Annotated in this window: 97 protein-coding genes and 3 pseudogenes (2 of these 100 only partly in view); 61 read left to right on the top strand and 39 right to left on the bottom strand. The window is 61.3% G+C overall.

Annotated features, from left to right (window positions below; all coding sequences use genetic code 11):
* The 8 genes from PYR71_RS06510 to PYR71_RS06475 all read left to right on the top strand — a co-directional run.
* Positions 1–964 carry the 3' portion of an ABC transporter substrate-binding protein gene (locus tag PYR71_RS06510; RefSeq protein WP_275618688.1) on the top strand. Its footprint begins 944 nt before the window's first position, so the window shows 964 of its 1,908 coding nt (coding positions 945–1,908); its start codon lies off the left edge, out of view; it ends in the stop codon at positions 962–964.
* A 3-nt stretch (positions 965–967) separates the two neighbouring features.
* The gene (locus PYR71_RS06505; RefSeq protein WP_183919004.1) at positions 968–1,966 is read left to right on the top strand and encodes an ABC transporter permease; all 999 of its coding nucleotides are present in this window, start codon (positions 968–970) and stop codon (positions 1,964–1,966) included.
* Entirely contained in the window at positions 1,966–3,138 is a 1,173-nt protein-coding gene (locus PYR71_RS06500; protein WP_275618687.1) for an ABC transporter permease, read from the top strand. The genes PYR71_RS06505 and PYR71_RS06500 overlap by 1 nt, the downstream gene beginning before the upstream one ends.
* Before the next feature lie 97 nt (positions 3,139–3,235).
* Entirely contained in the window at positions 3,236–4,444 is a 1,209-nt protein-coding gene (locus tag PYR71_RS06495; protein ID WP_275618686.1) for a glycosyltransferase family protein, read from the top strand.
* A gap of 8 nt (positions 4,445–4,452) precedes the next feature.
* Positions 4,453–5,700, top strand: a complete 1,248-nt coding sequence (locus tag PYR71_RS06490) for a glycosyltransferase family 4 protein (protein ID WP_275618685.1) — start codon at positions 4,453–4,455, stop codon at positions 5,698–5,700.
* A complete protein-coding gene (locus PYR71_RS06485; RefSeq protein WP_275618684.1) occupies positions 5,682–6,842 on the top strand; it encodes a glycosyltransferase family protein in 1,161 nt (386 codons plus the stop codon). The genes PYR71_RS06490 and PYR71_RS06485 overlap by 19 nt, the downstream gene beginning before the upstream one ends.
* 181 nt (positions 6,843–7,023) lie before the next feature.
* Positions 7,024–9,738 (top strand): ABC transporter ATP-binding protein, encoded by a 2,715-nt coding sequence (locus PYR71_RS06480; RefSeq protein ID WP_275618683.1) that lies wholly within the window; start codon positions 7,024–7,026, stop codon positions 9,736–9,738.
* Positions 9,739–9,839: 101 nt separating this feature from the next.
* Positions 9,840–10,307, top strand: a complete 468-nt coding sequence (locus tag PYR71_RS06475) for a cyclic nucleotide-binding domain-containing protein (protein ID WP_004679746.1) — start codon at positions 9,840–9,842, stop codon at positions 10,305–10,307.
* A 155-nt stretch (positions 10,308–10,462) separates the two neighbouring features.
* On the opposite strand, the gene PYR71_RS06470 is transcribed toward PYR71_RS06475, so the two are convergent.
* Entirely contained in the window at positions 10,463–11,794 is a 1,332-nt protein-coding gene (locus tag PYR71_RS06470; protein ID WP_275618682.1) for an MFS transporter, read from the bottom strand.
* A 377-nt stretch (positions 11,795–12,171) separates the two neighbouring features.
* Between PYR71_RS06470 and cyoA the strand changes: the two genes are divergently transcribed.
* The 6 genes from cyoA (at position 12,172) to PYR71_RS06440 (ending at position 18,539) form a co-directional block, all read left to right on the top strand.
* A complete protein-coding gene (gene cyoA / locus PYR71_RS06465) occupies positions 12,172–13,338 on the top strand; it encodes a ubiquinol oxidase subunit II (protein ID WP_275618681.1) in 1,167 nt (388 codons plus the stop codon).
* Positions 13,339–13,380: 42 nt separating this feature from the next.
* Complete coding sequence (gene cyoB / locus PYR71_RS06460; RefSeq protein ID WP_275618680.1) at positions 13,381–15,384, top strand: cytochrome o ubiquinol oxidase subunit I; 2,004 nt, start codon at positions 13,381–13,383, stop codon at positions 15,382–15,384.
* Between the two features lie 5 nt (positions 15,385–15,389).
* The gene (gene cyoC, locus PYR71_RS06455; RefSeq protein ID WP_183919011.1) at positions 15,390–16,010 is read left to right on the top strand and encodes a cytochrome o ubiquinol oxidase subunit III; all 621 of its coding nucleotides are present in this window, start codon (positions 15,390–15,392) and stop codon (positions 16,008–16,010) included.
* Positions 16,007–16,408 carry a cytochrome o ubiquinol oxidase subunit IV gene (cyoD, locus tag PYR71_RS06450; protein WP_275618679.1) on the top strand — a complete coding sequence of 134 codons (402 nt, stop codon included), beginning with the start codon at positions 16,007–16,009 and terminating at the stop codon, positions 16,406–16,408. The genes cyoC and cyoD overlap by 4 nt, the downstream gene beginning before the upstream one ends.
* A gap of 33 nt (positions 16,409–16,441) precedes the next feature.
* Entirely contained in the window at positions 16,442–17,197 is a 756-nt protein-coding gene (locus tag PYR71_RS06445; protein ID WP_275618678.1) for an SURF1 family protein, read from the top strand.
* Positions 17,198–17,339: 142 nt separating this feature from the next.
* Complete coding sequence (locus PYR71_RS06440) at positions 17,340–18,539, top strand: acyltransferase family protein (protein WP_275618677.1); 1,200 nt, start codon at positions 17,340–17,342, stop codon at positions 18,537–18,539.
* A 120-nt stretch (positions 18,540–18,659) separates the two neighbouring features.
* On the opposite strand, the gene PYR71_RS06435 is transcribed toward PYR71_RS06440, so the two are convergent.
* From PYR71_RS06435 to PYR71_RS06425, 3 genes are all read right to left on the bottom strand, one after another.
* On the bottom strand, positions 18,660–20,585 hold the full coding sequence (locus PYR71_RS06435; RefSeq protein ID WP_275618676.1) for a hybrid sensor histidine kinase/response regulator: 1,926 nt from the start codon (positions 20,583–20,585) through the stop codon (positions 18,660–18,662).
* Between the two features lie 69 nt (positions 20,586–20,654).
* The gene (locus PYR71_RS06430; RefSeq protein ID WP_275618675.1) at positions 20,655–22,061 is read right to left on the bottom strand and encodes an FAD/NAD(P)-binding protein; all 1,407 of its coding nucleotides are present in this window, start codon (positions 22,059–22,061) and stop codon (positions 20,655–20,657) included.
* Between the two features lie 472 nt (positions 22,062–22,533).
* Positions 22,534–23,430, bottom strand: coding sequence for a LysR family transcriptional regulator (locus PYR71_RS06425; protein ID WP_183919017.1), 897 nt, complete (start codon positions 23,428–23,430; stop codon positions 22,534–22,536).
* A gap of 115 nt (positions 23,431–23,545) precedes the next feature.
* Between PYR71_RS06425 and PYR71_RS06420 the strand changes: the two genes are divergently transcribed.
* The 4 genes from PYR71_RS06420 to PYR71_RS06405 are packed head-to-tail and all read left to right on the top strand — an operon-like array spanning position 23,546 to position 27,275.
* The gene (locus tag PYR71_RS06420) at positions 23,546–24,628 is read left to right on the top strand and encodes a 4-oxalomesaconate tautomerase (RefSeq protein WP_275618674.1); all 1,083 of its coding nucleotides are present in this window, start codon (positions 23,546–23,548) and stop codon (positions 24,626–24,628) included.
* 45 nt (positions 24,629–24,673) lie between these two features.
* Positions 24,674–25,675: an ABC transporter substrate-binding protein gene (locus PYR71_RS06415; protein WP_275618673.1), complete on the top strand. Its 1,002-nt coding sequence runs from the start codon at positions 24,674–24,676 to the stop codon at positions 25,673–25,675.
* A gap of 12 nt (positions 25,676–25,687) precedes the next feature.
* Positions 25,688–26,518: an ABC transporter ATP-binding protein gene (locus tag PYR71_RS06410; protein WP_183919020.1), complete on the top strand. Its 831-nt coding sequence runs from the start codon at positions 25,688–25,690 to the stop codon at positions 26,516–26,518.
* On the top strand, positions 26,502–27,275 hold the full coding sequence (locus PYR71_RS06405) for an ABC transporter permease (RefSeq protein ID WP_275619054.1): 774 nt from the start codon (positions 26,502–26,504) through the stop codon (positions 27,273–27,275). The genes PYR71_RS06410 and PYR71_RS06405 overlap by 17 nt, the downstream gene beginning before the upstream one ends.
* A gap of 418 nt (positions 27,276–27,693) precedes the next feature.
* On the opposite strand, the gene PYR71_RS06400 is transcribed toward PYR71_RS06405, so the two are convergent.
* Positions 27,694–28,311 (bottom strand): flavodoxin family protein, encoded by a 618-nt coding sequence (locus tag PYR71_RS06400; RefSeq protein WP_275618672.1) that lies wholly within the window; start codon positions 28,309–28,311, stop codon positions 27,694–27,696.
* 275 nt (positions 28,312–28,586) lie between these two features.
* Between PYR71_RS06400 and PYR71_RS06395 the strand changes: the two genes are divergently transcribed.
* The 4 genes from PYR71_RS06395 to PYR71_RS06380 all read left to right on the top strand — a co-directional run bounded on the left by PYR71_RS06395 (position 28,587) and on the right by PYR71_RS06380 (position 34,276).
* Entirely contained in the window at positions 28,587–30,395 is a 1,809-nt protein-coding gene (locus tag PYR71_RS06395) for an ABC transporter ATP-binding protein (RefSeq protein ID WP_275619053.1), read from the top strand.
* 223 nt (positions 30,396–30,618) lie between these two features.
* Positions 30,619–32,517, top strand: a complete 1,899-nt coding sequence (locus PYR71_RS06390; protein ID WP_275618671.1) for an ABC transporter ATP-binding protein — start codon at positions 30,619–30,621, stop codon at positions 32,515–32,517.
* Between the two features lie 95 nt (positions 32,518–32,612).
* A complete protein-coding gene (locus PYR71_RS06385; RefSeq protein WP_183919024.1) occupies positions 32,613–32,927 on the top strand; it encodes a hypothetical protein in 315 nt (104 codons plus the stop codon).
* A 311-nt stretch (positions 32,928–33,238) separates the two neighbouring features.
* Entirely contained in the window at positions 33,239–34,276 is a 1,038-nt protein-coding gene (locus PYR71_RS06380; RefSeq protein ID WP_183919025.1) for a LacI family DNA-binding transcriptional regulator, read from the top strand.
* Positions 34,277–34,286: 10 nt separating this feature from the next.
* Here PYR71_RS06380 and PYR71_RS06375 read toward each other — a convergent pair whose 3' ends face one another.
* Together PYR71_RS06375 and PYR71_RS06370 are read right to left on the bottom strand one after the other, a co-directional pair.
* Positions 34,287–35,579, bottom strand: a complete 1,293-nt coding sequence (locus tag PYR71_RS06375) for an MFS transporter (RefSeq protein ID WP_275618670.1) — start codon at positions 35,577–35,579, stop codon at positions 34,287–34,289.
* A gap of 137 nt (positions 35,580–35,716) precedes the next feature.
* On the bottom strand, positions 35,717–36,916 hold the full coding sequence (locus PYR71_RS06370) for a multidrug effflux MFS transporter (protein WP_275618669.1): 1,200 nt from the start codon (positions 36,914–36,916) through the stop codon (positions 35,717–35,719).
* Positions 36,917–37,089: 173 nt separating this feature from the next.
* Between PYR71_RS06370 and PYR71_RS06365 the strand changes: the two genes are divergently transcribed.
* Complete coding sequence (locus tag PYR71_RS06365; protein WP_275618668.1) at positions 37,090–37,830, top strand: TetR/AcrR family transcriptional regulator; 741 nt, start codon at positions 37,090–37,092, stop codon at positions 37,828–37,830.
* On the opposite strand, the gene PYR71_RS06360 is transcribed toward PYR71_RS06365, so the two are convergent.
* Entirely contained in the window at positions 37,831–38,271 is a 441-nt protein-coding gene (locus PYR71_RS06360) for a response regulator (RefSeq protein WP_275618667.1), read from the bottom strand.
* Between the two features lie 270 nt (positions 38,272–38,541).
* On the opposite strand from PYR71_RS06360, the gene PYR71_RS06355 reads away from it, so the two are divergent.
* Entirely contained in the window at positions 38,542–39,081 is a 540-nt protein-coding gene (locus PYR71_RS06355; protein WP_275618666.1) for a L,D-transpeptidase family protein, read from the top strand.
* 8 nt (positions 39,082–39,089) lie between these two features.
* Here PYR71_RS06355 and msrA read toward each other — a convergent pair whose 3' ends face one another.
* Positions 39,090–39,794 carry a peptide-methionine (S)-S-oxide reductase MsrA gene (msrA, locus tag PYR71_RS06350; protein ID WP_275618665.1) on the bottom strand — a complete coding sequence of 235 codons (705 nt, stop codon included), beginning with the start codon at positions 39,792–39,794 and terminating at the stop codon, positions 39,090–39,092.
* 209 nt (positions 39,795–40,003) lie between these two features.
* Here msrA and PYR71_RS06345 point away from each other — a divergent pair, with 209 nt between their 5' ends.
* The 5 genes from PYR71_RS06345 to cueR all read left to right on the top strand — a co-directional run bounded on the left by PYR71_RS06345 (position 40,004) and on the right by cueR (position 53,302).
* Entirely contained in the window at positions 40,004–45,472 is a 5,469-nt protein-coding gene (locus tag PYR71_RS06345) for an alpha-2-macroglobulin family protein (protein ID WP_275618664.1), read from the top strand.
* Positions 45,472–47,553, top strand: a complete 2,082-nt coding sequence (pbpC, locus tag PYR71_RS06340; protein WP_275618663.1) for a penicillin-binding protein 1C — start codon at positions 45,472–45,474, stop codon at positions 47,551–47,553. The genes PYR71_RS06345 and pbpC overlap by 1 nt, the downstream gene beginning before the upstream one ends.
* Positions 47,554–47,613: 60 nt before the next feature.
* On the top strand, positions 47,614–50,217 hold the full coding sequence (gene treY / locus PYR71_RS06335) for a malto-oligosyltrehalose synthase (RefSeq protein ID WP_275618662.1): 2,604 nt from the start codon (positions 47,614–47,616) through the stop codon (positions 50,215–50,217).
* A gap of 151 nt (positions 50,218–50,368) precedes the next feature.
* On the top strand, positions 50,369–52,903 hold the full coding sequence (locus tag PYR71_RS06330) for a heavy metal translocating P-type ATPase (RefSeq protein ID WP_275618661.1): 2,535 nt from the start codon (positions 50,369–50,371) through the stop codon (positions 52,901–52,903).
* Between the two features lie 9 nt (positions 52,904–52,912).
* The gene (gene cueR, locus PYR71_RS06325) at positions 52,913–53,302 is read left to right on the top strand and encodes a Cu(I)-responsive transcriptional regulator (RefSeq protein WP_275618660.1); all 390 of its coding nucleotides are present in this window, start codon (positions 52,913–52,915) and stop codon (positions 53,300–53,302) included.
* Between the two features lie 28 nt (positions 53,303–53,330).
* Here cueR and PYR71_RS06320 read toward each other — a convergent pair whose 3' ends face one another.
* Entirely contained in the window at positions 53,331–53,630 is a 300-nt protein-coding gene (locus PYR71_RS06320; RefSeq protein WP_275618659.1) for a hypothetical protein, read from the bottom strand.
* 175 nt (positions 53,631–53,805) lie between these two features.
* Between PYR71_RS06320 and PYR71_RS06315 the strand changes: the two genes are divergently transcribed.
* From PYR71_RS06315 to PYR71_RS06305, 3 genes are read left to right on the top strand one after another with little or no spacing between them, the layout of a single operon-like run.
* Positions 53,806–54,345, top strand: coding sequence for a sigma-70 family RNA polymerase sigma factor (locus PYR71_RS06315; protein WP_183919036.1), 540 nt, complete (start codon positions 53,806–53,808; stop codon positions 54,343–54,345).
* Entirely contained in the window at positions 54,332–55,099 is a 768-nt protein-coding gene (locus PYR71_RS06310; protein WP_183919037.1) for an anti-sigma factor family protein, read from the top strand. Before PYR71_RS06315 ends, PYR71_RS06310 begins: the two co-directional genes overlap by 14 nt.
* Positions 55,100–55,119: 20 nt before the next feature.
* A complete protein-coding gene (locus PYR71_RS06305; protein ID WP_183919038.1) occupies positions 55,120–55,830 on the top strand; it encodes a Bax inhibitor-1/YccA family protein in 711 nt (236 codons plus the stop codon).
* Positions 55,831–55,952: 122 nt separating this feature from the next.
* Here the strand turns inward: PYR71_RS06305 and PYR71_RS06300 are convergent, their stop codons facing one another.
* The 7 genes from PYR71_RS06300 to PYR71_RS06270 form a co-directional block, all read right to left on the bottom strand.
* Positions 55,953–57,089, bottom strand: coding sequence for an RHE_PE00001 family protein (locus tag PYR71_RS06300; protein ID WP_275618658.1), 1,137 nt, complete (start codon positions 57,087–57,089; stop codon positions 55,953–55,955).
* A 426-nt stretch (positions 57,090–57,515) separates the two neighbouring features.
* Positions 57,516–57,830: a YciI family protein gene (locus PYR71_RS06295; RefSeq protein WP_275618657.1), complete on the bottom strand. Its 315-nt coding sequence runs from the start codon at positions 57,828–57,830 to the stop codon at positions 57,516–57,518.
* Positions 57,827–58,675 carry a dioxygenase family protein gene (locus PYR71_RS06290; protein ID WP_275618656.1) on the bottom strand — a complete coding sequence of 283 codons (849 nt, stop codon included), beginning with the start codon at positions 58,673–58,675 and terminating at the stop codon, positions 57,827–57,829. Before PYR71_RS06290 ends, PYR71_RS06295 begins: the two co-directional genes overlap by 4 nt.
* Positions 58,676–58,695: 20 nt before the next feature.
* A complete protein-coding gene (locus PYR71_RS06285) occupies positions 58,696–59,754 on the bottom strand; it encodes a maleylacetate reductase (protein ID WP_275618655.1) in 1,059 nt (352 codons plus the stop codon).
* A gap of 1 nt (position 59,755) precedes the next feature.
* Positions 59,756–60,736, bottom strand: coding sequence for a gamma-resorcylate decarboxylase (gene tsdA, locus PYR71_RS06280; protein WP_183919044.1), 981 nt, complete (start codon positions 60,734–60,736; stop codon positions 59,756–59,758).
* Between the two features lie 46 nt (positions 60,737–60,782).
* Positions 60,783–62,015, bottom strand: a complete 1,233-nt coding sequence (locus PYR71_RS06275; RefSeq protein ID WP_275618654.1) for a flavin-dependent monooxygenase — start codon at positions 62,013–62,015, stop codon at positions 60,783–60,785.
* 10 nt (positions 62,016–62,025) lie between these two features.
* Positions 62,026–62,565 (bottom strand): flavin reductase family protein, encoded by a 540-nt coding sequence (locus PYR71_RS06270; RefSeq protein WP_275618653.1) that lies wholly within the window; start codon positions 62,563–62,565, stop codon positions 62,026–62,028.
* Between the two features lie 198 nt (positions 62,566–62,763).
* Here PYR71_RS06270 and PYR71_RS06265 point away from each other — a divergent pair, with 198 nt between their 5' ends.
* Entirely contained in the window at positions 62,764–63,216 is a 453-nt protein-coding gene (locus PYR71_RS06265; RefSeq protein WP_275618652.1) for a MarR family winged helix-turn-helix transcriptional regulator, read from the top strand.
* Between the two features lie 182 nt (positions 63,217–63,398).
* Complete coding sequence (locus PYR71_RS06260; protein WP_275618651.1) at positions 63,399–64,694, top strand: MFS transporter; 1,296 nt, start codon at positions 63,399–63,401, stop codon at positions 64,692–64,694.
* Positions 64,695–65,423: 729 nt separating this feature from the next.
* On the opposite strand, the gene PYR71_RS06255 is transcribed toward PYR71_RS06260, so the two are convergent.
* A complete protein-coding gene (locus PYR71_RS06255) occupies positions 65,424–66,353 on the bottom strand; it encodes a LysR family transcriptional regulator (RefSeq protein ID WP_275618650.1) in 930 nt (309 codons plus the stop codon).
* Positions 66,354–66,465: 112 nt separating this feature from the next.
* Between PYR71_RS06255 and PYR71_RS06250 the strand changes: the two genes are divergently transcribed.
* Genes PYR71_RS06250 through PYR71_RS06240 form a run of 3 tightly spaced genes read left to right on the top strand, consistent with a single transcriptional unit; the run spans position 66,466 to position 69,897 of the window.
* Positions 66,466–67,812, top strand: coding sequence for an amidohydrolase family protein (locus PYR71_RS06250; RefSeq protein ID WP_275618649.1), 1,347 nt, complete (start codon positions 66,466–66,468; stop codon positions 67,810–67,812).
* A 46-nt stretch (positions 67,813–67,858) separates the two neighbouring features.
* Positions 67,859–69,070 carry an arabinose transporter gene (locus PYR71_RS06245; RefSeq protein ID WP_275618648.1) on the top strand — a complete coding sequence of 404 codons (1,212 nt, stop codon included), beginning with the start codon at positions 67,859–67,861 and terminating at the stop codon, positions 69,068–69,070.
* A 56-nt stretch (positions 69,071–69,126) separates the two neighbouring features.
* Positions 69,127–69,897, top strand: coding sequence for an SDR family NAD(P)-dependent oxidoreductase (locus tag PYR71_RS06240; RefSeq protein ID WP_275618647.1), 771 nt, complete (start codon positions 69,127–69,129; stop codon positions 69,895–69,897).
* A 288-nt stretch (positions 69,898–70,185) separates the two neighbouring features.
* Here the strand turns inward: PYR71_RS06240 and PYR71_RS06235 are convergent, their stop codons facing one another.
* Complete coding sequence (locus PYR71_RS06235; protein ID WP_275618646.1) at positions 70,186–71,022, bottom strand: SDR family oxidoreductase; 837 nt, start codon at positions 71,020–71,022, stop codon at positions 70,186–70,188.
* Positions 71,023–71,121: 99 nt separating this feature from the next.
* Between PYR71_RS06235 and PYR71_RS06230 the strand changes: the two genes are divergently transcribed.
* Positions 71,122–72,018, top strand: coding sequence for a LysR substrate-binding domain-containing protein (locus tag PYR71_RS06230; protein WP_275618645.1), 897 nt, complete (start codon positions 71,122–71,124; stop codon positions 72,016–72,018).
* An 89-nt stretch (positions 72,019–72,107) separates the two neighbouring features.
* Here the strand turns inward: PYR71_RS06230 and PYR71_RS06225 are convergent, their stop codons facing one another.
* Together PYR71_RS06225 and PYR71_RS06220 are read right to left on the bottom strand one after the other, a co-directional pair.
* Complete coding sequence (locus tag PYR71_RS06225; protein WP_275618644.1) at positions 72,108–73,010, bottom strand: SDR family oxidoreductase; 903 nt, start codon at positions 73,008–73,010, stop codon at positions 72,108–72,110.
* 56 nt (positions 73,011–73,066) lie between these two features.
* Positions 73,067–73,807 carry an SDR family oxidoreductase gene (locus PYR71_RS06220; protein WP_275618643.1) on the bottom strand — a complete coding sequence of 247 codons (741 nt, stop codon included), beginning with the start codon at positions 73,805–73,807 and terminating at the stop codon, positions 73,067–73,069.
* Between the two features lie 115 nt (positions 73,808–73,922).
* Between PYR71_RS06220 and PYR71_RS06215 the strand changes: the two genes are divergently transcribed.
* Positions 73,923–74,828: a LysR family transcriptional regulator gene (locus PYR71_RS06215; protein ID WP_275618642.1), complete on the top strand. Its 906-nt coding sequence runs from the start codon at positions 73,923–73,925 to the stop codon at positions 74,826–74,828.
* Here PYR71_RS06215 and PYR71_RS30965 read toward each other — a convergent pair.
* A pseudogene (locus PYR71_RS30965) lies at positions 74,825–75,025 on the bottom strand (exonuclease); the annotation flags it as partial. The gene PYR71_RS06215 and the pseudogene PYR71_RS30965 sit on opposite strands and share 4 nt — an antisense overlap.
* Positions 75,026–75,160: 135 nt before the next feature.
* Positions 75,161–75,333: pseudogene (locus tag PYR71_RS06210) on the bottom strand (IS6 family transposase); the annotation flags it as partial.
* Between the two features lie 251 nt (positions 75,334–75,584).
* Here PYR71_RS06210 and aqpZ point away from each other — a divergent pair.
* Complete coding sequence (gene aqpZ / locus PYR71_RS06205) at positions 75,585–76,310, top strand: aquaporin Z (RefSeq protein ID WP_275618641.1); 726 nt, start codon at positions 75,585–75,587, stop codon at positions 76,308–76,310.
* Positions 76,311–76,434: 124 nt separating this feature from the next.
* On the opposite strand, the pseudogene PYR71_RS30810 reads toward aqpZ, so the two are convergent.
* Positions 76,435–76,573: pseudogene (locus PYR71_RS30810) on the bottom strand (sulfite exporter TauE/SafE family protein); the annotation flags it as partial.
* 204 nt (positions 76,574–76,777) lie between these two features.
* Between PYR71_RS30810 and PYR71_RS06200 the strand changes: the two are divergent.
* Positions 76,778–76,978 (top strand): type II toxin-antitoxin system VapB family antitoxin, encoded by a 201-nt coding sequence (locus PYR71_RS06200; protein WP_275618640.1) that lies wholly within the window; start codon positions 76,778–76,780, stop codon positions 76,976–76,978.
* Complete coding sequence (locus PYR71_RS06195; RefSeq protein WP_275618639.1) at positions 76,975–77,358, top strand: type II toxin-antitoxin system VapC family toxin; 384 nt, start codon at positions 76,975–76,977, stop codon at positions 77,356–77,358. The genes PYR71_RS06200 and PYR71_RS06195 overlap by 4 nt, the downstream gene beginning before the upstream one ends.
* A gap of 230 nt (positions 77,359–77,588) precedes the next feature.
* Here PYR71_RS06195 and PYR71_RS06190 read toward each other — a convergent pair whose 3' ends face one another.
* A complete protein-coding gene (locus PYR71_RS06190; protein ID WP_275618638.1) occupies positions 77,589–78,374 on the bottom strand; it encodes a helix-turn-helix domain-containing protein in 786 nt (261 codons plus the stop codon).
* A gap of 122 nt (positions 78,375–78,496) precedes the next feature.
* Between PYR71_RS06190 and PYR71_RS06185 the strand changes: the two genes are divergently transcribed.
* The 3 genes from PYR71_RS06185 to PYR71_RS30805 all read left to right on the top strand — a co-directional run bounded on the left by PYR71_RS06185 (position 78,497) and on the right by PYR71_RS30805 (position 82,631).
* Positions 78,497–80,077, top strand: a complete 1,581-nt coding sequence (locus PYR71_RS06185; RefSeq protein WP_275618637.1) for an ABC transporter substrate-binding protein — start codon at positions 78,497–78,499, stop codon at positions 80,075–80,077.
* Positions 80,078–80,088: 11 nt separating this feature from the next.
* The gene (locus PYR71_RS06180; RefSeq protein ID WP_416340280.1) at positions 80,089–82,098 is read left to right on the top strand and encodes a CocE/NonD family hydrolase; all 2,010 of its coding nucleotides are present in this window, start codon (positions 80,089–80,091) and stop codon (positions 82,096–82,098) included.
* 125 nt (positions 82,099–82,223) lie between these two features.
* Positions 82,224–82,631, top strand: coding sequence for a transposase family protein (locus PYR71_RS30805; protein WP_345774754.1), 408 nt, complete (start codon positions 82,224–82,226; stop codon positions 82,629–82,631).
* A gap of 310 nt (positions 82,632–82,941) precedes the next feature.
* Here the strand turns inward: PYR71_RS30805 and PYR71_RS06175 are convergent, their stop codons facing one another.
* Positions 82,942–83,634 (bottom strand): GntR family transcriptional regulator, encoded by a 693-nt coding sequence (locus PYR71_RS06175; RefSeq protein ID WP_275618635.1) that lies wholly within the window; start codon positions 83,632–83,634, stop codon positions 82,942–82,944.
* Positions 83,635–83,776: 142 nt separating this feature from the next.
* Here PYR71_RS06175 and PYR71_RS06170 point away from each other — a divergent pair, with 142 nt between their 5' ends.
* The 5 genes from PYR71_RS06170 to PYR71_RS06150 are packed head-to-tail and all read left to right on the top strand — an operon-like array spanning position 83,777 to position 89,044.
* The gene (locus PYR71_RS06170; RefSeq protein ID WP_275618634.1) at positions 83,777–84,781 is read left to right on the top strand and encodes an ABC transporter substrate-binding protein; all 1,005 of its coding nucleotides are present in this window, start codon (positions 83,777–83,779) and stop codon (positions 84,779–84,781) included.
* A gap of 56 nt (positions 84,782–84,837) precedes the next feature.
* On the top strand, positions 84,838–85,656 hold the full coding sequence (locus PYR71_RS06165; RefSeq protein ID WP_275618633.1) for an ABC transporter ATP-binding protein: 819 nt from the start codon (positions 84,838–84,840) through the stop codon (positions 85,654–85,656).
* 4 nt (positions 85,657–85,660) lie between these two features.
* On the top strand, positions 85,661–86,530 hold the full coding sequence (locus PYR71_RS06160; protein WP_183918344.1) for an ABC transporter permease: 870 nt from the start codon (positions 85,661–85,663) through the stop codon (positions 86,528–86,530).
* Between the two features lie 38 nt (positions 86,531–86,568).
* Positions 86,569–88,305 carry an L-arabinonate dehydratase gene (gene araD / locus PYR71_RS06155; RefSeq protein WP_275618632.1) on the top strand — a complete coding sequence of 579 codons (1,737 nt, stop codon included), beginning with the start codon at positions 86,569–86,571 and terminating at the stop codon, positions 88,303–88,305.
* Between the two features lie 13 nt (positions 88,306–88,318).
* Positions 88,319–89,044 (top strand): ribonuclease activity regulator RraA, encoded by a 726-nt coding sequence (locus PYR71_RS06150; protein WP_275618631.1) that lies wholly within the window; start codon positions 88,319–88,321, stop codon positions 89,042–89,044.
* Between the two features lie 44 nt (positions 89,045–89,088).
* Here the strand turns inward: PYR71_RS06150 and PYR71_RS06145 are convergent, their stop codons facing one another.
* On the bottom strand, positions 89,089–89,811 hold the full coding sequence (locus PYR71_RS06145) for a response regulator transcription factor (protein WP_275618630.1): 723 nt from the start codon (positions 89,809–89,811) through the stop codon (positions 89,089–89,091).
* A 19-nt stretch (positions 89,812–89,830) separates the two neighbouring features.
* Positions 89,831–91,075 (bottom strand): GAF domain-containing sensor histidine kinase, encoded by a 1,245-nt coding sequence (locus PYR71_RS06140; protein ID WP_275618629.1) that lies wholly within the window; start codon positions 91,073–91,075, stop codon positions 89,831–89,833.
* A 278-nt stretch (positions 91,076–91,353) separates the two neighbouring features.
* Here PYR71_RS06140 and PYR71_RS06135 point away from each other — a divergent pair, with 278 nt between their 5' ends.
* From PYR71_RS06135 to PYR71_RS06115, 5 genes are all read left to right on the top strand, one after another.
* Positions 91,354–92,370, top strand: a complete 1,017-nt coding sequence (locus PYR71_RS06135) for an ABC transporter substrate-binding protein (protein WP_183918352.1) — start codon at positions 91,354–91,356, stop codon at positions 92,368–92,370.
* A 70-nt stretch (positions 92,371–92,440) separates the two neighbouring features.
* Positions 92,441–93,892, top strand: coding sequence for a sugar ABC transporter ATP-binding protein (locus tag PYR71_RS06130; protein WP_275618628.1), 1,452 nt, complete (start codon positions 92,441–92,443; stop codon positions 93,890–93,892).
* On the top strand, positions 93,889–94,836 hold the full coding sequence (locus PYR71_RS06125) for an ABC transporter permease (RefSeq protein ID WP_183918355.1): 948 nt from the start codon (positions 93,889–93,891) through the stop codon (positions 94,834–94,836). Before PYR71_RS06130 ends, PYR71_RS06125 begins: the two co-directional genes overlap by 4 nt.
* Positions 94,833–95,783: an ABC transporter permease gene (locus tag PYR71_RS06120; protein WP_275618627.1), complete on the top strand. Its 951-nt coding sequence runs from the start codon at positions 94,833–94,835 to the stop codon at positions 95,781–95,783. Before PYR71_RS06125 ends, PYR71_RS06120 begins: the two co-directional genes overlap by 4 nt.
* Positions 95,784–95,797: 14 nt before the next feature.
* A complete protein-coding gene (locus tag PYR71_RS06115) occupies positions 95,798–96,712 on the top strand; it encodes an SMP-30/gluconolactonase/LRE family protein (protein WP_275618626.1) in 915 nt (304 codons plus the stop codon).
* Between the two features lie 140 nt (positions 96,713–96,852).
* On the opposite strand, the gene rbsK is transcribed toward PYR71_RS06115, so the two are convergent.
* The 6 genes from rbsK to PYR71_RS06085 all read right to left on the bottom strand — a co-directional run bounded on the left by rbsK (position 96,853) and on the right by PYR71_RS06085 (position 103,070).
* On the bottom strand, positions 96,853–97,782 hold the full coding sequence (gene rbsK, locus PYR71_RS06110; RefSeq protein WP_275618625.1) for a ribokinase: 930 nt from the start codon (positions 97,780–97,782) through the stop codon (positions 96,853–96,855).
* Positions 97,779–98,240, bottom strand: coding sequence for an RbsD/FucU family protein (locus tag PYR71_RS06105; RefSeq protein WP_275618624.1), 462 nt, complete (start codon positions 98,238–98,240; stop codon positions 97,779–97,781). The genes rbsK and PYR71_RS06105 overlap by 4 nt, the downstream gene beginning before the upstream one ends.
* Before the next feature lie 42 nt (positions 98,241–98,282).
* The gene (locus PYR71_RS06100; protein WP_275618623.1) at positions 98,283–99,311 is read right to left on the bottom strand and encodes a LacI family DNA-binding transcriptional regulator; all 1,029 of its coding nucleotides are present in this window, start codon (positions 99,309–99,311) and stop codon (positions 98,283–98,285) included.
* 16 nt (positions 99,312–99,327) lie between these two features.
* Positions 99,328–100,239, bottom strand: coding sequence for a carbohydrate ABC transporter permease (locus PYR71_RS06095; RefSeq protein WP_064686393.1), 912 nt, complete (start codon positions 100,237–100,239; stop codon positions 99,328–99,330).
* Positions 100,239–101,357, bottom strand: a complete 1,119-nt coding sequence (locus PYR71_RS06090) for a carbohydrate ABC transporter permease (RefSeq protein ID WP_275618622.1) — start codon at positions 101,355–101,357, stop codon at positions 100,239–100,241. The genes PYR71_RS06095 and PYR71_RS06090 overlap by 1 nt, the downstream gene beginning before the upstream one ends.
* A 72-nt stretch (positions 101,358–101,429) precedes the next feature.
* Positions 101,430–103,070 carry an extracellular solute-binding protein gene (locus tag PYR71_RS06085; protein WP_275618621.1) on the bottom strand — a complete coding sequence of 547 codons (1,641 nt, stop codon included), beginning with the start codon at positions 103,068–103,070 and terminating at the stop codon, positions 101,430–101,432.
* A gap of 332 nt (positions 103,071–103,402) precedes the next feature.
* Here PYR71_RS06085 and PYR71_RS06080 point away from each other — a divergent pair, with 332 nt between their 5' ends.
* Positions 103,403–104,470 (top strand): ABC transporter ATP-binding protein, encoded by a 1,068-nt coding sequence (locus PYR71_RS06080; protein WP_183918371.1) that lies wholly within the window; start codon positions 103,403–103,405, stop codon positions 104,468–104,470.
* A 351-nt stretch (positions 104,471–104,821) separates the two neighbouring features.
* Entirely contained in the window at positions 104,822–105,148 is a 327-nt protein-coding gene (locus tag PYR71_RS06075; RefSeq protein WP_275618620.1) for a hypothetical protein, read from the top strand.
* A 544-nt stretch (positions 105,149–105,692) separates the two neighbouring features.
* On the opposite strand, the gene PYR71_RS06070 is transcribed toward PYR71_RS06075, so the two are convergent.
* Together PYR71_RS06070 and PYR71_RS06065 are read right to left on the bottom strand one after the other, a co-directional pair.
* Positions 105,693–106,277, bottom strand: a complete 585-nt coding sequence (locus PYR71_RS06070) for a cysteine hydrolase family protein (RefSeq protein WP_275618619.1) — start codon at positions 106,275–106,277, stop codon at positions 105,693–105,695.
* Between the two features lie 139 nt (positions 106,278–106,416).
* Positions 106,417–108,789: a putative bifunctional diguanylate cyclase/phosphodiesterase gene (locus PYR71_RS06065; protein ID WP_275618618.1), complete on the bottom strand. Its 2,373-nt coding sequence runs from the start codon at positions 108,787–108,789 to the stop codon at positions 106,417–106,419.
* A gap of 124 nt (positions 108,790–108,913) precedes the next feature.
* Here PYR71_RS06065 and PYR71_RS06060 point away from each other — a divergent pair, with 124 nt between their 5' ends.
* On the top strand, positions 108,914–109,717 hold the full coding sequence (locus PYR71_RS06060) for an ABC transporter substrate-binding protein (protein ID WP_275618617.1): 804 nt from the start codon (positions 108,914–108,916) through the stop codon (positions 109,715–109,717).
* A 109-nt stretch (positions 109,718–109,826) separates the two neighbouring features.
* Here PYR71_RS06060 and fdhA read toward each other — a convergent pair whose 3' ends face one another.
* The gene (gene fdhA, locus PYR71_RS06055; RefSeq protein WP_004674667.1) at positions 109,827–111,017 is read right to left on the bottom strand and encodes a formaldehyde dehydrogenase, glutathione-independent; all 1,191 of its coding nucleotides are present in this window, start codon (positions 111,015–111,017) and stop codon (positions 109,827–109,829) included.
* Positions 111,018–111,631: 614 nt separating this feature from the next.
* Between fdhA and PYR71_RS06050 the strand changes: the two genes are divergently transcribed.
* Positions 111,632–112,066: a hypothetical protein gene (locus tag PYR71_RS06050; RefSeq protein WP_183918379.1), complete on the top strand. Its 435-nt coding sequence runs from the start codon at positions 111,632–111,634 to the stop codon at positions 112,064–112,066.
* 165 nt (positions 112,067–112,231) lie between these two features.
* Here the strand turns inward: PYR71_RS06050 and PYR71_RS06045 are convergent, their stop codons facing one another.
* The gene (locus tag PYR71_RS06045; protein WP_183918381.1) at positions 112,232–113,137 is read right to left on the bottom strand and encodes a DMT family transporter; all 906 of its coding nucleotides are present in this window, start codon (positions 113,135–113,137) and stop codon (positions 112,232–112,234) included.
* Positions 113,138–113,248: 111 nt separating this feature from the next.
* Between PYR71_RS06045 and PYR71_RS06040 the strand changes: the two genes are divergently transcribed.
* On the top strand, positions 113,249–114,121 hold the full coding sequence (locus PYR71_RS06040; protein WP_275618616.1) for a LysR substrate-binding domain-containing protein: 873 nt from the start codon (positions 113,249–113,251) through the stop codon (positions 114,119–114,121).
* Here PYR71_RS06040 and PYR71_RS06035 read toward each other — a convergent pair.
* A complete protein-coding gene (locus PYR71_RS06035; protein WP_275618615.1) occupies positions 114,099–115,088 on the bottom strand; it encodes a GlxA family transcriptional regulator in 990 nt (329 codons plus the stop codon). The genes PYR71_RS06040 and PYR71_RS06035 overlap by 23 nt on opposite strands.
* A 104-nt stretch (positions 115,089–115,192) precedes the next feature.
* On the opposite strand from PYR71_RS06035, the gene bcoG reads away from it, so the two are divergent.
* Positions 115,193–115,343, top strand: partial view of a 3-dehydrocarnitine:acetyl-CoA trimethylamine transferase BcoG gene (bcoG, locus tag PYR71_RS06030; RefSeq protein ID WP_275618614.1) — the start only. The gene runs 752 nt beyond the window's last position; the window shows 151 of its 903 coding nt (coding positions 1–151); the start codon lies at positions 115,193–115,195; its stop codon lies beyond the right edge, outside the window.

The following is a 115,343-nucleotide window of genomic DNA, read 5'->3' as shown; positions in this document are numbered from 1 at the left end:
AACCGGCATCGATTTCAACGACTACACCTTCCTGAAGGAGGCCGAAAAGCGCTTTCCGGTGAAGGTCAATCTCTGGAAGGTGGCGCGCGGCTCGCGCATCACGCTCTTGCCGAACCTCAACTGCGCCGACGAGGTGTGGCGCGGCCTGTTCCGCGACGTTCGCCTGCGCCGGGCGCTGTCCTTAGCGATCGACCGGCACGAGATCAACATGGTCGCCTTCTACGGCCTGGGCACGCCGAGCGCCGATACAGTGCTGCCCGACAGCCCGCTGTTCAAGCAGGAATATGCCGACGCCTTCGTCAATTTCGATCCCGACGAGGCCAACCGCCTGCTCGACGAACTCGGCCTGACTAGGCACGGCGACGACGGCATCAGGCTGCTGCCGGACGGCCGGCGCGCCGAGATCACCGTCGAGACCGCCGGCGAAAGCAACCTCGATACCGACGTACTGGAGCTGGTGCACGATCATTGGGCCAATATCGGCCTCGCGCTCTATACCCGCACCTCGCAGCGCGACGTCTTTCGCAACCGCGCCATGAGCGGCACGATCATGATGTCGATCTGGTACGGCCTCGACAATGGCGTGCCGACAGCCGACATGTCGCCCTCGGGCCTGGCGCCGACGCTCGACGATCAGCTGCAATGGCCGCTCTGGGGCATGCACTATCTCTCCGCTGGTCAGGAGGGTGTGGCGCCTGACCTGCCGGAGGCGGCCGAACTGATCGATCTGCTCAAACAATGGGGCTCGACGGCGAAGTTCGAGGAGCGCCAGGCGATCTGGCACAGGATGCTGTCGCTCTATACGCAGCAGGTGTTTTCGATCGGCCTGATCAACAGCACGCTGCAGCCGATCCTTCGCGCCGCCAAGCTGCAGAACCTGCCGGAAAAAGCCCTATACGGCTTCGATCCCACCTCCTATCTCGGCATCTACATGCCGGATGCATTCTGGTACAAGGAGGCCTGAGGCGTGCTCAGATACATTCTCTGGCGCATTGCCGCCATGGTACCGACGCTCTTCGTCATTTCGGCGCTGGTTTTCACCATCATCGAACTGCCGCCCGGCGACTTCTTCGAGAGCCAGATCGCCGAGCTGCGCGCCTCCGGCGAGACCGCCAATCTCCAGGAAATCGAGGAGATGCGCCAGCAATACGGCTTCGACAAGCCGGAGATCGTGCGTTATTTCTACTGGGTCGGCGGCATGCTGCACGGCGATTTCGGCTATTCCTTCGAATATCAGCTGCCGGTGTCCGACGTCGTCGGCGACCGCCTGTGGCTGACCATCCTCGTCTCCTTCACGACGATCCTGCTCACTTGGCTGATCGCCTTCCCGATCGGCATCTATTCGGCCACGCACCAGTACAGCTGGAGTGATTACGGCCTGACCTTCCTCGGCCTGCTCGGCATCGCCATCCCGAACTTCATGCTGGCGCTGATCCTGATGTATTTCGCCAATATCTGGTTCGGCATCTCGATCGGCCATCTGATGGACCAGCAATATATCTCGGCGCCGATGAGCTGGGAGAAGGCGCGCTCGATCCTCTCCCACCTGTGGATTCCCGTGATCATCGTCGGCACGGCGGGTACCGCCGGCATGATCCGTCGCTTACGCGCCAACCTGCTCGACGAGATGCAGAAGCAATATGTGACGACGGCACGCGCCAAGGGCCTGCATCCGATGCGGGCGCTGGTCAAATATCCGCTACGCATGGCGCTCAACTTCTTCGTCGCCGATATCGGCTCGATCCTGCCGTCGATCATCTCGGGTGCGGAGATCGTCGCCATCGTGCTGTCGCTGGAAACGACCGGGCCGATGCTGATCAAGGCGCTGCAGAGCCAGGATATGTATCTCGCCGGCTCCTTCCTGATGTTCCTCGCCTTCCTCAACGTCATCGGCGTGCTGATTTCCGATATCGCCCTCGGCTTCCTCGATCCCCGCATCCGTCTGCAAGGCAGGAGCACCAAATAATGTCGCCCCTTCCCGCACCCGGCGCGCCGCTTCCGCACTACGTCTCGACGGCACCTTTCGATCCGCTCGCGACCGAAACCATGATGGCGGCGCAATCGCGCATCCATCTCGCTTCGCAGAAGCATCTCATGTGGTGGAAGTTCAAGCAGCACAGGCTGGCCTTGGTCTCCGGCATCTTTCTCGCCGCCGTCTACCTGATGATCCTGATCGTCGAGTTCCTGGCGCCCTACGGCCTGCACACCCGCAATGTCGATTTCATTCATGCGCCGCCGCAGCGCGTCCATTTCTTCGACAAGGGAGAGTTCGTCGGCCCCTTCGTCTACGGCCGCACCATGACGCTCGATCTCGACACGCTGCACCGTGTGTATACCGACCGGCCGAACGACGTGCAGCCGATCCGTTTCTTCTGCCGCGGCGATTCCTATAAATTCTGGGGCCTCGTCGCCTCGAACTATCATCTCGTCTGCCCGGCAATCGGCGGCCAGATGTTCCTGCTCGGCACCGACCGGCTCGGCCGCGACGTGCTCTCGCGCATCCTCTACGGCGCGCGGATATCGCTGACGATCGGCCTGATCGGTATCGCGATCAGTTTCGTGCTCGGCATCGTCATCGGCGGGCTTGCCGGCTATTGGGGCGGCGTTTTCGATCTCATCGTCCAGCGCCTGATCGAGGTGCTGCAATCGCTGCCGAGCCTGCCGCTGTGGATGGCGCTTGCCGCCATCATGCCGGTGACCTGGAGCCCGATCGTCATCTATTTCGGCATCACCGTCATCCTCGGCATCATCGACTGGACGGGGCTAGCGCGTGCCGTGCGCTCGAAGCTGCTGGCGCTGCGCGAGGAGGATTACGTCCAGGCGGCACAGCTGATGGGCGCCAGCACGCCGCGCATCATCGGCCGGCATCTGGTGCCGGGCTTCATGTCGCATCTCATCGCCTCGGCGACGATTTCGATCCCCGGCATGATCCTCGGCGAGACCGCGCTTTCCTTCCTCGGCCTCGGCCTTCGCCCGCCGATCACCAGCTGGGGCATTCTGCTGACCGAAGCAAAAAGCGTCAGCGTCATCGCCTTCTACCCTTGGCTGCTCTTTCCGATCATTCCTGTTGTTCTTGTCATTTTGGCGTTCAACTTTCTGGGAGACGGCTTGCGTGATGCGGCAGATCCCTACAAATAGCAGGAAAGCCGGCGGCGCCTCACGGCACCGCCCCCGCCTCATGGCCTCCGGACGGTGGGGGTACTAATTCATGTTGTTCACCCCGGAGGGAACACCCATGGCCAGACGTCTCGAAGATGCACGCATCCTCATGTACAGTCACGATACCTTCGGCCTCGGCCATCTGCGCCGCTGTCGCGCCATCGCCCATGCGCTGGTCGAGGATTATCGCGGCCTCAACATCCTGATCATTTCGGGTGCGACGATCGCCGGCGCGTTCGACTACCGCGCCCGCGTCGACTTCGTGAAAATCCCGAGCGTCATCAAGCTGCGCAATGGCGAATACACGTCGCTCGCCAGCCACATCGACCTGCACGAGACGCTGAAGATGCGCGAATCGAGCATTCGCCACACAGCCGAGACCTTCCAGCCCGATATTTTCATCGTCGACAAGGAGCCGATGGGGCTGAAGGGTGAGGTCGAGGATACCCTCGCCTATCTCAAGGCCCGCGGCACCGTGCTGGTGCTTGGGCTGCGCGAGATTATGGACGCGCCGCATCTGCTCGATGCCGAATGGAAAAGAAACGGCATCATGCACAAGATCGACCAATATTACGATAGCGTTTGGGTCTACGGCCCGCCTGATTTTTACGACCCGCTGATCGGTCTCGACGTGCCGGCCAGCCTGCGCCGGAAGATGGATTTCGTCGGCTTCCTGCAGCGCAGCGTTTCCAAGGGCAAGACCTCGATCAACGCCCGCAAGGACAATTACCTGCTGGTCACCACAGGCGGCGGCGGCGACGGCTCCGATCTCGTCCACGACGTGATGAACGCCTACGAGGCCGATCCGACGCTGACACAGAAGGCGCTCGTCGTGCTCGGGCCCTATATGCCGGCGGCCGAGCGCGCCAAGCTGGTGCAGAAGGGCGAAGCCATTCCCTATATCGAGGTGATCGAGTTCGACAACCATATGGAAGAGCTGATCGACGGCGCCACCGGTGTCGTCGCCATGGGCGGCTACAACACCTATTGCGAGATCCTCTCCTTCGACAAGCCGGCCCTCATCGTGCCGCGCGTCAAACCGCGCCAGGAACAGCTGCTGCGCGCCAAGCGGGCCAGCGAGCTCGGCCTCGTCGACATGCTGCTCCCGGAACAATCGGTCGATCCCACCATCATGGCCGAGGCGCTGAAGCGCCTGCCCTCCCGCCTGCCGCCGTCGAAGAGTGGCAGCAATATGCATCTCGAAGGGCTCGACCACATCTCGCAGACCGTCGGCCGGTGGATCGACGGCCGCGCCAGCCACCTCGCCCTCGTCGGCGCGGAATAGGACCAGCCTTGCCGCCACGCCGCAAGATTCTCGTCGTGCTGAAAGGCTATCCCCGCCTTTCGGAAACCTTCATCGCCCAGGAGCTGCTCGGCCTGGAAAAGGCCGGCTTCGACCTGACGCTGATTTCGATGCGCCGGCCGACCGACAAGAAGCGCCATCCCGTCCATGACGAGATCAAGGCGCGCGTCGTCTATCTGCCGGAATATCTGCATGAGGAACCGATCCGGGTGCTGAAAGGCCTGGTCGCCGGCTTCTCCAGACCCGGCTTCAAGACGCTGATCAAACGCTTCCTGGCCGATCTGCCACGCGACCTCTCGCGCAACCGCTTCCGCCGCCTCGGCCAGGCGCTGGTGCTGGGGCGGGAGTGGCCTGATGGAGGCGAGTGGCTGCATGCCCATTTCATCCACACGCCGGCCTCGGTGACGGAATATGCAAGCATCCTGACGGACACGCCCTGGAGCTGTTCGGCGCACGCCAAGGACATATGGACGTCGCCCGACTGGGAGCTCACCGAAAAACTGAACAGCGCCCGCTGGACTGTCACCTGCACCCGGACGGGCTACGAGCACATGCGCATGCTGACATCCCGCAAGGATGCGGTGCACTTGAGTTACCACGGTCTGGACCTAGCCCGTTTCGACCATTTTGCCGGCGAGCGTTCGCAGCGGACCGGCGATGATCCGAACGATCCCGCCTTCATCTTGAGCGTCGGCCGCGCCGTCGAGAAGAAGGGTTACGACGTGCTGCTGCGCGCGCTGGCCCTGCTGCCCGCCAATCTGCACTGGCGCATGGAGCATATCGGCGGCGGCGAGGCGCTGGCGAAGCTGAAGGCGCTCGCCGCCGAGTTGGGCCTTTCCGAGCGCATCGTCTGGAAAGGGGCCATGGCGCAGGAAGACGTGCTCGATCACTATCGCCGCGCTGACCTCTTCGCACTCGCCTGCCGGATCGCCGCCAATGGCGACCGCGACGGCCTGCCGAACGTGCTTGTGGAAGCCTCGAGCCAGCGGCTCGTTTGCATTTCGACCGAAGTCTCCGGCGTGCCGGAACTTCTGAGGGACGGCGAAAACGGCCTCGTCGTGCCGCCGGAAGATCCAGCGCTGCTGGCTAAGGCACTCACGGCGGCGATCCGCGACCCGGCCTTGCGCAGGCGCCTCGGCGACGCCGCCGAAAGGCGGGTGCGCGACGATTTCGACTATCACTCCAGCATCACACAGCTCAGCGGCCTGTTCGAGGCCGAATGGCAGAAAGCGTCATGACGGCAGCGCGCATCTTCTTCTACGTCCAGCACCTGCTCGGCATCGGCCACATCGCCCGCGCCAGCCGCATCGCCAATGCCCTCGTCAAGGACGGCTTCGAAGTCACTGTCGTGACTGGCGGCCTGCCGGTACCGGGCTTTCCCGGCGAGGGCGTCAAGACCGTGGCGCTGCCGGCGGTCGTCGCCAGCAATGCCGGCTTTTCCGGCCTCGCCGATGCCGACGGTCGGCCGGTAGGCGAGGACTTCCTCCATGCCCGCCGCGACCTGCTGCTCGAGGCTTTTCATGCCGCAAGGCCCGATGTCGTCATCATCGAAGCCTTCCCTTTCGGCCGGCGGCAGATGCGCTTCGAACTGCTGCCTTTGCTTGCGGCGATCGAAACCGCCGAACCGCGGCCGAAGCTGCTGAGTTCGGTACGCGACATCCTGCAGGAGAATCGCAAGGCCGGCCGCGACGCGGAAACCGCAGCCCTGGTCAGAGACCATTTCGACGCGGTGCTCGTGCACGGCGATCCCGGCTTCGTCAGGCTCGAGAACACCTTCCCGCTGACGGCAGAGATTGCCGACAGGGTACGTTATACCGGCCTGGTCGCCGCGCCGCCGGCGCCGGAACCCGACGAGACCTTCGACATCATCGCGTCAGTGGGCGGCGGCGCGGTCGGCGCGGCGCTGATCGGCGCGGCAAAAGAGGCAGCGGCGTTATTGCCGGCCGATCTTCGCTGGCTGCTGATCTCAGGGCCGAACCTGCCGGAGGCCGATTTCGCCGCGCTGTCGCAGGATGCGCCCGCGAATGTGACACTGGTGCGCTTCCGCAAGGATTTTCCCTCGCTGCTGCGCGGCGCCAAAGTGTCGATCTCGCAGGCTGGCTACAACACGGTCGGCGATCTCCTGCGCAGTCAATGCCGGGCAATCCTGATCCCGTTCGTGGCCGGCGGCGAGACCGAGCAGACGGTGCGCGCCGAACGGCTGCAGGCACTTGACCTCGCCGATATCCTGCCGGAAGAGGGACTGACGCCGGGCCATGTGAAGGAAGCCGTCGAAAAGGCGCTCGCCGCACCGCGTCGCGGGAGGGTCCTGCTCGATCTCGACGGAGCGGAGAAGACCGCCGGCATCATTCGCTCCATGATTGCCGAATCGCTCGCCTAATTCAAAAATCCTGTGATATAAGCAGAGTTCCGGCGAGAATCGGCCTTTCTGCAGCCGCTCCCTTCGCCTTGTTTTCATTGCGATATCGGCGGTCCGGCTGCATGGTCCTGTTCTCAAAATTCTCCCCGTTCCGGCGCCCGGACCGCGCCTCCGGACTTTCCCTGCAAGCTGACGGTTAGCCATGGAAAAAAGCCTCGCCCGCTACATCTGGAAGAACACGCGGCTGCAGCAGCTGTGGATCCTGGCCGTCGTCGCGGCCTCGATGATCCCCTACTTCCTGTCCTTCGACCTGCCGAAGCAGATCGTCAACGGACCGATCCAGGGTGACGGCTTCGAAGGGCCCGGGGCAACGCAGCGATTCATGCATATCGCCTACGACATTCCGCTGATCGGCCATGTCGAATTCTTTCAAGGCGTAGAGCTCAACCGTTTCCAGATGCTGATGGCCCTCAGCCTGGTGTTCCTGGCGCTGGTGGTGCTGAACGGCCTCTTCAAATTCTACATCAACACCTATAAGGGCCGGCTCGGCGAACGCATGCTGCGGCGAATCCGCTTCGAGCTCATTGACCGCGTGCTGCGTTTTCCACCGGCTCATTTCAAGCGAGTGAAATCGGCCGAGATCGCCACGATGATCAAGGACGAGGTCGAGCCGATGGGCGGCTTCACCGGCGATGCCTTCGTTTCGCCCGCCCTTCTCGGCGGCCAGGCGATCACCGCGCTTGCCTTCATCATCGTGCAGAATTTCTGGCTCGGCATGATCGCCGCCGGCATCGTCGGCGTCCAGGCGGTCGTCATCCCGCGCATGCGGAAACGCCTCTTGGACCTCGGCCGCCAGCGGCAGCTGACGGCGCGCGAGCTTTCCGGCCGCGTCGGCGAAATCGTCGAGGGCATCGGCACGATCCACGGCAACGACACCTCCAATCTCGAACGTGCCGACATCGCCTGGCGGCTCGGCCGCATCTTCTCGATCCGTTACGACCTTTACCAGTGGAAATTCCTGGTGAAGTTCATCAACAACTTCCTCGCCCAGGTCACGCCTTTCCTGTTTTACGCGATTGGCGGCTATCTGGCATTGCAGGGCCGTCTCGACATCGGCCAGCTCGTCGCCGTCATATCGGCCTACAAGGATCTGCCCGGGCCGCTGAAGGAACTGATCGACTGGGACCAGATGCGCCAGGACGTGCAGGTGAAATACCAGCAGGTCTACGAACAGTTCAACGTCGAACCGCTGATCGACAGCCAGATCCAGGAACTCGCCACCGCCCCGGTCGGGGCGCTGACGAGCGCGCTCGTCGTCACCAACCTGACGCTTTCCGACGACAGCGGTGCCCGCCTCGTCGACCACGTCTCGGTCGAAATCAAGCCGAATGAGACGGTGGCGATCGTCGGCCCGAACGGCAGCGGCGCGGAAGCCTTCGCCGAAGCGCTCGGCCGCATGATCTGGCCGGATTCCGGCCGCATCACCATCGATGGACGCGACCTCTTGGGCATGCCGGAATCGATCACCGGCCGGCGCATCTCCTATGCCTCGGCCGACACCTTCTTCTTCCATGGCTCGCTCGCCAGCAATCTGCTCTACGGCCTCAAGCACGCGCCGATGACCGATCCCGTCTACGACGAGAAGGAAGCGCTCGAATATAAATGGCATTCGGCCGAGGCCGTGAAGGCCGGCAATCCGACCCTCGACCTCAACAGCGACTGGGTGGATTACCAGGCGGCCGGCGCCAGCGGGCCGGAAGACCTTCTGAAAGCGATCCGGCCGGTGCTCGACGCGGTGCTAATCTCGCAGGACATTCTCGATCTGGCGCTGCGCTCGACCGTCAACACCGACGTGCATGTCGCCGTCAGCGACCATGTCGTCGCGCTGCGCGCTTCGCTCCGGGACCGGCTGCGTGACGAGGGGCTCGACGGCATCGTCGTACCTTTCGATTTCGATGCCTACAACGCCCAGGCGACGGTCGGCGAAAACCTGCTGTTCGGCACGATGAAGCGGCCGTTGATGACCAACCGCAGGCTGGCTGCGCACCCCTATTTCCAGCAGCTCTTCCGCGAAACGGGCCTCAGCACCGATCTCTACGCCATGGGCCTCGAGATCGCCGAAAACGCCGTCGAACTCTTCCATGACCTGCCGCCGGACCATCCTTTCTTCCAGCAGCTGACCTTCATGACGGCGGACGACATTCCGACCTATCAGGCATTGCTGCAGAAGCTGCAGAGCCGCCGCTTCGAGGACGCCACGCCGGAGGAGCGTTCGGCGATCATCCGGCTGAGTTTCGCCTATATCGAGCCGCGCCACCGCTTCGGCCTGTTGACGAACGAACTGATGGACAAGATCGTCAGCGCCCGCAAACAGTTCCATGCGCATATTCCGGGCGATCTCGCCGAGCTGATCGAGCGTTACGACGCCGAGCGTTTCACCCCGTCGGCGAGCCTTATGGACAATGTGCTGTTCGGCCGCATCGCCTATCAGCAGGCCGACGCCTCCGAGCGTATCCGCGCCGTCATGGGCGAGCTCTTCGACGCCCTCGACCTTTATGATGACGTGCTGTCGATCGGGCTGGAATTCGACGTCGGCTCGGGCGGCAAGCGGCTGACCATGGTGCAGCGGCAGAAGCTGAACCTTGCCCGCGCGCTTCTGAAGCGTTCGGACTATTTTATCTTCAACCGGCCGCTGTCGGCACTCGATCAGCGCGTCCAGGACCAGATCACCCGCAACATCATCGAAGACCTGCATAAGGAAGGCGAGCGGCCGGCAATCATCTGGGTGCTTTCCAATGCGCGGCTCGCCGAGATGTTCGACCGGATCCTGCTCTTCGACCGCGGCGGTCTGGCCGAGGCCGGGAACTATCCGGAACTTTCCGAGAAAAACGGTATGTTCAAGGAACTGTTATCGTAATATTCTATAGGAGCGGCGATGGTAGGCGTTCCCTAGGGAATGCCCGGGAATTTAAGGCGTCTGGTTCGAAGAACCTTGGCGCCCAGGGGATTGAAACGCTCATGCTGTTGAGAGACGAAGTCGAAATGCTGCGACGGGTGCCGATCTTTTCAAGGATTGCGCCAGCAAAGCTCAAGCTTTTGGCCTTCACCTCCGACCGCATGACCTACAAGGCCGGTCAGGATCTCTTCCATCAGGGTGATGTCGGCGACGCCGCCTATGTCATTCTCTCCGGCAGCGCCGACATCATCGTCTCCTCGCCGGCCGGCGAGATCAAGGTCGCCGACGTCGAGCTCAATTCCATCGTCGGCGAAATCGCCATCCTCTGCGACGTCTCGCGCACGGCAACGGTGCGCGCCACCTCGCCGCTGGAAGTGCTGCGCATCAGCAAGGAACACTTCCTGAAGCTGCTCAGCGACTTCCCCGAAATGGCCGTCGAAATCATGCGCGTGCTCGCCGACCGCCTGAACCACACCACCGCGGAACTGACCGCGGCGCGGGCGGCGAAGCAGCCGCAGATGGCGCAATAAGATTTCAGATCAAGATTTCAGCGGTCATCGCATTGCGGCTGCAGAAGGCGCAGTGCGATAGATCAGCAAGAACGGCTGCGAGAGAATCGCCAGTCATATCCTTCTCCCCGTCGGAGCGGGGAGAAGTCTCGGCGGGCGCACGAGGTGCAGCCCATCTATTCGCGCTGTTCCAGCGCCTTGCTGAAGGCCAGTGCGGCGAGCGTGCAGATGGCGCCGGAAAGAAGGTAGTAACCGACGAAGGTCAGGCCGAAGCGGCTGGAGAGGCTGAGCGCCACCAGCGGTGCGAAGCCGGCGCCGACCAGCCAGGCGAGGTCCGAGGTGAAGGCAGCGCCGGTATAACGGTAGCCGCGGCCGAAACGCGACGAGATCGAACCGGTCGCCTGACCGAAGGACAGGCCGAGCACGCCGAAGCCGATAATGACGAAGGCATCGTGGCCGTTATTGCCGGATGCGATCAGGGTCGGCCCGATAAAGCTGAAGACGGCGATGATGACGGCGCAGATGGCAAGCTGAGCGCGCCGCCCGATGCGGTCGGCGATCAGGCCCGAGGCGATGATGGCGACGACGCCGACCATGGCGCCGACCACCTGCACCACCATGAAGGTGCCGATCGGTTGGTTGCCGTAGAGGCTCATCCAGCCGAGCGGGAAGATGGTCACCAGGTGGAACATGGCGAAGCTCGCGAGCGGCACGAAGGCGCCGATCAGGATGTCGCGGCCATGGACGCGCAGCACCTCGAGGATCGGCGCAGCCTCCAGCTCATGTTGTTCGAGCAGCGTGCCGAATTCCTTGGTCATGACCAGGCGCAGCCGCGCAAACAGCGCCACGACATTGATCGCGAAGGCGACGAAGAAGGGATAGCGCCAGCCCCAGGAGAGGAAATCCTCACTGGAAAGATTGGCGACGAAATAACCGAACAGCGTGCTTGCCAGCGCAAAACCGATCGGCGCGCCGAGCTGCGGGATCATCGCGTACCAACCGCGGTGATTGGCCGGCGCGTTGAGTGCGAGCAGTGATGCCAGGCCGTCCCAGGCGCCGCCGAGCGCGAAGCCCTGGCCGAGACGGAAGAGCGCCAGCAGCGCGATCGACCAGACGCCGATCTCAGCGTAACCGGGCAGGAAGGCGATCGAGGCCGTCGAGCCGCCGAGCAGGAAGAGCGCGATCGTCAGCTTCGTGCCGCGCCCATACATCCGGTCGATGGTCATGAAGACGACGGAGCCGACGGGACGGGCGAGGAAAGCGAGCGAGAAGATGGCGAAGGAATAGAGCGTGCCGGTCAGCCTCTCGGGCGCGAAAGGAAAGACGAGTTGCGGAAAGACCAGGACCGAGGCGAGGCCGTAGACGAAGAAATCGAAGAATTCCGACATGCGGCCGATCACCACGCCGATGGCGATGCTGCCCGGTGACACCGGCTTGTCGTCGTGAATGCGTCGTGCGTCGCGTTCAAGCGACGACGACGACGGTCCGTAATGCGATGTTGTTGCCATAAAACGCCTCCTCGTTAAGGCGCTTCCGGCAAGGCGCCTCAAGCCTGATCTTGATCAAACCGGCAGGCTTATCAAGTCCGTAAGACCGAAATAGTTCATCATCACGGCTCAAATGAAGCGCGGACCGAAAAAATTGCGTGATCCGGAGTGTGATTTCACCTGCAAATGCTGGCCTGACCGGCAGTTGGGGATATATTGGATTGAAACATGCGCAGGGCTAAAATCCTTCTAGATTTCATCAGGATTTCAAAGCACTAGCGCGCAATGATTTTTGCCGCAGTGCGGCATGTTTGCTGCACTGCGACCTTCCGCCTCATGTCGCTATTCGGTTCAGTGCTTTAGTCGCGGACAAAACGAAACAACAAGAGCTTAGAGACGTGCCAAAACTCATGAAGTTTTCCCGCCTTCTATCCGTCTTGCCGCTGCTTTTCCTGGCAGGATGCAACATGGTGGTCATGGCGCCCTCCGGCGACATCGCCGCGCAGCAGCGCGATCTGATCGTCATCTCGACGGTGCTGATGCTTCTGATCATCGTTCCGGTGATCTTCCTGACGCTGCTCTTCGCCTGGCGCTACCGCCGCTCCAACACGGCCGCGACTTACGCGCCGGAATGGCATCATTCGACCCGCCTCGAAATCGTCATCTGGGCGGCACCCCTGGCGATCATCATTGCGCTCGGCGCCGTCACCTGGATTTCCACGCATAAGCTCGATCCCTACCGCCCCCTCGACCGGCTCGATGCCGAGCGCGCCATCCCGGCTGATACCAAGCCGCTGACCGTCGAGGTCGTGGCGCTCGACTGGAAATGGCTGTTCTTCTATCCCGAACTCGGCATTGCCACCGTCAACGAGCTCGCCGCGCCCGTCGACATGCCGATCAATTTCAAGATCACTGCCTCCTCGGTGATGAATTCCTTCTACATCCCCGCCCTTGCCGGCCAGATCTACGCCATGCCCGGCATGGAAACGAAGCTGCATGCCGTCATCAACAAAGAAGGCGAATATGAGGGATTCTCGGCCAATTACAGCGGCGCCGGCTTCTCGCATATGCGCTTCAAGTTCCATGGCCTCAACCGCGAGGGGTTTGACGCCTGGGTGGCCAAGGTCAAGCAGCAGGGCACGATGCTCAACCGCGACGCCTACCTGAAGCTCGAGAAGCCGAGCGAGAAGGAGCCAGTCCGCTATTATGCCGGCACCGATGCCGATCTCTACACCGCCATCCTCAACCTGTGCGCCACGCCGGGCAAGATGTGCATGAACGAGATGATGCACATCGACATGATGGGCGGCGGCGGCAAGGAAAGCACCGAAAACCGCGAAAAGCTGCAATACGACAACCGCCATGCCGGCGAAGGCGTCGTCCAGCCGGGCGCAACCGTACCTGCAACGGGCGTTCCGGCAAAGGCCGAACCGCCGCGCAATTCTGATGGCAACGACATGCAGCACGACATGCCCGGCATGGACATGCAGCACGACGGCCATTCCATGCCCGGCATGAGCAACGGCACCGATCCGGCGCCTGCGCAGCTCAACAACAACAATTAACCTGGCGCTTTGCGTCGCAAGACATAATGAACGGGTTGTTCCATGTTTTCCAATCCTGACCTCCTGAAGTTGATCTTCGGCCGGTTGACCCTCGATGCCATCCCCTACCACGAGCCGATTCTGGTCGTGACCTTCATCGGCGTCGTCATCGGCGGTCTCGCCGTGCTTGGCGCCATCACCTATTTCAAGTTCTGGGGCCCGCTCTGGAACGACTGGATCTGCAGCGTCGATCACAAGAAGATCGGCATCATGTATGTGATCCTCGCCGTCATCATGCTGCTGCGCGGCTTCTCCGATGCGATCCTGATGCGCGTCCAGCAGGCGATCGCCTTCAACGGGTCGGAGGGCTACCTGCCGCCGCACCATTACGATCAGATCTTCACTGCCCACGGCGTCATCATGATCTTCTTCGTGGCGATGCCCTTCGTCACCGGCCTGATGAACTTCGTGGTGCCGCTGCAGATCGGCGCGCGCGACGTGTCATTCCCCTTCCTCAACAACTTCTCCTTCTGGATGACGACCGCCGGCGCGATCATCATCATGCTGTCGCTGTTCATCGGCGAATTCGCCCAGACCGGTTGGCTCGCCTATCCGCCGCTGTCGGGCGCCGCCTACAGTCCCGGCGTCGGCGTCGACTATTATATCTGGGGCCTGCAGGTTGCCGGTGTCGGCACGACGCTCTCGGGCATCAACTTGATCGCCACCATCGTCAAGATGCGCGCGCCGGGCATGACCTTCATGAAGATGCCGGTCTTTACCTGGACGGCGCTCTGCACCAACGTGCTGATCGTCGCCTCCTTCCCGATCCTGACGGCAACGCTCGCCCTGTTGTCGCTCGATCGCTATGCCGGGACGAACTTCTTCACCAACGACCTCGGCGGCAATCCGATGATGTACATCAACCTCATCTGGATCTGGGGTCATCCGGAGGTCTACATCCTGGTGCTGCCGGCCTTCGGCATCTTCTCGGAAGTGGTCGCCACCTTCTCGGGCAAGCGCCTGTTCGGCTACGCCTCAATGGTCTACGCAACCTGCGTGATCATGATCCTGTCCTACATCGTCTGGCTGCACCACTTCTTCACCATGGGCTCGGGTGCTTCCGTCAACTCCTTCTTCGGCATCACCACGATGATCATCTCGATCCCCACGGGAGCGAAGATCTTCAACTGGCTCTTCACCATGTATCGCGGCCGCATCCGCTACGAGGTGCCGATGCTGTGGACGGTCGGTTTCATGGTGACCTTCGTTATCGGCGGCATGACCGGCGTCATGCTGGCCGTGCCGCCGGCCGACTTCGTGCTGCACAATTCGCTGTTCCTCATCGCCCATTTCCACAACGTCATCATCGGCGGCGTTCTCTTCGGCATGTTCGCCGGCGTGAACTACTGGTTCCCGAAGGCCTTCGGCTTCAAGCTCGATCCCTTCTGGGGCAAGATGAGCTTCTGGTTCTGGCAGATTGGCTTCTGGTTCGCCTTCATGCCGCTCTACGTGCTTGGCCTGATGGGCGTCACCCGCCGCATGAGCCAGTTCGAGGATCCGTCGCTGCGGATCTGGTTCATCATCGCGGCCTTCGGTGTCGGCCTGATCGCGCTCGGCATCGCCGCCTTCCTGATCCAGATCGTCGTCAGCTTCATGAAACGCGAGGAATTGCGAGACGACAGCGGCGATCCCTGGGATGCCCGGACGCTGGAATGGTCGACCTCCTCGCCGCCGCCGGACTACAACTTCGCCTTCACGCCTGTGGTTCACGACCATGACAGCTGGTACGACATGAAAAAGCGCGGCTACGAGCGCCCGCTCGGCGGCTTCAAGCCGATCCACATGCCGAAGAATACCGGCACCGGCGCCATCCTGTCGGCAATCAGCGTCGCGCTCGCCTTCGGCCTGATCTGGTACATGTGGTGGCTGGTGATCGTTTCCGCCGTCGCGCTGCTTGCCGTGGCGATCGGCCATACCTTCAACTACAAACGCGACTTCTACATTCCCGCCGGCAAGGTGACCGAAACGGAAGGCAAGCGCACGGCGCTGCTTGCCGAGCAGGTGTAATGACCATGAGCGATCAAACCATCGACACGGCCGAAAAGCCTGAATTCTATCTGACCGAAGACCATCATCCGGAGGGGAGCACCAATCTCGGCTTCTGGCTCTACCTGATGAGCGACTGCCTGATCTTTGCGGTGCTGTTTGCCACGCACGGCGTGCTCGGCCGCAACTATGCCGCCGGTCCGTCGCCGGCCGATCTCTTCGATCTGCCGATCGTCGCCCTCAACACCTCGATGCTGCTCTTTTCCTCGATCACCTACGGCTTCGCCATGCTGCAGATGGAGCGGAACGCCAAGGCGGAAACGCTGTTCTGGCTTGCCGTCACCGGCCTCTTCGGCGCGGCTTTCATCGGGTTGGAACTCTATGAGTTCATCCACCTGATCCACGAGGGCGCCGGGCCGACGCGCAGCGCTTTCCTGTCCTCCTTCTTCACGCTCGTCGGCACGCACGGACTGCACGTCACCTTCGGCATCATCTGGCTGATCACGCTGATGGTGCAGGTGTCGATGCACGGGCTGATCGAGGCCAATCGCCGCCGCCTGATGTGCCTTTCGATGTTCTGGCACTTCCTCGACGTCGTCTGGATCGGCGTGTTTTCCTTCGTCTATCTGCTCGGAGTTGTCGGATGAGTTCGCAAGCCCCTGCTCATGAGGATGCCCACGAGGCGCATCACGGCCACAGCCACGGCCACCAGGCCGGCCACGGCACCTTCCGCAGTTACATGGCGGGCTTCGCGCTCTCCGTCGTTCTGACCGCCATTCCCTTCTGGCTGGTCATGGCTGATGTCTTCGAAAGCCCGGCGGTGACGGCGGTGCTGGTGATGGCTATCGGCGCCATCCAGATCGTCGTCCATATGGTCTTCTTCCTGCACATGAACCCGAGAAGCGAGGGCGGCTGGACGATGATGGCGCTGATCTTCACCCTCATCATCGTCGCCATCGCGCTCTCCGGTTCGCTCTGGGTCATGCATCATCTCAACACCAACATGATGCCGATGAGCCCTGAGATGATGAAGAACATGCCGTAATGAAAGGGGCGGCCGCCGCGCCGCCCTAAGCCCATGAGCGAAACCTCCAAGGAAACATCGGAAAGAGCGCATTTTCGGGCAAAACCTGCGCTCTTCGCCGTATGTCTGACGCTGCTTGCCGCCATCCTCTTTGGTCTCGGCACCTGGCAGGTTCAGCGCCTGGGCTGGAAAAGCGACCTCATCGCCCGCGTCGACCAGCGCGTGCACTCAGCCCCCCTACCGGCCCCGGCGCGCGCCGACTGGGACAAGGTCGATGCCGGCAACGACGAATATCGCCGGGTGACAGTCGAGGGAGTGCTGGCAAACGACAAGGAGACGCTGGTCTACGCCTCGACCGTGCTCGGTCCGGGCTATTGGGTGATGACGCCGCTGATGCTCGCCGACGGCGCCGCGATTCTCGTCAATCGCGGCTTCGTGCCCACGGACAGGCGCGACCCGGCCTCGCGCCGCGACGGTCAGATATCAGGCCCGATCGAGATCACCGGACTGCTGCGGATGACGGAGCCCAAGGGATCGCTGCTGCAATCCAACGACGTCGCCGCCGACCGCTGGTATTCGCGCGATGTCGCCGCGATTGCCCAGAAGCGCGGCCTCGGCGCGGTCGCACCCTTTTTCATCGACGCGGATGCCACCGCCAATCCGGGCGGCCTCCCCGTCGGCGGCCTGACGGTCATCCATTTTCCCAACAACCATCTCGTCTATGCGATCACCTGGTACGGGCTGGCGGTGATGGTGCTGGCATTGCTGGTGTTTGTTGTTCGCGGAGAGATCGGAAGAAGCCGAGCGTAGGTCGGCACTCGCTGTCGCTTTGCACCGGTGCGGCTCTCCGGCAAGCAACAGTTGCACGTCGGAAGTTTGCGCTCGGCGACTTAATCTCTTGTAAAGCGATGTCCGATACTGCTTGCCTGAACAGAACATCTAAAAGCTGCACATGAACCGGCCGGATTACATCCCCAGTCTCGATGGTCTGCGCGGTCTCGCCGCGCTTCTGGTGGTGCAGGCGCATATCGGCCTCATCTTTCCGGACACGGCCTTGCATGACGTGACCATGGGCAGCGAAGCCGTCGGCCTGTTCTTTGCCCTCAGCGGCTTTCTGATGGCCCATCTCTACGGCTCGCGGCCGGTCACCAAGGAAACCGTCCTGGATTTTCTTGTGAGCCGCTTTGCCCGCATCTATCCGGTCTATCTGACCGCTGTCCTGCTCGTGGCGATGCTGTCCGGAATACAAAGTCTAAACTTCGTTCAGCCGATCGTCGGCGGCACTGAGTTTTTCCGCCACGTCTTTCTTCTGGGCTCGAGCGGGGTTTTCTGGTCAATTCCACCCGAAATTCAATTCTATCTGTTCTTCCCGATCCTTTGGCTCTGCTTGACCCGCCCGCAACGCTATAGCGGCGTGATCGCAGGTTTGGCGGTGCTGGTCGTGGTAGATGGTCTGCTTGAGCTGCCGGGACCAGGCATACTGCTTCTTTCCAAGCTCCCCTATTTTCTGTTCGGCGCACTTGCCGGAGCGATGCATTCCTGCTGGGACAGGTGGAGGCCTTCCGCCCGCACGGGCGCTTTCACGCTATTCCTTCTGGCGGTGTTCTTCACGTACAGGCATGTCTTGCCTGGTTTCTCCCCTGAATTCTGGAGCCTGCAAAGCGCGGCCGCCGCAGCCGTGATTGTAGCGCTCGTCGCGCGACAGCCTCCCATCGCAGCCCATGTCCTGGCAGCGGCACCCGCGCGGTTCTTGGGGACGATCAGTTTTTCGCTCTATCTTTTCCACGTCCCGATCATGTTCCTCGTACGCCGGGCTTTCGAGGCTCTGATGCCGGAACTGGTGCTCATCCTGGTGGCGCTTTTCGTTGCGGCGGCAGGAGCATGGTTCATTCACGAGACGATTGAAGTTCCTAGCCGACGCCTGCTCGTCGCGTGGTGGCGGCATCATCGGTGGCGCGCAGCCTCGCGCGAAACTTCGGCTGAGACGATCGAACAGGCAATCCTCGATCTGCAAGAGACCGAAAAGCGCCTGCTCGGCGGCGCAACTGCGGCCGCGACCGATGAACAGCAAATCCCGAGGACATCGGAACTAGGCGAGGGAGCCGGCCGCACGGGCATCCGGGATAATGGCGACGAGAAGCTTCGCGCCTAAAGCGCGTCGCGATCTTTCAGATTCGCTCCTCGCGCTTTAGTTCTTTGTTTTTACGCATGTCGCTATCCCGGAACTGACCCACACTTCCGGGCGACATGCGGTAGAACCAGTCAGTCACGGCTAACAAGCAACCCGGCTGATCGCTTCCGCAAGCTGCGCCTGCGAGAAGGGCTTGCCCAGGCGGGGCAGATTGGCGCCGACGCCGTCGGGCAGATCGGCGTAACCGGTGGCGAGGATTATCGGCATCTCGGGCCACTCGCTGCGGATCGCCTCGGCGAGCTGCGCCCCGGTCATGCGCGGCATGGCGTGATCGCAGATGACCAGATCGACCGGCTCCTTACGCAGGATGTCAAGCGCCTCGGGACCAGCCATCGCCTCGAAGACGGTGTGGCCGAGATCCTCCAGCATCAGCGTCGTATTCATCAGGACCAGGCCGTCGTCATCGACGGCGACGATCCGCAGCCGGCGCTGTGCATCGCTATCCGGTTGCGGCACGTCGGCCGGTGCCACGACCCGCTGCTCGACGGCTGCGATCGGGAACCATAATTCCGCGGTCGTTCCCTCGCCGGGGCGGCTTTTCAGGATGAGCCGGCCGCCGGATTGGGTGGCAAGACCTTGTACCATCGAAAGGCCAAGACCGGTGCCTTTGCCGACACCCTTGGTGGTGAAGAACGGCGTGACCGCCTGCTCCAGCGTTTTTGTATCCATGCCTTCGCCTTCATCGATTATGGCGATCCTGACATAGCGGCCGGCCGACAGCGGCCCCGTGCCCGCGGCTATCGATTCCTCGGAGGCGCGCAGCACGATGCGGCCGCCCGACGGCATTGCGTCGCGAGCGTTGACGACGAGGTTGAGGATCGCCATTTCCAGCTGGGCCGGATCGGTGAGGATGGTCGGCAGCCTGACGGGAAATGAGGTCTCGATGGTGGTGAGGGGGCCAAGCGAACGGCTCAGAATATCCATCATCCCACGCACCAGGCCGGAGACGTCGAGCGGCTCCATGTGCAATTCCTGCCGGCGGGAGAAGGCCAGCATACGCTGGGTCAAGGCAGCACCGCGTTGGGCGCCCTGCATTGCGTTGTCGACCAGCGATGTCAGGGAGAGATCCTGCGGCATCCGTTTCTTCAGGATCTCCAGGCTGCCGAGCACGGCCATCAGCAGATTGTTGAAATCATGGGCGATACCGCCGGTCAGCTGACCGATCGCCTCCATCTTCTGCGATTGGAAAAGCTCTTCGCGCGCCTGCTCCAGCGCCCGCTGCGTCTCCATCTTCTCGGTGATATCGCGGGTGATCTTGGCAAAACCGAGCACGTCGCCGTCATCGCCGCGGATGACGTCGACGACGATGCTGGCCCAGAAGCGGGTGCCGTCCTTGCGGACACGCCAGCCTTCCCGCTCGAACCGGCCCTCGGCGCGGGCGATGCGGAGCGCGGTCTCCGGCAGGCCGGCGGCACGATCCTCCGGCGTATAGAAGGTCGAGAAATGTCGGCCGATGATTTCATCCGGCCGATAGCCTTTGATCCGCTCGGCGCCGAAATTCCAGCTGCTGACATTGCCATTGGGATCGAGCATGTAGATCGCGTAGTCAGAGACGCCCTGGACAAGCCGGCGGAACTGTTCCTCACTCTGACGGATCGCGTTTTCGGCTGCCCTGCGTTCGGTCAGATCGCGGGTGATCTTGGCAAAGCCGATGAGCTCGCCGGAGGGGCGGCGGATCGGATCGATGACGACATGCGCCCAGAAGCGGCTGCCGTCCTTGCGCTGGCGCCAGCCCTCCCCCTCGAACCGTCCCTGCTCGAGTGCCGTGGCAAGCGCGCGCTCGGGAATCCCGGCCGCGCGATCTTCTTCGACATAAAAACGGGAAAAATGCTCGCCGAGAATTTCCGAAGGCTTGTAGCCTTTGAAGCGCTGAGCGCCGGTATTCCAGCTGGTGACGATGCCTTCGGGGCTCAGCATGTAGATCGCGTAGTCGGTGATGGCATCGACCAGAAGACGAAAGCGTCCCTCTTCTTGAAGAGACGTATCATGCCGATCCAACACTTCCATCTGCCCCTCTTGGTCACCAGCGCTGTTAACGCGGCGGGGCGGAGATGGTTCCGAAAAGATCACACTTTTTCAGACGGCCCTGACCTGCGGATAGAAGCGCTCGCCGATCCGTTCGGCCGCCGCATAGGCCTGTGAGACGATTTCGGGCACCAGATCGATATCGGGCAGGCTGCCGAGGCCGAGCGGGCCGACGGCAAAGAGCCCGACAACCGTCGAACCGTCCTCCAGGAAGGGCTCACCCCGCGCATTGACCGCCAGCCCGAGCGACAGTTCGTCCGGCATGGCGAGGCCTGAGGAAAACAGGCTCTCCATCAGCGGCGTGGAAAGATCCGGCGCCTGGCAGCGGCAATCGATAATGCGCTCGGCATGGATGATCTCTTCGACAGAGGAGCCGGCCGGCGTGAAGAACAGGCCGCTCAGGCCGCGGCGGCCGGCCCGGCCGCGGCGCAGCACCGTGCGGCCTTCGGCGAGCTCGCGCTGCAGGCGCAGGTGGATGGCTTCCGGCAGGCGATTGCGGTGACTGTCGTAGATCGCCCGCAAATGGCGGTTGAACTGACGCTTGTCGCCGGCCGGCAGCGATCTCCAAAGCGAGCGGGCATGTTTCCTCAGCCCGTTCATCACCGATTGCCAGCTTCGCCCCTCTTCTTCCGCCTCGCGACAGGCCTGGCGGATGAAGCGCACAATGTCAGGCAGGCTCTCGGGCAGCGCTTCGGCCGGGAACACCGGATCGGCGGAATTCGGCGTATGGCTCTGGGGCAGGAAGCCGCGCCGGGAAATGATCGTCACCTGGCCGGCATAACCGGAATCGCGCAACTGCAGCACCTGGTCGACGACGCGGATGCCGCTGCCGAGCAGCACCGCATGCGGCCGTGCCACGAGGCGCTGGGCGCGGACCGGCGAAGCACCCGGCTCCTCGGCACGCGGATCGCTGAGACCATAGCCGGTGGCGAGGATCACCGTATCGAATAGCGGATTGGCGGGATTGGCGCTTTCGAGCAGGAAGCGGTTGCCGTGGCTCCGGCGGATCGCCACGACAGGATCGTTGCAGACCTGCACCGTAATGTCCCGGCGCGCCGCCAGCGCTTCGGAAAAGCGCTGGTAGACATAATCGCTGAAGATTTCCTTCGGCACGAAGATCTGCCGAAAACCGGGAATGGCGGCCGGCACGGCGGCGCGGAAGGCGGCGTTGGTACAGAGCCAGTCGTTGAAATCGTCGCTGTCGCCGACGGCGACCGAGAGATCGCGCACGCGAGTATTGAGGATCGTCGAGGCGCGGGCAGAGGCCAGCGCCTGGCCGCCGCTGACCGACGAGTTCAGATCGAACAGCTGCAGGTGGAAGGGGGTGCGCACCGTCTTCATCAGCGCAATGGCCGTCATCATGCCGGAAAAGCCGCGCCCGACGATCGCAATGCGCGGAACGGCCGATATCATCGCCGCAGCATTGGCCCTTCCGGAGAAAAGTCCCTGAACCGTCATCGCAACTCCTTTGCGGCTTCATCAGCGCCCTTGGGGTCGATCGAGGCTTCAACGCATAAACACCGGGTCACGCGTTGATGAGGGTCATGCGGCCATTCACAAACATCGACCGCAGAGCGGGTCCGTAAAAGCGGCCCGCAAACGAACTCGGCGGCAAAGCAGCCGCCCATAGTCTATTAAACTAGTCGTGTATGAAAGCGCCAAAAACCGCGAGTGGCAAGGGATTTATTGGAGCGAAGTTTAACTTGTTGGAACAGCGGCATATTTTCCGACCCTCGCGCCGTGGTGGCCACGCCTCGTCAGCACCGCCATGGCCTGATGCCGCCTCACCTTCAACAGAGGGGTCAGATCCGCCGGTTGTGGGGAAAGCCACCGCCATTGGCCATCTGCTTCCGTGCTTCCTCTCAGGATATCGTCAACGTGACCTACGTTCGATTGCGTTGCTCGAACCATCGTTTGCGGCGTCTTTCAATCACGCTCCCCATACACCTATCAACATCTCTAGAAACCGTTCTGCCGCCGGCGACAACGTGCCGCCGCGACGTCGAACCACACCGATTGTGCGGGATATGTCGGGATTGCGGATGGGGCGTGTGATCAGAAATGGATGGTCTTCCCGCGGGGTTGCCATTCGCGGCAGCACCGAAATCCCAAGCCCCGCCTCAACCAAACCGAGGGAGGTAGACAGATGGGTTACCTCGTAAAACCAGCGAAGTTTGATGTTTGATTTTGCCAATGCCGCGTCGAGCAGCGTTCTGTTGCCGCTCGACCGATGAACCGTAATCAAGTGATAGGGCTCTAGTTCCGCCCACTCGACCCATTGTTTTGCCGCAAGAGGATGATCCTTTCGCGCTGCAAGCACGAATGGGTCTTCCGCAAGCCGCTCGAAGGTGAGGTCGGGGTCGGAGGTGCCAATGATGTTTATGCCGAACTCCACCTCGCCACTTGCCACGGCTCGAAGACCATCAGTGGCAGGCAGATCGAGGATACGAAAGCGGATGTTTGGATATTCTTCATTGAACTGGCGGATGACCGTAGGCAGGAAGTAGAATGCCGCGGTTGGAAGACATGCAATCGTCACCAATCCGCCGCGATTGGCTCCAACGTCGCGGACCGCGAAGAGAGAACCATCGAACTCCTCCAGCAGGCGTCGGACGAGCGGCATGAGTTCTGTACCGAGAGCTGTCGCGGACACGTGCCTGGTTGTCCGTTCCAGAAGCGGCGCGCCGATGACCTGCTCGAGTTTTTGAATGCGGCGGCTCAACGCGGGCTGCGACATATGCAAGGCATCAGCGGCGCGATTAAAGCTCTCCAACTCCACGACGCTCATGAAGGCTCGAAGGTCAAGGATCTCACAATTAATGCTCATCTTGCATCAATCCTCCGATTCTTAGCATTTCACAAATAAACGCATATTGCAATAAATTGGATCAAAGAGCGCCGATTGATACGGCGATGACATAATTCCGATGGAAGCACAAGCGATGAACGACCTGTTGGCGATCCCTTGCGTACTGATGAGAGGCGGCACCTCAAAGGGGCCGTTCTTCCTGGCAGGCGATCTTCCCGCAGCTGCCGGTCAGCGCGACGAGATTCTCCTCTCCGTCATGGGCTCTGGTCATCCGTTGCAGATAGACGGCATCGGTGGCGGCAACCCGGTCACAAGCAAGGTAGCTATCGTCGGACCTGCCAGCATTCCGGGCGCCGACGTGGATTATCTCTTTGCCCAGGTGCGGGTCGATCAACAGATTGTCGACACTTCCCCGAACTGCGGCAACATGCTGGCTGCAGTTGGCCCCTTCGCCATCGAAGCTGGGCTTGTCCAGGTTCGTGGAGAAACGACACTCGTCCGGATCCATAACGTCAATACCAGGAAGCTGATCGAGGCCGAAGTTCCCACTCCAAACGGCAGCGTTTCGTATCTCGGTAATGCTGAAATCGATGGCGTGCCCGGACGTGCAGCGCCGATCGGACTGACCTTCATGGACGCAGCCGGGGCTCGAACCGGGCAGCTGTTTCCCACTGGCAAGCCTGTCGACCTGATTGATGGTGTAGCTGTCACCTGCATCGACTGTGCAATGCCGATGATGTTGATCGAGGCAGCAGCGATCGGTGCAAGTGGCTTCGAATCAGCGGCTGAACTCAATGCTGATCGAGCATTGCTGGGGCGGCTGGAAGAGCTGCGCATCGCTGCCGGCGAACGGATGGGCCTTGGAGACGTGCGCAATCAGGTAACGCCGAAGCCGGTGCTCCTTTCCCGGCCAAGGTCTGGAGGCGACATCAGCGTACGGTATTTCATGCCCCATCAATGTCACCCGTCGCTTGCAACCACGGGCGCCGTCGGCATCGCCACGGCCTGTATCAGCCATGATACGGTTGCATCGCTTCTGATCGGCGGGCGTACGCCCCCGGTGGTACTCTCCATAGAGCACCCAAGCGGCCACCTGGACGTTAAGCTGTATGAGAGAGACGGCAAGGTCGTTGCCGGAATCCTTCGCACCGCCCGGCGGCTGTTCGAAGGCCAAGTCTTCGCAAAACCTGTCGCTCAACTGGGTTGCGCGGCATAATAACCGTGGCCGCCGGGAGGGCGCCACCCAACAGGAGGAAATACCATGCGCAAGCTCATGCTCGCCCTCGCGGCAACCGTCGTGTTTGCCGGTTCTGCATTCGCGGATCCGGTCCGCATCAGCGTTGGTTCCTACAACCTCAACAACCTTCCTTTTCCGGTCGCCCAGGGACTCGGCCTTTATGAAAAGGAAGGCCTGGAGGTAACAGTCGAAAACTTTGCTTCGGGCGGCTCGAAGACACTTCAGGCGCTCGTTGCCGGCTCGACGGATATCGCAGTCGGCTTCTATGACCACACGATCCAGATGCAGTCGCAGAAGAAGGCTGTCGTGGCGTTCGTGCAGCTCGCCCGCAATTCCGGGCTCGTGCTGGCTGGCGGCAAGAACAGCACTTTCGACCCGGCTAAACCTGAAACCATCAAGGGCGCAAAAATCGGGATTACCTCGCCGGGCTCGTCCTCCGATTTCTTCGTCCGCTATTATCTGCAGCGCCACGGCCTGTCCGCAGATGACATCTCGCTGATCGGCGTCGGCTCCGGGTCTGCCGCGGTCGCGGCTCTTGAGCAGGGCAAGGTCGACCTCCTCGTCAACTACGACCCGGCAGCGACCTTCATCGAGGCCAAGGGCGTCGGCAAGATCCTGATCGACGGACGCAGCGACGATGGTGCCAAGGCAATCTATGGCGGGATTTACCCGACTTCCGTCCTCTATGCCACGCAGAGCTATATCGACAAAAATCCGGAAACGATCCAGAAGGTCACCAATGCGACCGTCAAGGCGCTCGAGTGGATGAACAGCCACTCCGCGGAGGAGATCGTCGAAAAGCTGCCGAAGGAATTTATTTCCGGCGATCGCGACACCTACGTCAAGGCGGTCGAGAACGCGAAGGCGATCTTCTCGAAGGCCGGGCGCATCAACGAAGACGATATCAAGATTCCGCTCGCCGTCCTGAAGAGCTTCAACGACAAAGTCGCCGCGGCCGAAATCGACCTTGCAAAAACCTACACGAACGAGTTCGTCGGCAAGGTCCCGAACGCCCCTGCCAACTGATAGGAGGAGGTGATGGAATTGGCCGTAGTGAAAACTGCACCCCCGACCAACAGTCCGGATCATGCAAAGCCGATGGTTTCCATCGATTCCATCACCATGTCCTTCGGGGCTTATGTCGCTGTGCAGGATGTCAATCTGAGCGTCTCCGATGGCGAGTTCCTGGCCATCGTTGGACCTACCGGTTGCGGCAAGAGCACCGTTCTGAACGCGATTGCCGGCCTTCTGAAGCCTGCCAGCGGGACTGTTTTCATCGATGGTCAGCCGGTGCGCGGGGTCCAGAACGACATCGGTTATCTTTTTCAACAGGATGCATTGCTTCCATGGAAGACCGCAATCGAGAACGTTGAACTTGGTCCCATGTTCAAAGGTGTCGGTGCAGCCGATCGTCGCGAGCAGGCGATGAGATGGCTGGCGAAAGTCGGGCTCAAAGGGTTCGAGCATCGCTATCCGCACCAGCTTTCCGGCGGACAGCGCAAGCGCGTGCAGATGGCGCAGGCGCTGATCACCGGTCCCAAGGTCATCCTGATGGACGAGCCCTTCTCAGCGCTCGACATCCATACCCGCCACCTGATGCAGAACGAGCTGTTGCGGCTTTGGCAGGAGGAGCGGCGCGCAGTGGTGATGATAACGCACGACCTCGAGGAGGCGATTGCTCTTGGTGATCGGGTCGTCGTGCTTGCTGCTGGACCGCGCTCGCGCGTGATCGACAGCTTCCCCGTCGATCTCGAGCGTCCGCGCGATGTCGCTGAAATCAAGCTCGATCCGCGCTTCATGGATCTTTATCGCAACATCTGGTCATCGCTGCGCGGCGAAGTGGAGAAAAGCTATGAACGTCATGACTGAACGTCTCATTCAAATCGTGCTGCTCGTGGCAATTGTCGGCGGTTGGCAGCTCGGTGTCGCGGCCGGCGCCATTGACGTCTTCTTTTTTCCGGCTCCGGTCGACATTTTCAACCAGGTCTTAGCCTGGGTGGCGGACGTCAGCTTCTATAGCCACGTCGCCATCACCCTCACCGAAACCGTACTCGGCTACCTCGTTGGAACGGCACTTGGCGTGGCAGCGGGCGTGTGGCTCGGCCTCAGCCGTTCGACCGCGCGCATTCTGGACCCCTTCATCAAAGGGCTGAACGCAATTCCTCGCGTCGTGCTCGCGCCGATCTTCGTGCTGTGGCTCGGCCTTGGGCTGTGGTCCAAGGTGGCGCTCGCCGTGACGCTGGTGTTCTTCGTCACCTTCTTCAACGCGATGCAGGGCGTGCGCGAAGTCAACCCGGTGGTATTGTCAAACGCCCGCATTCTGGGAGGCAATCGGCGGGACCTGCTTCGCCACGTCTATTTTCCGGCAGCGGCAAGCTGGATTCTGTCCTCGTTGCGCACTTCGGTCGGCTTCGCCGTTGTGGGGGCGATCATTGGCGAGTATCTCGGCTCCTCTGCCGGGCTCGGCTATCTGATCGCTCAGGCCGAAGGCAATTTCGATGCGGTCGGCGTCTTCGCGGGCATCCTGATCCTCGCGATCTTTGTCTTGATTATCGACAGCCTTCTGGACATCGCCGAGAAGCGCCTCATCAAGTGGCGGACAAGTGCTTCTGAACGGCCGGCGTGACGAACACTTGCGACAACTTAAACAAATGCTAACTCGCGCGCTCCCTTCCCAAAGAAGGGAGCGCGAGCGTCTCGAGCAATTGTGCATTCGGTGCAACGAGAATCCGGTCGTTATCGCGTCGACGAGGCGGCACTCAGTGACCTAGAGCCTTTCCTGGTTAGATTGAAGCATTCTGTTGGCTCAAACGGAGTCGGATGGTCGACCGGCCGGCGCGCGTCTTAGCCCAGTCCTACGGCGAAGCCGGCCGGTCGATCAGCCGGCCCGTTTCAGCCAACCCGAAGGGCCGGGCACCTTTCCGCCAGGATCAGAGGCGATCGGCTCGGACGTACCTGAGGGTATGCCCGTCGCCAATCGCCTCTGCCCTGGCGAAAACCTGCCCCGGCAGAATGCTTCAATCTAACCAGGAAAGGCTCTAGTCTTAAGCGCTTTCACCGGGATATTGCTTTGCCTTCAGCAGCCCGGCCAGATGCGCCGTATTGCGCGCCAGCATGTCGACGGCCTTTGTCACGACCTTCGGCACCTTGTCGAGATCAACGAAATTGGTGGAACCCATCGCTTCCCCGACCCAATAGGCGACCGCATTGGCCGGGATGGTGAAGCCGACATCGTTCAGCGCCTGATAGAGTTCGGCCGACACGTGATGGGCGCCGTCCTCGTTGCCGACGACGGCAACGGCCGCGACCCTGCCGTAGGAAACCATGCGGCCCTGATCGTCCGTCTCATCGAGGAAGGCGTCCATGCGCTCGAGCGCCCGCTTGCAGATGCTGGACGGCTGGCCGAGCCAGATCGGCGTCGCCAGCAGCAGGATATCGGAGTCGAGCAGCTTGGCGCGGATATCGGGCCAATCGTCGCCTTCGCCCTCGTCCGACGTGACGCCCGGCTTGACGTTGAAATCGGCAAGGCGAAGCACTTCGGTCACAACGTCATATTCGGACAGCGCCTTGTCGATGAGGGCGATCATCCGGTCGGTCGACGACGGGTCCTTGGCGTCGCTGGTCTTCAGCGTGGCGTTGAGAGCAAGGGCTTTCAGCGGCATCTTATCTCTCCGGTAACGGTTGCCCGACGGGTCTGCCTGCTGCAACCCACCCGCGCGCCGATTGTTCCCGCGGCTGAGGCGAGGCGGCCTCACGCAAAAATAACCAGTTGGTGAATTCTTTACTTGAACCGCCAAATGGAATCGGCAAAACTGACGGTGCTATCAATCCTTTCATGGATTTGCCGTCTTTTCGGGCCAGCGTCCGAGCACACATCTATTGGAAAAATACCGTGAGCAGCGATGCGTTAACACGCGCGACGAAGCCTTCGGCTTCGATGGCGCTTGCAACTGCGGCAGGCTGGGGCCGAGGCCTCTTTACACTGGTGCGCATCACCGTGATGGCCTTCCGCCACCCTTGGCAGGCAGGCTTTGCGATCGGCGCCACGCTCATCGCCTCTACCTTCCAGCTGATGATCCCCCGCCTTCTCGGCCAGGCCGTCGACCACACGCAAATGGCGATGGGCGGCGGTGCGGCCGGCCAGGCGGCGCAGGACGCGCTGCTGACCACGGCGCTGCTTCTGCTCGGCGCCAGCGTGCTGCGCGGCCTCTTCACCATGGTGCAGAACTATTTCAGTGAATCCGTCGGCCACCACATGGGCTACGAGCTGCGCCTGGCCTGCTATGAAAAAATCCAGCGCCTGTCCTTCAGCTTTCACGATACCGTGCATTCCGGCGATCTGATCACCGTCGGCATGCTCGATCTCGAAGGCGTGCGCATGTATTTTTCCACCGCGCTGGTGCGCATGATCCTGCTCACGATCCTGATCGGCATCGGCGCCTATATGCTGCTGTCGACCAACGTCGTGCTCGGGCTGCTGGCGCTCTCCTTCGTGCCGTTCGTCGGCTGGCGCTCCTCGGTGACGCAGCTCAGGCTACGCGCCACCTGGCTCGACCTGCAGGAGCGGCTGTCGGTGCTGACCCGCATCATGGAGGAGAATCTCGGCGGCATCCGCGTCGTGCGCGCCTTTGCCGCCCAGGAGCATGAACTCACGAAATTCGAGGCGGCCTCGAAAAACGCGCTGGCGCTCGCCCATCAGCGGGTTGGCATCCGCGTCGTCAATACCAGTGCCATGACCTTTTCCTTCTTCGCGGCGATGGGCCTCGTGCTTTGGATCGGCGGCGGCAAGGTGATGTCGGGCGAGATTACCGTCGGCACGCTCGCCTCCTTCCTGACCTTCATGACCATCCTGCAGATGCCGGTGCGCCAGCTCGGCCTGATGGTCAATGCCTTTGCCCGCGCCTCCACCTGCGGCTCGCGGCTCTTCAAGCTGCTCGACCTCGACATCGCGATCAAGGATGCGCCGGATGCCAAAGAATTGGCGGTAACGGAAGGCGTGCTGCGCTTCGAAAATGTCAGCTTCGCCTATCCAGGCTTGGAAAAGCGCACGGTGCTCCATGATGTCTCGTTCGAAGCCCGACGCGGCCAGACGATCGGCATCGTCGGTCCGCCCGGCAGCGGCAAGTCGACGATCGCCCATCTGATCCCGCGCTTCTACGACGTCAGCGGCGGCAAGATCACCATCGACGGCCAGGATATCCGCAAGGCCACCCTGCAGTCGCTGCGCCGCGCCGTTGCCGTCGTGCAGCAGGATTCCTTCCTGTTCACGACGACGATCGAAAACAACATCGCCTATGGCGACCCCTGGGCGAAGGAAAGCCGCATCGAACGCGCCAGCGAAAGCGCCCAGCTGCACAATTACGTGCTCGGCCTGCCCACCGGCTACGGCACCGTCGTCGGCGAGCGCGGCGTATCGCTGTCCGGCGGTCAGCGGCAGCGTCTTTCGATCGCCCGCGCGCTGATGCTGAAGCCGGCGGTGATGGTGTTCGACGATTCGACGGCGGCGATCGATGCGGCCACCGAGCAGCGCATTCGCAGCGCCATGCGCCGCTATGCCGCCGACCGGGTGACGATCATCGTCGCCCACCGCCTGAGCTCGCTGATGCATGCCGACCAGATCCTGTTCGTCGAAGACGGAAGGATCGTCGAGCGCGGCACGCATCAGGCGCTGCTTGCCCTCGGCGGCCGCTACAAGGCGCTCTACGAGCTGCAGGTACGGCCGGGCGACGAGGTGTTGAGCGCGTAATCTTCTCTTCTCCCCGCTCGAGAAAAGTGCCGAACAAAGCGAGGCGATGAGGGGGCGAGGAGCGATAGCGACGAGTGCGCTACCCGGAAGCGAAGGGCAAATGAGGGCCTGCCGTGTGGCCCCCTCATCCGCCCTTCGGGCACCTTCTCCCCGCTGGGGAGAAGCGCGGACAAGCAATTGATGTGCGGACCAGCCTCAAGTGATGGCCGCAGGAGGAACGACGATGGCCGAGGAACTGGAAACCGAGCGTCCGGACGTCCGCGAGGACGGACGCCGCCCGCCGCGGGCAGTGGTCGGTTCGCATCGCATCGAGGAGGAAATGTTCGGCAAGGCCTTCGACGGCAACATCGTCAAGCGCATCTGGGCATTCGTTCACCCCTACCGCACCCAGGTCCTCTGGGCGGTCGTCGCCGTCCTGACCTTCACGACGATGCAATTGCTGATCCCGCTGATCATCCGTTATGCCATTGACCACGGCATGTCGCCGGGCGGCAGTCCTTCGGCGCTGATCTCGGCGATCGCCGCCTTCGCCATCGCCATCCTTATCAATTATGCGGCAAGCTACGCGCAGGAGACGCTGGTCGGCAACGTCGCGGAAGAGGTGCTCTTCGACATCCGCAAGGCGATGTTCTCGCATCTCCAGCGCGTTTCGCTCTCCTTCATGGACAAGACCGAAGTGGGGCGGCTGATGTCGCGCCTGCAGGGCGACGTCAACTCGATGCAGGAATTCCTCGAGACCTCGGTGCTTTCGGTCGGCGACATCGTGCTGCTCTTCGGCATCGTTTTCGTGATGCTTTACCTCGATTTCAAGCTGGGGCTGCTGACGCTCTCGGTGCTGCCGGTGCTTTTCATCGTCCGGCTGTTCTGGCTGCCCCTCGCCCGCAAGTCCTTCATGGCCGCGCATGAGACCAATTCGGTGGCAAACGGCGCGCTCGCCGAAGCGATCCATGGCGTGCGCGCCGTCCAGAGCATGGACCGGCAGGGCGTCAACTTCACGCTCTACGACGACAAGGCGCATGCCAATCTCAGGACGCACCTGACGGCGGCGCGTTATGCCCAGGTGATGGTGCCGATCGTCGACAGCCTGACCGGCGTGGCGATGGCGCTCGTCATCGTCGTCGGCGGCGCCCGAGTTCTCAACCAGGCGCTCGACGTCGGCGTGCTCGTCGCTTTTCTCTTCTATATCCAGCGCTTCTTCGACCCGATCCGGTCGCTGACCCTGCAATATTCGGTGATGCAGCGCGCCATGGCGTCCGGCCAGCGTCTGACCGAAGTGCTCGACGTGCCCGTCGACATCAAGGACGCGCCCGACGCCAAGACCCTGTCGCGCGACATGGACGGTTCGGTGGAATTCAAGGATGTCGTCTTCGGCTACAATCCGAAGCACCCGGTGTTGAAACATGTGAGCTTCAAGGTCAATCCCGGTGAGACGGTGGCGCTGGTCGGGCCGACGGGATCGGGCAAATCGAGCTGCATGTCGCTCATCCATCGCTTTTATGACGTACAGCAGGGGCAGGTGCTGGTCGGCGGCCACGACGTCAGGGAACTGACCCAGGATTCGCTCGGCGCGCAGATCGCCATGGTCTTGCAGGAGCCCTTCCTCTTTACCGGCACCGTCTTTGAAAACATCCGCTACCATAAGCTGGAGGCGACGCGCGAGCAGGTGATCGAGGCGGCCAAGGCGGTCGGCGCGCATGATTTCATCATGCGCCTGCCCGACGGCTACGACAGCATTCTCGGCGAGCGCGGCGGCAATCTATCGCTCGGCCAGCGCCAGCTCCTGAGCTTTGCCCGTGCACTGGTGGCGGATGCGAAGATCCTGGTGCTCGACGAGGCGACCGCCAATATCGACAGCTATACCGAGATGCTGATCCAGAAGGCGCTGGTCAAACTGCTCGAAAACCGCACCGGCCTCGTCATCGCCCATCGCCTGGCGACGATCCGCGAGGCCGACCGCATCATCGTGCTGCAGAACGGCGAAATCATCGAAAGCGGCGACCACCGCCAGCTGATGAAGAACGGCAAGCTCTATTCCAGACTCTATAACTTGAACTACGCTTCCTTCGACGATATTCCCGAAGACGTGCTGGAGGAGACGACGGCGGGGGAATCGGCGACCTGACATGCGTTACCTGTTGTCGCAAAGTTTGAACGAACAAACGCCTTGCTGCCGCATTTTACTTTTATCCGGGGCCTGTGCCCACTGAGGAGAGCGTTATGAAGAGAATTATTAGCAGCCTGTTGATCGCGACGGCCCTTGTTGGATCGGCTATTCAGCCCGCTGCCGCGCGTGACCATCATCACCATAACAATACCGGCCGCATCATCGCCGGCGGCGTTGCTGCAGGCGTCGTCGGCGGCCTGATCGGCGGCGCAATCGCCAATGGTAGCCCGCGCTACGTCGATGAAGGTCCTCGTTATGTCGAGAGCCCCCGCTATGTCGAAGAGCCGAGATGCTGGTATGAGGACCGCGACGTGCGCAACCGCTATGACGGCGGCTACCACGCCGAAACCGTGCGGGTCTGCGAGTAGGCCTGAAGTTGTTTGAAGTGGCGTTGAACGCGTCAGCGTCGCTTGACCGTCAGCCGAGGTTGCGTTCCGCAGCCTCGGCTTTTTGATTTCAATATCAAGGCCATGCTGGCAGGAGAGCAGCCGCTCGTCCGGCTGCCGCCACCGACCGGGTGGAGCCACGCGTCTCGAAAATCCGGACGCGCCTGTAGGTTACGAACGCGTCATCCTGGAACTCGTCATTCGCCGAAGCTTCCCCTATGGCTTTTCGCAGAGGTCGTCCTGTGGCAAGAAGGGCCATGACTCGGCGCCTTAGGGGAAGAGGATCGGCTGACATGAAGGGAATCCGCCAGCTCGCCGAGCATCTCGACATTTCGATCGGCACCGTGTCCCGCGCGCTGAACGGCAAGCCCGACGTCAACGAGGAAACGCGCCGGCGGGTGCTCGCCGCCGCCGAGGAGCTTGGCTACGTCGCCAACCAGTCGGGTCGCAGCCTCCGCCAGGGCATGACCAATGTCATCGGGCTAATGCTTGAAGTGAGCCGCGAGACGGTCGAAAACAGCGACGACTTCTTCCTCGGCGTCACCGACGGGCTGCAGAGCGTCTTTTCCCGCCACAAGCTCGATCTGGTCATGCTGCCCTGCCCTGACGACGAGGATCCGCATGAATATCTGAAGCGCATGGTGGCGCGCCGCCTCGTCGATGCGCTGATCATTTCGGCGACACGGCGCACAGACCGGCGCATCGAGCTTCTGGAAAAAGCCCGCATCCCCTTCGTGGCGCTCGGCCGCAGCGCGTCCGGCGGCAGCTATACCTGGATGGACCTCGATTTCGAAGGCGTGGCGGCGCGCGGCGTCGACCGGCTCGTTGCCAAGGGCCATCGACGGATTGCGGTGGCCGCCCCCTCCTCCGACATCAATCTCGGCTACATCTTCCTCGACAGTTATCGCCAGGCGCTGCAGCGCCACGGCATCGCCTTTGATCCGACCCTCGTCATCCGCGTCAAGTCGAGCGAACAGGGCGGCTATCAGGCCGGCCACGAACTGCTGATGATCGAAGACCGGCCGACGGCGATCATCCTGATCCACGAGCTGATGGCGATCGGGCTTTACCGCAGGCTGGCCGAGGCAGGCATCGTGCCCGGTCGCGACCTCGCCGTCGTCGGCTTCCGCGAAGAGCCGCGCACCCTTTTCCTCCAGCCGTCGCTGACCTCCTTCCGCATGTCGCTGCGCGATCTCGGCGCCCAGCTTGGCGAAACCCTGCTTGCCACCATGCCGGCCTATGCCGATCATTATCCGCAGGGCGCCCGCAACAGGATCTGGCCGATGGAGCTCGTTCCGGGCGAAAGCGACGCCTTCACGCTGACGGCCTGAAGCACATCGCTCAGATCCGGCTCGGTGCCGCCGCAGCTTCGCGGCTCGACAATTGACGCGTGACGAAGAAGACCAAGAGGGCGCCGGCGGCAAGGCAGGCGGCGAGGAAGAACATCGGCGCGATCGTGCTGCCGCTTTCATCCTTGATCCAGGGCACGACGTTCTGGGCGACGAAGCCGCCGAGATTGCCGACCGAATTGATGGCGGCAAGTCCGGCCGCCGCACCCGCTCCTTTCAGGAACCGCGAGGGCAGGCTCCAGAACACCGGCTGCGGCGCGAAAATGCCGGCGGCGGCGACGCAGAGGAAGGCGAATTGCACCGTGTGGTTCGGGATCAGTGCCGACAGCAGCAGGCAGGCGGCGCCGATGAAGGCCGGAATGACGATATAGGGCGTCTTCGATTGCGCCTTGTCGGCCATGGCGGGAACGGCATAGAGCGCGCCTGCGACCAGCAGCCAGGGAATGACGTTAAGGAAACCGTTCACCGTGTTGCTGACGCCGAAGGCCTTGACGATGGTCGGCAGCCAGTAGCTCAGCCCATAGGCCGACAGCGGAAAGGCGATATAGCAGAGCGCCATCAAGAGGACGCGCGGGTCGACGAGCGCCTTGAAGCCGTTTCCGGCATTTGCGTCCATGTCGGCATTTTCCGAGGCGAGCCTCCGTTCCAGCCAGCTCTTCTCCTCGCGACTGAGGAAGCTCGCATTCTCAGGCCGGCCGGGAAGATAGAAAAAGGTGACGACGCCGGCGATGACGGCCGGAATACCGGTCGCCAGGAACACCCACTCCCAGCCGGCAAAGCCGTAGAGGCCGTCGAGATCGAGCAGCGCGCCGCCGAGCGGTGCGCCGACGGCATTGGCGATCGCGCTGAAGATCATGAACAGGCCGACCATCCGGCCGCGATAGCCCGAAGGGAACCATAGCGTCAGGAGATAGAGGACGCCGGGAAAGAAGCCGGCTTCACAGACTCCGAGCAGGAAACGCAGGATATAGAACATCGCTGCGTTCTGGGTGAAGGCGAGCGCGATGGTGACGAGGCCCCAGGAGACCAGGATGCGGGCGAACCAGACACGCGCGCCGAGCCTGTCGAGGAAGAGATTGCTCGGCACCTCGAAGAGAAAATAGCCGATGAAGAAGAGCGAAGCGCCAAGACCATAGGCATATTCGCTCAGGCCCAGGGCATCGACCATCTGCAGCTTGGCAAAGCTGACATTTTGCCGGTCGATATAGGCGATGAGATAAAGGATGCCGAGAAACGGCATCAGCTTCCAGGTGATTTTCGAGATCAGCCGCTTCTCGTCGACCATGCATATTCTCCGCAATGACAATGTCGTTAACGCCTAGATAGCGCTATCAACCAATATTCAATTGGGCGAAGTATTTTCTGCGATGCCGCAACCGTGATTGGTGGCCGCAACCGGATGACCGGTGCGGCCCGTTCTGATCATTCAGCGGCGACGGTGGCGGCGCGGCGGCCGATCGTGGCCTGCGTCAACACCAAGGCCATAAAGGCGCAGACGGCGATGCCGGCGGCCATCGGAAGGGCGGTGCCGTCGAAGAACAAGCTCGAGATCACCATGGCGACGGCGGCGATGACGAAATGCAACGTGCCCATCAGCGACGAGGCGGTGCCGGCGATCGCGCCGTGATCCTCAAGCGCCAGCACGGCGCTCGTCGGGATGACGAGGCCGAGAAAGCCGTAGCCGATGAACAGGAAGCTCGCCATGACAGGCATCTGATTGAAGCCCGCCGCCATAGCAACCGCCATGACGACCATGGCAAGTGCGAAGGCGCTGACGGCAATCCGCATGACCCGCACCAGGCCGAAACGCTCGCCGAGCCAACCCGTTGCCTGCGACACCGCGAAGAAGGACACGGCATTGATCGAGAAGGCGAAGCTGTACTGCGTCGGCGTCAGCCCATAATGCTCAATCAGCACGAAGGGCGAGTTGGCGAGATAGACGAGGAAGCTGGAAATGCCGAGGCCGCCGATGAAGGTCAGCGTCAGGAAATTGCGGTCGGATAGCAGCAGCCGGTAAGCCGTCATGGCGCTCCCGAGGCCGCTGCCGCTGCGATCGGTGGCCGGGCGGGTCTCGTCAAGCTGCGTGGCGAGCAGGACGAGGCCGATCAAGGCGGCTATTGTCACGGCCCAGAACACGCCGCGCCAGCCGTAAAACTCGATGACCGCGCTGCCCGTCAGCGGCGCCAGGATCGGCGAGATCGAGAAGACCAGCATCAGCAGCGACATCAGCCGCGCGGCCTGAACGCCGGTATGCATGTCGCGGACGATGGCGCGCGGAATGACCATGCCGGCCGCACCGCCGATGCCCTGGACGAAACGGAAGGCGATCAGCGTCTCGATATCGGTCGAAAGCGCGCAGCCGATCGAGGCTAGCGCGAAGAGGCTGATGCCGAGATAGAGCGGCAGCTTGCGGCCCCACATGTCCGAGATCGGACCATAGACGAGCTGGGAGAGCGCAAAGGAGATGAAGAAGGCGAGAAGGGTCAGCTGGGTGACGTTATTGTCGGCATGCAGATCCTGGCCGATCGAAGGCAGCGCAGGCAGATACATGTCGATGGCAAAGGGGCCGATGGCCGATAAAAGGCCGAGAATGAGGGCAGTGCGGAAGAAGGAAGCCGTCATAATGGTGATCTTTCATAAAAGCGCGAGCAAAGACGCCGGATGGTCGTTTCGCCGCAGTGCTCTTAGGGGTTCAATGATGATCGTTCGCGCGAAGACGAAGTTGGGAGCTCATATCTTCGGCTGGGAAGCAGGCGTGTCCATAAATTTGGACACTGATGTAAAACTAGGCGCCATTGTCTAAAACGTCAAGGCGTCTTATCTTCGCTCTCATGAACGATCGCATGACACCGGCAGTCCGGATGACGGGGCATAGCCAGCGCGGGCAATGTGCCAAGCGCATGTCAATCCTCGACGCCGCTGCCGACGTTTTCTGCCGCCAGGGATTTGCCGCCGCCAGCATCGACGAGATTGCCGCCGTCGCCTGTGTCTCCCGCCAGACGATCTACAATCACTACCGCGAGAAGGAAACGCTGTTCGTCGCCGTTGTCGAGGACGTCATGAACCGCGCCAATGCCATGCTTTTTTCCGTATTGTCGGCCTTCCCTGATAATGCCGACAATCTGGAGGACGACCTCACGGCTTTCGTCATCCGCCTCAACAAGAACTGCATCTGCAATCATGACGGAAAGTTCCTGCGCAAGCTGGTGCAGACTGAGGGTGAGCGATACCCACATCTCTTCGAAAGCTGGCGCCAGCACGGGCCCGGCAAGCTGACGACCGCGCTTTCCGCACTTCTCGCACGGCTGGCGCAAAAGGGAGCGCTTGTCATCGACGATTTCGACGTCGCCGCCCGGCAGTTCGTCGCGCTCAGTAATGCCGACCTGCAGATGATGACACTTTTCGGAGGAACACCGACCGACGCGGAACTGGAAAAGGCGGCCCGCAATGCCGTTCGTACCTTTCTCAGGGCCTATGGCCGACCGGCGGCGGAGAATTTCGGAGCTGAACCGCAGCTGACAGCTCTATCCGGCTGATCAGGCAAAAACCGTCATCTGCGCCGGCACGACGGCGAACATGCCGGCGCGGCGCGCGGCAAGATATTTCACCAGCTGTTCGACAACCGAAGGCATGACCGGCTTCTGGACGACGCCGACCGCGCCCTTGACGCCGTCGGCGACGGTCTCGGGATTTCCGGTCATGAAGACGACGGCGATGTCATGCTCTTCCGCCAGCCGCCGGCCGAGCTCAGGCCCGGTCGGGCCATCGGCGAGATTGACGTCGACAAAGGCAATATCGGCGGACGGCGCCAGCTGCAGCGCCTGTTCGCGATCATTCGCCAAGCCGGCGACCTGCATGCCCATGCCTTCCACCGTCGCGCCGAGATCGAGGGCGATGAGGAATTCATCCTCGACGATCAAGACGCGCTGTTTCACGAGTTCATCTTGCTGCAAGCGCCGCACGACATTGGTGGCCATGATACGTCCCCTTGTTACGCACATACTTCGAAAGAAGAATCCGCTTCAGCAGCTGTGCCTGCCGAAACTCAGTGTTGTAACGGCGAACTTGACGATATGTTCCGCGGTGAAACGGGATTTTTCTGATTTAAGCTATTGTTAACGTTAATTAATTCTTAAGGAGGCGCTGGCAGGGCAGGTAAACTATGGCCGATCTTGAGCGTGCACCTCTGGTTGAGGGCGCGATGACACGTTATGATTATTCATTGATCTCGAGAATCGAGGATCGGCTTGAGAAACAAGGTTATCGTGCTGGCCATCGTGGCCGTCGGCCTTTTCGCCTATACCAAGGTGATGGCGAGGATCGGCTCGGGCTCACCGCCCCCGGCCGCGCCGATGGAACAACGCGCCGATCTTATTCGCGTTTATAAATCTGAACGCCGTATGGTTCTCCTTAAAGGCGACGCTCCCATCGCGACCTATCAAATTTCTCTGGGCAGTGCTGCCGATGCAGGCCCCAAACAAAGCGAAGGCGACGAGAAGACGCCTGAAGGGCGCTACGAAATAGACTGGCGCAATCCGAAGTCGATGGCGCATCTGAGCCTGCATATTTCCTATCCGAAGCCAGAAGAGCAGCGGGCGGCTGAAGTGAACGGCTTTCCGCCAGGCGGCAATATCATGATCCACGGGCTGCCCAACGGCTGGGGCCTGCTCGGAAAAGCCCATCGGCTGTGGGATTGGACGGATGGCTGCATTGCCGTCACCAATACGGAAATGGGTGAGATCTGGGCCCGGGTTCCCGACCATACGCCGATCGACATCATGCCCTGACCGGCCGATCAGCCCTTGGTCTTACCGACGAGCACCGGCTGGCTGCGATAGTCGGCCGGAAACAGTGACTTCAGGTTCTCGATTTTCGGCAGGTCGTTATAGACGATATAGGGATAGGTCGGGTTGAGCGTCAGGAAATCCTGATGATAGGCCTCGGCCGGATAGAAGCCGGCGGCATCCGATACTTTGGTGACGATCGCTTGCTGGAAGACATGCGCCTTGTCGAGCTGGTCGATATAGCGTTCGGCCACCTTGCGCTGCTCCGGATTCGAGACGAACAGCGCCGAGCGATACTGCGTGCCCCCGTCAGGTCCCTGGAAATTCAGTTGCGTCGGGTTGTGCGCCACAGAGAAGAAGATCTGCAGCAACCTGCCGTAGCTTATCCTTTTCGGGTCAAACCGCACCTCGACGGCTTCGGCGTGGCCTGTCGAGCCGGTGCTGACAGTTTCGTACTGCGCCGTTTTCGCCTCGCCGCCGGCATATCCGGAGACGGCGCTCTCGACGCCCTTGACGTGCTGGAAGACGCCCTGGACGCCCCAGAAACAGCCGCCAGCGAAAATGGCGGTCTCGGTGCCCGATGTGGCGGTTTCGTCGATATCGGGCGGCGGGATGACGACCGCCTCCTCGGCGGCGTCGGCTACACTCGTACCGAGTAAGACAACGGCGGCGGCGAGGAGCGAAGCGAAGCTCCTGCGGTGGGAAGATATGGACATGGCGCGACCTCCTGCGAGTTGTCCAAAATCCTTGCTCATCCTTGCAAAAGCGGCAAATCACAAGGCGATCACTCACGCCGATGTGACAACCCAAAGAAAGTGCCAGTGCGAAGTTGAAACAGCGCTCAAGTTGAGTTGACAATCGCGTGAGGAGTGAGGAGAGTGCCGCCGGTTAGAGCCAGCATCGCCTGTATCCTTGGGGGGAATCTATGTCCGTGCGCTCGTTCTTTGCTTTCGCCAGCATCGCATTTTTGTCCGTGATCGCCGTCAGCTTTCCAGCCGCCGCCGCGGAGACGAAGCGTGACATTCAGACGATCAAGGACGCCGATTTCTTCGGCTTCGATCTTCGCACCGAGCAGAACGTCTCGCTCGATCAATGCAAAACCTCCTGCATCGGCGACAAGAGCTGCAAGGCCTTCACCTACAATCCCAAGGTGAAATGGTGCTTCCTGAAATCCGATTTCAAGACGATGAACGCCTTCCCCGGCGCGATCGCCGGCAAAATCGTCGAGACATCAGCCCAGAAGGAACCTGATATCGGCGCCGCACCGCGCCTGACCTTCCTGACCAACGACCTGATCCAGCAAGCCCACGACTTCAGGGACAATCTTGCCCTGACCGACGGCCAGCAGGGCCAGGGCGCCGCCAGCCTGACGGCCAATGCCCGTCTCGACATGACCGCCAACAACCTGACCGACGCGTTGATCGCCTTCCACGGCGCGCTGTCGCTCACGCCAGACGATGCCGATCTCTGGCTCGAAACCGCCCGCGCCGCGATTTCCTTCGGCAGCACGGAAAGCAGCGTCACCGGCCAGGCCGTGCTCGATGCGCTGAACGGCTACGAGCTGACGCGCACCAAGGCCAAGCGCGCCGAGGCCCTTGCCGTGCTCGCCAGCGCTCTCGAACGAAACGCCAATTACCGCCCCGCGCTCGGCGCCTACAAGGCGAGCCTGGCGCTGGTTGCCTCCGACGAGGTGCAGAGCGCCTACCTGCAGCTCAAATCGACGCAAGGCTTCCGCATCACCGAACACACGGTCGACGCCGACAGCGCGACGCCGCGGGCCTGCGCCACCTTCTCCGAGGCGCTGGTCAAGACCACCGACTACACGCCCTTCGTGACGTTGAACGGCGAGGCGCCCAAGGCGGTCGAGACGAAGGACAAGCAGATCTGCGTCGAGGGCCTGACACACGGCCAGACCTACAAGATCGCCTTCCGCACCGGCCTGCCGTCATCAGTCGACGAGACGCTCGATGCGCCTGTTGCCATCGACGTCTATATCAAGGATCGCAGCCAGATGGTGCGCTTCACCGGCGACAGCTTCGTGCTGCCCTCGACGGCGCGCCGCGGCATTCCGATCGTCTCGGTCAACCTGACCTCGGCCAATCTCAAGCTCTACCGCATCGGCGATCGCGGAATCGCGCCGCTTTTGACCAACTCGCAGTTCCTGAGCCAGCTCGACGGCTACAGCGCCCAGAACATCCAGGATCAGAGCGGCGAGCTTGTCTGGCAGGGTTCGATCGAGATCGCCAACGAGCTCAACAAGGACATCATCACCAGCTTCCCGGTGGACGAGGCGCTGCCCGAACGCAAGCCCGGCATCTACGTGATGACCGCAACGGCGGGGAACGGCCCGGCGCAGGAATGGGATTCGCAGGCGACGCAATGGTTCCTCGTCTCCGATATCGGCGTCAGCACCTATGCCGGCACCGACGGCCTCAACGTCTTCACCCGTTCGCTCGCCTCGGCAAAACCGATAGCAGACGTCGAATTGCAGCTGCTGGCCAAGAATAATGAGGTGCTCGGCACGGCGACAACCGATGAAAACGGCCGCGCCATCTTCACCGCCGGCCTGATCCGCGGCACGGCGGCGCTGACACCTGCCGTCATTACCGCGAAGAACGGCGCCTCGGACTATGTCTTCCTCGACATGACACGCGCCGGCTTCGATCTCTCCGACCGCGGCGTCACCGGCCGCGCCTCGCCCGGCGCGATCGACGTGCTGACCTTTACCGAACGCGGCATCTATCGCGCTGGCGAAACGGTCCACGCTCAGGCGCTTGCCCGCGACACCGACGGCAATGCCATCGAGAATCTGCCGCTGACCTTCATCTTCAGCCGCCCGGATGGCGTCGAAGACCGCCGGATCGTCAGCCAGACCAGCAATCTCGGCGGTTATTCCGTCGATTTCGCCACCCAGGAAAACGCCATGCGCGGCACCTGGACGATGAACATCTACACCGATCCGAAGGGTAGCGCGATCGCCAGCAAGAGCTTCCTGGTCGACGATTTCGTGCCTGATCGCACCGACATGGAGATCAAGACCGAGGCCAAGGAAATCGGCCCGGATACGCCGGCGAACATCACGATCTCAGGCAAATATCTCTACGGCGCTCCGGCCGTCGGCCTGACGCTCGAGGGCGATGTTGTCGTCAAGCCGACGCGTGAGAGCGCCGCCTATAAGGGATTCTTCTTCGGCCTTGCCGACGAGGAGGCGAACGAAGATTCGCGTCTGCCGATCGACGGGCTGCCGGAGCTCGACGAAAACGGGCAAGCTTCGACCGACCTCACCGTCGGCGACCTGCCGGCAACGACGCAGCTGCTCAACGCCACCGTCTATATCCGCATGCAGGAAGCGGGCGGGCGCGCCATCGAGCGCTCGCTTGTCCTTCCGGTGAAGAACGAGCGCGCTTCGATCGGCATCAAGCCGGAATTTTCCGACGAGCTGCCTGAGAATTCCGTCGCCAACTTCACGGTGATCGGCGTCAATGCCGCCGGACAGAAACAGGAGACGAAGGGCCTGCGCTGGAAATTCTACAGCCTCAACCGCGAGTACCAATGGTATCGCGAGGGGACGGCCTGGAAATACGAGCCGGTCTATACCGCCGAGCAGATTTCCAACGGCAGTGTCGACGCAACGATGGACGGCGGCAAGATTTCCGTGCCGGTGACCTGGGGCCGCTACCGTCTCGAAGTGGAAAGCCCTGACGCCGACGGCCCGACCTCCAGCGTCGAATTCGACGCCGGCTGGTTCGTCGCCTCGACGTCGACCGAAACGCCGGACGGCCTGGAAATCGCCCTCGACAAGGACAGCTACAAGATCGGCGAAACTGCCAAGCTGAAAGTCACGTCGCGCTATGGCGGCGAACTGATGGTGACGGCCGGAACCGAAAAGCTCGTCGCCGTACAGAATACCACGATCGGTGAGACCGGCGGCGAGATCGACATCCCGGTCACGGCGGACTGGGGCGCCGGCGCCTATGTCACGGCAACGCTCTTCCGCCCGGGCGACGCCCAGGACAGCCACATGCCGATGCGCTCGATCGGCATCAAATGGCTGAAGGTCGATCCCGAACAGCGCGCGCTGCAGGTCAAGCTCGATACGCCGGAAAAGATGCTGCCACGCGGACCGCTTGATATCGGCCTGCAGGTGACCGGCGCGGGCGCCAACGAGGATGCCTACGTGACGGTTGCCGCCGTCGATGTCGGCATTCTCAACCTGACGCGTTATGAACCGCCGAACCCGGAAGACTGGTATTTCGGCCAGCGTCAGCTCGGTCTCGAGATCCGCGACCTCTATGGCCGGCTGATCGACGGCTCGCTGGGCGCGACCGGCAAGCTCAGGACCGGCGGCGACGGTGGCGCCATTGCGCTGCAGGCAAGCCCGCCGACGCAGAAGCTCGTCGCCTTCTTCTCCGGCCCGGTCAAGCTCGACTCCGAGGGCAATGCGAAGGTCTCCTTCGACATTCCGCAGTTCAACGGCACGGCGCGCGTCATGGCGGTCGCCTGGTCGAAGACCGGTGTCGGCCACGGCGTCAAGGATGTCATCATCCGCGATCCCGTGGTCGTGACGGCCAGCCTGCCGAAATTCCTCGCTCCTGGCGACAAGGCCAATCTGCGCCTCGACATCGCCAATACCGATGCGCCGGCCGGCGACTACAAGCTGCAGCTGACCGGCAATGACGCGGTCGGCATCGAAGACGGATCCGCCGCGCAGACGATCCGCCTCGAAGCCGGCGCGAAATCCCAACTGACGCTTTCGCTCATCGGCAAACAGCCGGGCGCCGGCAGCGTCTCGATCAACCTTTCCGACGCCTCCGGCCTTTCGCTCGACCAGGTCGTCGACGTGCCGGTCCGTCCGGCATCCCTGCCGATCACCCAGCGCAGGGTGCTGGCACTGAAGCCGGGGGCCAAGCTGACGGTGGACAAGAACCTGCTGGCCGACAGCGTGCTGCCTGGCGCCTCGATCAGCGTCAATGTCACCCGTTCGGCGGCCTTCGACATTCCGGCGCTGCTGATGACGCTCGACCGCTACCCCTTCGGATGCGCCGAACAGACGACCAGCCGGGCGCTGCCGCTGCTCTATTTCGCCGAGGTGGCGAAGCAGGCGGGCATCGAAAACGACGAGGACGTGCGCAAGCGCGTACAGGACGCGATCTATCGTGTGCTCTCCTACCAGGCCTCAGCCGGCAGCTTCGGCCTCTGGGGTCCGGATTCCGGTGACGTCTGGCTCGATTCCTACGTCACCGATTTCCTGACGCGGGCCCGCGAAATGAAATATGACGTGCCGGAAAAGGCCTTCGTGCAGGCACTCGAAAACCTGCAGAACACCCTTTCCTACACCACCGACATCAAGGGCCAGGGCGACCAGATCGCCTATGCCATCTATGTTCTCGCCCGCAACAAGAAGGCCGCGATCAGCGATCTGCGTTATTACGCCGATACGATGATCAACGACTTCCCGACGCCGCTCGCCAAGGCACATATCGCCGCCGCACTGGCGCTCTACGGCGATGCCCAGCGTTCGAAGAACATTTTCATCGACGCGCTGCAGATGTCGCAGCAATCGATGGTGTCGCGCGTGAACCTCTCGCGCACCGACTACGGCACGATCCTGCGCGACGGTGCGGCGATCCTGGCGCTTGCCGCCGAGAGCCGGCCGGTGCCACCTGTCATCCCGGATCTCGCCAAGGCCGTTGCCAAGGAATGGGGCCGCAGCAAATACAAGAGCACCCAGGAAGAGGCCTGGATGCTGCTTGCCGCGCGCGCGCTCCAGGGCGGTGATGACGGCCTGAAGATCGATGTCAATGGCGCGGCGCATAGCGGCGCCTATATGGCACGCATGACCGGCGATGCGCTCGCCGATCATCCTCTGACGCTGACCAACCAGACGAACGACTCCGTCTCGGCTGTCGTCACCACCGTTGCCGCCCCCACCGTGCCGCTGCCGGCCGGCGGCGACGGCTTCCTCATCGAGCGCAGCTATTACACGCTCGACGGCGAGGAGGCCAATATCAGCGAGGCGAAGCAGAACGAGCGTTACGTGGTCGTCATCCACGTGCGCGAGACCAATGACTGGCAGTCGCGCATCGTCATCACCGACCTTCTGCCGGCCGGCTTCGAGATCGACAATCCGAACCTCGTCGACAGCGCCCAGATGACGAATTTCGACTGGATCGGCGAAATATCAGCCGCCCATACCGAATTCCGCTACGACCGCTTTGTCGCCGCCTTCAACCGTGCGCCGGGCGAGGAGCGTGAATTCAACGTCGCCTATGTCGTACGCGCCGTCACCCCCGGCACTTACGACCATCCGGCAGCAAGCGTCGAGGACATGTACCGGCCGGAGCTTTCAGCCCGCACGGCGACCGGAAAGATGGAGGTCGTAGCAGCACAATAATGAGGCTGTGGCACAAGTTCGCGATCGGCTCCGCCGCCGGCATCCTGCTTGCCGGCGCGGCTCTGCTCGCGCTCGACGCCGCCGACCGGACCTTTCCGCCGCCGCTCGACAAGGCGGCGGTGGTTTCACCCGAGGTGCTGGATGCCGATGGGCAGCTGCTGCGTGCCTTTGCGACCCCGGAGGGCCGTTGGCGGCTGAAGACTGTGGTCGCCGATGTCGATCCACAATTCCTGCGCATGCTTGTTGCCTATGAGGATCAGCGTTTCTACGATCACGGCGGCATCGATATCCTGGCGCTCGGGCGTGCCAGCCTGCAGTTCGTCCGCAACGGCCGAATCGTCTCCGGCGCCTCGACGCTCTCGATGCAGGTGGCCCGGCTGATCGAGCCGCGCACGGAACGCTCGTTTTCAGCAAAACTTCTGCAGCTGGCACGCGCCGTGCAGATCGAACGGCGGCTGTCGAAGGAAGAGATCCTCGACCTCTATCTTACCCATGCCCCCTATGGCGGCAACCTTGAGGGCGTGCGCGCCGCAAGCCTTGCCTATTTCGGCAAGGAGCCGCGCCGCCTGACCGTCGCCGAGGCGGCGCTGCTGGTCGCCCTGCCGCAATTGCCGGAACGGCGTCGTCCGGACCGCAATCTCAAGGCCGCGCAGGAGGCGCGCAAGCGCGTGCTCGACCGCGTCGCAGTGGCCGAGGCCGTCGGCGACGGTGAGGCGGAACGGGCCGAAACGGTCGCCATTCCACCGCGGCGCCTGCAACTGCCTGCCCTTGCCGCCCATGTCGGCGAAGCCGCATTGCGGAAGGAGCCTCTGGTCCTCAAGCATCAGACGACGTTGAAGAAGCAGGTGCAGCAGGGGCTGGAATCCGTCGCCCGCGCCGCGACGACGAAACTCGGCCCGAAGCTTTCGCTCGCCATGGTGATGGCGGATGGCCAGACCGGTGCGATCGTCGGCGAAGTCGGCTCGGCCGATTATTTCGACGCCAGCCGCTCCGGCTGGATCGACATGACACGCGTCAACCGTTCGCCTGGCTCGACGCTGAAGCCTTTCATTTATGGACTCGCTTTCGAACAGGGCCTCGTGTCCCAGGAGACGATCATCGAAGACCGGCCGGCCGATTTCTTCGGCTACCGGCCGCGCAATTTCGACATGAGCTATCAGGGCGACGTCACCGTGCGCGAGGCCTTGCAGCTCTCCTTGAACGTGCCGGCCGTCAAGCTGCTCGACGCCGTCGGGCCGTCGCGGCTGCTGGTGCGCTTCCGCCGCGCCGAAGTGCGCCCGGCCCTGCCGCCGAATGAAACGCCGGGCCTTGCGATCGGTCTCGGCGGCGTCGGCATCACGCTGAAGGATCTGGTGCAGCTTTATACAGCGCTCGCCAATCGCGGCCAGCCGGTACGGCTCGGCGACGGCGTCACCGGCACACCGGGCAAGCTCGACGGCGAACCGCTGCTTGAGCCGGTAGCGGTCTGGAACGTCGCCGATATTCTCTCCGGCGTCATTCCTCCCGCCGGCGCGCCGCAGCGCGGCATCGCTTACAAGACCGGCACGAGCTACGGCTATCGCGACGCCTGGTCGATCGGCTATGACGGCCGGTACGTGCTCGGCGTTTGGGTCGGCCGGCCCGATAACAGCGCCGTGCCCGGTCTGACCGGCTATGGGACCGCCGCGCCGATCCTGTTCGAGGCTTTCGCCAAATCCGGCCTCGCCACGACGCCCCTGCCCCGCCCGCCGGCGGGCGCCGTGCGCATCGCACAGTCGGAGCTGCCGATCAGCCAGCGGCGTTTTGCGCTGAATGCCAGCGGCCTGCTCGTCGCCTCCGGTCGCGAGCCCGCGCCGCTGATCGTCTATCCGCCGGAGGGCGCGCATATCGATCTCGGCGCAAAGGGAGGCGACCTGTCGCCGCTGCTGTTGAAGCTGCAGGGCGGCCGCGCGCCCTTCCGGTGGCTCGCCAACGGCAAGCCCTTACCCGATCTCTCGCGCCGTCGCACCCAGCAATGGCTGCCCGATGGCGGCGGCTATTCGAAACTGACCGTCATCGATTCCGCCGGACGCGCCGCAAGTGTCGGCGTTTTCATCGACTGAAGGAACCAAAGCCGGGCTACAACCGTTGGAAAAGGTCTCCCTCCAACGTCAGACGGCCTCATGACAGTTCCGACAGCGACCTACCGGATACAGTTCCGCAACGGCATGACCTTCGATGATGCTTCTCGCCTCATCCCCTATCTCAAGACGCTCGGCATCAGCCACCTCTATGCCTCACCGATCTTCACCGCCGTCAGCGGCTCGACACATGGCTATGACGTCACCGACGCCAATGAGATCGATCCCGCACTTGGCGGCCGCGCCGGGTTCGACCGGCTGACCGAACGCCTCGCCTCGGCGGGCATGGGATTGGTTCTCGACATCGTTCCGAATCATATGGCCGCCTCACCGGAAAACGCCTGGTGGCGGGACGTCCTGGCATTCGGCCGGCAGAGCGCCTATGCGCGCCATTTCGACATCGACTGGCGCGAGCCGCTGACCCTGCCGCAGCTCGGCCAGGAATTCGAAGAGGCGCTGGCCGCCGGCGAACTGCGCCTCGTGCTTGACGAAACGCACGGCAATTTCGCGTTAGCCTATTTCGAGACGCTGCTGCCATTGAACCCCAGCAGCTATGGCGCGGTCGCAAACCGGCTTGACGATCCGGCCGCGACGAGAATGGCGGAGGCGGCCGTCACATCAGGCGAGGACTTCGCCCGGGCGCTGCGCGACATCCTCTTCGAAGGCGGCGATCGCGCGACCCTCCGGCGAAAGCTTGAGGACGTCTCGTCCGATCGCGAATTCCTGAGAGACCTGCATGACGAGCAGCATTGGCGCCTGACCCATTGGAAGGAAGCGGCGCGGCATCTGAGTTACCGCCGCTTTTTCGAGGTGACCGGACTGGTCGGCACCCGCGTCGAGGACCCCCGGGTGTTCGAGGACATGCATCGGCTGGTGCTCGAGCTCGTGCGCCATGGCAAGGTGCAGGGCCTGCGCATCGACCATGTCGACGGGCTCGCCGAACCCAAGGCCTATCTCGACAGGCTCAGGGCAGCAGTCGGTCCCGACACCTATATCGTCGTCGAAAAGATCCTCGGGGCGGGCGAGGTCCTGCCGGAGAGCTGGCCGGTCGCCGGCACCACCGGATATGAATTCATCGCCGCCCTCAGCGAGCTCTTCATCGACGCCAGCGGCCTGCGGATATTGGACAATGCCTATCGCGGCCTCGCCGGCGAGGCGGGCGATCTCGATGAAGGCCGGCGCCTTGCCAAGCAACAGATGGTCGAGCGCAATTTCGCCGGCGAGACCGGCAGGCTGGTCGCCATGGCAGCGGGAATCTTTCCCGAGATAAACCGGGAAGAGATCGCCACCGCGGTGCGCGAGCTGCTGATCGCATTCCCCGTCTATCGCACCTACGGCGACGGCGGTCCGCTGAGCTGGCAGGATTCGGCCGTCCTTGCCGCAACCGCATCGCAGGTCATGCCGCAACTCGACCGGCGCGCGCTCGATCACGTGCTGAAGCTTCTCGAAGGCAAGATTGACGGTGACGCGGCCCATGAATTCCGGATTCGCTTTCAGCAGCTGAGTGGGCCCGTCATGGCGAAGGCGACGGAGGATACGCTGTTCTACCGCTATAGCAGGCTGCTTGCCGCAAACGAGGTCGGCGGCGAACCGGGCAAACCGCCCGAGGGGCCGGACGGCTTCCATCGTCGGATGGCCGAGCGGGCGCGGCTGCAGCCGCATGGGCTTTCGACGAGCTCCACTCACGACACCAAACGGGGCGAGGATGCACGCGCAAGACTTTACGTCTTGAGCGAGGGCGCGGACGTTTTTGCCCAGGCGGTGGAGCGTTGGCGTCACATGAACCTTTCCTGGCTGAAGAATTTGCCGGGTGGTGCCGCGCCTGAACCGAATACCGAATGGATGCTGTATCAGGCGCTCGCCGGCGTCTGGCCGGAAGAATTCGACAGAGCACAGGGGGACGACCTCCGCGTGCGCTTTACCGATTACGCGGTAAAGGCGGTGCGCGAGGCGAAATTGCGCAGCGCCTGGACCGAACAGGATGGCGCTTACGAGGAGGCGATCACAGCCTATGCGGCGGCGCTGGTATCGCCGGACAATGACGCCTTTCTGGAAGATTTCGAAAGGGTGCTGCAGCCCTTCATTGCGGCGGGCTACGTGAACAGCCTGTCGCAGACACTGCTCAAGCTTACGGCGCCGGGCATTCCCGACATTTATCAGGGCTCGGAAGGTTTCGATTTCAGTCTTGTCGATCCCGACAATCGCCGGCCGGTCGACTATACGCGACTGACGGCTTGGCTTGATGAAGCCGGACCGATCGCCAAGCTTCAGGCGGCCGCCTTGAAGCAGCGCATCGTCGCAATCGGCCTGCAGCTTCGCCAGCGGCACCCGGTTCTCTTCGCCAAGGGCGACTATCTGCCGTTGAAGACGACGGGCAGCCGCCGTGATCACGTGCTGGCTTTCGCCCGCGTGCATAATAGCGAATTCGCGATCACCGTCGCCCCGCGGCTGATGTTCGGCTGGCTGGATCCCGGCGTGCTTTTTGCCGGCCCGGAATTCTGGGAGGACACGTCGATCGCGGTGCCCTCCCCTCTTCACGGGCTGAAGGCGGATCTCGTGACTGGAAAAACGATCGAGCCGGGAGGCAGCATTTCGTTGGCCGCACTGCTTGGGAGCCAGCCCCTCGGCCTGGTCAGCCCGATCTAAGGATCGGCGCGATCTGAGGATCGGGCGATGCCGCGGTCGCGCGACGCGAAGTAGCCGATAAAATCGATATCGCCAAAATTAGCGCTTGACCTTCCAGTTGCTGGAAGGTGGATAAGCCTCTCCAACTGCCCTTCGGGCATCGGAGATAGTCATGGATACCAAGCACGAACACGACCACCATCATCATCACAACCACACCCACGGCAACGGTCAGTGCCGTTGCGGCCATGATCATCAGGAGAAGTCCGCCGAAGTTGTGATCCGTGATCCCGTCTGCGGCATGACCGTCGATCCGCAAGCCGGCAAACCCTCGTTCGACCACCAGGGCCGCATCTATCATTTTTGTTCCGAGAGCTGCCGGACGAAGTTTGCGGCTCAGCCACAGGATTATCTGACAGCGAACGATCCGGTCTGCGGCATGTCTGTTGATCGTTCGACGGGAAAATACTTTCTGAAATTTGAGGGCGAGAAATTCTACTTCTGCTCGGCCGCCTGCCAAACCAAGTTCGAAGCTGACCCGTCCGCCTATCGCGACGGCGCCCGTCCGGCAGCCAAGCTGGCGCCAAAGGGCACGCTTTATACCTGCCCGATGCATCCGGAGGTCATCAGCGACCGTCCCGGCGACTGCCCGAAATGCGGTATGGCGCTGGAACCGATGGGTATTTCTCCTGATGACGAAGGCCCGAACCCGGAACTTGTGGATTTCTCCAGACGGCTTTGGGTCAGCGCCATTCTTGCCCTGCCGCTGCTGGCGCTCGGCATGGGGCCGATGCTCGGCCTGCCGCTCCGAGAAGCGATCGGCGAACCACGGGCGACATACATCGAACTGCTGTTGGCGACGCCGGTGGTGCTGTGGGCGGCCCTGCCATTCTTCCGCCGCGCATGGGCGTCCCTCGTCAACCGCAGCCCGAACATGTGGACGCTGATCGGCCTCGGCGTCGGCACCGCCTATGTCTACAGCGTCGTCGCTACGCTTGCGCCGGGTATTTTCCCGATGAGCTTTCGTGGCCATGGCGCTTCCGTGCCCGTCTATTTCGAGGCGGCGGCCATCATAGTCGCTCTGGTTTTCGTCGGCCAGGTGCTGGAGTTGAAGGCACGCGAGCGTACCGGCTCGGCGATCCGCGCCCTGCTCGACCTCGCGCCGAAGACGGCGCGGCGCATTGATGCCAATGGCAACGAGAGCGACGTGCCGGTGGAGGAGATCCAAACCGGCGACCGGTTGCGCGTGCGCCCGGGCGAGCGCGTGCCGGTGGACGGTTCTGTCCTGGAAGGCCAGTCGACCGTCGACGAATCGATGATAACGGGCGAACCCTTGCCGGTCGAGAAGACGGCGGGCGACGGGTTGACCGGCGGTACGATCAACAAGAACGGCTCTCTTGTGATGTCGGCCGAGAAAGTCGGTGCAGACACGGTGCTGTCGCGCATCGTCGACATGGTCGCCAAGGCGCAGCGTTCGCGGGCGCCGATTCAGGGCGCCGTCGACCGCGTGTCGGCCTTCTTCGTGCCCGCCGTCGTTGCCGTGGCCGTCCTTGCCTTCATCGTCTGGGCCGCCGTCGGGCCGGAACCAAGCCTGGCAAACGCGCTGCTTGCCGCTGTCGCCGTTCTGATCATCGCCTGCCCTTGTGCGCTCGGTCTGGCGACGCCAATGTCGATCATGATCGCGACGGGGCGCGGCGCTGGCGAAGGCGTGCTGATCAAGGACGCCGAAGCACTGGAGCGCTTTTCCAAGGTCGACACGCTGATCGTCGATAAAACAGGCACGCTGACGGAAGGCAAGCCTGTTCTCACCGACGTCGTCGCCGTCGGCGGCATCGAGGAAGGCAGGCTACTGTCGCTGGCGGCCAGCCTCGAACGCGGCTCGGAACATCCCCTGGCCGAAGCGATCGTTTCCGGTGCCGAAGAGCGCGGTATCACCTTCGTGGAGGTGACCGGCTTCGAGGCGAAGACCGGCAAGGGTGTAAAGGGCCTTGCCGCCAGTGCGAGCGTGGCGCTCGGCAATGCAGCAATGCTCGCCGAACTCGGCGTCGATCCCTCGGCGTTGTCGGAGAAGACAGAAGCGCTGCGTGGGGACGGCAAGACGGTAATGTTCGTCACGGTCGACGACAAGCTTGCCGGTCTTGTTGCCGTTGCCGACCGGATCAAGCCGACGACATCAGCCGCCATCAAGGCGCTGCACGACAGCGGGCTGAAGATCATCATGGCGACCGGCGACAACGAGCGCACCGCGCAGGCGGTCGCAAAAAGCCTCGGCATCGATGAAGTCCGCGCCGACGTGCTGCCGGAAGGCAAGAAGGCGCTGATCGAGGAATTGCGCGCCAAGGGCGCCGTCATCGCCATGGCCGGCGACGGCGTCAACGATGCCCCGGCACTTGCGACCGCCGATGTCGGCATCGCCATGGGCACCGGCGCCGATGTGGCGATGGAAAGTGCCGGCATTACATTGGTCAAGGGCGACCTCAACGGCATCGTCAGGGCGCGGCGGCTGGCGGAGGCGACGATGCGCAATATCCGCCAGAATCTCGGTTTCGCCTTCGCTTATAATGCCCTCGGCGTCCCGGTCGCCGCCGGTGTGCTCTATCCGGTCTTCGGCCTGCTGCTGTCGCCGATGATCGCGGCAGCGGCGATGAGCCTCTCGTCGGTGTCGGTGATTGCAAATGCGTTGAGGCTGCGCTTGGCAAAATTATAGGAGATAGCGATGAATATCGGCGAAGCATCTGAGCGCTCCGGCCTGCCTGCGAAGACGATCCGCTATTACGAGGATATCGGCCTCATCCGCCCCGAAAGGGGCGGAAACGGCTATCGCGACTACGCTGCGAGCGACGTTCACAAGCTGCGTTTCCTGCAGCGCTCGCGCGGTCTCGGCTTTTCGGTCGACGAATGCCGGCAATTGCTGGCGCTCTATGAGGACAAGGGTCGGGCGAGCGCCGACGTCAGGGATATCGCCGAGAGCAAACTCGGTGAGATCGACCGCAAGATCCGCGAACTGACGGAACTTCGCCGCACGCTGGAGCACCTCGTGCATGCCTGCCATGGCAATGACCGGCCGGACTGTCCGATTCTCGAAGAGCTTTCGGACGGCGGCTGAGCTTTTCAGTAAGGTCGGGTCAGGAAGGTCAGGATGTGTCCCGTGTGAGCGCTTGAGAGAACGGCGCCGACCCTGCAGCATCGCCCTCGTCGCCGTCATCAAGCACGCCCTCATCGAGGCGATGCTTGATTGCAAGCGCATAGATTACGTCGAGAATATTACGGTCCTTGAGATGCGTATCGCTCAGGGCGAGAAGCGAGGCCCGGACGATTTTCTTGCTCGTGGCCTTCGGGCAACGCGTCTTGACGAAATCATACAGCGCCTCACCCGTCAGTCCCTCCATGGCGCCGTCCACGAGAGCTTCGTAGACCCGCTTCTTTTCCTTCATTGTGCATCTTCCCCTCCAATCAGCGGCGTGATGATCTGGCATGTGATCGTCATAAACAATCGCCGATTTAAGGCGCGCATCATATCCTGGCCGAATATCGGCAACCATATTCCGTCCGGATGACTTTTTTTGTCCCGCCGGGAATAAAATCCCGCGCGCTTGCGTATACTCAATCATGGAACGCAAAGACCGCCCCTTCGACGTCATCGGACAGCTCGCAGCGCTGAGGCGCTACGCGCGTGCGCTGGTGCGCAATTCGGACGAGGCAGAGGATCTAGTACATGATGCGCTGGTGCGCGCCTTCGAGAAGAAAAAGAGCTTCCGCAGCGGCGGCAACCTGCGTACCTGGCTGCTCTCCATCTTGCACAATGCCCATATCGATCGCCTTCGCCAGAAGCGGTCGCTGACACGGCGCCATGACGAAGCGGCTGTCGAAGCCGAGCAGTCCTTGCCGGCCGGCCAGGAACACGCCGTGCGCCTGCAGCAGGTACGCGACGCCTTCTTCGACCTGCCGGAGGAACAGCGCGAGGCGCTGCATCTCGTTGCGATCGAAGACCTTTCCTATCAGGAAGCGGCCAATGCGCTCGGCATTCCGATCGGCACGCTGATGTCACGCATCTCCCGCGCCCGCACGCAGCTGCGCGAATTCGAAGAGAAGACACCGCGCGTTTCGCATCTGAGATTAATCGGAGGGAACGGCCATGAAAGCAGTTGATCCGATCGTCGACGCCGATCTCGACGCCTATGTCGACGGCGAGCTCGATGTCGCACGCCGCATCCAGGTGGAGTCCTATCTTTCGGAGAACCCGGCGATTGCCGCCAAGGTGATGGCCGATCTCAGCGTGAAAGGTGAGCTGCGCCTGGCGCTTGCCGGCGAAAACGGCTTCGGCCGTCCCGAGACCCGCGATGCCGCCCGCCGGTTGGAGCGTGGCCTTTCCTATGGCCGCATCTTCCACTCCATGCAGCGCATCGCCGCCGTCGGTATTCTGGTGACCGCCGGTTGGGTGGCGCACAATTCCTTCGGTGCCTTTTCGGCGACCGAGGTAGCGGCCTCCGTTCCAGCGCCCGCCTATGTCGAGGATGCCGTCCGCGCCTATCAGACCGCAGTCCTGCGCGAAACCATGCCTTCGCAGCCACCGACCACTTACAGCGCCGACGACATCCGCGCGGCCACCGCGATCGTGATGCCCGAACTGCCTAGGGATTGGAAGATCGCCGACGTGCAGATCTTCCCGTCCGAATTCGGCCCCAGCGTCGAGATGGCGATCACGGTAGCGGATGGAAAGCGACTCTCGCTTTTCGCCGTCCGGCCGGGCGCCTTCGAGGTCCAGCCGGTCAGCCATCTCGCGCTCGAAAAGGCAGAAGCCGCCTATTGGCAGATCGGCGAGGTCGCTTACGCCCTGATCGCCGACGATAGCGGTCTCAATCTCGATCAGGCGGCCGAACGGCTCGCTCGCTCGCTCTATTAGTTCTAACCGAGGAGATCAGCATGAACCCGATCAATCCCCGCTATGGCGCCGTTGCCGGCTCCCAGGCTATCTTCGACGAGGGTCTGCGCCAGCACATGCTGCGCGTCTACAATTATATGGCTCTCGGCCTCGTCATCACCGGCCTCGTCGCCTTCGTCGTCGGCTCGACGCCGGCCCTCTATGTCCCGATCTTCGGCTCGCCGCTGAAGTGGGTGGTAATGCTGGCGCCGCTCGCCTTCGTCTTCTTCTTCTCGTTCCGCATCCAGACGATGTCGGCCAGCACGGCGCAGATCACCTTCTGGGCCTTCTGCGCGGTGATGGGCCTGTCGCTCGCCTCCGTCTTCCTGGTCTTCACCGGGATGAGCATCGCGCGGACCTTCTTCATCACCGCCACGATGTTCGGCGCCACCAGCCTATACGGCTATGTGACGAAGCGTGACCTGTCGCGCATCGGCTCGTTCCTGATGATGGGCCTCTTCGGCGTCATCATCGCCAGCATCGTCAACATCTTCCTGGGTTCGAGCGCGCTGCAGTTCGCAATCTCGGTGATCGGCATCGTCGTCTTCGTCGGCCTCACCGCCTACGACACCCAGAACATCAAGGAACAATATTCGGAAAATTACGATCAGGAATCGAACCAGAAGCTCGCTGTCTTCGGTGCGCTCTCGCTCTACCTGAACTTCGTCAACATCTTCACGCTTCTGCTCAACTTCACGGGCGAGCGGGAATAGGACCGCGCTTCCGGGGGCAATGGAAGCGCAAGAGCGCCCGGTCTGCAGTCTGTGACAGGATGGCAGATCGGGTGCTCATCTCAAAACGAAAGCGGCCGGGTTCACGCCCGGCCGCTTTCGTTTCAGATGATACCCCAGGCACGATAGCGACCGCGGCCGGTGATTTCGCGAATGCCGATCTCATTGACGAGGTTCAGCGCGCCGCGCGGCGTAATCCTGAGATGGCGGGCAATCATCGCCGCCGAGACCATCGGCCGCGACAAGATGAAATCGGCAAGCTCAGGCAGGCTGCTGTTTGAGCGGCGGCCGCGATAGCGCAGCTCCATCTGCGTGCGTGCCAGCGACAACCGGTCGATTTCCTTGAGACCGGCCGCGGCACCCAGATGCATCGCCTCCAGAAAGGCTTGCAGCCGGGTTGGCCGGTCGCGCGCCCGCCGCCGCTCGTGGCGCACCAGCTTCAGCCCGCCGTAAAAGGAAAAGAGATGCGAGGCGACCTTGCCGCGGGCGCGGAGATAACTTGCGACCAGAAGACCGCCGAGCCAATGCTGTCGCCGTAGCGGCTCGATCCTGTCCCAGGCCTCGAAAAGAATGACGGCGCCGAGGATCGGCGGCAGGCTGTCGGCCAATGGCAGCACGCTTCGCCACTCCGCAAGCCGCTGTTCCTCGTCCCATTCCTCGTCGCCGAGCAGCCCGAGCGGGTCATCGTTGCGCTTGGCTGAGGATATTGCGGCCACCGCCTCTCCCGCCGGCGCCTTGCCCGTATGGATGTCGATGAGCTTCTGCGAGCGGGCAAGCAGCGCATCGATCTCCGCCATCTCGGCGGCAAGCGGCCCGCCTTCATCCTCGCCCTCTTCGTCGGTCTCGACCTCGATCGCCGGGGTTTGGCTTGCCAGCGCGGTCCCCTCCGCTTCCCCGATGGCCGACGTCAGCACTGCAAGGCCCGACCCGCTAAGAGCCCAGGAAGGTTCACCGGTCCAGATGCGCCGACGCGTCCGCAGCACCGAATGGGCGATCGTCAGCTCGTGGCTGGGGGCTCGGCTATCCATATGCGCGTCGTGTAAAACGAGATCCTCGACATGCACGAGTTCGCCGGCGACCCAGAGCGCGCCCGCAGCATCGAAGAAGTGACTGCGCTCGGCAAATCCCTCGCCGACCGGCGAGCGCAACACCCGCTCGTCGAGCCGCGCCAATCCGTCCTCTGCGGCAGCAAGGGCTGGAAGCAGGCTTTGAAGCATCGCACCGTCAATATCATAGCGCATTGTTAAGCTTTACGGTTTTTAACAAATTGAAGCAAAAAGCTTATTTTCTTCCGTCACGATGACATGGTTAACGGTGCATTTCAACAAAAGCGGTGGGGAAGAAAGTGCGTTAAGGCTCGTCGACAGGCCGCATCTTCTTCTAACCCTCGCAGCTGAGGTCATCGAGATCTTTGCGGAGATCTGAGGTGCCGGCCGTGCTCAATGGGCCAGAGAGCGATCCGGGTCTCGGTGTGAACCGCGCCGGGTATGCCGGAGGCTCCAACATTTGACAAAGTGGAGCCTCCGGCATACCCGGCGCGGTTCAATCAACTGAACAAGGCTCAAAGCGACAGAATCGAATGATGACGATGAGGCCGCTTGATTGAAATCACGTCAGAATTTTGGGAAGTAACCGTCTACCAAATGGTGCTTGTCACGCCTCACCAGTCATCGATCAAACCCCGCCTTGACCCTCTCTACGAGAGTTCCAAAGGTTGGTCTCCATTCAAACGTGTCTACACTTCTGTAAACACCGGCAAGTACGAAGGGATCAAGCTGGTTAAACGTTTCAAACTCCGAAAATGTGTCGACCTCCGCAATCACGACAGCGGTCATGGACTTGCCTTCGGCAACCGGAGCAGAAGGTCCGGAAAGCAAGATGCGGATCGGTGCGTCCCGCAGATAGGCCTTGTGTTCGTCGATCAATTGGGAACGTTCGGCAGCCTTGCCGGGATCGGATACCGCATAACGAACGACGATCATCGTCTGGTCTCGACGGGCGTCAGCACGAAATCGAAAGCGGAGCGCCAGACCGTCGGACGATCCACACGTTCGAAAGGAGCGATCAGGCTCTTTTTTACACCAAACACCGTGTCTGATTCCAGATAGGGATCGTCGCCGACAAAGGTGTGGGTTACGAGCTTCTGATAACCCGAAGCCGTGATCAGGTAATGGGTATGGGCAGGACGGTAGGGATGGCGGCCGAGGGACGTTAACATCTGGCCGACCGGGCCGTCATCCGGGATCGGGTAGGAAACCGGCTTTATGCCGACGAAACTATAGGCGCCATCTGCGCCGGTCACGAAGATGCCCCGGTTGTTCCACTTCGGCTGAATATCCGGCTGCTGGACGTCGTAGTAGCCATCGGAATTATCCGACCATACGTCGATCCGGGCTCCCTCGATCGGATTGCCGCTGAGATCCAGCACCCGCCCGATGAAGAGGCAGCTCTCTCCCTTGCCGTCGAGCGAGATGTTTTCACCCATCTGCCGTATGGGCGCGCCCTCGACATGGAAAGGTCCGAACACGGTATTTTCCGTGGCGCCTGGCGGACGCCGGTTGTTGATTGCATCCACCAGCATCGACAGCCCAAGCGTATCGCTGAGCAGGATGAACTCCTGTCGCTCGTGATGACAGAGATGGCCGGTTCGGGTCAGGAAGCCTATGGCCAGCTCCCATTCCTCCTGGGTCAGGCTGATATCCTTGGCAAAGGCATGCAGGTGCTTGACAAGCGACGCCATGATTTCGGCCAGGCGTGGATTAATGTCCTGCCCCATCCGCGAATTGACGGCTTCAACGGATCTCTCTTCGCTGAAATATTCAGGCACGTGACCATCCTCCTAAGGCATTAACGCGGCCGCGCGCCCTCCCAGGCGCTCTGTAACAAAACCCGGATCGCTTTCCTTTCGATCGGGCGCGGGTTCCAGTAGGGGTTCTGGGCGGCGAGTTCTGCCGCACGGTCGAGATCGGCCTCCTTCATGCCCAGATCGCGCAGCGCCAGCGGGGCGCCGATCGAAGCGGCAAAATCATAAAGACCGCAGCCCAGCGAGCCGCCGAAAAGATCGGCGGCCGGCTTTAACGCATCCGCAGCGGCCGCCGCGTTGTAGCCGGCAGAATGGGGAAGAATGACCGCATGGGTTTCCGCATGCGGCAGATCGAAGCTACCGCCCAGCGTATGGCAAAGCTTATGATGGAGGGCCATGCCAACCGCTCCGAGCACCGTACCGCACAGCCAGGAACCGTAAAGCGCTTCGCTTCGCGGCCCGATGTCCCCAGGGGCATTTACGATTTGAGGCAAAGCCTGCTTCATCGCGCGCAGGCCCTCGACCGCCATCATTGACGAAATCGGGTTGCGATCCTGCGCGTAAAGACCTTCGACGGCGTGCGCCATTGCATTGAGCCCGCTGCTGACGCTGATGTTGACTGGCAATCCCAATGTCAATTCCGGGTCGTAGATCACCACCTCGGGCAGGATGCCGGGCCCGCGGACCGTTGTCTTCTGCCCGTTTTCTGTCTGGCCGAGGATTGGTGTAACCTCCGATCCCGCATAGGTCGTCGCCACCACGATTTGTGGTGCGTCGTTGCGATAGGCGATCGCCTTGCCGAGACCGATCGTCGATCCGCCGCCGATTGCGACCACGCAATCGGCGGCGGCCAAGTTGTATGCGGCGATCGCGCGCTCGGTTACATCGACCGGCGTATGCATCGTCGCGTCGTGGAATAGTCCCGCCGCAAGCGGACCGAGGGAGGCCGCGATCCGTTCGGCCTCCGCTTTCTGGTGCGGGGTCGAAAGGATCAGGGCGCGCTTGCCGCCCTGCCCAGCAATCGCCTCGGCGAGACGGTTCAACGAGCCGCTCCCAAAGAAGACCTGTGCCGCGCTGGCCGTGTATCTGAAAGGTGCAAACATGCTATCGATCGAGTTTGAAGAGTGAAACCGCGTTGGTGCGACCGATCTTCAGACGGTCGGCCTCGGAAATGGTCGTGTTGTCGAACCAGTTTGCAGCATGGTCGACGTTCTCGAATGGCCAGTCTGTCGAGAACAGAATTCGGTCCGCGCCGATTTCCAGCATAGCATCGATAAGCGACTGCGTGCGGAAGTTCCCCGAGGTCGTGATGTAGAAATTATCGTTGAAATAATCGGCAATCGGGCGTTTGGCCGGATAGTTCTTTTCCACCTTGACCCACGCATTCCGGTTGTCGATGCGCCACATCATATATGGCAGTCCCTCGCCCATGTGACCAACGATGATGCGCAAAGCCGGATGTTCGTCAAACAGGCCGCATCCCATCAAGCGTAGCGCGTGAACAGCGGTCTCCTGTGCGAACGCCCATGTCGGACCCATCAGCCAGGAATGGCCAGCATAGATCCGACTATCCTGCGGCAGCGGGTTGCGCGGATGCAGATAGAAGGGAACGTTGAGTTTTTCGACTTCGGCCCAGAACGGACGATATTGCGGCAGGTCGTAGTAGAGCGGCGTCGTTCCGTCGCCTTCCTGCGAGAAGCCATTGACCAGTGCACCGACGAAACCCATCGTCGTCACGCATCGCTGCAATTCCTGCGCGGCCGCATCCGGATCCTGCAGGGGCAAAGCTGCAAATCCCAGGAAACGGTTCGGGTTCTTGACGCATTGCTCCGCCAGAAAGTCATTGGCGCGTCGGGAAGTCTCCAGAGCCTTTGCCTTATCCGGGATCGCCTGCACGGCCGGAGCGTTCAGCGACAGGATCATTTTCTCAATGCCATGGGCATCCATCAGCCGCAGACGCTTGTCCTGGATATCGAGAAGCCGGGCGGACAGTTCCGTCCAGTAGTCGCCCGGCACGAAACCAGCCGAATCCTGCAGCGTCTCGGGAATGGCGAAATGTTCTTCAAGCGCGATCTTGCCTTGCACGATATGCTCTCTTTCCTGTCTTCAATCGAAATAGTGGGATGGCGGATCAGAATTGTCCCTTGGGCGGAAGACCGAGCAGCTGCTGGCCAACCATGGTCCCCACGGCATCCCAGTTCATGGAAATATGGCGCCCGACGGCATTTGCATCGCGCCATGCCCGCTGGACGGGGTTGGACATCTGGAGGCCGAGGCCGCCTGTCGATGCATTGAGAGCTTCCACGGCCCGGAGGGCCAGGCTGACCGCAAAAGACTGGCTACGACGGGCAAGAATCCGATCTTCTTCGGTGATCTCGCCGGCGCCATCCTCGCGGGCCTGGGCCAGTTGCTGCGCCCGGGCAATATCGCGCAGAATGATTTCGCGGGCGGCATCCACGGATGCGGAGGCTTCCGCCACGCGAAGCTGGATCGTCGGAAATTCTGCGATCTTGTTGTTGCCACCGGCGACTGCGCCACGTGTCACACGGGCCCCCATGTGATCGATATAGCTCTCCAATGCGCCCTTCGCCGCACCGACGGCCGCGCTGCCGAGGCAGAACGGAACCCCCATGAGCAGCGGAATGTTGAAAAGGCCGATACCCTTATAGCCACGTCCGCCCGGCGTTCTGCCGGAGGTCGCATCCGGAAAGCTCAGCATACGGCATTCCGGAACGAAGACGTCCTTGAGGATCAGGCTTTTTGAGCCGGTCCCCGCGAGGCCGACCACGTCCCAGGTCTCGGCAATGGCATAATCGCTGGCGGGAACCAGAAGGAACGCCGGTACAGGACGCTCCCCCTCGCCGTTTGGCGGAATGATCGCCGCACACAGCGCCCACTGTGCATTTTCGCATCCGCTCGCAAAGGCCCAGTCACCGGATAACCGGAAGCCGCCCTCGATGCGCTCCGCCATGCGGACCGGCGCATAGGAACCGCAGAGCAGCGCATCCGGATTGCTGCCCCACACGTCCTGCTGAACCCTTTCATCAAACATGGCAAGGAGCCATTGATGCGCGGAAAGGAGGCCCGCAACCCAGCCGGTGGAGGCACAAGCCGACGACAGCTGGATATTTGCATCGACAAGCTCGGCAAACGATCCTTCCTCGCCACCGAAACGGGCGGGCTTGACGATATCGAAATAGCCGGCGGCGCGCAGCAGATCGATATTGCGTGCCGGCACGCGGCCGGATTTTTCGGTATCGCGCGCGCCGGCACGGATCTCCTCCAGCACGGGGGCGATGCGATCCGCAAGACATGCGTTCTCGACCCGCGCCGAGGCGGGAAACAGGGCAGCTGTATTGTTCATGGAACTACCTTCAGTTCTGGGATGCAGGAAGCGCGTGCTGTGGCGCGCAATATTTCGAGTTCTCGTACATCAGCGCGGTGGTGTCGTCGGAATGGCGTGTATCCACCACCTGCCCGATGAAGATCGTGTGCGTTCCATAAGGAACTGCGCCCATACGGCGGCAGACAACCGAGGCATGAGCGGACTCCAGCACCATCATGCCGCGCTCATGGCGAATCCAATCGGCAGCATCGAACCGACGCTCAGGCGCAATCTTGCCGCTGAAACCTTCCGATACGGCTGCCTGCCTGTCGGTCAGAACGCTGACTGCGAATTCAGGCACCTCAAGCAGCATGTCATGCAGGTAGGTGCGATTGTTCAGGCAGATGATGAGAGATGGCGGATCCATCGAAAGTGATGTCACGGCCGTTGCCGTCATTCCATGATCCGCGCCGTTGCGACAGGCGGAAATGACCGTCACCGTCGCCGGGAAACGACGCATGGTCGATCGAAATGCATCGCTGAGCGGTGCGGGGGCCGGCGCTATGCCGAGGGCAGCAGTGGCAGACATGATTTCCTCCCGTGTCTCCTGTAATTCAAATTATTGCATTTGCAATTGTTGTCAATGCAAATTTAAAAATTATGCGGAAAATGCTTGATCTTCCCAGCCGTTCTCGGCGGCTGAAGCCAATCGTGTTGTCATTCCGGTCATTTAGGTGCATGTCGGAGAGAGCCCCCGGCAAGCCGAATCCCGCCAGCAGACAGAGACATGTACAAACTTACCGATTCCGTTCCCTATCTTCTCAATCGCGCCGGCGTGCGGATAGCCGAGGTATTCGCGCAGAGAATCGCCGAAGACAATCTCAGCGTGGCGATGTACCGGGTCCTGGCCATGCTCAAAGAGCGCCAGGAGAGCACCCTGGGGGATCTCGCCGACGTCGTCTCCGTCGAGATTTCGACGCTTTCGCGCCTGGTCGGCACACTGGCCAAGCGCAAGCTGGTGTCGCGAACACGTCCGGAAGATAACGGCCGTATCGTCATCGTAAGGCTGACCCCGCAGGGCGAGGCGATGACGGAAAGGCTTATGCCGCTTGCCGTGGAACTTGAACGCACCGCGGTGCAGGGCATGTCGGAAGAAGAGGTCGCAGCCCTGAAGAAGGCGCTGCGCCGCATGCACAGCAACTTGCCGGCAATATCCGGAAAGGGAAAAGTTGCCATCTGAAAAGATTGCAGTTGCAAATATTTTATTCGCAAGTATTTAATAGCGTGTCATCGTTGTCTTGACATCGCGCTGTCATGGGCGAGTCTGGAGCTGGGAGGAACCACGCCGGCAACGATCCAGGAGGATTTGTACATGGATCAACGCGGACCTGCCGCTGGCAGGAGCGTACTTCCTGTACTCAAATGTATGGGGAGGGAAAATTGGCCATACAAGATTTCGCTATTATCAAGGAACGCGTTCGCAGCCCGAATATCATCATCGCTCTTTGCGGCCTGCTGATCCTGTTCGACGGCTATGACCTGATCGTCTACGGCGCCGTCGCGCCGGCATTGCTCGGTGAAGCCAACTGGGGCTTGACGCCCGGCTTGGTGGGACGAGCGGCCTCCATCACACTGTTCGGTATGCTGCTGGGCGCGCTCGTCGCCGGAACACTCGCTGACAGGATAGGTCGCCGCAAGGTCATCATAGGCAGTCTGCTGAGCTTCTCCGTTATGATGATCGGCAGCGGTCTTGCGCCGAACTTTCTCGTTTTCGAGGGAACACGCTTTCTTGCCGGCCTGGGCCTTGGCGCTCTTTTTCCGACTGTAACCGCGTTGATCATCGAGTTTTCTCCGCCGAAGCGGAAGGCAATGGCCTATTCGATTGCTCTTCTCGGTTATCTCGCCGGCGGCATCGTTTCCGGCATCCTCGGAATGCTGCTGATACAGAAATATGGATGGCGTCCGCTGATGATCATCGGCGGCGCACCGATCCTGCTTCTGCCTTTCTTCATCCGCCTCATACCCGAGTCTCCCGAATGGCTGGCAACGAAGAACCGCCAGAGCGAAGCCAACCAGATCGCAGACCAGTACGGGCTGGCCAATCCCATCGCTAAGCCTATTGTACAGGTCGGCATCCGGTCGCTGTTTTCCGAAGGTCGCCTGCTGCCGACCTTGAACGCATGGGGTATCCACTTCTGTTCGCTCCTGCTGACATTCGGCATGGTCAACTGGCTTCCGACCATCATGAATAAGATGGGCTATGACCTCGGCTCTGCCCTACTCTTCTCGGTAACCCTCAATCTCGGAGCCGCAATCGGGCTGCTGATCGGCGCGAGGATTGCCGACCGCGGCAATGTCAAGATTGTCGTCGCAGGCATGTTTCTACTCGGAGCCTGCTCGATCTGGCTGCTGACGCAGGTGGATCAGGACCTCCAGGTCTATGGTCTGGTGGCACTCGCAGGCACGGGAACGATCGGCACGCAGATCCTCGCCAACATCCTCGTCGGAAACCTCTATCCGGTCGAAATCCGCGGAACCGGCCTCGGTTTCTCACTCGGCATCGGCCGTATCGGCGGAATGATCGGTCCAGCCATCGGCGGTGCCGTGCTTGGCGCCGGTCTCGCCCCGCAGTGGAACTTCTACATCTTCGCCACGGTTGGCGCAGTAGGTTGCGCTCTTGCGGCGGCCACTTTGCTTTACTCAAGCAAAGTCCATTAAAACTGGTCGCCGACAGGTCTTCCACGTCAATAAGACCTGCCGGCGTAATCATGAGAAAGTCAAATCACTCAATTGATCTCTTTCAGGACCGAGTGCTTTCTCGGAAACAAATGTCGCCTTGATATCGACCAACGGTTCATGGAACTGAAATAGACACGCATTTTAACCCTACAACTCTCTAGCGCGTTGTCAGCGGTCATGACTTGCCCTCAAGTTTTATCCAGCTTTGAGTTCGCTCCGGCAGTTTTTGGTTGCTGTATTTGGGGCGGTAGCGGCGGGTTGCAGTGCGGAGCCATTTCCGGCTCGCAGCACCGCATCACGCTAAACGGTTGCGTTCCTTCCCTGGGCCTCAATGGCCCAGAGCTTATTTCAAAATGGATTATTTCAACGAGGCAAGGTCACCGCCGACGGCCGGATTCAGGTTCGCTTGAAGAGTATCGGAGAAATCAGCATAGCGGCGCCGTGAGAAGGATTTCCGAGGCCTTGCCGCGCTTAGGGCGGAATAGCCGCAGGAGCCTCAGCATAGCGGCCGTCAGGGAGGCGGGACGACTAGCGCGCTCATCCGTTCCGGATTTGTGGCTTTTAGCTATGCAGGCAATGTCTGAAGATGGCGGAAAAGAAGCATCTCATAAATTGCGGCCACGTGAGACACCTTCGCCTTGAAAAGACTCGAACCGCCGGCCCTTGCGTTGTTTCGCTTTACTGCGCCTCGTATTCCCCTGTGCCTCATCAAATGCCGATGAGCACAGAGCGTTCGATTGCCGTCGTGATCTCGGCGCAAAACTCGATGAACGTCCTGACCTTCGCGGGCAGATGCTTGCGTGAGGGATGGAAAGCGAACAGGGGAAAACGCTCACCGTGCCAATCGGGAAACAAGTCGATTAGCGAACCTCTCGCCAACGCCTCCCCGATCCCCCAACCGATCACCTGGGCGACGCCCGTACCTGCTATACACTCCTGGAGCATCGATTTTGGGTCCGTGAATGTCAGCGGTCCGGCCGTCGGAACCTCGATCGTCTCGTCGCCGCGAACGAACTCCCAGTCGAACGGGCGGCCAGTATAGGGGTCGAGAAACTGCAGGCACCGATGCGCGACAAGGTCACGAGGATGCGCCGGATGACCGTAGCGTTCCAAGTATCGAGGCGAGGCTACAGTCAGGATCGGTGCTTCTATCAGCTTACGCGCAACCAGAGTAGCCAAACGCGGCTGACTGAACCGGATCGCGAGATCGATGCCCTCGGCAACAAGATCGCCGACATGCTCTCTGGTTACAAACTCGATCGAAAGGTCCGGGTGACGTTCGCAAAACGCGCCAAGGCGGCCGGCGAGAACGAGCGGCAGAAAGAAGGGATCGATGTCAACTTTCAATCGGCCGCGTACTGCTGACCCGGATCCGGAGGCGATCAGCGCGGCATCTTCGATCGCGTTGAGGTGCGGTTTGACCTCCTCGTAAAACCGCCGGCCTTCATCGGTCAGCGTCAATGAGCGGGTCGTCCGATCGAGTAGCCGCATCCCAAGGCGCCCCTCAAGGCGGCTGATTGCCCGGCTGACGCCGGAATCAGTGATTCCGATCAGTTCGGCAGCTTTCACGAAGCTGCCGCCTTCGACGACGGCTACCAGTACGCTGACACCCGAAAGAATACGCGTGTCGAACGGCATATCATCACTCCTGATTTTCTGTCAGGAAGCATCTGACATAAGCGCACTTAATTCAAGGAGGCCTCGGAGCGATAAAGGGCCCGCCAGAAAAGTTTCTTGAAAGGACCAGATCATGAATAGCCCCAAAAACCGCACCGTCTTCAAAGGCGGCACCATCCTGGCGATGGACCAGACGGCTGCCAATGTTCGAACCGCCGATCTGCTTGTCGACGGTGACAGAATAGCCGCCATCGGAGCGAACCTCGCCGTCGACGATGCTGCCGTCATCGACGCCTCCGACAGTATCGTGATGCCGGGTTTGATCGACGCCCATCATCACATGTGGCTCGGCGTGATGCGCCGCATGATGCCCAATGTAGAGGACCTGTTTGCCTATATCGATTTCGTCGCGGAGGGTTTGGGCGCCCATTATCGCCCGCTTGATATGTATCTCAGCACCAAGCTCACAGCGCTTGCCTGCCTCGGCGCCGGCATCACGACCGTTATCGACGCCTGCCATTCCTCGCGCAGCCCGGAACACACCGAGGCAGCTCTTGATGCCCTCAAGGACAGCGGCATCCGCGCCTTGCACATGGTGGGTGCTGCTATGGACAAGAAGGCCTCATCTGCGCACTTGCCGGAAGATCTGAAACGGCTGGCGGGCAAGTGGAACCAAGGCGGCAGCCTCGTGCATGTCGGTCTGTTCGGCCAGCTCAATCTCGACTGGTGGAAAGTGGCCCGGAGCCTCGACATGCGCATCCTGACTGAGTTCATCGGCGATTTGGCCAAGCTCGGACCGGAGTTTGCTGAAGCCGGCGTACTAGGTCCACATAACATCTTCAATCATTGTACGCGGATCCCGCAAGAAACGTGGCGTCTGTTTGCTGACGCCGGCGTCAACGTCACCATCAACCCGCGCTCGGATGCGTTGTTCGGCTTCGATGACGATAGTTTCGCCTATCAGCAAGCCGTCGATCACGGCTTGACGCCAGCCATTGGCATCGACCTCGACACGGCGTTCGGCAGCGACATGTTCGGTGAGATGCACGCCTTGTTTTCGCAGCAGCGTTCGGCCATGCGCTACCGCAAGTTCCGCGGCGAAGCCAACGCAGCCTCGCTGATCACTGTCGAGCGTGTCCTGGAGGCGGCAACCGTCAACGGCGCCCGTGCCGCCGGCCTCGAGGGTGTGGTCGGTTCGCTGGCACCGGGCAAGCAAGCCGACATCATCATGGTGCGCACCGATAGTGTCGCCGTCCTACCGGTCAACGATATCGTGGGTACGATCGTCCAGGCGGTCGAGCGCTCAGACGTCGACACAGTCATGGTCGCCGGCGAAATCCGCAAACGAAGCGGAAAGCTGGTCGGCGCCGATCTCATCAAATTGACGGCGGACGTCACTGCCTCGCGCAACTACCTGCTGGAAAAGAGCGGCTATCGCCTGGACCAGATCGGTGCATCCGCCCCCACAAAAGCGGCCTGAGCCGGAGCTGCCGCCTCGAGGGCGGCCTTCACCCACATTATCGAAAATGGAGGCTGTCATGCCAGCATCTCTTATCAATGATGCGGCCGAACAAAAGGCCGACACCACATACCTTTCCCGACCCGCCCCCGGCATCATAGCTGCACTCTTCAGTGGTTATCTCGCAGTTGGGCTCCCGCTTCCCGTTATCCCTCTCTTTATCCACGACAAGCTCGGCTTCAATAGTCTCGTCGTCGGAGCGGCGATCGGCATCCAATTCCTGGCGACCGTGCTTAGCCGCGGGCATGCGGGTCATCTGACGGACCTCCACGGCGGCAAGCGTTCGGCATTGCAGGGTGCTGCGGTCAGCGCGGCCGCTGGCGCGCTCTATCTGGCGGCAGCCACGCCTGTGTTTTCGCCCAGTATCAGCCTTGCTATTATTTTCATCGGCCGCCTGGTCGCGGGCCTGGGGGAAAGCCTCTTTGTCACCGGCTGTGTCTCATGGTCGATCGCTTCCGTTGGGCCGCAGCGTGCGGGCATGTCGATGTCTTGGACCGGCATCGCAATGTTCGCGGCTCTGGCCATTGGCGCACCGATCGGGATGGGGCTCTATCAGGCCTACGGTCTTGAAGCCGCGATGCTGGCCTGCGTTCTGGCGCCGGCGGTCGCAGCTGTCATCGCCCTGCGCGAGCATCCTTATGCTACTCCTGCTGGCCCCCGCCTGCCCTTCTACAAGGTTATCGGTCAAATCTGGCGCGAAGGAGCCGGTCTGATGCTGCAAGGCGTGGGTCTCTCGGGGCTGACCGCCTTTGCATCGCTCTACTTCGCTGCCCGGCATTGGGACAATGCCGGTTTCGTGATGACCGCCTTTGGCGTCGGCTTCATCTTCGTACGGGTTGTCTTCGGCTCGCTGCCCGACAGGGTGAGCGGGTATCGCGTCGCACTCTGGTCATTGGTGATCGAAGCGGCTGGCCAGTTGATCATATGGACAGTGTCGAGTGAAACAGTGGCTCTCGCCGGTTCGCTGATCACTGGCCTTGGCTGTGCCCTGATCTTTCCGGCTCTTGGTGTGGAAGCCTTGAAGCGGGTGCCTCCGGCCAGCAGAGGCAGTGCCATGGGTGCATTCGTTGCGTTCCTTGACATCGCATATGGCGTCTCGAGCCCTGTCAGCGGCGTCATTGCAGCCGAATTTGGCTATGCATCTGTCTACTTGTTAGGTGCCGCCTGCGCTCTCGTTGGCGCTCTGCTCGTTCACGCCGCACGCTCTTCTAATTCCTGACCATCGTTCAATATTCCGGCGAGAGAAATTCGCCGTTCACTTAAAGGAGATTTGTCATGTCCCGCATCTTTATAACCGGTTCGTCCACCGGCCTCGGTCTCATGGCGGCCGAGCTTTTGGCTGAGCAGGGTCATCAAGTTGTGCTACATGCCCGAAACGCCGCACGTGCAGAAGATGCCCGCCGCGCCCTGCCGCAGGCTGAAGCTGTCGTCATCGGCGACCTTGAGACTGTCGCCGGGGCAAAGGAAGTCGCGGCCAGCGTCAACGCGCTTGGCCGGTTCGACGCGGTGATCCACAATGCCGCTGTCGGCTACCGGGAGGCTCACCGTCTCACCTCCGACGGCCTGCCCCATGTCTTCGCCATCAATACGCTGTCTGCCTATATTCTGACTGCCCTGATCGACCGGCCCAGGCGGCTCGTCTACCTGTCCTCCGGCATGCACCATCATGCAGACGCCAATCTCAACGACATCCTCTGGAAAAAGCGCCGGTGGAATGGATCGGAGGCCTACGCGGAAAGCAAGCTGCATGACGCAATGCTCGCCTTTGCCGTCGCGCGCCGCTGGAAGAACGTGTTCTCGAACGCGCTGGAGCCGGGCTGGGTCCCGACCAAGATGGGAGGTGCTGGCGCGCCCGACGATATGGCGCAGGCGCATCTAACCCAGGCATGGCTCACGGCAGGCGATGATCCGCAGGCGGATGTCAGTGGAGAGTACTTCTATCATCTCAAGCGTAGAACTGCTAACCCGCAGGCTCACGATCCGGCACTCCAAGATCAACTCATCACGATCTGCGAAGAGGTTTCCGGCTTGGAACTGCCAGAATAGAGCAGCGGCATTTGGCGATACAGCCCGGTCTGATTATCAGGCTGACCCAGTAACAGCCTGTTGTTTGGGGAGTTGCTGGTTAAGAGATAGCTCCCCGTTCCGCCTCCCTAAGTGCACTCAGGCTATCGGCCAGGGATCGTCGTGCGAGAGCAGCCAGAATGGCATGCCCCGCTTCTTCGGCAAGGCGCCACTCGCTCTCGGCGTTCCAGCAGGTGACGGGGCATTTCGCGACCGAGGCCACTACTGCCCTCGGTTAGGAACCATGCGCGCTCTGGCGTGATCGCCTCCTCACGCTTTCTTCATCGCGAAGATCCCTTGGACCAAGGCATTATACCGGTCTTCGGAAGAGCCTCGGCGCGCGTTGACGAGTGGCTGGATGTCGTTTGTTGGCGTGTAACGCAGACGGTCCGATTGGTCGGTGCTTGCCGCATAGATCGCCGCGACTACCTTTTCGATCGCGTCTTCGTCGGAACCGCCAGCCATGTTGCCATACATCTGACCGACATGGTCCAGGAAAGGTGCGTAATCCTGATGCGGCGGTTGCCCGTTTGCGCTTTCCGCCCCGGTTCGAGCCATGAAGTTAGTCTGAGGGGCGCCGCCCGGCTCGATAATCTTTACCTTGATGCCAAGCGAACCAAGCTCGTACGAAAGCGCTTCCGAGAAACCTTCCACCGCGAATTTTGAAGCGCTGTAAATCGAAGCGAAAGGAAAGCCGACGATACCCGCACCCGAGGTTATATTGACAATCGTGCCGGCGCGGCTTGCCCGAAAATGCGGGAGGATCGCGCGCGTGACGTCCATCAGGCCAAAGACGTTGACGTCGAATTGCTGCTGGATAGCCTCGCGCGGAATCCGTTCGAAGATCGAGAACAGGCCGTAGCCGGCGTTGTTGACCAGTGCATCGATGCGACCAAAGCGGGCTATCCCGTTGGCGATCGCGTCCTCGATACTGGCGCGATCCTGGACGTCGAGCCGGGTGACAAGCACGTTGCCTTCAGACGTCAGTTTGCTCGCCTCAGGATTGCGCATCGTTGCAACGACGTTCCATCCCTGCCGTGCGAAATAGTTCGCCGTGGCTTCGCCGAAGCCCGACGACGTGCCGGTGATCAGGATTGTCTGTGTCATGCCTATCTCCGTGTTGTTGACATGCGCACAGTTCTACGCGAGGAACGTTGTGCTGATAATCCGGTCAATACCGGACAGGATGATGACGGAAACTGTACAATGGAAGACTTTGGAATAAGAGCTTTGAGTGTTGTCAGCACGGTTGCCGCGCATAGAAGCTTCCGCGGGGCGGCGAGCGAGCTCAATCTCTCGGCCTCTTCCGTCAGCCACATCGTCGCCAACCTGGAGCAGAAGATCGGCATACGCCTTTTTCTCAGGAACACCCGCAGTGTTTCTCTCACCGAAGCAGGTGAAGCATTTCTCGCTCGGATCCGGCCCGCGCTCGCTGAAATCAATGGAGCTCTTGAAGGCGTTCACGAACTGCGGGACCGGCCAGCTGGGCTTGTTCGGATCAACGCTTCAAGTTGGGGTGCGGGTCGACTGCTACCGATTGTTCTCGAGTTTATGCGGTCCTATCCGGACGTCAGGGTAGATCTGACTTGCGAGGGCAGGATCGTCGACATCATCGCTGAGGGCTACGATGCGGGTTTGCGGCTTGAGTCGATGGTACCCCAGGACATGATCGCAGTGCCGCTCGGCATTCCGGAAACGTTGATCCTCATTGCCGCGCCCACATACCTGGAAGCGCGCGGTACGCCCAAGACCCCAGGTGACCTGCTTTCCCACGAGTGCATACGGGCGCGGCTTCCAAGCGGCGTGATCATGGACTGGGAAATGGGCCGCGCGGGCGAATATGCGCAACCGAAGGTGTCTGGCAAGCTGGTCGTTGGCTCTACGGAGCTTGCCGCGAAGGCTGCGGCGAACGGGGTCGGCATTGGTTATACCGATGCGCGCGAGGCCGCGCCTTTTCTTGAGCGCGGTGATGTCTTGCAGATCATGGAAGACTGGACGCCGTCGCTTGGCAGCGAAGCGCTTTACTATCCGGCGACGCGCCTGCCGTCCGCGGCATTCAAGGCCTTTGTCGGTTTTGTTCGCGCCAAAAGAGTGAAGGACTGAGAGCCACCCGCGGCTCTCAGTCCTTCCGAATTGCGCCTCCAGCGCCACCAAGCAAGCGGCTTCAATCGCCGCCAACGGCGTGGCGATGTTCAGGCCTTTGCGGGTTTGAGGAGATCGCCAAGTCCCACGCGGTAAAGCATTTCCGCACGCAGCCGATCGAGAACGGCAAAGCCGACATTTGCCCCGTCTTCGGTCGGGTCGCAATGAACGCGGAACGGACGCTGACCAAAGGGCGCATCGACGACTTCGACGATCATGTCGGCGACCGGTGCCGGATCGGCATCATCCGGAACAATGGCGGCAAAAGCCTCCTGAACCTTCGCGCCGAAACCCGCATAGGGGCCGCTGGCCTCGTACTCGGCGAGCCGGGCTTCGTCGGCTGGACTGCCGGAATGAGCGAAGTGGTTGGTGCCCTTGGTGAAGGCGCCCGGTACGACGATCGTTGTTTCGATACCCCAGCGGCTCAACTCACGGGCATATTGTACGGCAAGCGAATCCATTGCGGCCTTCGCGGCAAAGTAGGGCGAGAGGTAGGGAGGCGTGCCTCCGGCCGAACTGGAGCTTGATATCCAGACCAGAAGGCCCTCGCGGCGCTTGCGCATGTGCGGCAGGACGGCGCGGTTCACCCGCTGCGTGCCGAGCACGTTCACGTCGTATTGCTGAGCGAACTGCTCGGGCGTGAAAGCCTCCGCCGGTCCGAACATCATGTGCCCTGCATTATGAACGACAACGTCGATCCGGCCGCTTTCGGCAATGACCTTCTCGACGGCGACGTTGACCGATTGCTCGGACTGGACGTCGAGGTCGAGAGGCCGCAGATCGATGTCTTCCTTGCCGGACAGTTCGACCATCTGAGCCGCATTTGCGGCATTTCGGCCGGCGATGTCACGCATCGAGGCATAGACGGTATGGCCGGCACGGGCGAGCGCCTCGGAGGTCAGGCGGCCGAAACCGCTGGACGAGCCGGTGACAAGAATGACTTTCTTGCTCATGATGATGATCCTTTCGAGTTTGTTGGAGTGTTTCAATCGTAGGAGAAACTAAAGGGTCAGATGATCCCGCCATTTGCGCGCAGCACCTGGCCGTTGATCCAGGCTCCGTCGGGACCGGCAAGGAAGGCCACCGTGTTGGCGATGTCCTCAGGCTGTCCAAGACGCTCCAGAGGGGCGAGCTTGGTGAGGTTGTCGATAACTGCCTGCGGCTTGCCGTCCAGGAAAAGGGCTGTCGCTGTGGGACCAGGTGCCACCGCATTGACGGTGATGTTGCGACCACGCAGTTCCTTGGAAAGCACATGCGTCATGGCTTCGATGCCGGCCTTGGTCGCTGCATAGACGCCGTACGTGGGCTGATAGAGACCAACGACGCTCGACGACAGGTTGATGATCCGACCGTCGGCGCGCAGCCTCCGGGCGGCCTCACGCATCGTATTGATGCTGCCCTTGAGATTGATCGCGATCTGGCCGTCGACGAAAGCCTCGTCGCCATCCGCGACTGTGGCAAGCTTCATGACTCCGGCATTGTTGACCAGCACGTCGACGCCACCCAGCGCAGCTTCGGTCCTGTCGAACAAGCGAGCGACTGCAGCCGCGTCGCTGACGTCGGCTTGTGCTGCAAGCGCCTTCCCCCCGGCACTCTCGATGCGGTCAACCAGTTCCTCGGCGGCTTTTGCGTTGCCGGCGTAATTGACGACCACCGCAAAACCGTCTCTCGCGAGCCGCTCGGCAATAGCAGCTCCGATACCGCGCGAGGCGCCGGTGACGATTGCGATTCTCTTTTGATCGTTGGCCAACTCGGTTCTCCTTCAGTTGATGCGCCGCAGCGCGGTTGAATGAGAACAAGATGGCCTATTGAAGCTCGCACATAATCGGGCATTATTCGCCATCATCATCCGGAGATCACGAATAATGGACCGGTTTGACGCTATGCGCATCTTCACGCGTGTCGCCGAGCGGCGCAGCTTCTCGCTCGCGGCAGAAGACCTAGGCTTGCCGCGCTCTACAGTCACGGACGGTGTGAAGTTATTGGAGAAGCGACTTGGTGTGCGGCTTCTGGAGCGCACGACGCGGGTGGTGCGCCCGACACTGGATGGCGAGGCTTACTATCAACGCTGCCTGCGCCTGCTCGCAGATCTCGAAGACGCCGAAGCAGGTTTTAACGGCGCAAAGCCTTCTGGTCTCTTGAAGGTCGACCTGCACGGCACGCAGGCGCGCTACTTTTTGCTGCCCAGACTGCCTGAGTTTCTCGAGCGTTATCCGGACATTCAGCTCCACATAAGCGAGACGCATCAGCCGATGGATATCATCCGCGAGGGTTACGAGTGCATCGTGCGGGTCGGCGCTCTTTCCGATTCAAGTCTCATCCAGCGTAAGCTTGCGGAACTCGACCGCGGCACATTTGCCAGCCCGGGCTACTTAAAGAAGTTTGGAACCCCGGTGAGGCCGGAGGATCTCGAGAACGGTCATCGCATGGTCGGTCTGCTGGCACCTGATATGCCCTCGGTCGCCCCTCTTGCCTTCCGCATCGAGGGCCAGATCCGAGAGATGCAACTGCCGACAGTCGTCACCGTCACCGGCGCGGAAACCAATGTCGCATCGGCTTGCGCCGGCCTCGGAATCATCCAGGTGCCGCGCTACCGCGTCGTCTCCGAAATTGAAAATGGCTCGTTGGTGGAGATATTGACTGATACCCCGCCTCCAAAAATCCCCGTCCACGTTCTTTATTCGCACACGCGACAGCTTTCACCTCGTTTGCGCGTGTTTCTCGAATGGATGCAACATCAGTATAGAGTGAGATCCGTCGATCTTGGCTAGAAGAGGTCGGTTCCGGTTGAGGACGAAATATGGGATCCGGCCTCAGCGACAGAACGGGCATCGTCCAATGTATCATGCCCTCGTAACTCTGGGTGCTCGACGTCGTAATAATCTGCGAGTCTGTTATTCGGAGTTCGGGCCAAATCCTCGACAGGAATCGCAGCCACAAGCAAAAAGTTTAGCAGCGTATCTTCGCGACCCCTTGCCTTCCGACCGATGCTTCGCCTTGAAAGGAATCGAACCCCCGGTCAAATCAATAATTGGCCAGATATCCTTTTGCGACGGCTTCTTTCTGCGCAACTGCTTGGCATAAGCCGCCCCACATTTACGGCCCGATCGCCGGATCGTTTCGTACGATGCGACAATGCCCCGCTCCAACAGCATTTCCTCGATCCACCGTAGACTCAACGGAAACTGGAAGTACAGCCATACCGCATAGGCGATGATCTGCGTGGCAAGCGGTGGCTCTTGTGACTGACCGTCGTCGAACTCATCCTCGCCCAATTATCCGTCAACCGTTAAACTGCAGACAACGTGACATCGCCGGCTGTCGCCATCGCAGGGCGGGGTCGGTCGTCGTCAAAGGCATCCTAATTACCGGCCTTGGTATTAGGTTAATCGGACGAGTGGGCAGTGGGCAGGAGAATTATCGAAAAGAACGAGCTTCGCCGCACGCTTCACGCAATCTCCAAACGGTAGATCTTAGCGGCGCTCGCCAAGGTCGCGACGCGCTGTTCCGTTGGAGGAGAGGATTTCATGACGACAAAAAAATATGCCGCCGAAGCGATTGGCACGTTCTGGCTGACATTTGGCGGTTGCGGAAGTGCAGTTATCGCAGCGGGTCTGCCAAATGTCGGGATCGGGTATCTCGGCGTGGCATTGGCGTTCGGCTTGACAGTTGTGACGATGGCCTACGCCATCGGTCATATCTCTGGCTGTCACCTCAATCCGGCCGTCACAATTGGGCTCGCGGCGGGCGGGCGTTTCCCAGCGAACCAGATCCTTCCCTATGTTATTGCTCAGGTCGTAGGCGGCATTATCGGTGGCGGCGTACTTTACCTAATTGCCAGCGGCAAAGGCGGATTCGATCTCTCCTCAGGATTCGCCTCAAACGGTTACGGCGAACATTCACTGGGCCACTACAGCATGCTCGCGTGTTTGATCGCAGAACTGGTGCTGACGGCGACATTCCTGTTCATCATCATGGGCGCAACACATGGCAAGGCGCCTGCCGGCTTCGCTCCATTAGCGATTGGTTTCGGACTTACCCTCATCCACTTGATAAGCATCGACGTCACGAATACATCAGTTAACCCGGCGCGCAGCACCGGGGTCGCAGTATTCGCCGGCGGTTGGGCTGTCCAGCAACTTTGGCTGTTTTGGCTTGCGCCGATTGTCGGAGGGCTCCTCGGCGGCACGCTCTATCGCTGGCTCAGCACGGAACCCACCGGCGTTGTCATCGGCACCGCCCCGACAACGTAGGTCAGGGACGCCTTTCACCATCCGGCTTGGATGACTGTGCCGAGTTTTGTCGCGAGCGTCAGGGTTTCGGTCGGTCGTGACGGCCTTTAATCTACAAGTCTATGTGCGGTCGTTCTTGACCTATCGCGTTTGCGGCAACCGATGGCACTCCGACCAATATCAGCGCAGGCAGCGACACCGAAAGACCCGCCCCCGACAAGCGCATTCATGCTGCCTGCCAACAAGCCGACGAGAAAAAGAAGAACGATATCGTACTTGTTCAGGTCGCCGTAGCAAAGCTTGATTCCCGCCGAGACGCTTGTCCAAAACTGCTGGCGGGTTTTGTGCGTGACGCTTTACCGTGTTCACGTGATGGGGCAATCGTCGGCGGATTTGCATGCGACGGCGGATGTATTGGAATAGAGATCAGGCGTAGATTTCATCACCAAATGGTGCTATCTATAACACCATAAATCAGGAAACCAACGATGCGATCGACCATCAATCTCGACGACGCCCTCATGGAGAGAGCTAGGTTCCTAACCGGCACGAAAGAAACCGCCACTCTGGTCCGCCAAGCGTTGGAGACGCTTGTCCGTGTGGAATCGGGAAAACGCCTCATCGCGCTGGGCGGAACTATGCCGGACGCGGAGGCAGCCCCACGCCGCCGTAGCGCAGCTGCCAAGTGATTCTTGCCGACACTTCCATCTGGACCGATCATTTCCGGCAGGCCGATCCAGAGCTGCGTAGGATTATCGAGGACGATCGTCTCTTATGCCATCCAGCCGTAATCGGAGAGCTTGCACTCGGCAGCCTTCGGGATCGCAGTAGCGTGATAGCTTTCTTGGCGGCTCAGCGCGAAGCGCTCGTCGCGACCCACGATGAAGTCATGATGATGATTAATCGCCATGCCATCTTCAGTATGGGCATTGGCTACACAGATGCCCACTTGATGGCCTCAGTTCTCCTCGATCAGCGAACAGCCTTATGGACCAGAGACAAGCGACTGCGGGCCGCGGCCGAGAAGGCGGGGGCTTCACTGCACACCCCTGCCAATGCGCGAAACTAAATGCTGTATCGAAGGGCCCATGCTGGTCGAGAGTCGCCTGAGCGCAGAGTTCCGACCGATCTATTATGCTATATTCCTGGCCGACCCGACCCCAACACCGCCGCGGATTTCATAAGCGATGCCGCGCGTTGTCGATCAGACGCTGCGGACCAAAGCATCACGGGGATCAGGTTAATGGTAGGATCGGCACTTCTGCCATGCCGAGGCAGCATAACCGTGCAATCAGGTCCTCAATACTCTGCCGGCACCGCATATACTTCTGCAGACGGATCCGCAAGGAATGCGCGCACCGTCGGCGGCAGGTGGCGCGACGATAGCGGCAGAGGTCCACATCGCAAGAGAAGTTCACGCAGGTCCGGCTCGGCGCCGACATGTCGCCAGATCATCCGTGAGGCATAGGGCAGGTTTTCCCTTCGCCACGAAATCCCCATTGTCGTTCCGCGCAAATAGACACGCTGGTACTCGTCGAATGGCAGGAGGATCGTTTGTGACAACATGGAATTCGGGCCGACGACGCGCTCCGTAATGAATATGCGGTTTCGATAGAACGCCGCCAAACCCACATACTTCGAAAACTGCTGGATGCCGTTTCCAGGGTCCCGCAGACGCTCCATTGATTTGACATGCACCAGCCCGCCCTGCTCCATAAGGCGGCTGCACGAACAGACAACCATTCCAGGCCAGGACGGCGAGCGATGATAGGTCTGGAAATAGCCGATATGGCGCCGGAGCGCGGTCAGATCTCCGGGGAACGCCTTTAAGAGTTCGGAATTTTGATTAAGCCCTAGGGTTGGTTTGCGAAGGCGCTCGCGAAAGAGCCTGGGAGCGAGATTAAAGTCGGCTGCGTCGAGATCGAAATACTTGGCGATGCGCGCCAGATTATGAGCAGAGGGTCTCGTCTGGCCGTTGATGTATCGATTGAATTGTTGCCGGTTAATATCGATCACACGGCACAGGTGCGAAATAGAACGCTGCGTGGCACAAGCAGCCCTGAGGTTGTCGACCAGGTGAGGCATCGGCAGCTCCGTCTTGATAGTGGCTAGCGTAAACTCGCTTAAAGATGCGTCAAGCCGCGAAATTGCGCGAGCCTGCCCGGCCTCTAGGCTCTTTCTTACAAAACTGAAAAGAGGGAACTGTCATGACGCATCAAAAGGATCATTCTTTGCAGCTGAAAATCGACCGCCGCAACTTCCTCGGCGGCGCAGTCGCGCTGGGCGCTTTGCCGGCCCTCACTTCCGGTCTTCTAATGCCGCGCGATGCCCGCGCGCAGGAAGCCAAGCGCGGTGGTCATCTGAAACTCGGCCTCAAGGGCGGCGCCACCAGCGATGCGCTCGACCCCGCCACATACAGCGCTTCTGTCTTGTTCGTCATTGGCCGCCTTTGGGGCGATACGCTGGTCGAATCCGACCCCAAGACGGGTGCGCCCTTGCCGTCACTGGCGACTTCCTGGACGCCATCCGCGGACGCATCCGTCTGGACTTTCAAGATCAGGAACGACGTCCAGTTTCACGACGGCAGCAAGATGACCGTCGCCGACATCGTCGCGACACTGAAGCGCCATGCGGACAAGAATTCGCAGTCCGGTGCACTCGGACTGATGGCCTCGATCACCGGCATCGAAGAAAAGGCGGGCGAGCTTGTCCTGACGCTTTCGGAAGGCAATGCGGATCTGCCTCTCCTTCTCACCGACTATCATCTGATCATCCAACCCAAGGGTGGCGTGGGCAAGCCTGCAGCCGCCATCGGTACCGGTCCTTACATTCTGAAGAACTTTGAACCCGGCGTTCGTGCTTCCTTTGAGAAGAACTCAAGGGATTGGCGCTCCGACCGAGGCTTTGTCGACAGCGTGGAAATCCTCGTCATCAATGACAACACCGCTCGCATTGCGGCGCTCGCCTCCGGCCAGGTCCATTTCGTCAACAATGTCGACCCGAAGACCGTCCCGATGCTGCAGCGGGCACCGACTGTCGAAATCGTGCGGAACGCCGGCAAGGGCTTTTACTGCTTCCTGATGCATTGCGACACGGCACCCTTCGACAACAACGACCTTCGCCTTGCGCTGAAATATGCCATCGACCGCCAGTCGATCCTAGACAAGGTGCTGGGCGGCTACGGAACGATCGGCAACGACTATCCAGTCAATTCTAATTACGCCCTTGCCGCGACCGATATCGAGCAGCGGCCGTATGATCCGGACAAGGCCGCCTTCCACTTCAAGAAATCGGGCCTCGACCGTCCGGTTCAGTTGCTCACCTCCGATGCAGCCTTTCCAGGCGCCGTGGATGCGGCCATCCTATTCCAGCAAAGCGCGCGCAAGGCAGGCATCACAATCGACGTCAAGCGCGAGCCGGAAGACGGCTATTGGACTAACGTCTGGAACAAGCAGCCCTTCTGCGCCTCCTTCTGGGGCGGCCGCCCGACACAGGATTCGCGCTATTCCACCTCCTACCTTTCGACCGCGGAATGGAACGACACGCGTTTCAAGCGCCCTGACTTCGACAAGGGGGTGCTGCAGGCAAGGTCCGAGCTCGATGAGACCAAGCGAAGGGTACTTTATCGGCAATTGGCGCTGATGGTGCGAGATGATGGTGGTCTGATCCTGCCCGTCTTCAACGACTACATCATGGCTTCTTCGAAAACGCTGAGGGGATACGTCGACGATATCGGAAACGATATGTCGAACGGCTACATCGGCAGCCGGGTATGGTTCAATGCCTAACTCAGCGATATATGATCATGGCTGAGCGCAGCTTCACCACCATCGAAAATCATTGGATCACCCTCAAGGACGGTACGCGTCTCGCCGCGCGCATCTGGATGCCCGATGGCGCGGAGAGCGACCCGGTGCCGGCGGTCTTCGAGTTCCTGCCCTACCGCAAGCGCGATGGAACGAGCCCCCGCGATGAATCCACCTACCCGGTCTTTGCCGCCGCCGGTATTGCCGGCGTGCGCGTCGATATCAGAGGTTCAGGTGAATCCAGCGGCATCAACGATGGTGAATACACCAAACTGGAGCTTGCCAATGCCTGCGAGCTGATCGCCTGGATTGCGGAGCAGCCCTGGTCCAACGGCTCCGTCGGCATGATGGGCATTTCCTGGGGCGGCTTCAACTGCCTGCAGGTCGCGGCTCTGAAGCCCACGGCGCTGAAGGCGGTGATTTCGATCGCTTCCACGGTCGATCGCTACAATGACGACATCCACTACAAGAATGGCAGCCATCTCTCCGCTCAGCTTTCATGGGCGGCGACGATGCTTGCCTACCAATCGCGCTCTCCCGATCCGGCCATCGTGGGCGACGACTGGCGGGATATGTGGCTGGAACGCTTAGAGCAGGAACCCTTCTTCATGGAGGAATGGCTCCAGCATCAGCGCCGCGACGAGTTCTGGCGGCATGGTTCGATCTGCGAGGATTTCGAGAGTTTCGATATTCCGGCCATCGTCATCGCCGGCTGGGCGGATGGCTATCGCAATACGCCGCTGCTCGCAGTCGAAGGCCTCGGCGAGAAGGCGAAGGCGCTGATTGGTCCCTGGGTTCACAAATATCCGCATTTCGCCTGGCCGAAGCCGCGCGCCGATTTCCACGGCGAAGCGATTGCCTGGTGGAACCGCTGGCTGCGCGGCGAGCGCAACGGCGTGGAGACCATGCCATCTGTGCGCGCCTATATTCTCGACTCCATAAAGCCAGCCACGCGCCGCGATTTCGATCCGGGCTTCTGGATCGCCAAGCGTCGTTGGCAGCCGCCCGACTTGCACTGCTTCTATGTCGAGCAGTTCGGCGGCTTGATGGAGGGCATGCCGATCCCGCATGCGCCGGAGCACCCCGTCTACCTGCGCTCGCCGCTCGACACGGGCACCGCCTCGGGCGAATGGTTCACGCTGAAGCCGGATGCGGAGCTGGCGATCGATCAGCGCCTCGACGATGCCGGCTCGCTGACCTTCCAGACCGCGCTGCTGGCTGAAGATCATGATTATCTCGGCCGCCCGGTCGTGACGCTGGCGCTCAGATGCGATGCCGAAACCGCCAATCTCTGCGCAAGGCTCGTCGACATCCATCCGGATGGCACGGCGACCCGCGTCTCCTTTGGCGTGCTCAATCTCGCTCATCGCAACGGCAATGCAGCGCCCGCGCCGATGAGCAAGGGTGAACGCACGACTGTGAGCCTTACCCTGGATGCCTGCGGTTACCGCTTTCGCAAGGGGCATCGTATCCGCCTGTCGCTGTCGACGGCCTATTGGCCGATGGTCCTGCCGCCGCCGGAAGATCCGGGTCTGACGATTGACATCGCCTCCGTCGGCCTTGGCCTGCCTTTGCTTGGGACACATGAGCTCATCGATGTAAAACAGCCTGACGATCCCGATCCGCTGCCGAAATATATCGAACACGCGCCGGGCTCGACGAAGCGGCATGTTGTGCGCGATCTGTCGGCCGGCCTTACCCGCTATGAAATCCACGAGGATACCGGGCTTTTCGAACATCCTGGCACTGGCCTGTCGACGCGGCAGCTTCGCGAGGAAACCTGGTCGATCGCGCCGGATGACCCGCTGTCGATGTCCGGCATCTCGACATGGACATGTGACATGCAGCGCTCTGGCTGGTTCGTCCGCACGGTCGCGACGTCATCCATATTCTGTACGGCAAAGGACTGGATCATCAGCGCCTCGGTCATTGCCTATGAAGGCGAGACGGAAATTTTCAGGAAGATGTTCGAAGAGAAGCGCATCGCGCGCGACCTGATGTAGGCCAGTGCTGGCAGGCAAATAAGGTTGCCGCCGAGTGACACTCGGGTCCCAATGGTGTGTTTCGCCATGCACATTTGGCTCCGGCTCACTTGATGAAATCAAGTGCTGGCTGATGTTGGTTTCACATGAGGAATCAGCACCATGGTTATTCGCTGCGACCCTCGACGCTCGTTCCTCGCGGCTTTGTAGTCGACAATACAGCCGTTGATGACGAGGTAATGTTGATCGCAGTTCGGCCGGCGAGTAGAGCAAGCCCTTGGCCGATCTGCCGAACAAGGTCGGAGCGAATCCACAGTGGATATCAGCGACGCTGGCCTGACCTGCCCTTGTTGGGAAAGTCCGTTCGGCTTGTCATAAAGCGCGATGGTTCCACTGCGACGCAGTGCTGTGCGGCGGGCAAATCTTCTCCGAGCGCTTCGACGGGGACATTCTCGCGCCTTCAGCGCGGCGAGCTGCCAGGCTCGACCACATCGTCCATCATCTCGGGCTTGCAGTGGGTGGCAGGCCAGCGGCCACCTTTGCCAACCGGCTGATGTTGCCGGTAAGCAACGATACGCTGCTGCGCGTCGTGCGGCGGCGCGGCAGTCCGCGCTTTGTCCCGCCGACCGTCATCGGGATCGATGATTGGGCGTGGCGACGCGGAGGTGTTTGAAAGGTACTCGAAATGATTCGCTGCTGTGGCGAAGCAATGATCGCGATGGTTCCACGTCAACGAAAGCGGGAGGATGGACTTCGTTTTCGATGTCGGGGGTCCGTCTTCGGCAGGTTATGATGAGGTTTCCGATAGGCGCGGGAGCATTTCCTCTCGAAAGCTTGCGATGGCCAAGCTGACGCGTTCGACCTTCAGCCGCGAATATAATTTGGATACTGGGCTCGGATCTCATCGATGATCGACAACGTGCCCGACAGATGTTTTCGGAGCGCCGCTGTCGCCGCGTCCGGCTTACCCGAAGCGATGGCATCGACAATTGATTCGTGGTCGGCGAGGACCGTTTGCATCTTGCCCGGCATCGGGAGGTTGAGGCGCCGCAACCGGTCGAGATGCACGCTCTGGCGCCGGACATTCGCCCAGAGCTGCAAAATGCCCGCCCTCTCGTAGAGCTTCCGGTGAAAATCGCGGTCGATGTCGTCGAAGATGTCATAGGTCTCGGGGGACCCGACCGCCTTTTGCCGCGCCAAAATCTCGCGCAACTCCGCCGCCGTCTCGACCGGCGCCTCCTCGGTCAGCCGCCGCACCGCCTCAAGTTCGATCGACAGCCGCAGAAACTGCGCCTGTCGCGCATGATCGGTGTCGATCTTGGCGACAACAGTCGCATATTGCGGATAGACTTCGACAAGTCCCTCCTCCTGAAGCCGCATCAAGGCATCGCGCACAGGCGTCTGGCTGACTCCGAATTCAAGCTGGAGGGACGCGCGCGACAATACCGTTCCCGGTGCAAGTTCCACCGTCAGTATCCTTGCGCGCAATATCTCGTGGATCTGCAGTGCCACCTGTCGTGACCGATCCAACTGGCTTTCCCGAACCATTCCGCTCATGTCCCTGCCCTCACCCTGCGTCGTGCAAATCGACTTAAACACATTTTTTGGGTTGATGCACTGATGCATTAGTGCTTCAATGGCAAAATCGCCTCGGGAGGGGCGGCAGAGGGCTGATGCCCGCATCCTATTGGAGGACCAGATGCAAATTCTAAAACATTGTCTTGTGGCTGCGGCCGTGACGCTCGGCCTTGCCTCGGCTAGCCAGTCGCAGGAGAAGACCGCTATTTCGATTACCCGCCAGCCGGGCATTCTCTATCTCGCCAGCCACGTCATGGAGACGCAGAAGCTGATCGAAAAGCATGCGGCTGCCGAGGGTGTGGCTGATGTGACCGTCGAGTGGCGGACCTTCAGCGGCGGCGGCGCTCAGACGGATGCCTTGCTTGCCGGCAACGTCGACGTCGTCAATACAGGCACCGGCAACCTGCTTCTGCTCTGGGACCGCACCAGGGGAAAGGTAAAGGGGATCATCACCAGCTCCGCGCAGCCGGTGATCATGGTCAGCAATGATCCGCGCATCAAGTCGCTGAAGGACATCACGCCGTCCGACAAGATCGCCGTGCCGACGGTCGGCGTGTCCACCCAGGCCATTCTGCTGCAGATGGCGGCGGCGAAGATGTTCGGCGAGGACAAGGTCAAGACATTCGATGCAAACACCGTTCAGCTCGGGCATCCGGACGCGGTTGCGGCAATCGCCAACCCGAACCACGAGGTTAAGAACCATTTCTCGGCGCCGCCTTTCCAATATATCGAGCTGAAGCAGCAAGGCGTGCATCGGGTGACCGATTCCAAGGAAATCCTGGGAGGCGCGCTGACGCAGGCGACCTTCTTCACCACCACTGCATTTGCCGATGCCAACCCGAAGATCGTCAAGGCGTTGCGCGAAGCGACGGAAGAAGCGGTCGCTTTCATCAAGAAGGATCCCAAGGCAGCCCTTGAAGCCTACAAGACTGTGTCGGGCGACAAGACCAGCCTCGATGATCTGCTCGCCATGTTGAAGGAGCCGGGCATGGACGAATGGCGCACCGACCCGCAGGGTACGATGAAATTCGCCGAGCACCTGCACAAGATCGGCACGCTCAAGACCATGCCGAAGGCCTGGACCGACTATTACCTGTCCGATTCCGCCTATCTCAATGGCAATTGACGGCCCTGGGAGCGGCGCTTCAGAGCCGCCGCTCCCCTCTTCAAGGAGTAATTCCAATGCTTCAGGCCACTGCCCGAACAGACAACGAGACCGCACCGGCGGCCGAGAGAGAGCCCCTCCTCAAGGTCGACAATGTGACGCTGCGCTACAAGACCCCGAATCTCTTGGTCACCGCCACCGAGGGCGTCAGTTTCTCCGTCCGCCAATCCGACAGGTTCGTGCTGCTCGGACCGTCCGGCTGCGGCAAGTCAACGCTTCTCAAAGCCGTCGGCGGCTACATGACGCCGTCGACAGGCTCCATCCATATCAACGGGCGCAAGGTGAAGTGCCCGGGGCCAGACCGCATGATGGTCTTCCAGGAGTTCGACCAGCTGATGCCCTGGAAGACGGTGCTTGAGAATGTCATGTTCCCGCTGCTCGTCGCCCGCAAGCTGCCGAAGGGCGAAGCTGAAGCATTGGCGCGTGAGTATATCGACAAAGTGAAGCTGACGCGCGCCGTCGACAGCTATCCCCACACGCTGTCCGGCGGCATGAAGCAGCGCGTCGCGATCGCTCGCGGCATGGCGATGCAGCCGGATATCCTCCTGATGGACGAGCCTTTCGCAGCGCTCGATGCCCTCACCCGCCGGCAGATGCAGGACGAGTTGCTCCAGCTTTGGGAAGACACCCGGTTCACGGTCATCTTCGTTACGCATTCGATTGCCGAAGCGATCAAGATCTCGAACCGGATCCTGCTCCTGTCGCCGCACCCGGGCAGGGTCAAGGCGGAAGTGGTCGATGTCGACAAGATCAGCCACGAAGACGGCAGCGCCGCAGTCCTTGAGCGTGACATCCATAACCTGCTGTTTTCCTCGGAACCAGGCCACAAGGAATAGAACCATGTTATCCGCAAACATCATCCTTGCGCCCGATGTCGAGGCCACCAAGCCCTACGACAACGTCAAGCCGGTCGAACAGAGGCTGAGTGCATTCGAAACGCTCTGGGGCATCGGCGCACTGCGCAAGACATTGCTGATCGTCACGCTAGCGATCGTCTGGCAGGTCTACGCCTCCTATCTCGACAATCCCCTTCTGTTCCCAACGCTCAGCGACACGATCATCACGCTGATTGACCGTTTCGCCGACGGCACGCTGCCGGCCCGCATCTGGACGACACTGCAGATCCTATTCATGGGATACGCGCTCGGCACGGTGCTCGCCGCACTCCTGACCGTGCTCGCCATCAACACACGCATCGGCACAGATTTTCTCGAAACGATGACGGCGATGTTCAACCCGCTGCCGGCGATATCGCTTCTGCCGCTGGCGCTGATCTGGTTCGGCCTTGGCGCCTCCAGCCTCGTCTTCGTGCTGGTGCATTCGGTCCTTTGGGCAGTGGCGCTGAATACCCATTCCGGTTTCCTCGGGGTCTCGCGCACCTTGCGCATGGTCGGCGCGAACTACGGACTGACGGGCATTTCCTATGTGCTGCGGATCCTCGTGCCGGCCGCCTTCCCTTCCATTCTCACCGGCCTGAAGATCGGCTGGGCCTTCGCCTGGCGCACGCTAATTGCCGCCGAGCTCGTCTTCGGCGTCTCCTCGGGCCAGGGAGGCCTTGGCTGGTTCATCTTCGAGAACCGCAACCTTCTCGATATTCCGGCAGTCTTCGCCGGCCTCTTGACCGTGATCATCATCGGCCTGATCGTCGAAAACCTCGTCTTCCAGACGATCGAGCGCCACACCATCCAGAAATGGGGAATGAAGGAATAGCCGCGAATGCGATTTTCCCATCCCGAGAAGGTATCCTCATGACATACAGAAAAACGCCGGACATGCTGCGAAGCGCGCGATGGTTCGCGCCGGATGACCTGCGCAGTTTCGGCCATCGCTCGCGCATGATGCAGCTCGGCTACGCCGAGGAGGATTTTCGCGACAAGCCGATCATCGGCATCCTCAACACGTGGTCCGAGCTCAATACCTGCCACTCCCACTTCAAGGAGCGTGTGCAGGATGTGAAGCGCGGCGTCTCGCAGGCCGGCGGCTTCCCCGTTGAAATGCCGTCGCTGTCGGTCGACGAAAGTTTCACGAAGCCCACCTCCATGCTCTACCGCAACATGCTGGCGATGGAGACGGAGGAGACGATCCGTTCGCACCCGCTCGACGGAGTCGTGCTGATGGGCGGCTGCGACAAGACCACGCCCGGCCTCGTCATGGGGGCGCTGTCGGCCGGCGTGCCGATGATCTACCTGCCGGCCGGGCCGATGCTGCGCGGCAATTACGCCGGCAAAATCCTCGGCTCCGGCTCGGATGCCTGGAAATATTGGGACGAGCGTCGCGCCGGCAACATCACCGATGCCGAGTGGCTCGGCGTTCAGGGCGGCATCGCCCGCTCAGCCGGCACATGTATGACGATGGGCACCGCCAGCACTATGACCGCGATTGCCGATGCGATGGGGCTGACGTTGCCGGGCGCCTCGTCCATTCCGGCCGTCGACGCCAATCATCAGCGGATGTCGGCCGCCTGCGGCCGCCGCGCCGTCGAGATGGTCTGGGAGGATCTGACGCCCGACCGGATCGTCACGGAAGCGGCATGCCGCAACGCCGCGATCGTCGCCATGGCCACCGGCTGTTCCACCAACGCCGTCGTCCATCTGATTGCGATGGCCAGACGCGCCGGCATCAACCTGACGCTCGACGATCTCGACCTGCTGGGGCGGGTGACGCCGCTCATCGCAAACGTCCGCCCCTCGGGGAAGGACTATCTGATGGAGGATTTCTTCTATGCGGGCGGGTTGCGGGCGCTGATGAAACAGCTCGAGGACCGGCTCGACCTGACGGCCCTGACCGTCACCGGAAAGACCATGGGCGAAAACCTGATCGGTGCCGAGGTCTATAACGACGATGTCATCCGGCCGCTTTCTAATCCGGTCTATCACGAGGGATCGCTTGCCGTGTTGCGCGGCAATCTCTGCCCCAACGGCGCCGTGATGAAGCCGGCGGCCTGTGACCGGAAATATCATGTGCATCAGGGGCCGGCGTTGGTCTTCGACAGCTATCCGGAAATGAAGAAGGCGATCGATGACGAAAATCTCGACGTCACGCCCGACCACGTCCTCGTGCTGCGCAACGCCGGGCCGCTAGGTGGACCGGGGTTTCCCGAGTGGGGCATGCTGCCGATCCCAAAGGCGCTGATCAAACAGGGGCATCGCGACATGCTGCGCATTTCGGACGCCCGCATGTCCGGCACTTCCTACGGCGCCTGCATTCTGCACGTGTCGCCGGAGAGCTATATCGGCGGTCCGCTGGCATTGCTGAGAACCGGTGACATCGTCCGCCTCGATCTGCCCAACCGCCGGCTCGACATGCTGGTCGACGAGGCAGAACTCGTCAGCCGTCGAGATGCATGGAAGGCGCCGGAGCCGCATTTCCAGCGGGGTTATGGCTGGATGTTCTCCCGCCATGTGACGCAGGCCGACCAGGGCTGTGACTTCGATTTTCTAGAAACGGGTTTCGGCCAAAGCGCCGGCGAACCGGATATTTATTGAGGGAGGAATGAGAATGACCGATTACGTGCTGAGCGAGGCGACACGCGCGAAGTTCAAGAAGATCTCCACCGCATCGATCGCCACCGCCCTCTTCAAGCGCGGCCTTCGAAACCAGTTCATCCAGGGGGTCGTGCCGGTGGCGCCCAAGGCCGAGGCGATGGTCGGACAGGCATTCACGCTGCGCTATATTCCCGCCCGTGAAGATCGCAATCCGATCACGGTTTTCCAGAACCCAAATCACCCGCAGAGAGTCGCAATGGAGACATGCCCTCCTGGGCAGGTGCTGGTGATGGACGCGCGCAAGGACGCAAGGGCTGCGACGGCGGGTTCCATCCTGATCACCCGGCTGGCGCTCCGTGGCGCGGCGGGCGTCGTCTCCGACGGCGGTTTTCGTGATGCCGAGGGGATCGGCGCGCTTGACATGCCGGCCTATTACGCCAAGCCGTCGGCGCCAACCAATTTGACTTTGCACGAAGCGCTGGACATCAACGTCCCGATTTCCTGCGGCGATGTCGCCGTGTTTCCCGGTGATGTCCTGGTCGGCGACCGGGACGGCGTCATGGTCATCCCTGCCCATCTGGCCGATGAACTCGCGGATGAATGCACGAATATGGAAAGCTACGAGGACTTCGTCCTTGAGCAGGTCAAGGCCGGCGAAGCAATCATCGGCCTCTACCCCTGTACCAAGGAAGAACATCAGCAGAAATACCAGGCCTGGAGAAAAGAAAACGGCCGCTGAACTCCCGAGCAGGCGCCGCATTCAAACCCGGAGCCCCGCTTCGGCTAATTTCCGTCAAGCCACTCCTGCAGCTCTGCCTCGGCCCGTTCCAGCGCGCTGTAATTCAGCAGTTTGCGCAAAAGTGCGACGGTGACGGCGCGGGCACGCAGGTTGAAGCGGCCGTCCTCGTGGTCATCGCCGGCGGTCTGATAGACATCGAGCTTGTCATAAAGCTGCTGCAGGCGGTTCTGGACGCTGCGCAGCGACAGGCCGCGGCGTTTGGCGATGGCGCGGTCGGTGAGGCCGAGCGCGATGTCGACGAGGATCTCGTATTCGGAATCGGTGAAGCCGTTCGTCTGGCCGAGACTTTTCTGCTGCAGGCCCCGCACCTCACGATCGATGACGCACTGGCTCTCGATGAAAATCGAACGCAGCGCAAGCTTCAGCCGTTCGTCGGAAGCGGATTTCAGCACGTAGCCATAGGCAGCGCCATCCGGCACGATGCGCGAGACGCCGCGCACATAGGCTTCGTCCGAATAATTCGACCAGAACAGGATGCGTGTCTCCGGCCGCTCCTTCCAGATCGTACGCGCCGCTTCTATGCCGTTTCTATTGGCCATCTGCAGATCCATGACGATATGCGCCGACTTGTGGTCGCGAGCGAGCTTTTCGCCGGCGGTTCCATTCTCCGCCTCGATCACGGTATCGCATTCCGGCAGGGCCGCATTGACCGCCTCGTGCAGGTAGGACCGGTGCAATGGGTCGTCCTCGACGATCAGAACCTTCATTTCGCTTTGCTCCTCAGTTTTATTCGCCCGCCGGCCCATTCGGCGCTGGACCGGGCCCTAGCGGCAGTACGACGCGGACCGCGGTTCCCCGGTTGTTATGGCCAGGTCCCGTCGTGAAACGTGCTGAGATCAGCCGCGCGCGGGTCTTCATATTGTCGATGCCGCCGCCGATCCGTCCTCGGACCTTGGAGAGCCCGGTTCCATCGTCGGAAATTTCGATCGACAATTGTTCCTTGTCGGCCTCGAGCCGCACCATGATTGCCAGGGGCGCGGCATGGCGAACGGCATTGTTGATCGCCTCCTGGGCGATCCGGAACATGGCGACGCTGACGGTCGGTTCCAGCTGCTCCAGCGCGCCATTCGTTTCATCGACCAGACCCCATTCGATCGCCGATCCGGCATCGCGCGTCGATCGGTCGAGATGATGCTCGATTGCCTGGGCGAGGCCGAAGAGCTGGAGAACGGATGGTTTTGCCTGCTCGATGATCTGCCGCAGATCCTGCATGCAATGCTGCAAAGATCGTGAAACGGGCTCCAGTACCTCGGCCGTCACCTCGCCGTTGCGCGACAGCCGATCGATCCGGCGCGCCAGCCGCGTCAGGTCGGCAAGCGTCTGGTCGTGAAGGTCCATGCCGATCCGTTGACGCTCCTGCTCCAGCGCTTCCGTCAGTTTCAGGGCGCCTTGACGCAACCCCTCCTCACGGGCGCGGGCCTCCGCCTCCACGATCGCAGAGCGTTGCGCTTGCTCGGCCGCCTGCAGCGCGAAGAAATAGGGCGTCAGCAGATCTGCGATGATGCGGGCGCGCTCGATATCCTCCATCGTATAGACGCCCGCTTTGTGAGACGAACAGGAAAGCGCTGCGATGATCGTGCCCTGCACCTTCATCGGGACATGCAGGCGGCTTCTCAGCGACTGTTCGACGATCGGCCGCTTGAAAGCGCCCTCGAAATGGAAGCGCGGATCCGTCATGGCATCGTCGGCAAGCAGAAAGTCGACCTCGCCCCAAAGCAGCGAACGAATGGGACTGTTGACCACCGGCGCGCCGGCGATCTCGCCCCAGGCGGTCTCGATGCCGGTCTCGTAGGCCGTGTGGTAGTTGCCGCCCTCAAGCAACACGCAGACGTCGAGATGGTCGTGCGGGATGATGTGGGCGACCTCGGCCGCGACGGAGCGGATCGCCGAACGGAAATCGAGCTGGCCGGCGAGCAGCCGGGAAATGCCGAGATAATGGTCGAACAGGGCTGCTGGTGCTGGTTGCAGCATTGTCAGTTCCTCCCCGTCATGACAGGCTCCTCAACCCGCCGTGAACGTTTCCCAGTAAGCGCCCGCGGATGGGCCGCCGTCTTGCGTAAACCCGCAGCTTATTGCGCAAAACCCGCAAACGACTTGCCGCCTTGCCCCTGTACAGACTGGCCAATCTCCCGCATCCTGCCCTTACTGAGAGGAGGAAGCTCAGTGCAAGAACAATTTTCACTTAAGCCCGCTTAAGCCGGCAGCAGTGAAGCGATCGGCCGACCGGCGCGATCATGAGGGAGGAAGACATGACAATTCGTAAGATGCTTCTGGCATCGGCCGCTCTTGCTTGCGCCGCGATGCCCGTTTCTGCCTTTGCCGACACATCCGGCAAGAAGATCGCCCTTTCCAACAACTATGCCGGCAACTCGTGGCGCCAAGCCATGCTGACGAGCTGGGGCAAAGTGACAGGCGAAGCCGTCAAGGCCGGCGTCGTCGCCGCAGCTGACCCCTTCACCACCGCCGAAAACCAGGCGACGGAACAGGCGGCGCAGATCCAGAACATGATCCTGCAGGGCTATGATGCGATTGTCCTGAACGCCGCCTCGCCGACGGCGCTGAACGGCGCGGTCAAGGAAGCCTGCGATGCCGGCATCACCGTCGTTTCCTTCGACGGCATCGTCACCGAACCCTGCGCCTGGCGCATCGCCGTCAATTTCAAGGAAATGGGCCGCAGCGAAGTGGAGTATCTGTCGAAGAAACTTCCGCAAGGCGGCAATCTGCTCGAGATCCGCGGCCTTGCCGGCGTCTTCGTCGATGACGAGATCTCGGCCGGCATCCACGAGGGCGTCAAGCAGTTCCCGCAGTTCAAGATTGTCGGCTCCGTGCATGGCGATTGGGCGCAGGACGTGGCGCAGAAGGCCGTTGCGGGCATCCTGCCAAGCCTGCCTGAGATCGCCGGCGTGGTGACGCAGGGTGGCGACGGCTATGGCGCCGCACAGGCGATCGCCGCGACGGACAGGAAGATGCCGATTATCATCATGGGTAACCGCGAAGATGAATTGAAGTGGTGGAAGGAGCAGAAGGACGCCAAAGGCTACGAGACAATGTCCGTGTCGATCGCGCCCGGCGTCTCGACGCTCGCTTTCTGGGTGGCCCAGCAGATCCTCGACGGCAAGCAGGTCAAGAAGGATCTTGTCGTGCCCTTCCTGCGGATTGACCAGGACAATCTCGAAACCAACCTTGCCAATACCCAGGCCGGCGGCGTCGCCAATGTCGAGTACACGCAGGCGGACGCGATCAAGGTCATCGAGTCGGCAAAGTAATCTCCCGGCGATTGCCGCGCGGTCGCAAATGGCTGCGCGGCATTCTTTGGATCAGCTGTGGCGGGCAAGCATGGATGACGTTTTGAAGGCGGTGATCGCCGTCGATGACGCCAAGGTGAGCTTCGGCGCCGTCAGGGCACTCGACGGCGTCACGCTCCGCGTCATGCCGGGCGAATGCGTCGGTCTCGTCGGACACAACGGCGCCGGCAAATCGACGATCGTCAGCGTCATCAATGGCGGGCTGACGCCGCATGAGGGAAGCGTGGCAAGCGATGGCGCGCGCCTGGAGCGTTACGGCATCAACGCCGCGCGCGCTCGCGGCGTGCGCTGCGTATTCCAGGAACTGTCCCTCTGTCCCAACCTCTCGATCGCGGAAAATACGCGCATCATGCACCGCCATCTCGGCGGTTTCGGCTGGCGCAGGCGGGCAGCAAGGATCATCGAGAAAAGCCTCGACGCCGTCTTTCCCGGCCACGGCATCGACAGCGGCCGCGCCGTCGGCGACCTTTCGATCGCCGAACGGCAGATGGTCGAGATATCAATGGCCTTTTCCGATGCCGGTATTGCGCCGCGGCTGGTGATCCTCGATGAACCGACCTCGTCGCTCGACGCAAGCCTCGCCCGCCAGATGCTGGATCATGTCCGCCGCTTCGTCGCCGCCGGCGGCTCCGTCATCTTCATCTCGCATATTTTGCACGAGATCCTCGAAACGGCCGACCGCATCATTGTCATGAAGGACGGCCGCGTCGTTGCCGAACGTTCGGCGCGCGAATTTGACCATCATGGCCTTGTGGAGGCCATGGGCACCGTTGCGAGGGAAGACACCGGTGATCGCCCGGCGCGCTTACAGTCCGACGCTCCTTTCATTCTGTCGCATCAGACGGCGGGCCGGCCTTTCGCAGCCCGCAAGGGCGAAATCATCGGACTGGCGGGGCTGGCCGGCCACGGGCAGACCGAACTTCTCCTCGCCTTGCATGCCGCCCAGGCCGGCAACTGGCTGCCCGAACGCGATTCACTCGTCACCTTCGTCGCCGGCGACCGCCGACTCAACGGCATTTTCGAACTGTGGAGCATCGTGCGCAATTTTTCGATCGCCTCGCTCGGCGATCTGTCCCGACGGGGGGTCATCCTCGCGGACGCAGAGCAGACGAAGGGCGCCGACTGGAAGCGCAGGATCGAAATCCGCACACCCGACATGGCGAACCCTATCCTGTCGCTTTCCGGCGGCAACCAGCAGAAGGTGCTGTTTGCGCGCGCGCTTTCGACACGTGCGCCGGTCGTCTTGATGGATGACCCTATGCGCGGCGTCGACGTCGGAACCAAGCAGGAAGTCTATGCTATCATCCGCGAGGAAGCATCGCGCGGGCGCACTTTCATCTGGTATTCGACCGAGATTGACGAGGTCCGCCTTTGCGACCGCGTCTACGTCTTCCGCGAAGGCCGCATTACCGCGGAACTCGCCGGCGATACCGTCAGCGAGAAGAACATCATTGCTGCCTCCTTCGAAGGGGTCGCCGCATGACGTTCCGGCTCTCCTCGGACGCGATGCGTCTTGCCATTCCCGCCCTGTCGCTGACCCTGCTGCTCGCTTCCGTCTTCTGGCTGCAGCCGCGCGCCATGAGCTATGTCGGGCTCAACCTGCTGTTCAATCTGGCTGTGCCGATCGCGCTTGCAACGATCGCCCAGATGCTTGTCATGGCCGTCAACGATCTCGATTTGTCGATGGGTACCTTTGTCAGCTTCGTCGCCTGTGTCAGCGCCACTTTTCTGCGCGATACCCCTGTCATCGGAATCCTGATCCTCGCCGGCGCGATTGCGGCCTATGCGGCGCTCGGCGTCGTCATCCATCTGCGCAATCTGCCATCCATCGTCGTGACACTCGGTATGAGCTTCGTCTGGGGTGGCCTTGCCGTAATGCTGCTGCCGGCGCCGGGCGGTCAGGCGCCGGACTGGGTGCGCTGGATGATGACCGTCAAGCCGCCGCTGGCGCCGATGGCGATCGTTGCGAGCATCGTCATTGCCGCCGTCGCCCACGTTCTCGTCACGCGCTCCTCGCTCGGTGTGCTGATCCGCGGCATCGGCGGCAACCAGCGCTCGGTCGAACGCGCGGGCTGGTCGATTGTCGCAGCCCGCGCCGCAGCCTATGGGCTCGCCGGAGTCTTCGCCGTGCTTGCTGGTATCGCCCTCGTCGGTCTCACAACCTCTGCCGACGCCAACATCGCGCTGCGCTACACGCTTCTGTCGATCGCCGGCGTCATCCTCGGCGGCGGCGAGTTCATCGGCGGCCGCGTCTCTCCGATCGGCGCCGTCATCGGCGCCCTGACACTGACGCTGGCCGGCTCTTTCCTGTCCTTCCTGCGTATCTCGCCCGACTGGCAGATCGGCGCTCAGGGCGCGATCCTGATCATCGTGCTGGCGCTACGCCTGATGCTGAACCGCCTGGAGAAGCGGGAGAAACGCCGATGACGTCTCGCCTCAACCTTATGGGCAAACCCTGGATCTGGTCATGGCTGGCCGCCTTCGTCGTCTGGTTCCTGACGATCATGGTCACCTTCGGCGCCAGCACGCTCGGCCTGTCGCAGGCCGCCCTCACCTTCGCCGCCTTTTCGGTCATCGTCGGCATCGGCCAGATGTTCGTCATCACGCTCGGCCCAGGCAATATCGATCTCTCGGTTCCCGCCACCATGACGCTTGCTGGTACCGTGGCGCTGAAACTGATGAATGTCGAAAACGGAATGATCCTGCCGGGGCTGCTCATTGCCATCGTCATCGGCCTTGCCGTTGGCATCGGCAACTATGTGCTCATCAAGGCGCTGAGAATTCCGCCGATCATCGCCACGCTGTCGATGAGCTTCATCGTGCAGTCCGCGGCGATCTGGACGAACCGCGGACTGCGCATCAAACCCCCGAGCTTGCTTGCGGAATTCACCACCTCGAACACACTCGGCATCCCGAACGTAGCGATTGTCGCTCTGCTCATCTCGCTGATCGCCTGGTTCCTGCTTGAGAAGACGATCTACGGTCGCTGGATCTCGGCAATCGGCCAGAGCATGCCGGCTGCGCGGATGGCCGGCATTCCGGTCGACGGCACGCGCTTCGTCACCTACCTGTTCTGCGCCGTGCTCGCTTCCGTCGCGGGCTACCTGCTCGCCTGCTTCTCCGGCGGCGCGGCGCTCAACATGGGCTCGGAATATCTGCTGACCTCGATTGCCGTCGTCGTGATCGGCGGCACGGCGGTCGCCGGCGGCGATTCAAACGTACCGGGCATCTGGGGCGCATCGCTCTTCATGTTCCTTGTTGTTTCCATGCTCAACACCTACGGGCTCGGCGCAGGCATCCGCCTCATCATGACCGGCCTAATCATCATCAGCGTCATCATGCTTGCCGGCGGCCGCCGGGCCGGCATGCGATAAACGGGAAGACCGCCATGGCCGAGACCAGCATCTACGAAATCCACGACCCGCGCTTCCGGCAGCTGATCGTGACGAGCGCCGGCCTCGAGGAACTTTATTCCGGCTGCCGCTGGGCGGAGGGTCCCGTTTGGTTCAACGATGGCAACCAGCTTCTATGGAGCGACATTCCCAACCAGCGCATGCTGCGATGGACGCCTGAAGGCGGCGTCTCCGTCTTCCGGCAACCCTCCAACTTCACCAACGGCCACACGCGCGACCGGCAGGGGCGGTTGATCTCCTGCGAACATGGCGGGCGCCGGGTAACGCGCACCGAGATTGACGGCTCGATCACCGTGCTTGCCGACCGTTTCGAAGGTGCGCCGCTCAATTCACCGAACGATGTCGTGGTGAAGTCGGACGGCACGATCTGGTTCACCGACCCGACCTACGGCATCATGTCGAATTATGAAGGCTATCAGGCCGAACCAGAGCAGGCGACCCGCAACGTTTATCGGCTCGATCCGGCAACCGGCGAACTTTCTGCCCTCGTTAAGGATTTCACTCAGCCAAATGGCCTCGCCTTCTCGCCCGACGAAAAGATCCTCTACGTCGCGGACTCGGCAGCCAGCCACGATCATAGCCTGCCGCGCCACATCCGCGCCTTCGACGTGGTGGACGGCAGCAAGCTGGCGAACAGCCGCGTCTTTTGCCACATCGACAACGGCATTCCTGATGGCATCCGAACCGACGTGAATGGGAATCTCTGGTCCAGTGCCGGTGATGGCGTGCATTGCTTCGATCCGACGGGGAAGCTGATCGGCAAGATCCGCGTGCCACAGACGGTCGCGAACCTCACCTTCGGGGGACCCAGACGCAACCGGCTGTTCATTGCCGCCACACGTTCCATCTATTCGGTATATGTCACCGCGACCGGCGCCCAGACGCCGTGAGCGTCCAACTTCGAGTGGTGTTTTGCGGCGGCATCGGCATTCTCGTATCGTCTTGATCAAGGTCCGGGTGGTCTCAATTAACCTTGAGACGACCAGGAGAGGGGCAAATCATTTTCGCCGGCACCGGCCTGCGCTCGGAATCATGCGGACCGCAGCAGGGCGTCGATCTCGGAGCGTGACGGCATTGCGGGTGCCGTGCCGGGCCGTGTGACCGCGATTGCCGCGGTCGCGCAGCCGAAACGGACGGCTTCGACCGGCGCTTGTCCTTCGGAAATTGCCGTCGCGAAGCCGCCAAGAAAAGCGTCCCCCGCCCCGGTCGTGTCAACGACATTGGCTGCCTGAAGTGCGGGGACGAATTCGCTCTGCCCGGCGGTGTAGTAGTAGGCCCCACGTGCGCCGAGGGTGATGATCGCTGCTCGTGCGCCTCGATCAACCAATGTGCTAGCCGCTGCACGTGCCTGCTCGTCGGTTTCGATCGAGTGGCCTACCAGTTCGGCTGCTTCAACTTCGTTGGGGACGATGAAGTCACACAAGCCGTAAATGCTGTCGGGTATCGTCCGTGCGGGCGCCGGGTTGAAGATGGTCGTGGCCCCTGCCCTTTTCGCCATCGACAGTCCGTGCATGGCCGCCTCGAGCGGTTGTTCGAGCTGGGTCATGAAGATGGCGGCGCTTTCGATCTCGGCCCGGTTCGCATCGACATCCTCGATGCCGATGAGGCCAGCGGCGCCCGGTGCGACGATGATGGCATTGTCGCCGCTCCCTTCGTCGACGAAGATGAAGGCGGCGCCACTCGAGACACCTTCCATCCTCATGACATTGGCTTTGACGCCCGCCTTGGCATAGGCGGCAAGGGCCATGTCGCCGAAGGGGTCGTTGCCGACCCGTGAAATGAAGGTCACCTTGCCGCCGGCCTTTGCCGCGGCAATTGCCTGGTTGGAGCCCTTGCCTCCCGGCCCGAGCGTGAAACCGGAGCCCATCAGCGTCTCGGCAATATGGGGCAGGCGCTTTGCCTTATAGGCGGTGTCGGCGGCAAAAATGCCCAGAATGACGATTCCGCTCTTCTCGCTCATCTGCGAGCCTCCTCCGCCGGAATGACGCCCTTGGTCAGAAGGAAGCACCCATAGAACCGCAGTTCCCCCGTTGCGATCACGCAATAGGCCTTTTTGGCGATGTCGTAGAAGGCCATGCGTTCGACGGGATACATCGGCGATGGCTTGCCCTCGGCGCGATCGACGATCGTCTGGACCTCCTGCTGAATCGGCGGAATTTCATCGGGCTTGCCGATCACTTCCATGCGGCCCACCGACGGCTGGATCGGTGTGTCCAGCGGCAAGACCGAAAGTATCGCGTCGATCGCCTGCGGCGCGGGAATGTTTTCCATGGTCAGCAATTTTCCCAGACGCGTCTGGCGGGCTATCGAATCCGATGGAAAATTCATGTCGGAGATGACGAGATAATCACCATGTCCCATGTTGCAAAGTGCTTGAAGAATGTCGCCGTTGAGTTCGGCCCTGATTCCCTTGAGCATTGATCTCCCATCCTTTTTTGTGGCCGAAACACCGGCCGTGCTTCAATTTGTATGCCCGGTGATGTCCGCCTTGAAGTGCGGACATGGGCCGCTCGAGCCGCGCACGATCAGCGATCCGTCGACCATTTCGTCTGCCGTGCCTGGCGGCTCCTCAAGGAGAAGGCTGACCGCTCGGCGCGCCAGCATATCGGCGGGCTGGCGTATGGTCGTCAGCCGCGGCACCACGAGATTGGCAAGTGAAATGTCATCGAAACCCGTGACCGAAAGTTTCCGCGGCACGTCGATCTTGAGGTCGCGGGCCGCGCGTAATGCGCCGATAGCCTGCTGGTCGCTGGCGGCGGCGATTGCCGTCGGCCGGCCCTGAGGCGGGCGGGAAAGAAGCTCACGGGCAATCCGTTCGCCGGACTCGTAGTCGAACCTGCCGTAGACGATTTCCAGGTCAACCGGCTCGCCGCTCTTGCCGAACCCGTCCATACGGCTGACGAATGCGTCCTTGCGTATGCGCCCTGCTTCAGTGTCGGTCGGCCCGGCAATATAGGCAATGCGCCGGTGCCCCAGCCCATAGAGATGATCGGCAATCAGCGTAGCGGCCTGCGCGTGGTTGGTCGACACCAGGGGAAAGGTGCCGAAGCGCCGGTCGAGCGATATGACGGGGACCGAAGCCGGCAGATCCAGGCCCGAACCGTCGCTGGAAGCCACGACGATGATGCCGCGCACCGACCGGTCGAGAAAGGCCGAAACGTGACTCTGTTCCGCCTCGCTGTCGTTATGCGAGCTTGCCAGCATCAGGCTGTGCCCGCATTCGAGCGCCGCACGTTCGATGCTTGCCGCAAGCTGCGCAAAGAAGGGATTGGTGATGTCGGGAACGACGAGGCCGATGACGTCGGTTCTGCTGGTGCGCAGCGCCCTTGCGGTGACGTTCGGCCGGTAACCAAGCGCCGAAATGGCGTCGTTGACCTTTTCGCGCAGCGCCGGCTTGACCGCGGTTTCGCCCGACAACACGCGCGAAACCGTGCCCACGGATACGCCCGCATGTTCGGCAACGTCCTTGACTGTCGGCATCTTCGCCATTTCCAACATCCCGCAGCTATTTTACGGCGCCCGCGGTCATCCCGGCGATGATATGCTTTTCCAGCACGACGCCGACGACGACCAGCGGCAGGATGCCGGCGGTGGATAGCGCAGCCATCGACCACCAGTTGATGCCCTGGCTTCCTGTCTGGCTAGCGATCATCACCGGCAACGTGTTGGTGTTGGTGGAGGTCAGCAGCGCGGCGAAGAAATATTCATTCCAGCACAGGATCAGCGCCAGGAGGAACGCGGCCACCATGCCCGGCAGAACCAGTGGCACGATGATCCGGGCAAACGCGCCCCAGACCGACAGACCATCGACCAGGGCTGCCTCCTCGAGCTCTACAGGTATGGTGGCGAACTGGTCGCGCATGATCCAGACGACGATCGGCAGGACCATCAGCGTATAGACGGCGATCATGCCGGCATAGGTGTCGAGCAGCGCCAGTTCCTTGTAGAGAACCAGGAACGGCAGCGCTAGGACGACCGGCGGCATGATGAGCTGCGACAGGAAGAAAAAGGAGATGTCGGAATTGCGCATATGGCCGAACTTGTAGGAAAAGCGGCTGAGCCCATAAGCGGCCAGCGATCCGAGCACGACCGCAAGAGCGGATGCCGTGACCGAGATGATGACGCTGTTCCAGAGCCGGCGCATGAATTCGTCGCGCACCGTGGATATCTGCGAGATCGTATCGGGGGAGAGCCCGAGCGAGCGCCAGCCGAGCCAGCTGGGGGTAAAATTGAACCAAGGGATCAGATTGCCGCGCATGACATCCGCCGCCGTCTTGAACGAGGTTGAAACCGTCCAGAACAGCGGGAAGATGCAGACACATGCCCAGACGACGAGCAGGCCGTAGACGGCAAAACGCATCGCCCACCACCGAATGCGCTGGCCCCGCCCGTATTTTTCGAAATCGATGCGAACCATCAGAGCCTTCCTGTCATCCGCTTCACGATACGGTCGGAAATCTTCATCAGCCCTGTCATGCCAACAACGATGATCACAAGATACACGAGCGCGAGCAGCGTCCCGTAACCGACATTCGAACGGTCGCGGTATTCGCGATAGATGAAACTGGTAACGGAATCGGTCGCGCCGCCCGGGCCGCCCGATGTCACCGTGATGATGATGTCGGCGAGCTTGAGCTTGAAGATGATGCGGATCATCACCGCCGTGACCGACACCGGCAGCATCAGCGGGAAAATGACCTGCCAGAAGCGTTGCCATTTGGTGGCGCCATCGACTTCGGCCGCCTCCAGCACCTCCCGTGACAGGGCCTGCAATCCGGCAAGAAGCATGATCATCATGAAGGGAATGAAGGTCCAGGCATCCATGATCATGATCGAAAGCCGGGCCGTCAGCGGATCGCCGAAGAAGGACGGATTTTCCCAGCCGAGCCAACGGGCCATGCGCGCGATCGGGCCGAAACGCGTCTCCAGCATCGATTTGCCGACCATCCAGCTCACCGCGACCGGCGACAGCATCAAGGGGACGAGGAAGGTGACCCGCCAGAATTTCCGGGCAATGATTTCCTGGTTGAGGAGCAGCGCCAGGCCGAATGCGATCGCATATTCCACAACGATCGCCAGGGAATAAAGGATCATGTTGAGCAAGGCGTTGGCGTAGAACGGGTCGGCGATCATCCGTCGCACATTGTCGAGCCCGTTGAAGCGCCGCCCGGCAGAAGAGGCGAGGTTCCAATCGGAAAAGCCGATCCAGAGCGCAAAGAGCAGTGGAAACACCACCATCGACACGACGAAAAGCGCGGCCGGCAGAACAAACAGCGCCTTCTTGCCGGCCTCGCCGTAGATGACGACGCGCGTGACGCAAAGAACCGCGGCCCAAAGGAAATATGCATAGAGGACGGGTCGCCAGTTGGTAAAGCCCCATTCGGTCCAACCCAGCTCATGGACCCCCTGCAAGACAAAGGATGCAATGAACCATGCGGCGCTCAGCCACAGAGCCGCGCGGCCCCAGAAACGGCGGCTCGCGGAAATGGAGCCGGCTTCGACCGTGTGCAGCAGGTCGCCTTCGACTGTCGACATGATATTCCTCGCCCGGATAGAAAAGGCGCCGGCGGAATCGCTTTCGATCCGCCGGCGCGTTTGGTCTGTGGATCAGAGCCCGAGGCTCGCCCGATAGAGTTTCAGCTGGCCGTCGCGGCCGATCTGGTCGGTGATCTTTTCCCAGGCCGCGGCAATTGCATCCGCGGTCTCCTGCGCCGACTTGTACTGTCCGGCAAAGCCCTTCGCCAATTCGTCCTCGGCGACGGAATAATATTGAAAGATGCCCGGAATGCGCGGTTCGATCGCAGCGTTCGGATGGTTATAGCTGTCGGCGTTCGAACCGAGATAGTCCTCGATATAGGCGCGGTCGTAACCTGCCTTTTCCCATTCGTCGTAATTGAAGTTCGACTGACGGTAGGGCTGGAAGCCGGAGGGATAGGCCGACGTCCACAGCGACAGATCCTTGCCGCCGAGATGGGCGGCGGCAGACCAGGCCGCCTTGCGCTTCTTCTCGTCGCTGGAGACCCGCTTGGTGACGTAGATGCCCCAGCCGAGATAGGCCATGTTGGGCGCTTCGTTATACTTGTCTTCCCATTGACCGGTCTTGCGGTTGTAGACCCGGTTGGAGCCGCGGTTGATGCCGAAGCCGACGACGTCGCCGACGACCGAGGTGTCCGAGGTGCGCGCGCCAGAGCCGACGTCGCCCCACCACATCAGCATTGCACCGGTGCCGGCCAGGAACTGCGAAAAGGCCGTGGTGCCGGGGTCGGCATTGATCTGATCGGCTGGATAGGCCTTGGCTGCGATCAGATCCAGCACGTCCTGGATCGCCTGAACCCATGCCGGGTTATTGACCAGCGGCTTCATATTGTCAGGATCGAACAGCCAGGCCGGGTCGCCGGGATACTTGGCATAGGCGGTCGCACGGTTTTCGATGAAATAGAAGCCGAAACCACCCCAGCCCTTCAGCGGATCGAGATAGCCGTAGGCCGGCTGGCCGGTCAGCGGATCGGTTTTGCCGATCAGCGCCTTGGACGCCGCGTTGACCTCCTGCCAGGTCTTCGGCGGCTCGGCCATGCCGCTGATCGAGCCTTCGCCGAAGTAATCCTTGCGATAGGCGAAGGTGTGGCAGTCGCCGTCGATCGTCACGCGATAGGTCTTGCCGTCCCAGGTGCCGACCGGGGGTTTCAGGTAGCTCACCAGGTCGTCGGCTTCGATCTGCTTTGCAGCCCAGTCGGGCATCTCGTCCAGAAGCCCCCGTCCGGCTGTGTCGCCTTCGAAGGGGGCGCCCATTTCGAGAATGTCGAAATCAACCGTGCCGGTCGCAATCGACTGCTGAAGGCGGGCATTGTAGTCGGCTTGCGCAAGGTCGATCCAGTTGATCTTGGCGCCGGTATAAGCTTCCCAGGGCTTCAGGAAGCCGCGGAACAGGAAGTTGTGCAGATTCTGGTTATTGAGCCCCATGAAGGTCAGCTCGACACCGGCCAACTCGCCCTGCTTGACGTTGGCCTTGGTTGGGCCGAGGCAGAGTTCGCCGACCTTCTGCCAGTCCGCATCCGTCGGCGAGCCCTTGCCGACCCCCGGTATCTGCAGGATCTGGGCGCGCAGATCATCGGCAGCGAACGCCTTGCCCGGAATTCCGCCGACTGCGCCGGACAGGCCGAGCAGTGCTGCTGCACTCGCCGTTCCGCGCAAAACGTCGCGGCGGCTTGCCTGACGGCGCATCAGTGCATCGTATATTTCGACTTTCATGTCTTCCTCCTCCACGCTTCGTTGGGCTGCCGCCAGCCGGTCTTGCCGAACTGGTTCCGGTCCGATTTTTGGGACTGGTCTCGTGCAGAACTATCTGGTAAACAAGAAAATGAAACGTTTCATAATTCTTGCTTGAAACCGCTCCTCTCGGTCTCACCATCGAGCATTAGACGGCAAGCGGCAAAAGTCAATAAGAAATGAAACGTTTCATGGAGGAGGTCTCACGGTCTCTCGGGCAACGATTGCCTCGAGCGCGATGCCGTGGATATTGTCAAGCGACGCATATCCCTTGGGACCACCCCTGGGGTGGCCGGAAAGCGATTGGGAGGCATATGGCTGAGGTCAATATTTCGGAGGCGCGCAAGGCCTATGGCGCCTTAAATATTCTGCACGGCGTTGATATCGAAATTCGCGACGGTGAGTTTGTGGTGCTGGTCGGCCCGTCCGGCTGCGGCAAGTCGACCTTGCTGCGCATGGTCGCCGGGCTCGAAAGCATCACCGGCGGCACCATCTCGATCGGCGGAAAGGTCGTCAACAATCTGCCGCCGAAGGACCGCGACATTGCGATGGTCTTCCAGAGCTACGCGCTTTATCCGCACAAGACGGTTGCCGAAAACATGGTCTTTGCGCTGCGCCTGCAGAAGCAGCCGGCCGACGTCATCAAGCAACGACTGCAGGCGGCGGCCGAAACCCTCGACCTTGTGCCCTATCTTGACCGCTATCCGCGCCAGCTTTCCGGCGGCCAGCGGCAGCGCGTTGCGATGGGACGCGCCATCGTCAGGTCGCCGCAGGTCTTTCTGTTCGACGAGCCGCTGTCGAACCTCGATGCCAAGCTGCGCGTGCAGATGCGTAAGGAGATCAAGGAGCTCCACCAACGGCTGAAAACCACGACGATCTATGTCACCCATGACCAGGTCGAAGCGATGACCATGGCCGACAAGATCGTGGTCATGCAGGGCGGCAAGATCGAGCAGACCGGAACACCCCTGGAACTCTACGATCGTCCGCGCAATACGTTCGTCGCGACCTTCATCGGCTCGCCGTCGATGAATCTGCTGAAAGGCCGCTACAAGGCCGAAGGTGCGGTGTTCGTCACCGGGACCGGCGACGAGATTTCGCTCGGTTTCACGCCGGAGGCATCCGATGGACAGGCCGTGCTGCTCGGCGTGCGGCCCGAACATCTGTCCCTTAGCCCGGGCGGCCTGGAAACGACCGTCAACGTCACCGAACCCACCGGCCATGAGACGATGGTCTTCCTGCGCTACGGCTCCGGCGAACTTGTCGCGGTGCTGTCCGAACGTCACGATTTCGAGCCCGGACAGGTCGTGACGATAGCCGCCCGGCCGGGCAAGCTTCATCTGTTTGATGCGGAATCCGGCAAGACGCTGCGGCGGGATTGAATTTTGGCGTCCTGCCGGTCTGAAGGCCTGGCGATAAAATAGCACATGGCCTCCGCGGTCTCGACAATGCGATCCGGGAGGCGGCAGTTCCGAAGCCGTTTCGTGAACATCGCACCCGAAGCCTCAATGCGACAGCAGGACAGGCAGCACTCGCGATGATCCGGCTTCGATGAATGTCGATGCGTCCTAGAGCTCTTCCCGGTTCGTGGGCCGAACAGCCGAGGCTTGCTTGACCTTCGTCAAAGCGAGACCGACTTACACCTTGCAAGCTGCTCTTCACATAAGAGTGGCCGTGGACTTGCGATATGGAATTTCAGCGAGCGGAGGTCTATCATCGGTTTGGAGGCAAAGATGCTTTCGACACAGCGAGATCTAAAGCGGGGCGGTGAGCGTTTTCCCATTCCTTCGCAAGGCGAAGTCGAAGGCAGGCTTTTGATGTTCGAAGTGGTTGCCGTCACCTGCCTGCAGGAGCTTCTCGCAAAAACGGATCCGCATCTCGTTTTCAGGCTTCGCCGAAAGCTCATTCGCAATCTGAAGGAGAAGTGCGCGCCGTTGAGACTATGTGCAGACGACGAAAAGGCCGCAAAGGAGTTCGCCCTCCAGCTGTTCAGCGCCGCTATGGAGGGGGCCGAAGCCGAGGTGCGAACCGGTAGCCAATATTCGCAGAAGAACCGCTAGAAGCAACTGGCCCATCTCATCCTGCCCTACGATCAAGAGCGCCGCCTGTGGGTGGATTCCAGGAAGGATGGATTGAAATAGGCGGTTATCACGACATATCGAACGGAAGGCTCCTCGGAGGCTAGAGGACTGGCGGTTGCGGGATCCGCGCGTGATGACATCAATCATGATCTTCTTGCGAAAACAGTTCTTGCGAAGATCGCGGGAAGCTTGACCTATGTGGTTGGGCTGGGCGCCACACGCTCGCCGGCGTTGCCCGCTTGTTGGTGACCTAAACCCTTGTCGGCGCCCGACGGGCGCCGTGCTTATGGTGGTACGAGCTCCCATCCGTCAGACGGGTGACGGCAAATCGCGGCTGCGCGCCCTCGTCATGCGACAACGTCGGCTGCATGAATTCCGATACCCCCATCGCACGCGACGTCGCCGCGATCGTATTTCGCGCAGGCAGTTCGGCTGAACAGGCCGATATTGTCTTGAAGCCAGCTTTCGTCGCGACGACGCATATCCATTAAATTCGCCAAGGGCTTCTGCTCGAAAGAGCTTCTCAGCCGAGGCCGCTCAAGAACTCTTGCGTCTCCATGAGTTCCAGCTGGACGGAAAATCGATCGTGCAGCAGTTCCAGCGACGCGTCATAAGTGTCGTCGGCGCTGCTGCAGACGGCGTCCTTCAGCACGATGACGCGATAGGCAAGATCGATGGCGCCAAGCGTCGTGGCGAGCACGCAGACATCCGTTTCCCCGCCGGTGATCACAAGGGTGTCGACCCGCTCCGACTGAAGAATCGCATGGAGGCGGCCGTCGATCCAGGGCGAATAGGTGCGTTTGTCGAAGTATCGCGCCGGCGGAACGAGCGAGGGCAGCGAGGAAGCCAGATCGATGAGCTCGGGCGGGAGGTGCTCGCCCGTCATCATCCACCATTTCTGGTAATAGTCGCGCCATTTTCCCGGCATCGCATCCGGATGCTGGGGCGGCACGAATCGGGTAAAAATCGTCCGGGACGGATGCCGACCGGCTAGCTCCTCGATCTGTGGAGAGATCCGAACCATCCAGGGCACGTGCCATGGGGTGTCTTCGGCAAACATGCGCTGCATGTCGACGCAAAGGTGCCGCCATTCGCCGATCCCGCCCATCAGATCCCCCTTTCATCTTCGGGTGTCAACCGCTGCCCGGAACGAAAGTTCCCGAGTGCTGGAAGATCAAAGGCTCTCAAGCATGTCGTGCAAAACGGGGCAGCGGTTTTGCGTAAGAAGGATCTGAGACGCGCTTTAGTTAGGCAATGGCTCCCGAAGTGATCGCCCGTGAGCCGGCGCCGCTGTCCGATTTGGCGAAGCCGTCGAGTTCGCGGAGAGGAACCGGTTTGGAGAAGAAATAGCCTTGGAGATCGGTGCAGCCGAGTGCGGTCAGAAAGTCGCGTTGATATTCGGTTTCAACCCCTTCTGCCGTCGTCGAGATGCCGAGATTGCGGCTGAGGGTGACGATCGCGCCGATGATGGCTGCTCCGTTGGCTTTTGCACCGAGCTGCGAGACGAAGGAACGATCGATCTTGATGCGGTCGATGTCGAAACGCACCAGATGGCTGAGACATGAGAAGCCGGTCCCGAAATCATCGAGGGAAATTTGAATGCCCCGGCTGCGCAGTGATTTCAGTACCGTATAGACATCCGAATTATCCTCGATGAGCGAGGACTCGGTGAGCTCGAGCTCGAGGCGGGATGGCGGCAGACCGGTCTCTTCGAGCACGGCGAAGACTTCCTCGGCGAAATTTGGTCTTCTCAGCTGGGCCGGCGACACGTTGACCGCCACGAAGATTTCTTCAGGCCATGTGCAGGCGGCCCTGCAGGATTCGCGCAAGACCCAGAACCCGAGGGCGTCGATGAGGCCGCCCTCTTCGGCTGCGGGGATGAAGGTCGCAGGGGTCAGCAGTCCGCGCTGACTGTGACGCCAGCGCACGAGAGCCTCCGCACCGGAAGCCGAATATCCGCCCTCGGCGCGATGCACCGTCTGGTAATAGACCTCAAGCGATCCGAAATCCGGCTTGCTGCCGTCCGGGCCGGGTTGGGGATTGCCAGCGGAGGGAGCCGTGCCTTTGGCCAGAACTTCGCGCAATTCGTTCTTGAGAATGTCGCGAGCATTTCTGCCGCCGTCCATGGACGGGGAATAGACGCGCCACTGGCCTCTCCCGCCCATCTTTGCCTCGTAAAGTGCGACGTCGGCATACCGCATGACGTCATCGGCATTTCGCCCGGCATCCGGCACGATGGTGACACCGATCGAGCCGCCGACGCGGGCGACCGCTTCGCCCCTCAAAAGCGGGAAGGGCCTGCCAAGTGCGGCAACGATCGCGTCGCATATAGACAGCAGGATTTGATCGTCATCCTTGATGTCCCGCAGAAGCAGGGCAAATTCGTCGCCTCCGAGCCGGGCGAGCGTATCATCAGGACGAAGGACCGAACGGATCCGCTCGGCGGCCATCCTGATGAGTTCATCACCGGCGGCATGGCCGAACGTGTCGTTCACCGCTTTGAAGCGGTCGAGGTCGAGAAGTGCTACGGCCGAGCGCTCGGTCGAATGCCGCATATGGGTCAGGCACTCCTCGAACCGTATGGCGAACAGGGCGCGGTTGGGAAGATCGGTCAGCACGTCATGCAAGGCAAGCTGCCTTGCATGCAGCTCGCTTCTCTTCAATTCGCCGAGACTGCTCCGCAGCCGCACAAGCAGCACCGAAAACAGCACGGCGATCACCAGGGCGGCAATCGAAAGCGCCGGCATCAATCGGCCGATCACCCGCGAACCTGGAAGATCGGGTCGCCATACGATGAAGCCGATCGGTTCACCATTTGCCGTCGCGTCGATTTGGAACGCGACCTCATTTTCGTCGGCATCGGCCGTGCGGGCAAAGCGCGCGCCGTTGAGGCCCTGCTGCCGGCTCAACTCGTCGAGGGCCGCGCCATCGAGAAACCGCACGACGATCAGGAATTGCCGCTTCGGCTGCGGCTGTCCATCGGGAGCTTCGTTGATGGCGACGATGCCGACGATCGTCGGCCGGCCTTCCAACCGCATCAGATTGGCCAGCGCATGGTTGGGGCGAACCGCGCTCGCCCGACGGCTTTCCAGCGAGGATGGCGTTCGGTCGCTGAAAGTCGGACTGTGGCGTGCCGTAAGACGGCTATCCCTGAGGAGCGGCAAAAACAGAGGCTTCATCCAGCGATAGCGTTTTTCAGTTTTCGCGTCGGTCAGCATGCTCAGCTGAGCCTTCTCGTCGACGACAAAAGCCTGATCATATCCGAAGGCGGACATTGCGGTTTCGCTGATTGCGCTGCCGGCCGCCCCGGTCAGAACCGCATCGAGGCCGGACGAAACACCTGCCGAACGGGACGCGGGATAAACGCGGGCGAGATAGCCGTTGCCGAACTGACCGATGACATGGGCGACCTGATCGACCTGTTCGCGCAGGCGCGCATTCACCAGCTGACGCTGGCGATCAAGGGCCGCAGCGTCGCTTTCGGCTCCAGCCCAGAGCGCCGATAGCACGACGAGTCCAATCGCTCCGAGCCCGCTGATGGCGATCAGAAAGAGAATTCTTCCCGAGGCGATCCAGGACTTCTGAAACGTGTTGGAGCTGGATGGAACGACGATGTGCAAGTCTGGACCCCTGGACCCCTCGATACGGGCGCATTCGTCAACGCTAACAAATAAGCGTTCACGTAGAATTAAAGGCTGCGGCGCACTATAGGGCGAGATCGATCACGCCCAGGGGGTTCCGGCGATGTTGCTGATATCCATTCACACTTTATTGCGCGGCGCGCTGATGGTAGGCGGGGTGAGTGTCGTTTTGGCGTTTTCGCCGCTGCCGGTGGCCGCGCAAGAGCGAATGCCGATGAGAATTGCCGTCGAAGGTGCGTTTCCGCCCTTCAACTATCTCGATGCGAATAACAAACTTCAGGGTTTCGACATCGACATTGCCAATGCCCTCTGCGAGACCGGCAAGTTCGAATGCCAATTCATCATCGAGAAGTGGGACGACATGATCCCCGATCTCATTGCCGAAAAATACGACGCGATCATTTCATCCATGTCGATGAGCCTGGAGCGGCGCCAGAAGGTCGCCTTTACCGAGAAATACTACAACAGCCCATCAGTGTTCATTGCGCGGAAGGATTCGCCGATCACTGACGTCAGTCCCGCCGCCCTCAATGGCAAAAAACTCGGGGTGACCTCGTCAACGGCGCAGGAATCTTATGCCAACCATTTCTATCCCGACATGAAAAAGACGGTATTCCGGTCGTCGCCGGAATTGTACAAAGGCCTGTCGGATGGGCGCGTCGACATTATCCTGGAGGATAAGCTCGCCATTTACGACTGGATCGCCAATACGAAGGCGGGAACCTGCTGCGCGTTCAAAGGGCCGGATCTGGTCGACGTTACTTTTTTTGGCGAAGGTGCCGGGATTGCGGTGCGTCTGGACGACAAGGAGCGCCTTGCACGCCTGAACGAGGCGTTGAAGACGATTAAGGAAGACGGGACTTATGACATGATCAACGCCAAGTATTTCCCGTTCAGCATCCAGTAGCCGGCAAAGGATTTTCGTGTGACTGCTGCGAGATGGCCGGTTCGTCCGGCCATCTCCGTTTTGAGCAAAAGCGCGCTGCGGCACACTCTTGCACGATATGCTTTTATCGTCAGGCAGCTTTCGCGACCTCTCCATGCGGGTCGAGAACAAATTTTGTCGCCGCGCCGTGGTCGAAGCTCTCATATCCCTGGACGGCTTCGTCGAGCGGGATGACCTTGGCGTTGACGATGTCGGCAATCGGCAAGCGGTCGTGGAGGATCGCCTGCATGAGCTGGCGATTATATTTGAGCACCGGCGTCTGGCCGGTGTGGAAGGATTGCGCCTTGGCCCAGCCGAGGCCGAAGCGAAGCGAGAGATTGCCGTGTTTGGCGGCGTTGTCGACGGCGCCCGGATCCTCGGTGACGTAGAGGCCGGGAATGCCGATCGAGCCTGCGGCGCGGGTGATTTCCATCATCTGGTTGAGTACGATCGCCGGCTGTTCGCCGCCCGAATGGCCGCGCGCCTCGAAGCCGACGGCGTCGATGGCGCTGTCCACCTCGTTGCTGCCGACGACCTCAGCGATCATGTCGCCGAGACGATCGCTCTTGGAGAGGTCGATCGGTTCGAAACCGACCTTGGCCGCATGCGCCAGGCGGTCCTTGTTGAAATCACCGATCATGACGACGGCGGCGCCGAGGATACGAGCCGAAGCCGCAGCCGCAAGACCGACGGGGCCGGCGCCGGCGATGTAGACGGTCGAGCCGACGCCGACGCCGGCGCGCACTGCGCCATGAAAGCCGGTCGGCAGAATATCGGAGAGCATGGTGAGATCGCGGATCTTCGCCATTGCCTTGTCGCGATCCGGGATTTTCAGCAGGTTGAAATCGGCATAGGGAATCGTGACATAGCGTGCCTGGCCGCCGATCCAGCCGCCCATGTCGACATAGCCGTAAGCACCACCGGCGCGGGCCGGGTTTACGGTCAGGCAGACGCCAGTGTCCTGGGATTTACAGCAGCGGCAACGGCCGCAAGCGACATTGAAGGGTACCGAGACGATATCGCCGATGTCGAGCATCTCGACGTCGATCCCTTTCTCGATGATCTCGCCGGTGATTTCGTGACCGAGGACCAAACCCGGCATCGCCGTCGTGCGGCCGCGGACCATGTGCTGGTCGGAGCCGCAGATGTTGGTCGAGATCACTTTCAGAATGACGCCGTGTTCGATGCGGCGGCCGTCGGGCGCTTCCAGCTTCGGGTCGTCGATGTCGCGAACTTCGACCTTGCCCGGCCTCAGATAGACGACGCCTCTATTCTTGCTCATGGATTCCTCCCATTTGTTGAGTGCCTCGATCTGCAGCCGATGCAGCCGATGGCAATGCCTTCCTCCGGCCTGCCTCCTCTGCAGTCCGGTATTCACACGCCGCATCGGGCGATGTTCGAATTTCGCAGATAGGCGGGGACAGACTGGATTGAGGAGAGAGTGAATACGATAGGGCTGGCCTGTCGTGCCGCTCTCGTCATCGCCCGCCGCAATCCGTAGATCTGCTGCGAAAAGAGCTCATTTAGGGCTACAGAACCTCCTTTCGATCCATCTGGATATCTTTCCGGATAATTATCCGGTCGTTCCCGAGGATTTCAGTCCTTTACCACCGTGGCGGCGCGCCGGCGGCTGCCTGCCATACTTCATGTCGCTCGCTTGCGCGGCAGCGCCGTGAACGTGACAAGAAAAACATGCCTGACGAAAAACAGAGCCCGAAAAAACGACACGGGTGCCCCTCAAGACGACAATCGGCAAAGTCGTCATCTCTTCCGGCAATCAGATCTGTTCGGCCAGCGGCAGACGCCGTTTCCAATCGTGATTGGACATCGGCTGCGTCCTGAGCCACGCTGTTTTTGGGAGCGGACCGTCTATTTTTCCGAGGATAGGAGGCCGGAATGGAACAGTATGCACTGGAGCAGCTGAAAACAGTTGCGAAGATCAGCACGAGCATAAAGCCCCTTGAACTGACACGGCGCGAACGCATTGAACGCTGGGCCGAATGTCTCGAACGCAGCCCCAGACCGTTTTTGAAGACGCTTCACGAGACAGAGTATCAGCCGATCGCAGATCGGCTTGCCCTGCGGGGTGACGACACCCCGATCTCCGTTGCGTTCGCTGATGCCATTCTGCGGGCGGCCGGAATGGAAAATGACAGCTATGGAGAAGCCAAACGGTTCTTCGAACTCAGCGACGAACAGTTGCACGAGCTTGTCTGCTTCTGTCATTTTGGTGAAAGCGTCAGCGCCTCAGCAGTCGCTCGCCGCGTGCGAAGGATCGCAGATCCCAGACCAAGCGGGTTTTTCGCTCAGCTTCGCGCGTTCTTTCGCTAGAAAGGCCCTGACGCTGTAAGACTGGGGTTCGCGGCCTGTCACTGCAGCCGGCAGGTCACGCGCCTCGGCAAGCGCGAACAGGACCCGCGCAAACGGTTGCCCGGTGGGGCGGAGGATAGGCTTCGCGCTTTTCCCGGCAAACCGCTACGCGCTTTGCTGGTTGCCCTAGCCAGCGTAAGACCGCCGGCCTCGGTTGAAGTCGATCGCGGTATGCCAGAACACGGCGCCGAGGATGATCGCGCCGCCGAAATAAGTGGCGACGGGCGGCTGTTCTGAAAACAGCAGCCAGACCCAGAAGGGCGTCAGCACGATTTCCATAGTGCCGATCAGTGCCGCCTCGGCCGGCGGCATCCGCTTTGCCCCGGCGAGGAAGAGCACCAGGGCGAGGGAAAAATTGGTGGCGCCGAAGGCGGCAAGGACGATCCAGTTGTGCAGGTCGAGCGAGCCGACCGAGCCGAAAGGCGCGAAGATGACGAGGGTCAGGAAGGCGCTGACGACGGTCGGCGGCAGGCTCGGCACGCCGGGATCGATGCGCGGAATGATGATAACGAGCGCGAAGGACGCGGTCATGCCGAGCGCCAGCAGATCGCCCCAGCCGGTGCCGCCGCCGATAGACGAGGCGACGATGACGCCGACGCCGAAGAGGGACACGGCGCCGGCGATCAGCGTCCGCCTGGCAACTCTCTCTCCGAGGATAAGCCAGCCGAACAGAGCCGCAATGAAGGGCGTGGTCGCATAGATCATCGTCACATTGGCGACGGTGGTCATGTAGAGCGCCCCGATGAAGCATCCCTGACTGAACGTCTGGCATGCGATCATCGCAAGACCGGACGGATGGAAGACGGAACGCCATTGCCGCCGCGAGATGCCCCCTTCGAGGAAAAGGCAGGGGATCAACAGGAACAGGCCTCCGAACAGCGACCGCCACGCGATCGCCGTCCATACGTCGGTGGTGAGGAGTCGCGAGTAAACGCCGCTCGCGCTCCAGGCGAGTGTCGCGGCAACGATGAGAAGCACACCCTTCTCGTGCTCGCTGCCTGCGAGGTGTCTAGCCGAATTTTCAATGGTCACGCAGAGATTCTCAAAGAAGGAAATCGAACGCCGCTCATTTCTGCGCCACGAATTGACATTAGACAAACGAATAGTAGTGATAGCTGTCATCGATCTTTTCTATGGCTGCCAATGCAAGAGCCGATTGAAAGTGACCTTCTCAGAACCTTCCTTGTTGTCGCCGAGACGTCGAACTTTTCGGCGGCCGCCCAGCGCATCGGGCGGACGCAATCTGCGGTCAGCACCCAAATCAAGAGGCTCGAAGCCGCGATCGGCGAAAACCTCTTTGAGCGCGGCGCCCGCGGCGTGCTGCTGACGCGCCAGGGCATCCAGCTCGTGCCCTATGCCCGCAGGGTCATCGATCTCCTGAACGAGGCAGCCGCGACGATCCGCAGCAAGCCGCTCGACGGGCCGGTGCGCATCGGTATTCCCGAGGAATACAGCCAGACGGTGCTGCCGGCAGCGCTTGCGGCTTTCGCGGTTCGCCATCCGGCAGTCGAAGTTACCGTCTCCTGCGATTATACGGTCCGCAACCTCGCCGCCCTGGAACGGGACGAACTCGATCTTGCCGTCGTCTTTGACTGGAGCGACCAGAACAAGGGCGAGGTTCTTTGCGTCGATCCAACCGTCTGGGTCACGTCGATGGTACATCGGCTGCACGACATCGATCCCCTGCCGGTTGCGACCTACCGCAACTCGACCTGGTCACGCGATTTTGCGTTGCGCTCGCTGGAGCAGATCGGCCGCAGCTACCGGATCGCCTTCATCGCCGATACCGGTTCGGGGCTGAAGAATGCCGTGATTGCCGGCCTCGCCGTCACGACGCTTTCCCGCAGCAGCATTCCGCCCGGCTGTCGCGAACTGACCGCCGATGATGGCTTTCCGCCGGTCGATTCCTCGAAGGTCGTACTGCGCCGCAATAGTTTTCGCTCCAGTGAGGCGGTGCGGGAACTGGCCGACATGCTGCGCGACGCATTCCAGCCTATGACGGTGCCGATGGTATGATGCGGCGGCGCAGGCGGCGCCGCGTCTCCGACGGGCTCTCTGAAAAACTCGCCCGGTAGCTTCTCGCAAAGGCGGAGGCCGAATTGAAGCCGGTCGCGGCCGCGATGTCGGCGAAGGAGGCCGTCGTCTCGATCACCTTGCGGCGCGCTGTGTTCAGGCGCAGCGCGAGATAATGTACATGCGGCGGCGCGCCGATGCTCTGCTGGAAGAGATCCTGCAGATGCCGGGCGCTGACCCCGACCCTGCGGGCAAGCCGCGCAAGAATCAGGGGCTGCTCGATATGCTCCTCCATCAGATGCACCGCCTGCGTCACGCGCGAATCGTGCGCGCGCAGCCCCGCCGAAGCGGCAGAAAGCATTTCGTCGGCATGGAAGGAAGGTTGTTCATAGCGGAACAGCCGGCTGACTTCGAGCGCCAGCGAATAACCCTGCCGCTGCCGGATCACCTCCAGCATTAGGTCCACGGTCGGCAGCGAACCTGATGTCGTCAGCCGCTTGCCGTCGATGACGAAACGATCCTTGACGGCCCTGACCTCGGGATAGGCCAGGGCGAAATCCTCGTAGTCTTCCCAGTGGACGGTCGCCGGCAGTCCGTCGAGCAGGCTTGCTTCGGCGAGCAGCCACGTGCCGGACTCAATGCCAGCAATGATGGTGCGGTAGCGGGCTGCCTGCGAGAGCTGCATCTTCAGCGCCGGCGTGGCGCTGCGGCGCCAGTTGTAACTGGCCAGCACGAACAGCGGGGTCTCCTCGGTCGTCGCCCGGAAAGTGCCCTCAGCCGGGATGGCGATATGGCTGGTGGTCGGGACCGGCGTTCCGTCCGGCGTCAAGAGCCGCCAGCGATAGAGTTCGCTGCCAGCGATGCGGTTGGCACCGCGCAGCGGCTCGATGACCGACGCGATCAGGATCAGGTTCGTCTCCGGCAGGACGAGAAGATCGATATCGAGCCGTTCCGTCGATCGCTGCAGCAAGGTCGCCTCCCATTGTTCCGAAAATGTATCAGCGACTTCCGAGAATGCAAAGCATCTCCGTCGATCCTGCCGCGTAATGCCTGATAAGACGGGAGAACAAAAACATGCCTCTAGCGATGAACCGCGATGTCTTCATCACCTGCGCCGTCACGGGCGCCGGCGATACGGTTTCCAAATCCAGCCATGTTCCCATCACTCCCAAGCAGATCGCGGATTCCGCGATCGACGCCGCCAAGGCTGGGGCGGCCGTTGTTC

It is taken from the genome of Rhizobium mulingense (genome assembly GCF_029194105.1).
In the GTDB taxonomy this organism is placed as follows: Bacteria; Pseudomonadota; Alphaproteobacteria; order Rhizobiales; family Rhizobiaceae; genus Rhizobium; species Rhizobium mulingense.
This window is presented reverse-complemented; position numbering and strand designations above follow the sequence as displayed.

Excerpts from the sequence above, each read along its gene's own strand:
- PYR71_RS06500 (WP_275618687.1), top strand. The coding sequence starts at position 1,966 with ATGTCGCCCCTTCCCGCACCCGGCGCGCCGCTTCCGCACTACGTCTCG.
- PYR71_RS06495 (WP_275618686.1), top strand. The coding sequence starts at position 3,236 with ATGGCCAGACGTCTCGAAGATGCACGCATCCTCATGTACAGTCACGAT.
- PYR71_RS06485 (WP_275618684.1), top strand. The coding sequence starts at position 5,682 with ATGGCAGAAAGCGTCATGACGGCAGCGCGCATCTTCTTCTACGTCCAG.
- PYR71_RS06480 (WP_275618683.1), top strand. The coding sequence starts at position 7,024 with ATGGAAAAAAGCCTCGCCCGCTACATCTGGAAGAACACGCGGCTGCAG.
- PYR71_RS06475 (WP_004679746.1), top strand. The coding sequence starts at position 9,840 with ATGCTGTTGAGAGACGAAGTCGAAATGCTGCGACGGGTGCCGATCTTT.
- PYR71_RS06470 (WP_275618682.1), bottom strand. The coding sequence starts at position 11,794 with ATGGCAACAACATCGCATTACGGACCGTCGTCGTCGTCGCTTGAACGC.
- cyoB (WP_275618680.1), top strand. The coding sequence starts at position 13,381 with ATGTTTTCCAATCCTGACCTCCTGAAGTTGATCTTCGGCCGGTTGACC.
- cyoC (WP_183919011.1), top strand. The coding sequence starts at position 15,390 with ATGAGCGATCAAACCATCGACACGGCCGAAAAGCCTGAATTCTATCTG.
- cyoD (WP_275618679.1), top strand. The coding sequence starts at position 16,007 with ATGAGTTCGCAAGCCCCTGCTCATGAGGATGCCCACGAGGCGCATCAC.
- PYR71_RS06445 (WP_275618678.1), top strand. The coding sequence starts at position 16,442 with ATGAGCGAAACCTCCAAGGAAACATCGGAAAGAGCGCATTTTCGGGCA.
- PYR71_RS06440 (WP_275618677.1), top strand. The coding sequence starts at position 17,340 with ATGAACCGGCCGGATTACATCCCCAGTCTCGATGGTCTGCGCGGTCTC.
- PYR71_RS06435 (WP_275618676.1), bottom strand. The coding sequence starts at position 20,585 with ATGGAAGTGTTGGATCGGCATGATACGTCTCTTCAAGAAGAGGGACGC.
- PYR71_RS06430 (WP_275618675.1), bottom strand. The coding sequence starts at position 22,061 with ATGACGGTTCAGGGACTTTTCTCCGGAAGGGCCAATGCTGCGGCGATG.
- PYR71_RS06425 (WP_183919017.1), bottom strand. The coding sequence starts at position 23,430 with ATGAGCATTAATTGTGAGATCCTTGACCTTCGAGCCTTCATGAGCGTC.
- PYR71_RS06420 (WP_275618674.1), top strand. The coding sequence starts at position 23,546 with ATGAACGACCTGTTGGCGATCCCTTGCGTACTGATGAGAGGCGGCACC.
- PYR71_RS06415 (WP_275618673.1), top strand. The coding sequence starts at position 24,674 with ATGCGCAAGCTCATGCTCGCCCTCGCGGCAACCGTCGTGTTTGCCGGT.
- PYR71_RS06410 (WP_183919020.1), top strand. The coding sequence starts at position 25,688 with ATGGAATTGGCCGTAGTGAAAACTGCACCCCCGACCAACAGTCCGGAT.
- PYR71_RS06405 (WP_275619054.1), top strand. The coding sequence starts at position 26,502 with ATGAACGTCATGACTGAACGTCTCATTCAAATCGTGCTGCTCGTGGCA.
- PYR71_RS06400 (WP_275618672.1), bottom strand. The coding sequence starts at position 28,311 with ATGCCGCTGAAAGCCCTTGCTCTCAACGCCACGCTGAAGACCAGCGAC.
- PYR71_RS06395 (WP_275619053.1), top strand. The coding sequence starts at position 28,587 with ATGGCGCTTGCAACTGCGGCAGGCTGGGGCCGAGGCCTCTTTACACTG.
- PYR71_RS06390 (WP_275618671.1), top strand. The coding sequence starts at position 30,619 with ATGGCCGAGGAACTGGAAACCGAGCGTCCGGACGTCCGCGAGGACGGA.
- PYR71_RS06385 (WP_183919024.1), top strand. The coding sequence starts at position 32,613 with ATGAAGAGAATTATTAGCAGCCTGTTGATCGCGACGGCCCTTGTTGGA.
- PYR71_RS06380 (WP_183919025.1), top strand. The coding sequence starts at position 33,239 with ATGAAGGGAATCCGCCAGCTCGCCGAGCATCTCGACATTTCGATCGGC.
- PYR71_RS06375 (WP_275618670.1), bottom strand. The coding sequence starts at position 35,579 with ATGGTCGACGAGAAGCGGCTGATCTCGAAAATCACCTGGAAGCTGATG.
- PYR71_RS06370 (WP_275618669.1), bottom strand. The coding sequence starts at position 36,916 with ATGACGGCTTCCTTCTTCCGCACTGCCCTCATTCTCGGCCTTTTATCG.
- PYR71_RS06360 (WP_275618667.1), bottom strand. The coding sequence starts at position 38,271 with ATGGCCACCAATGTCGTGCGGCGCTTGCAGCAAGATGAACTCGTGAAA.
- msrA (WP_275618665.1), bottom strand. The coding sequence starts at position 39,794 with ATGTCCATATCTTCCCACCGCAGGAGCTTCGCTTCGCTCCTCGCCGCC.
- PYR71_RS06345 (WP_275618664.1), top strand. The coding sequence starts at position 40,004 with ATGTCCGTGCGCTCGTTCTTTGCTTTCGCCAGCATCGCATTTTTGTCC.
- pbpC (WP_275618663.1), top strand. The coding sequence starts at position 45,472 with ATGAGGCTGTGGCACAAGTTCGCGATCGGCTCCGCCGCCGGCATCCTG.
- treY (WP_275618662.1), top strand. The coding sequence starts at position 47,614 with ATGACAGTTCCGACAGCGACCTACCGGATACAGTTCCGCAACGGCATG.
- PYR71_RS06330 (WP_275618661.1), top strand. The coding sequence starts at position 50,369 with ATGGATACCAAGCACGAACACGACCACCATCATCATCACAACCACACC.
- cueR (WP_275618660.1), top strand. The coding sequence starts at position 52,913 with ATGAATATCGGCGAAGCATCTGAGCGCTCCGGCCTGCCTGCGAAGACG.
- PYR71_RS06320 (WP_275618659.1), bottom strand. The coding sequence starts at position 53,630 with ATGAAGGAAAAGAAGCGGGTCTACGAAGCTCTCGTGGACGGCGCCATG.
- PYR71_RS06315 (WP_183919036.1), top strand. The coding sequence starts at position 53,806 with ATGGAACGCAAAGACCGCCCCTTCGACGTCATCGGACAGCTCGCAGCG.
- PYR71_RS06310 (WP_183919037.1), top strand. The coding sequence starts at position 54,332 with ATGAAAGCAGTTGATCCGATCGTCGACGCCGATCTCGACGCCTATGTC.
- PYR71_RS06305 (WP_183919038.1), top strand. The coding sequence starts at position 55,120 with ATGAACCCGATCAATCCCCGCTATGGCGCCGTTGCCGGCTCCCAGGCT.
- PYR71_RS06300 (WP_275618658.1), bottom strand. The coding sequence starts at position 57,089 with ATGCGCTATGATATTGACGGTGCGATGCTTCAAAGCCTGCTTCCAGCC.
- PYR71_RS06295 (WP_275618657.1), bottom strand. The coding sequence starts at position 57,830 with ATGATCGTCGTTCGTTATGCGGTATCCGATCCCGGCAAGGCTGCCGAA.
- PYR71_RS06285 (WP_275618655.1), bottom strand. The coding sequence starts at position 59,754 with ATGTTTGCACCTTTCAGATACACGGCCAGCGCGGCACAGGTCTTCTTT.
- PYR71_RS06275 (WP_275618654.1), bottom strand. The coding sequence starts at position 62,015 with ATGAACAATACAGCTGCCCTGTTTCCCGCCTCGGCGCGGGTCGAGAAC.
- PYR71_RS06270 (WP_275618653.1), bottom strand. The coding sequence starts at position 62,565 with ATGTCTGCCACTGCTGCCCTCGGCATAGCGCCGGCCCCCGCACCGCTC.
- PYR71_RS06265 (WP_275618652.1), top strand. The coding sequence starts at position 62,764 with ATGTACAAACTTACCGATTCCGTTCCCTATCTTCTCAATCGCGCCGGC.
- PYR71_RS06260 (WP_275618651.1), top strand. The coding sequence starts at position 63,399 with ATGTATGGGGAGGGAAAATTGGCCATACAAGATTTCGCTATTATCAAG.
- PYR71_RS06255 (WP_275618650.1), bottom strand. The coding sequence starts at position 66,353 with ATGCCGTTCGACACGCGTATTCTTTCGGGTGTCAGCGTACTGGTAGCC.
- PYR71_RS06250 (WP_275618649.1), top strand. The coding sequence starts at position 66,466 with ATGAATAGCCCCAAAAACCGCACCGTCTTCAAAGGCGGCACCATCCTG.
- PYR71_RS06245 (WP_275618648.1), top strand. The coding sequence starts at position 67,859 with ATGGAGGCTGTCATGCCAGCATCTCTTATCAATGATGCGGCCGAACAA.
- PYR71_RS06240 (WP_275618647.1), top strand. The coding sequence starts at position 69,127 with ATGTCCCGCATCTTTATAACCGGTTCGTCCACCGGCCTCGGTCTCATG.
- PYR71_RS06235 (WP_275618646.1), bottom strand. The coding sequence starts at position 71,022 with ATGACACAGACAATCCTGATCACCGGCACGTCGTCGGGCTTCGGCGAA.
- PYR71_RS06230 (WP_275618645.1), top strand. The coding sequence starts at position 71,122 with ATGGAAGACTTTGGAATAAGAGCTTTGAGTGTTGTCAGCACGGTTGCC.
- PYR71_RS06225 (WP_275618644.1), bottom strand. The coding sequence starts at position 73,010 with ATGAGCAAGAAAGTCATTCTTGTCACCGGCTCGTCCAGCGGTTTCGGC.
- PYR71_RS06215 (WP_275618642.1), top strand. The coding sequence starts at position 73,923 with ATGGACCGGTTTGACGCTATGCGCATCTTCACGCGTGTCGCCGAGCGG.
- aqpZ (WP_275618641.1), top strand. The coding sequence starts at position 75,585 with ATGACGACAAAAAAATATGCCGCCGAAGCGATTGGCACGTTCTGGCTG.
- PYR71_RS06200 (WP_275618640.1), top strand. The coding sequence starts at position 76,778 with ATGCGATCGACCATCAATCTCGACGACGCCCTCATGGAGAGAGCTAGG.
- PYR71_RS06190 (WP_275618638.1), bottom strand. The coding sequence starts at position 78,374 with ATGCCTCACCTGGTCGACAACCTCAGGGCTGCTTGTGCCACGCAGCGT.
- PYR71_RS06185 (WP_275618637.1), top strand. The coding sequence starts at position 78,497 with ATGACGCATCAAAAGGATCATTCTTTGCAGCTGAAAATCGACCGCCGC.
- PYR71_RS06180 (WP_416340280.1), top strand. The coding sequence starts at position 80,089 with ATGATCATGGCTGAGCGCAGCTTCACCACCATCGAAAATCATTGGATC.
- PYR71_RS30805 (WP_345774754.1), top strand. The coding sequence starts at position 82,224 with ATGAGGAATCAGCACCATGGTTATTCGCTGCGACCCTCGACGCTCGTT.
- PYR71_RS06175 (WP_275618635.1), bottom strand. The coding sequence starts at position 83,634 with ATGAGCGGAATGGTTCGGGAAAGCCAGTTGGATCGGTCACGACAGGTG.
- PYR71_RS06170 (WP_275618634.1), top strand. The coding sequence starts at position 83,777 with ATGCAAATTCTAAAACATTGTCTTGTGGCTGCGGCCGTGACGCTCGGC.
- PYR71_RS06165 (WP_275618633.1), top strand. The coding sequence starts at position 84,838 with ATGCTTCAGGCCACTGCCCGAACAGACAACGAGACCGCACCGGCGGCC.
- PYR71_RS06160 (WP_183918344.1), top strand. The coding sequence starts at position 85,661 with ATGTTATCCGCAAACATCATCCTTGCGCCCGATGTCGAGGCCACCAAG.
- araD (WP_275618632.1), top strand. The coding sequence starts at position 86,569 with ATGACATACAGAAAAACGCCGGACATGCTGCGAAGCGCGCGATGGTTC.
- PYR71_RS06150 (WP_275618631.1), top strand. The coding sequence starts at position 88,319 with ATGACCGATTACGTGCTGAGCGAGGCGACACGCGCGAAGTTCAAGAAG.
- PYR71_RS06145 (WP_275618630.1), bottom strand. The coding sequence starts at position 89,811 with ATGAAGGTTCTGATCGTCGAGGACGACCCATTGCACCGGTCCTACCTG.
- PYR71_RS06140 (WP_275618629.1), bottom strand. The coding sequence starts at position 91,075 with ATGCTGCAACCAGCACCAGCAGCCCTGTTCGACCATTATCTCGGCATT.
- PYR71_RS06135 (WP_183918352.1), top strand. The coding sequence starts at position 91,354 with ATGACAATTCGTAAGATGCTTCTGGCATCGGCCGCTCTTGCTTGCGCC.
- PYR71_RS06130 (WP_275618628.1), top strand. The coding sequence starts at position 92,441 with ATGGATGACGTTTTGAAGGCGGTGATCGCCGTCGATGACGCCAAGGTG.
- PYR71_RS06125 (WP_183918355.1), top strand. The coding sequence starts at position 93,889 with ATGACGTTCCGGCTCTCCTCGGACGCGATGCGTCTTGCCATTCCCGCC.
- PYR71_RS06120 (WP_275618627.1), top strand. The coding sequence starts at position 94,833 with ATGACGTCTCGCCTCAACCTTATGGGCAAACCCTGGATCTGGTCATGG.
- PYR71_RS06115 (WP_275618626.1), top strand. The coding sequence starts at position 95,798 with ATGGCCGAGACCAGCATCTACGAAATCCACGACCCGCGCTTCCGGCAG.
- rbsK (WP_275618625.1), bottom strand. The coding sequence starts at position 97,782 with ATGAGCGAGAAGAGCGGAATCGTCATTCTGGGCATTTTTGCCGCCGAC.
- PYR71_RS06105 (WP_275618624.1), bottom strand. The coding sequence starts at position 98,240 with ATGCTCAAGGGAATCAGGGCCGAACTCAACGGCGACATTCTTCAAGCA.
- PYR71_RS06100 (WP_275618623.1), bottom strand. The coding sequence starts at position 99,311 with ATGGCGAAGATGCCGACAGTCAAGGACGTTGCCGAACATGCGGGCGTA.
- PYR71_RS06095 (WP_064686393.1), bottom strand. The coding sequence starts at position 100,239 with ATGGTTCGCATCGATTTCGAAAAATACGGGCGGGGCCAGCGCATTCGG.
- PYR71_RS06090 (WP_275618622.1), bottom strand. The coding sequence starts at position 101,357 with ATGTCGACAGTCGAAGGCGACCTGCTGCACACGGTCGAAGCCGGCTCC.
- PYR71_RS06085 (WP_275618621.1), bottom strand. The coding sequence starts at position 103,070 with ATGAAAGTCGAAATATACGATGCACTGATGCGCCGTCAGGCAAGCCGC.
- PYR71_RS06080 (WP_183918371.1), top strand. The coding sequence starts at position 103,403 with ATGGCTGAGGTCAATATTTCGGAGGCGCGCAAGGCCTATGGCGCCTTA.
- PYR71_RS06075 (WP_275618620.1), top strand. The coding sequence starts at position 104,822 with ATGCTTTCGACACAGCGAGATCTAAAGCGGGGCGGTGAGCGTTTTCCC.
- PYR71_RS06070 (WP_275618619.1), bottom strand. The coding sequence starts at position 106,277 with ATGGGCGGGATCGGCGAATGGCGGCACCTTTGCGTCGACATGCAGCGC.
- PYR71_RS06060 (WP_275618617.1), top strand. The coding sequence starts at position 108,914 with ATGTTGCTGATATCCATTCACACTTTATTGCGCGGCGCGCTGATGGTA.
- fdhA (WP_004674667.1), bottom strand. The coding sequence starts at position 111,017 with ATGAGCAAGAATAGAGGCGTCGTCTATCTGAGGCCGGGCAAGGTCGAA.
- PYR71_RS06050 (WP_183918379.1), top strand. The coding sequence starts at position 111,632 with ATGGAACAGTATGCACTGGAGCAGCTGAAAACAGTTGCGAAGATCAGC.
- PYR71_RS06040 (WP_275618616.1), top strand. The coding sequence starts at position 113,249 with ATGCAAGAGCCGATTGAAAGTGACCTTCTCAGAACCTTCCTTGTTGTC.